General features: G+C 37.3%; 98 protein-coding genes, 2 tRNA genes and 1 riboswitch (1 of these 101 only partly in view). Of the genes, 80 read left to right on the top strand and 20 right to left on the bottom strand.

Annotated features, from left to right (window positions below):
* From ACSAMO_RS02105 to ACSAMO_RS02050, 12 genes are all read left to right on the top strand, one after another.
* Positions 1 to 910, top strand: the 3' portion of a protein-coding gene (locus tag ACSAMO_RS02105) for a BaiN/RdsA family NAD(P)/FAD-dependent oxidoreductase (RefSeq protein WP_499209719.1). The gene continues 287 nt to the left of window position 1, outside the view; 910 of the gene's 1197 nt are visible here — the last part of the coding sequence; its start codon lies beyond the left edge, outside the window; the stop codon is at positions 908 to 910.
* Between the two features lie 19 nt (positions 911 to 929).
* Positions 930 to 1496, top strand: a complete 567-nt coding sequence (locus ACSAMO_RS02100) for a hypothetical protein (protein WP_499209718.1) — start codon at positions 930 to 932, stop codon at positions 1494 to 1496.
* A gap of 85 nt (positions 1497 to 1581) precedes the next feature.
* Positions 1582 to 2253 (top strand): ATP-binding protein, encoded by a 672-nt coding sequence (locus tag ACSAMO_RS02095; protein WP_499209717.1) that lies wholly within the window; start codon positions 1582 to 1584, stop codon positions 2251 to 2253.
* A 25-nt stretch (positions 2254 to 2278) separates the two neighbouring features.
* Positions 2279 to 2488 carry a 4Fe-4S dicluster domain-containing protein gene (locus tag ACSAMO_RS02090; RefSeq protein WP_022230242.1) on the top strand — a complete coding sequence of 70 codons (210 nt, stop codon included), beginning with the start codon at positions 2279 to 2281 and terminating at the stop codon, positions 2486 to 2488.
* 3 nt (positions 2489 to 2491) lie between these two features.
* Positions 2492 to 3550, top strand: a complete 1059-nt coding sequence (gene vorB / locus ACSAMO_RS02085; RefSeq protein WP_499209716.1) for a 3-methyl-2-oxobutanoate dehydrogenase subunit VorB — start codon at positions 2492 to 2494, stop codon at positions 3548 to 3550.
* 1 nt (position 3551) lies between these two features.
* Entirely contained in the window at positions 3552 to 4307 is a 756-nt protein-coding gene (locus ACSAMO_RS02080) for a thiamine pyrophosphate-dependent enzyme (RefSeq protein WP_499209715.1), read from the top strand.
* Positions 4307 to 4843 (top strand): 2-oxoacid:ferredoxin oxidoreductase subunit gamma family protein, encoded by a 537-nt coding sequence (locus tag ACSAMO_RS02075; protein WP_499209714.1) that lies wholly within the window; start codon positions 4307 to 4309, stop codon positions 4841 to 4843. Before ACSAMO_RS02080 ends, ACSAMO_RS02075 begins: the two co-directional genes overlap by 1 nt.
* A gap of 25 nt (positions 4844 to 4868) precedes the next feature.
* The gene (locus ACSAMO_RS02070; protein ID WP_022230246.1) at positions 4869 to 5165 is read left to right on the top strand and encodes a hypothetical protein; all 297 of its coding nucleotides are present in this window, start codon (positions 4869 to 4871) and stop codon (positions 5163 to 5165) included.
* 76 nt (positions 5166 to 5241) lie between these two features.
* On the top strand, positions 5242 to 6411 hold the full coding sequence (locus ACSAMO_RS02065; protein WP_022230247.1) for an AI-2E family transporter: 1170 nt from the start codon (positions 5242 to 5244) through the stop codon (positions 6409 to 6411).
* A gap of 148 nt (positions 6412 to 6559) precedes the next feature.
* Positions 6560 to 7672 carry an exonuclease SbcCD subunit D gene (locus tag ACSAMO_RS02060; RefSeq protein WP_499209713.1) on the top strand — a complete coding sequence of 371 codons (1113 nt, stop codon included), beginning with the start codon at positions 6560 to 6562 and terminating at the stop codon, positions 7670 to 7672.
* Complete coding sequence (locus tag ACSAMO_RS02055; protein ID WP_499209712.1) at positions 7669 to 10749, top strand: SbcC/MukB-like Walker B domain-containing protein; 3081 nt, start codon at positions 7669 to 7671, stop codon at positions 10747 to 10749. Before ACSAMO_RS02060 ends, ACSAMO_RS02055 begins: the two co-directional genes overlap by 4 nt.
* A gap of 37 nt (positions 10750 to 10786) precedes the next feature.
* Positions 10787 to 10863: transfer RNA gene (locus tag ACSAMO_RS02050), tRNA-Arg, on the top strand.
* 54 nt (positions 10864 to 10917) lie between these two features.
* Here ACSAMO_RS02050 and ACSAMO_RS02045 read toward each other — a convergent pair.
* Positions 10918 to 12285, bottom strand: a complete 1368-nt coding sequence (locus ACSAMO_RS02045; protein WP_499209711.1) for a sodium-dependent transporter — start codon at positions 12283 to 12285, stop codon at positions 10918 to 10920.
* Between the two features lie 162 nt (positions 12286 to 12447).
* Here ACSAMO_RS02045 and ACSAMO_RS02040 point away from each other — a divergent pair.
* Both ACSAMO_RS02040 and ACSAMO_RS02035 read left to right on the top strand, forming a co-directional pair.
* Positions 12448 to 12524: transfer RNA gene (locus tag ACSAMO_RS02040), tRNA-Met, on the top strand.
* A 158-nt stretch (positions 12525 to 12682) separates the two neighbouring features.
* On the top strand, positions 12683 to 18370 hold the full coding sequence (locus tag ACSAMO_RS02035; protein ID WP_499209710.1) for a glycosyl hydrolase 115 family protein: 5688 nt from the start codon (positions 12683 to 12685) through the stop codon (positions 18368 to 18370).
* 45 nt (positions 18371 to 18415) lie between these two features.
* Here ACSAMO_RS02035 and ACSAMO_RS02030 read toward each other — a convergent pair whose 3' ends face one another.
* Positions 18416 to 19258: an AraC family transcriptional regulator gene (locus ACSAMO_RS02030; RefSeq protein ID WP_499209709.1), complete on the bottom strand. Its 843-nt coding sequence runs from the start codon at positions 19256 to 19258 to the stop codon at positions 18416 to 18418.
* 202 nt (positions 19259 to 19460) lie between these two features.
* Between ACSAMO_RS02030 and uxaC the strand changes: the two genes are divergently transcribed.
* The 4 genes from uxaC (at position 19461) to ACSAMO_RS02010 (ending at position 24870) form a co-directional block, all read left to right on the top strand.
* Positions 19461 to 20861 carry a glucuronate isomerase gene (uxaC, locus tag ACSAMO_RS02025; protein WP_499209708.1) on the top strand — a complete coding sequence of 467 codons (1401 nt, stop codon included), beginning with the start codon at positions 19461 to 19463 and terminating at the stop codon, positions 20859 to 20861.
* Positions 20862 to 21089: 228 nt separating this feature from the next.
* Positions 21090 to 23621, top strand: coding sequence for a glycyl radical protein (locus ACSAMO_RS02020; RefSeq protein WP_499209707.1), 2532 nt, complete (start codon positions 21090 to 21092; stop codon positions 23619 to 23621).
* Positions 23622 to 23633: 12 nt separating this feature from the next.
* Complete coding sequence (locus ACSAMO_RS02015) at positions 23634 to 24425, top strand: glycyl-radical enzyme activating protein (protein WP_499209706.1); 792 nt, start codon at positions 23634 to 23636, stop codon at positions 24423 to 24425.
* A gap of 1 nt (position 24426) precedes the next feature.
* Positions 24427 to 24870, top strand: coding sequence for a GNAT family N-acetyltransferase (locus ACSAMO_RS02010; protein WP_499209705.1), 444 nt, complete (start codon positions 24427 to 24429; stop codon positions 24868 to 24870).
* A gap of 108 nt (positions 24871 to 24978) precedes the next feature.
* Here the strand turns inward: ACSAMO_RS02010 and nifJ are convergent, their stop codons facing one another.
* Together nifJ and ACSAMO_RS02000 are read right to left on the bottom strand one after the other, a co-directional pair.
* Positions 24979 to 28509 (bottom strand): pyruvate:ferredoxin (flavodoxin) oxidoreductase, encoded by a 3531-nt coding sequence (gene nifJ, locus ACSAMO_RS02005; protein ID WP_118445655.1) that lies wholly within the window; start codon positions 28507 to 28509, stop codon positions 24979 to 24981.
* Positions 28510 to 28710: 201 nt separating this feature from the next.
* Complete coding sequence (locus tag ACSAMO_RS02000; protein ID WP_499209704.1) at positions 28711 to 28926, bottom strand: hypothetical protein; 216 nt, start codon at positions 28924 to 28926, stop codon at positions 28711 to 28713.
* 255 nt (positions 28927 to 29181) lie between these two features.
* Between ACSAMO_RS02000 and nrdD the strand changes: the two genes are divergently transcribed.
* Genes nrdD through ACSAMO_RS01985 form a run of 3 tightly spaced genes read left to right on the top strand, consistent with a single transcriptional unit; the run spans position 29182 to position 32309 of the window.
* On the top strand, positions 29182 to 31299 hold the full coding sequence (nrdD, locus tag ACSAMO_RS01995; RefSeq protein WP_147514440.1) for an anaerobic ribonucleoside-triphosphate reductase: 2118 nt from the start codon (positions 29182 to 29184) through the stop codon (positions 31297 to 31299).
* Positions 31299 to 31790, top strand: coding sequence for an anaerobic ribonucleoside-triphosphate reductase activating protein (gene nrdG, locus ACSAMO_RS01990; protein WP_022228968.1), 492 nt, complete (start codon positions 31299 to 31301; stop codon positions 31788 to 31790). Before nrdD ends, nrdG begins: the two co-directional genes overlap by 1 nt.
* Positions 31791 to 31802: 12 nt before the next feature.
* On the top strand, positions 31803 to 32309 hold the full coding sequence (locus tag ACSAMO_RS01985; RefSeq protein ID WP_117966185.1) for a dUTP diphosphatase: 507 nt from the start codon (positions 31803 to 31805) through the stop codon (positions 32307 to 32309).
* 29 nt (positions 32310 to 32338) lie between these two features.
* Here the strand turns inward: ACSAMO_RS01985 and ACSAMO_RS01980 are convergent, their stop codons facing one another.
* Positions 32339 to 33139: an AraC family transcriptional regulator gene (locus tag ACSAMO_RS01980; RefSeq protein ID WP_117966182.1), complete on the bottom strand. Its 801-nt coding sequence runs from the start codon at positions 33137 to 33139 to the stop codon at positions 32339 to 32341.
* Between the two features lie 975 nt (positions 33140 to 34114).
* Between ACSAMO_RS01980 and kduI the strand changes: the two genes are divergently transcribed.
* From kduI to ACSAMO_RS01945, 7 genes are all read left to right on the top strand, one after another.
* Positions 34115 to 34945 carry a 5-dehydro-4-deoxy-D-glucuronate isomerase gene (gene kduI, locus ACSAMO_RS01975; RefSeq protein WP_499210080.1) on the top strand — a complete coding sequence of 277 codons (831 nt, stop codon included), beginning with the start codon at positions 34115 to 34117 and terminating at the stop codon, positions 34943 to 34945.
* 70 nt (positions 34946 to 35015) lie between these two features.
* A complete protein-coding gene (locus ACSAMO_RS01970) occupies positions 35016 to 35384 on the top strand; it encodes a helix-turn-helix domain-containing protein (RefSeq protein ID WP_176813169.1) in 369 nt (122 codons plus the stop codon).
* Positions 35318 to 36220 carry an IS3 family transposase gene (locus ACSAMO_RS01965; protein WP_176813171.1) on the top strand — a complete coding sequence of 301 codons (903 nt, stop codon included), beginning with the start codon at positions 35318 to 35320 and terminating at the stop codon, positions 36218 to 36220. The genes ACSAMO_RS01970 and ACSAMO_RS01965 overlap by 67 nt, the downstream gene beginning before the upstream one ends.
* Before the next feature lie 115 nt (positions 36221 to 36335).
* Entirely contained in the window at positions 36336 to 36962 is a 627-nt protein-coding gene (locus ACSAMO_RS01960) for an SGNH/GDSL hydrolase family protein (protein ID WP_499209703.1), read from the top strand.
* Positions 36963 to 36972: 10 nt separating this feature from the next.
* Complete coding sequence (locus ACSAMO_RS01955; RefSeq protein ID WP_499209702.1) at positions 36973 to 38562, top strand: NAD(P)/FAD-dependent oxidoreductase; 1590 nt, start codon at positions 36973 to 36975, stop codon at positions 38560 to 38562.
* Complete coding sequence (locus tag ACSAMO_RS01950; RefSeq protein ID WP_117965849.1) at positions 38552 to 39415, top strand: DMT family transporter; 864 nt, start codon at positions 38552 to 38554, stop codon at positions 39413 to 39415. Before ACSAMO_RS01955 ends, ACSAMO_RS01950 begins: the two co-directional genes overlap by 11 nt.
* A gap of 26 nt (positions 39416 to 39441) precedes the next feature.
* Positions 39442 to 41352 carry an S-layer homology domain-containing protein gene (locus ACSAMO_RS01945; RefSeq protein WP_499209701.1) on the top strand — a complete coding sequence of 637 codons (1911 nt, stop codon included), beginning with the start codon at positions 39442 to 39444 and terminating at the stop codon, positions 41350 to 41352.
* Between the two features lie 68 nt (positions 41353 to 41420).
* On the opposite strand, the gene thiD is transcribed toward ACSAMO_RS01945, so the two are convergent.
* The 4 genes from thiD to thiW are packed head-to-tail and all read right to left on the bottom strand — an operon-like array spanning position 41421 to position 44119.
* Positions 41421 to 42212, bottom strand: a complete 792-nt coding sequence (gene thiD, locus ACSAMO_RS01940; RefSeq protein ID WP_499209700.1) for a bifunctional hydroxymethylpyrimidine kinase/phosphomethylpyrimidine kinase — start codon at positions 42210 to 42212, stop codon at positions 41421 to 41423.
* Positions 42209 to 42844, bottom strand: a complete 636-nt coding sequence (gene thiE, locus ACSAMO_RS01935; protein ID WP_499209699.1) for a thiamine phosphate synthase — start codon at positions 42842 to 42844, stop codon at positions 42209 to 42211. Before thiE ends, thiD begins: the two co-directional genes overlap by 4 nt.
* Positions 42831 to 43616, bottom strand: coding sequence for a hydroxyethylthiazole kinase (thiM, locus tag ACSAMO_RS01930; RefSeq protein ID WP_499209698.1), 786 nt, complete (start codon positions 43614 to 43616; stop codon positions 42831 to 42833). The genes thiE and thiM overlap by 14 nt, the downstream gene beginning before the upstream one ends.
* Entirely contained in the window at positions 43613 to 44119 is a 507-nt protein-coding gene (gene thiW / locus ACSAMO_RS01925) for an energy coupling factor transporter S component ThiW (RefSeq protein ID WP_118445665.1), read from the bottom strand. Before thiW ends, thiM begins: the two co-directional genes overlap by 4 nt.
* A gap of 175 nt (positions 44120 to 44294) precedes the next feature.
* Here thiW and trpB point away from each other — a divergent pair, with 175 nt between their 5' ends.
* Entirely contained in the window at positions 44295 to 45485 is a 1191-nt protein-coding gene (gene trpB, locus ACSAMO_RS01920; RefSeq protein WP_499209697.1) for a tryptophan synthase subunit beta, read from the top strand.
* A gap of 44 nt (positions 45486 to 45529) precedes the next feature.
* On the opposite strand, the gene ACSAMO_RS01915 is transcribed toward trpB, so the two are convergent.
* Positions 45530 to 45709, bottom strand: coding sequence for a YtxH domain-containing protein (locus ACSAMO_RS01915; protein ID WP_022229482.1), 180 nt, complete (start codon positions 45707 to 45709; stop codon positions 45530 to 45532).
* Between the two features lie 138 nt (positions 45710 to 45847).
* On the opposite strand from ACSAMO_RS01915, the gene ACSAMO_RS01910 reads away from it, so the two are divergent.
* The 3 genes from ACSAMO_RS01910 to rpmA all read left to right on the top strand — a co-directional run bounded on the left by ACSAMO_RS01910 (position 45848) and on the right by rpmA (position 47924).
* Positions 45848 to 47194 (top strand): DUF1015 domain-containing protein, encoded by a 1347-nt coding sequence (locus tag ACSAMO_RS01910; protein WP_499209696.1) that lies wholly within the window; start codon positions 45848 to 45850, stop codon positions 47192 to 47194.
* 124 nt (positions 47195 to 47318) lie between these two features.
* Complete coding sequence (gene rplU / locus ACSAMO_RS01905; protein ID WP_022229484.1) at positions 47319 to 47630, top strand: 50S ribosomal protein L21; 312 nt, start codon at positions 47319 to 47321, stop codon at positions 47628 to 47630.
* Positions 47631 to 47669: 39 nt separating this feature from the next.
* The gene (rpmA, locus tag ACSAMO_RS01900; RefSeq protein ID WP_022229485.1) at positions 47670 to 47924 is read left to right on the top strand and encodes a 50S ribosomal protein L27; all 255 of its coding nucleotides are present in this window, start codon (positions 47670 to 47672) and stop codon (positions 47922 to 47924) included.
* Between the two features lie 205 nt (positions 47925 to 48129).
* On the opposite strand, the gene ACSAMO_RS01895 is transcribed toward rpmA, so the two are convergent.
* Positions 48130 to 52470, bottom strand: coding sequence for a family 43 glycosylhydrolase (locus tag ACSAMO_RS01895; RefSeq protein WP_499209695.1), 4341 nt, complete (start codon positions 52468 to 52470; stop codon positions 48130 to 48132).
* Positions 52471 to 52614: 144 nt separating this feature from the next.
* Between ACSAMO_RS01895 and ACSAMO_RS01890 the strand changes: the two genes are divergently transcribed.
* The 3 genes from ACSAMO_RS01890 to obgE all read left to right on the top strand — a co-directional run bounded on the left by ACSAMO_RS01890 (position 52615) and on the right by obgE (position 55668).
* Positions 52615 to 53208 carry a stage II sporulation protein M gene (locus ACSAMO_RS01890; protein WP_499209694.1) on the top strand — a complete coding sequence of 198 codons (594 nt, stop codon included), beginning with the start codon at positions 52615 to 52617 and terminating at the stop codon, positions 53206 to 53208.
* 142 nt (positions 53209 to 53350) lie between these two features.
* The gene (xerD, locus tag ACSAMO_RS01885) at positions 53351 to 54235 is read left to right on the top strand and encodes a site-specific tyrosine recombinase XerD (protein WP_499210079.1); all 885 of its coding nucleotides are present in this window, start codon (positions 53351 to 53353) and stop codon (positions 54233 to 54235) included.
* Between the two features lie 152 nt (positions 54236 to 54387).
* Entirely contained in the window at positions 54388 to 55668 is a 1281-nt protein-coding gene (obgE, locus tag ACSAMO_RS01880) for a GTPase ObgE (RefSeq protein ID WP_118445671.1), read from the top strand.
* Between the two features lie 28 nt (positions 55669 to 55696).
* On the opposite strand, the gene ACSAMO_RS01875 is transcribed toward obgE, so the two are convergent.
* Positions 55697 to 56788 (bottom strand): hypothetical protein, encoded by a 1092-nt coding sequence (locus tag ACSAMO_RS01875; protein ID WP_499209693.1) that lies wholly within the window; start codon positions 56786 to 56788, stop codon positions 55697 to 55699.
* A gap of 98 nt (positions 56789 to 56886) precedes the next feature.
* Here ACSAMO_RS01875 and yqfC point away from each other — a divergent pair, with 98 nt between their 5' ends.
* The 23 genes from yqfC to ACSAMO_RS01760 all read left to right on the top strand — a co-directional run bounded on the left by yqfC (position 56887) and on the right by ACSAMO_RS01760 (position 78120).
* The gene (yqfC, locus tag ACSAMO_RS01870) at positions 56887 to 57156 is read left to right on the top strand and encodes a sporulation protein YqfC (RefSeq protein WP_022229491.1); all 270 of its coding nucleotides are present in this window, start codon (positions 56887 to 56889) and stop codon (positions 57154 to 57156) included.
* 15 nt (positions 57157 to 57171) lie between these two features.
* Positions 57172 to 58407, top strand: coding sequence for a sporulation protein YqfD (yqfD, locus tag ACSAMO_RS01865; protein WP_499209692.1), 1236 nt, complete (start codon positions 57172 to 57174; stop codon positions 58405 to 58407).
* Positions 58388 to 59377 carry a PhoH family protein gene (locus ACSAMO_RS01860; RefSeq protein ID WP_483229839.1) on the top strand — a complete coding sequence of 330 codons (990 nt, stop codon included), beginning with the start codon at positions 58388 to 58390 and terminating at the stop codon, positions 59375 to 59377. The genes yqfD and ACSAMO_RS01860 overlap by 20 nt, the downstream gene beginning before the upstream one ends.
* Entirely contained in the window at positions 59370 to 59858 is a 489-nt protein-coding gene (ybeY, locus tag ACSAMO_RS01855; protein ID WP_022229494.1) for an rRNA maturation RNase YbeY, read from the top strand. The genes ACSAMO_RS01860 and ybeY overlap by 8 nt, the downstream gene beginning before the upstream one ends.
* A gap of 11 nt (positions 59859 to 59869) precedes the next feature.
* The gene (gene era / locus ACSAMO_RS01850; RefSeq protein ID WP_482490389.1) at positions 59870 to 60769 is read left to right on the top strand and encodes a GTPase Era; all 900 of its coding nucleotides are present in this window, start codon (positions 59870 to 59872) and stop codon (positions 60767 to 60769) included.
* Positions 60770 to 60844: 75 nt separating this feature from the next.
* On the top strand, positions 60845 to 60991 hold the full coding sequence (locus tag ACSAMO_RS01845) for a YqzL family protein (RefSeq protein ID WP_022229496.1): 147 nt from the start codon (positions 60845 to 60847) through the stop codon (positions 60989 to 60991).
* Positions 60958 to 61701 carry a DNA repair protein RecO gene (gene recO / locus ACSAMO_RS01840; RefSeq protein WP_499209691.1) on the top strand — a complete coding sequence of 248 codons (744 nt, stop codon included), beginning with the start codon at positions 60958 to 60960 and terminating at the stop codon, positions 61699 to 61701. The genes ACSAMO_RS01845 and recO overlap by 34 nt, the downstream gene beginning before the upstream one ends.
* Positions 61702 to 61866: 165 nt before the next feature.
* Positions 61867 to 62130, top strand: coding sequence for a 30S ribosomal protein S20 (rpsT, locus tag ACSAMO_RS01835; RefSeq protein WP_117965903.1), 264 nt, complete (start codon positions 61867 to 61869; stop codon positions 62128 to 62130).
* 63 nt (positions 62131 to 62193) lie between these two features.
* The gene (locus ACSAMO_RS01830; protein ID WP_499209690.1) at positions 62194 to 63078 is read left to right on the top strand and encodes a helix-turn-helix transcriptional regulator; all 885 of its coding nucleotides are present in this window, start codon (positions 62194 to 62196) and stop codon (positions 63076 to 63078) included.
* Between the two features lie 66 nt (positions 63079 to 63144).
* Complete coding sequence (locus ACSAMO_RS01825) at positions 63145 to 63585, top strand: GyrI-like domain-containing protein (RefSeq protein ID WP_499209689.1); 441 nt, start codon at positions 63145 to 63147, stop codon at positions 63583 to 63585.
* A 71-nt stretch (positions 63586 to 63656) separates the two neighbouring features.
* Positions 63657 to 64703, top strand: a complete 1047-nt coding sequence (locus ACSAMO_RS01820) for an aldose epimerase family protein (protein ID WP_499209688.1) — start codon at positions 63657 to 63659, stop codon at positions 64701 to 64703.
* A gap of 104 nt (positions 64704 to 64807) precedes the next feature.
* On the top strand, positions 64808 to 66091 hold the full coding sequence (locus ACSAMO_RS01815) for an aspartate aminotransferase type Ic (protein ID WP_118445677.1): 1284 nt from the start codon (positions 64808 to 64810) through the stop codon (positions 66089 to 66091).
* A gap of 146 nt (positions 66092 to 66237) precedes the next feature.
* Positions 66238 to 66975 (top strand): ABC transporter ATP-binding protein, encoded by a 738-nt coding sequence (locus tag ACSAMO_RS01810; RefSeq protein ID WP_022229503.1) that lies wholly within the window; start codon positions 66238 to 66240, stop codon positions 66973 to 66975.
* Positions 66975 to 67901 carry a SufB/SufD family protein gene (locus ACSAMO_RS01805; protein ID WP_118445678.1) on the top strand — a complete coding sequence of 309 codons (927 nt, stop codon included), beginning with the start codon at positions 66975 to 66977 and terminating at the stop codon, positions 67899 to 67901. Before ACSAMO_RS01810 ends, ACSAMO_RS01805 begins: the two co-directional genes overlap by 1 nt.
* 68 nt (positions 67902 to 67969) lie before the next feature.
* Entirely contained in the window at positions 67970 to 69316 is a 1347-nt protein-coding gene (locus ACSAMO_RS01800; protein WP_499209687.1) for an MATE family efflux transporter, read from the top strand.
* 47 nt (positions 69317 to 69363) lie between these two features.
* Positions 69364 to 69678, top strand: a complete 315-nt coding sequence (locus ACSAMO_RS01795) for a sigma-70 family RNA polymerase sigma factor (protein ID WP_118445679.1) — start codon at positions 69364 to 69366, stop codon at positions 69676 to 69678.
* Positions 69620 to 70036 (top strand): hypothetical protein, encoded by a 417-nt coding sequence (locus ACSAMO_RS01790; RefSeq protein ID WP_147364909.1) that lies wholly within the window; start codon positions 69620 to 69622, stop codon positions 70034 to 70036. The genes ACSAMO_RS01795 and ACSAMO_RS01790 overlap by 59 nt, the downstream gene beginning before the upstream one ends.
* A gap of 3 nt (positions 70037 to 70039) precedes the next feature.
* A complete protein-coding gene (locus tag ACSAMO_RS01785; protein ID WP_499209686.1) occupies positions 70040 to 71713 on the top strand; it encodes an anti-sigma factor domain-containing protein in 1674 nt (557 codons plus the stop codon).
* Positions 71714 to 71831: 118 nt separating this feature from the next.
* The gene (locus tag ACSAMO_RS01780; RefSeq protein WP_499209685.1) at positions 71832 to 74582 is read left to right on the top strand and encodes a carbohydrate-binding domain-containing protein; all 2751 of its coding nucleotides are present in this window, start codon (positions 71832 to 71834) and stop codon (positions 74580 to 74582) included.
* A 141-nt stretch (positions 74583 to 74723) separates the two neighbouring features.
* Complete coding sequence (locus ACSAMO_RS01775; RefSeq protein ID WP_499209684.1) at positions 74724 to 75956, top strand: copper amine oxidase N-terminal domain-containing protein; 1233 nt, start codon at positions 74724 to 74726, stop codon at positions 75954 to 75956.
* Positions 75957 to 75966: 10 nt separating this feature from the next.
* Positions 75967 to 77250 (top strand): copper amine oxidase N-terminal domain-containing protein, encoded by a 1284-nt coding sequence (locus tag ACSAMO_RS01770; RefSeq protein WP_499209683.1) that lies wholly within the window; start codon positions 75967 to 75969, stop codon positions 77248 to 77250.
* A 61-nt stretch (positions 77251 to 77311) separates the two neighbouring features.
* Positions 77312 to 77539, top strand: a complete 228-nt coding sequence (locus ACSAMO_RS01765) for an AraC family ligand binding domain-containing protein (protein ID WP_147514962.1) — start codon at positions 77312 to 77314, stop codon at positions 77537 to 77539.
* Positions 77530 to 78120 (top strand): hypothetical protein, encoded by a 591-nt coding sequence (locus tag ACSAMO_RS01760; protein WP_499209682.1) that lies wholly within the window; start codon positions 77530 to 77532, stop codon positions 78118 to 78120. The genes ACSAMO_RS01765 and ACSAMO_RS01760 overlap by 10 nt, the downstream gene beginning before the upstream one ends.
* Positions 78121 to 78257: 137 nt before the next feature.
* On the opposite strand, the gene ACSAMO_RS01755 is transcribed toward ACSAMO_RS01760, so the two are convergent.
* Positions 78258 to 78677 (bottom strand): helix-turn-helix domain-containing protein, encoded by a 420-nt coding sequence (locus ACSAMO_RS01755; protein WP_499209681.1) that lies wholly within the window; start codon positions 78675 to 78677, stop codon positions 78258 to 78260.
* A gap of 78 nt (positions 78678 to 78755) precedes the next feature.
* Here ACSAMO_RS01755 and ACSAMO_RS01750 point away from each other — a divergent pair, with 78 nt between their 5' ends.
* The gene (locus ACSAMO_RS01750) at positions 78756 to 80435 is read left to right on the top strand and encodes a protein kinase domain-containing protein (protein ID WP_499209680.1); all 1680 of its coding nucleotides are present in this window, start codon (positions 78756 to 78758) and stop codon (positions 80433 to 80435) included.
* Positions 80436 to 80511: 76 nt separating this feature from the next.
* Here the strand turns inward: ACSAMO_RS01750 and ACSAMO_RS01745 are convergent, their stop codons facing one another.
* Entirely contained in the window at positions 80512 to 80847 is a 336-nt protein-coding gene (locus ACSAMO_RS01745) for a helix-turn-helix domain-containing protein (protein WP_022229868.1), read from the bottom strand.
* 132 nt (positions 80848 to 80979) lie between these two features.
* Here ACSAMO_RS01745 and ACSAMO_RS01740 point away from each other — a divergent pair, with 132 nt between their 5' ends.
* Positions 80980 to 82122: a zinc ribbon domain-containing protein gene (locus tag ACSAMO_RS01740; RefSeq protein ID WP_499209679.1), complete on the top strand. Its 1143-nt coding sequence runs from the start codon at positions 80980 to 80982 to the stop codon at positions 82120 to 82122.
* A gap of 18 nt (positions 82123 to 82140) precedes the next feature.
* Positions 82141 to 83469 (top strand): zinc ribbon domain-containing protein, encoded by a 1329-nt coding sequence (locus tag ACSAMO_RS01735; protein ID WP_499209678.1) that lies wholly within the window; start codon positions 82141 to 82143, stop codon positions 83467 to 83469.
* A 219-nt stretch (positions 83470 to 83688) separates the two neighbouring features.
* Here ACSAMO_RS01735 and ACSAMO_RS01730 read toward each other — a convergent pair whose 3' ends face one another.
* The gene (locus ACSAMO_RS01730) at positions 83689 to 84687 is read right to left on the bottom strand and encodes a hypothetical protein (RefSeq protein ID WP_499209677.1); all 999 of its coding nucleotides are present in this window, start codon (positions 84685 to 84687) and stop codon (positions 83689 to 83691) included.
* A 58-nt stretch (positions 84688 to 84745) separates the two neighbouring features.
* On the opposite strand from ACSAMO_RS01730, the gene ACSAMO_RS01725 reads away from it, so the two are divergent.
* On the top strand, positions 84746 to 84889 hold the full coding sequence (locus ACSAMO_RS01725; protein WP_499209676.1) for a hypothetical protein: 144 nt from the start codon (positions 84746 to 84748) through the stop codon (positions 84887 to 84889).
* Here the strand turns inward: ACSAMO_RS01725 and ACSAMO_RS01720 are convergent.
* A complete protein-coding gene (locus ACSAMO_RS01720; protein ID WP_499209675.1) occupies positions 84882 to 85163 on the bottom strand; it encodes an S-layer homology domain-containing protein in 282 nt (93 codons plus the stop codon). The two genes, ACSAMO_RS01725 and ACSAMO_RS01720, sit on opposite strands and share 8 nt — an antisense overlap.
* Before the next feature lie 200 nt (positions 85164 to 85363).
* On the opposite strand from ACSAMO_RS01720, the gene ACSAMO_RS01715 reads away from it, so the two are divergent.
* From ACSAMO_RS01715 to ACSAMO_RS01705, 3 genes are read left to right on the top strand one after another with little or no spacing between them, the layout of a single operon-like run.
* Positions 85364 to 85558 carry a PspC domain-containing protein gene (locus ACSAMO_RS01715; RefSeq protein ID WP_022229398.1) on the top strand — a complete coding sequence of 65 codons (195 nt, stop codon included), beginning with the start codon at positions 85364 to 85366 and terminating at the stop codon, positions 85556 to 85558.
* Positions 85559 to 85577: 19 nt separating this feature from the next.
* On the top strand, positions 85578 to 86264 hold the full coding sequence (locus ACSAMO_RS01710) for a flavodoxin family protein (RefSeq protein WP_499209674.1): 687 nt from the start codon (positions 85578 to 85580) through the stop codon (positions 86262 to 86264).
* A gap of 3 nt (positions 86265 to 86267) precedes the next feature.
* Complete coding sequence (locus tag ACSAMO_RS01705; RefSeq protein WP_499209673.1) at positions 86268 to 88619, top strand: M13-type metalloendopeptidase; 2352 nt, start codon at positions 86268 to 86270, stop codon at positions 88617 to 88619.
* 447 nt (positions 88620 to 89066) lie between these two features.
* Here ACSAMO_RS01705 and ACSAMO_RS01700 read toward each other — a convergent pair whose 3' ends face one another.
* Positions 89067 to 89231: a hypothetical protein gene (locus ACSAMO_RS01700; RefSeq protein ID WP_499209672.1), complete on the bottom strand. Its 165-nt coding sequence runs from the start codon at positions 89229 to 89231 to the stop codon at positions 89067 to 89069.
* A gap of 127 nt (positions 89232 to 89358) precedes the next feature.
* Between ACSAMO_RS01700 and ACSAMO_RS01695 the strand changes: the two genes are divergently transcribed.
* Both ACSAMO_RS01695 and ACSAMO_RS01690 read left to right on the top strand, forming a co-directional pair.
* Positions 89359 to 89793, top strand: a complete 435-nt coding sequence (locus tag ACSAMO_RS01695) for an NfeD family protein (protein ID WP_118446354.1) — start codon at positions 89359 to 89361, stop codon at positions 89791 to 89793.
* 1 nt (position 89794) lies between these two features.
* Positions 89795 to 90688 (top strand): SPFH domain-containing protein, encoded by an 894-nt coding sequence (locus ACSAMO_RS01690; protein WP_499209671.1) that lies wholly within the window; start codon positions 89795 to 89797, stop codon positions 90686 to 90688.
* Between the two features lie 19 nt (positions 90689 to 90707).
* On the opposite strand, the gene ACSAMO_RS01685 is transcribed toward ACSAMO_RS01690, so the two are convergent.
* The gene (locus ACSAMO_RS01685) at positions 90708 to 91010 is read right to left on the bottom strand and encodes a hypothetical protein (protein WP_412579113.1); all 303 of its coding nucleotides are present in this window, start codon (positions 91008 to 91010) and stop codon (positions 90708 to 90710) included.
* 119 nt (positions 91011 to 91129) lie between these two features.
* Here ACSAMO_RS01685 and ACSAMO_RS01680 point away from each other — a divergent pair, with 119 nt between their 5' ends.
* The 9 genes from ACSAMO_RS01680 (at position 91130) to ACSAMO_RS01640 (ending at position 109190) form a co-directional block, all read left to right on the top strand.
* The gene (locus ACSAMO_RS01680; protein ID WP_499209670.1) at positions 91130 to 93061 is read left to right on the top strand and encodes an aconitate hydratase; all 1932 of its coding nucleotides are present in this window, start codon (positions 91130 to 91132) and stop codon (positions 93059 to 93061) included.
* Between the two features lie 134 nt (positions 93062 to 93195).
* A riboswitch (cobalamin riboswitch) is annotated at positions 93196 to 93414 on the top strand.
* Between the two features lie 168 nt (positions 93415 to 93582).
* Positions 93583 to 94629, top strand: a complete 1047-nt coding sequence (locus ACSAMO_RS01675; protein ID WP_118446357.1) for a prenyltransferase/squalene oxidase repeat-containing protein — start codon at positions 93583 to 93585, stop codon at positions 94627 to 94629.
* 20 nt (positions 94630 to 94649) lie between these two features.
* Positions 94650 to 95537: a DUF4430 domain-containing protein gene (locus tag ACSAMO_RS01670; protein WP_118446358.1), complete on the top strand. Its 888-nt coding sequence runs from the start codon at positions 94650 to 94652 to the stop codon at positions 95535 to 95537.
* 15 nt (positions 95538 to 95552) lie between these two features.
* Positions 95553 to 96437, top strand: coding sequence for an energy-coupling factor transporter transmembrane component T (locus tag ACSAMO_RS01665; RefSeq protein WP_499209669.1), 885 nt, complete (start codon positions 95553 to 95555; stop codon positions 96435 to 96437).
* Positions 96410 to 99013 (top strand): ATP-binding cassette domain-containing protein, encoded by a 2604-nt coding sequence (locus ACSAMO_RS01660; protein ID WP_499209668.1) that lies wholly within the window; start codon positions 96410 to 96412, stop codon positions 99011 to 99013. The genes ACSAMO_RS01665 and ACSAMO_RS01660 overlap by 28 nt, the downstream gene beginning before the upstream one ends.
* Positions 99014 to 99043: 30 nt before the next feature.
* Positions 99044 to 100420 carry a hypothetical protein gene (locus ACSAMO_RS01655; protein ID WP_499209667.1) on the top strand — a complete coding sequence of 459 codons (1377 nt, stop codon included), beginning with the start codon at positions 99044 to 99046 and terminating at the stop codon, positions 100418 to 100420.
* A 20-nt stretch (positions 100421 to 100440) separates the two neighbouring features.
* Complete coding sequence (locus ACSAMO_RS01650; protein WP_499209666.1) at positions 100441 to 106980, top strand: S-layer homology domain-containing protein; 6540 nt, start codon at positions 100441 to 100443, stop codon at positions 106978 to 106980.
* A gap of 98 nt (positions 106981 to 107078) precedes the next feature.
* A complete protein-coding gene (locus ACSAMO_RS01645; RefSeq protein ID WP_499209665.1) occupies positions 107079 to 107984 on the top strand; it encodes a LysR family transcriptional regulator in 906 nt (301 codons plus the stop codon).
* Positions 107985 to 108074: 90 nt separating this feature from the next.
* Positions 108075 to 109190 carry a 5-methyltetrahydropteroyltriglutamate--homocysteine S-methyltransferase gene (locus ACSAMO_RS01640; protein ID WP_499209664.1) on the top strand — a complete coding sequence of 372 codons (1116 nt, stop codon included), beginning with the start codon at positions 108075 to 108077 and terminating at the stop codon, positions 109188 to 109190.
* A 219-nt stretch (positions 109191 to 109409) separates the two neighbouring features.
* On the opposite strand, the gene ACSAMO_RS01635 is transcribed toward ACSAMO_RS01640, so the two are convergent.
* Positions 109410 to 109841 (bottom strand): YolD-like family protein, encoded by a 432-nt coding sequence (locus tag ACSAMO_RS01635; protein ID WP_499209663.1) that lies wholly within the window; start codon positions 109839 to 109841, stop codon positions 109410 to 109412.
* 20 nt (positions 109842 to 109861) lie between these two features.
* A complete protein-coding gene (locus ACSAMO_RS01630) occupies positions 109862 to 111388 on the bottom strand; it encodes a Y-family DNA polymerase (protein ID WP_499209662.1) in 1527 nt (508 codons plus the stop codon).
* A 188-nt stretch (positions 111389 to 111576) separates the two neighbouring features.
* Between ACSAMO_RS01630 and ACSAMO_RS01625 the strand changes: the two genes are divergently transcribed.
* From ACSAMO_RS01625 to ACSAMO_RS01610, 4 genes are all read left to right on the top strand, one after another.
* Entirely contained in the window at positions 111577 to 111891 is a 315-nt protein-coding gene (locus ACSAMO_RS01625) for a hypothetical protein (protein WP_412273815.1), read from the top strand.
* A gap of 39 nt (positions 111892 to 111930) precedes the next feature.
* Positions 111931 to 113064 carry a hypothetical protein gene (locus ACSAMO_RS01620; protein WP_499209661.1) on the top strand — a complete coding sequence of 378 codons (1134 nt, stop codon included), beginning with the start codon at positions 111931 to 111933 and terminating at the stop codon, positions 113062 to 113064.
* Between the two features lie 88 nt (positions 113065 to 113152).
* Positions 113153 to 114046: a LysR family transcriptional regulator gene (locus ACSAMO_RS01615; RefSeq protein WP_499209660.1), complete on the top strand. Its 894-nt coding sequence runs from the start codon at positions 113153 to 113155 to the stop codon at positions 114044 to 114046.
* Between the two features lie 145 nt (positions 114047 to 114191).
* On the top strand, positions 114192 to 115247 hold the full coding sequence (locus ACSAMO_RS01610) for a prolyl oligopeptidase family serine peptidase (protein WP_499209659.1): 1056 nt from the start codon (positions 114192 to 114194) through the stop codon (positions 115245 to 115247).
* The last annotated feature ends 96 nt before the right edge of the window (positions 115248 to 115343 follow it).

The following is a 115343-nucleotide window of genomic DNA, read 5'->3' as shown; positions in this document are numbered from 1 at the left end:
TGAGGGAAAGGTGTATCCGTATTCGGATCAAGCATCTGCGGTGCTTGATGTTTTGAGGTTTAGACTTGATTCGCTCGGTGTTAAGATTGTAACATCGTTTGAAGTCGAAAAAGTGAAGAAAAAGAAAAGCGGTTTTAATGTTATTTCATATAACGGACAGAGCGAATATGCCGACAACGTAATTGTTGCAACAGGAGGAAAAGCCGCACCGAATTTAGGTTCAAAAGGTGTCGGATATGAAATTTTAGAAAGTTTCGGTCATAAGGTGACGGAGCTTTCACCGTCACTTGTGCAGATTAAAACAGAAACGGACGTTGTTAAGAAGTTGAAAGGTATAAAGCTGAATGCAAATGTATCGCTCGGTAACTTTAAAGAATACGGTGAAGTTTTGTTTACCGAATACGGTTTATCAGGCCCTGCGGTGTTCTCGCTTTCGTCACGGCTGAAAAATCAAGAGTCGATTTCGCTTGATATAATGAGCGAATATTCAGAGGACGAATTATATAATATGATAAATGTAAGAATGTATCAAAACCCTAAAATTACGCTTGAAAATTTCTTTGTCGGAATGTTTAACAAACGTATCGGACAGGCACTTTTAAAATATTGCGGAATTGAGCCGCTTTCAAGATATGCGGTAACGCTGGGTGAAAAGGAAATCAGACGAATATGTTTGACAATAAAAAAATGGAATTTTAAAATTACGGGTACAATGTCGTGGAACAATGCACAGGTTACAAAAGGCGGCGTGATTACAGACGATTTTGACCCAAATACTATGGAATCAAAGCTTGTAAGAGGTTTGTACGCAACAGGCGAAGTACTTGATATAGACGGTGACTGCGGTGGATATAATTTGCAGTGGGCGTGGTCGTCGGGGTATCTTGCCGGAATATCCGTAGGAAAATAATATAAGGAGTGTATTTTATATGAAAGATTCAATGAAAATAACTGTAAAATATCAGTTTGTATATATGCTGTTAATGCAAGTTGCGGCATCAGGTGTGGCATTTGTGTTCGGGTTGGTTGCGTTTTGGTACTTCCTGTCAATTAATATTGCCAAGGAAATAATTTCTGTTATATTCATAGGTGTAAATTTTGCAATGCTGTATATACCTGCGAAAAACTTTGCAATAAGAGATAACAAATCGTATACACCGCTAAAGCCGAGTAAATTAAAAGGTGCTATGTTCGGTGTGCTTATTTCCGTTGTTACAGCGATTTTGATGGCACTTTTTGCATTTGTATGGGCAAAGTTCAGTGACGAAATCGGTATTCACGGAGTTGTGCCTACAATAATTAATGTAATTTTTTATTATTGGAGTTTCCCGTATAACGGCATAATGGGATTGGCGAATGGAACATATACGATTTATTCGGGTATTTTAATGCTTATAGTGCCAATATTGGCGACATATTGCGGATATATTGCAGGAAGTAAAAAGTTTGAATTTGTAGAAAAAATTGAAGAATTTATGTACGAAAAAGAGGAATAATTTATATAAAGTTGTTGAATTTTTATAAAAGCTATGGTATAATATATTTATATTTTTGACGAATTTGTTATTTATAGGAGTTGAGATGAAAAATAGAATTCATATATTTACAGGTCATTTCGGCAGCGGAAAAACTGAGGTGGCACTGAATTTTGCTCTACAAGAGAAAAAGAAGGGCGAAGATGTTGTAATCGTTGATTTGGATATTGTAAACCCTTATTTCAGAACAAATGATGCAAGAAATGTACTAATGAAAAACGGAATAAAAGTTGTTGCAAATAATTATGCGTCGTCAAATGTTGATATGCCGACAATGCCGCTTGATATTTTAAGCGTGTTTAATAATGACAATTCTGTTGTTGTTTTCGACGTCGGCGGTGACGATGACGGTGCATTGGCTTTAGGACAGTATAAACAATATTTTGATAAATACGGTTATGAGATGCATTTTATTGTTAATACAAAACGTCCTCTGACAAGAACGAATGATGAATTAATTGAAATCGCAGAGAGAATAGAGAGTGCATCACGTTTGAAATTTACGGATATATACAATAATACGAATTTATCCGACCAAACAGACGAAAATACTTTATTTTCGGGATACGATGAAATTAAAATGCTGTCAAAGAAAATGGGTATAGTCATAACAAAAAATTGCGGAATTGATAAGGCTCTTTCAAACGTTCCGACGAATTTGAAGGATACTGTATTTCGTATGAATATCTGTATTTTAAGACCGTGGGAAATACAGTGAAAACCCAACAAAGGAGTTGATTTTTTTGAAGAAAGTTATCTTCAACGAAGAACGTTGTAAAAGTTGTGAACTTTGCGTAAGTGTCTGCCCTAAGAAAATTCTTAGAATATCGGACGATAAAATGAATGAAAAGGGTTACAAACCCGCTGAAATATTTGAACAAGATAAATGTATCGGTTGTGCATTTTGTGCGACAATTTGTCCTGACGCGGCTATCACGATTGAGGAGGACTGACAGATGGGTGAAAAGGTTTTAATGAAAGGTAATGAGGCAATAGGAGAGGCGGCAATTCGTTCGGGCTGTCGTCACTTTTTCGGTTATCCGATAACACCGCAGACGGAACTTTCGGCATATATGGCAAAGAAAATGCCGAAAATAAACGGAGTATTTCTTCAAGCGGAAAGTGAAGTTTCAGCGATAAATATGGTATACGGTGCGGCTGCGGCAGGAATGAGAACAATGACAAGTTCATCAAGTCCGGGAATAAGTCTAAAGGCTGAGGGAATAAGCTATCTTGCGGCAGGAGATTTGCCGTGTGTGATTGTAAATATAGTTCGCGGAGGTCCGGGACTCGGCGGTATCCAACCGGCACAGTCAGACTATTTCCAAGCTGTAAAAGGCGGCGGACACGGTGACTATCATTTAATTGTTTTAGCACCTAATTCCGTACAGGAGCTTGCTTATTTAACAGCCGAAGCATTTAATATTTCCGATGAATACAGAATCCCAACTATGATTTTGGGTGACGGTACTTTGGGACAAATGATGGAGCCTGTCGACTTAGATGCAATACCTGAGCCGATTTACGCCGACAAACCTTGGGCGGCAAGAGGAACTGATAATAAACGTAAGAAAAACGTCGTTGAAACACTTTATCTTGAGGCGTCAGAGCTTGAAAAGAAAGTTTTGGAGCGTGAGGAAAAGTATAACGTTGTCAAAGAAAATTTGCAGCGATATGAGGCACATGATATTGATGACGCCGATATAATCATATCGTCATACGGTATTACTTCAAGAGTTGTCGAAACGGCGGTTAAGTCACTTCGTGAAGAGGAAATAAAAGTGGGCGTTATACGTCCGATAACACTTTGGCCGTTCCCTGAAAAGATTTTTAAAACGGTTAAACCGAAAGCGTTTTTGTCCGTTGAAATGAGTACCGGACAAATGATTGAAGATATTAAGCTTGCGTGTGAATGCAGTGCACCTGTTTATTTCTGCGGACGTACGGGCGGTATTATACCGACACCCGATGAGGTTGCGGAAAAGGTTAAGAGCATAATGAAGGAGGTACAATAATATGAAAACTATATTTAAAAAGCCAAATTCATTAACCGATACAGTTTTTCACTATTGCCCAGGCTGTTCGCACGGAATTGTGCATAGACTTGTATGTGAAGTCGTTGATGAACTTGATATTAGCGGCAAAACCATTGCGGTTGAGCCGGTAGGCTGTGCGGTAACGGCACATAATTATTTTGACTTTGATGTTGTACAAGCGGCGCACGGCAGAGCACCTGCAGTGGCAACGGGTATAAAACGTTCACTGCCGGACAGGGTTGTGTTCACATATCAAGGTGACGGCGACCTTGCGTCAATAGGTACTGCCGAAACAGTACACAGTGCCGCAAGAGGCGAGAATATAACCGTTATATTCATCAATAATACAATTTACGGAATGACAGGCGGTCAAATGGCACCAACGTCACTTCCGGGACAAGTTACGCAGACATCACCTTACGGACGTGATCCGAAAATACAAGGTAATCCCGTAAGAGTGTGCGAAATGCTTGCCACACTTGACGGACCGTCATATATTGCGAGAGTTTCGACCGATTCCGTACCGCATATAAAGGACGCTAAAAAGGCTATAAAGAAAGCGTTTGAAAATCAAATTAACGGTAAGGGATTTTCAATAGTCGAAGTGCTTTCGACTTGTCCGACAAATTGGGGAATGTCACCTGTTGAGGCTATGCAGAGAGTCAGAGATGAAATGATTCCGTATTATCCGCTTGGTGTTTTTAAAGATATTGAGGACGTCGAGGAGGATAAATAATGAAAAATTGTGAAATGATACTTGCCGGATTCGGCGGTCAGGGGATTTTGTTTACAGGAAAAATACTTGCGTTTGCGGCAATGCTTAAAGACAAAAAACTTTCTTGGCTACCGTCATACGGACCTGAAATGCGTGGCGGTACTGCAAATTGTCACGTTATAATAGATGATGAGCCGATTGGCTCGCCGATTGTTACAAGACCGAATATCCTTGTGGCAATGAATAAACCGTCACTTGATAAATTTGAAAATACAGTTTCGGACGGCGGATATGTGTTTATAGATACGTCGCTTATAGACAGAAGGGTGGAAAGAGAGGACGTAAACGAAATTTGCGTGAATGCTACCGAAACGGCTCATAATATAGGTAATAAGGGTCTTGCAAATATGGTTATGCTCGGTGCTGTGTTAAAGAAAACGGAATTGTTTACAATCGATGAAATTGAATACACAATGAAGAAATCTTTGCCGGAAAACAAGCATAAACTTATAGAGATGAATATAAAAGCCGTAAAAGAAGGATATAATTTAGTATAGAGAGATTAAAAGGAGGATTTTGGTTATGGCAGCGGTAAAAAAGAAAAAAGGTCTTATGTACAAAGGTAAGCCGCTTTTAAGATGCGGGAACAGAATTTATTACGGAAATTTGGAAGATAAGCTTATTCTTGCTCTTGACATCGTGGAAAGCAGTAAAAAGCAAGATGTGGACGTATCTACAAAAGTTAAGGTACAGATTATGGACAACACAGGTGAGCTTGGCAAAGGTCAGGTTTATCGTAAGTGCGAAAGAGAAAATCTTTATAAGGCTATTGACATCGGTGAATGGTGGCTGCAAGACGCTATGAAAATGATGGGCTAATTAAATTTAAGCTGTTGCATTTTTATGTGACAGCTTATTTGCATTTATAAAATCATAATCTGAAAGGGTGAAAAATGTGAATTTAACCAAAGAAAATGTAAAGAAAATTTGCGGAATAATATTGTTCACGGTTGTAGTGTTGGTTATAGTGCAGAACTACGAAAAGGTCGGAAACGCTATAGGACTTTTGTGGGGAATAATTTTTCCGTTTGTTTTGGGCGGAATAATAGCTTTTATACTTAATATACCTATGAGAGCGATTGAAAAGCTACTGTTCAAAAGCAAAAACGGAAAACAAAAGAAATACGCAAGACCGCTCAGTATGATTATAACTTTTCTGCTTGTAATCGGAGTGATTGCGGGTGTGATACTTATTGTTGTGCCGCAAATAGGCGGAACTGTGAGAGAACTTACAAAATCGGCAGAAGCATTTTTTCCTAAAGTACAGAAATGGGCAGAGGATATGTTCAGTAATAATACGCAAATCCACGATTGGATTGCAAGTTTGCAGTTCAATACCGACAAACTTATGGATACTGCGATAAATTTCTTACAAAACGGTGCGGGAAACGTTTTAAACGGTACATTTACGGCGGCAAAAGCTGTTGTATCGGGAATAACGGCATTTTTTATCGGCTTAATATTTGCGTTCTATCTGCTTGCAAAAAAAGAAACACTTCAAAGACAAGTCAATATGTTTATGCAGGCGGCTTTGCCTGAAAAAATAGTGAATAAAATAACGTATGTCGCAAAATTGAGCAATGAAACTTTTTCAAACTTTATAACGGGACAATGCCTTGAGGCGTTGATTTTGGGTACAATGTTCTTTGTTACATTGTCAATAATACGATTGCCGTATGCACTTTTGATTGGAGTTTTAATCGCTTTTACGGCACTTATACCGATATTCGGTGCGTTTATCGGCTGTATTGTGGGTGCATTTTTGATGATTATGGTAAGCCCGATGAAAGCACTTATATTTGTAATTGTGTTCATTGTACTTCAGCAGATAGAGGGTAATTTAATTTATCCGAAAGTTGTCGGCGGTTCGGTCGGCTTGCCGTCACTTTGGGTTTTGGCGGCTGTTACAATAGGCAGCAGTCTTATGGGCGTGGCAGGTATGCTGTTCTTTATACCGTTTACATCGGTGATATATACGCTCGTGCGAGAATGGACATATAAACGTCTTGAACAGAAAAAAACAAAAGAAAATAACAATGATGAGAGTAATGAAAGCAGTGTGTAAAGCACTGCTTTTTGCGTAATCTTTTATTATAACACATTTTGAAATTGTGTGCAAATAAATAATTTTAAAAATAAAAAATCGCTGATTTGACAAGAATTGAAAGTCGGGTTAAAATAGTGATAACAAATTAAAGCAAAGGAGAAACACAATGAAGTTTATACACTTATCCGATTTGCACATAGGAAAACGCGTGAATGAGTTTTCTATGATAAATGACCAGAAATACATACTTGAACAAATACTTAATATAATCGCAAATGAAGAAATTAACGCGGTTATTGTATCAGGCGATGTGTATGATAAATCGATACCTGCGGTCGAGGCGGTTACGGTATTTGACGATTTTCTTACGGAGCTTGCCACGAAAGATATACCGACATTAATAATAAGCGGCAACCACGATTCGCCGGAAAGATTGGGGTTCGGAAGTAAAATAATGCAGAATAACGGTGTGCATATATATTCGGTTTTTGACGGTGAACTTCACAAGGTGAAAATTGATGATGTTAATTTTTATATGTTGCCGTTCGTAAAACCGATAATGGTAAGAAGGTTTTACCCCGAAGTTGAAACGTATGAGGACGCGGTAAGGACGATTATTGAGAATACGGATATTGATAAGTCGCAGAAAAATGTTATACTGTCACATCAATTTATTACAAAAACAGGTGCGGAAACAATGCGAAGTGATTCAGAAAGTGTATCTGTAGGCGGTCTTGATAATATTGATATATCGGTGTTTGATGATTTTGATTATACGGCTTTGGGACATATCCACAGACCGCAGTCGTTAAGTGAAAAAGTGCGATATTGCGGTTCACCGCTGAAATATTCATTCTCTGAGGCAAAATACGATAAAACCGTTACAATAGTTGATGCAGATGATTTCTCAGTGCAAACAATACCGTTAAAGCCTTTGCACGATATGCGAATGATTAAGGGCAGTATTGAAAATATATTGTCTAAAGAAGTAATAAATGCGGCGGATTCTGATGATTATTTACATATCACGCTTACCGACAAAGACAATATAATAGACGCAATGGACAAAGTGAGAAGTGCGTATCCGAATGTTATGCAGCTTGAATTTGAACGTGATATGAAAGGAAATACAAAGGGGGTATATGAGGCGACAGGTGTCGGAACTAAGCCTGATAATGAACTTTTTTATGATTTTTATAAGTTACAGAACGGTGTAGAAATAGACAGTGAAAAAGCCGAGTTGGTCGATTCGATTTTAGAGGAGGTGAAAGAAAATTGAAACCGTTAAAGATTACAATGAGCGCATTTGGACCTTATGCTGAAAAAGTGACAATAGATTTTGAAAAATACCAAAACGGTCTTTATATTATAACAGGTGACACAGGTGCGGGAAAATCAACGATATTTGACGCAATAACCTTTGCTTTGTACGGAGAGGCGGCAACACAAAGACGTGAAAATACTATGCTTAGAAGTGACTTTGCAAAAAAAGATACAAAGACGTTTGTTGAGCTGGAGTTTATGTACAGAGGTGAAGTGTATAAAATAAAGAGAAATCCGAGATATAAGCGTGAGGGCTTGAAAACAGAGGAAACACCGAAAGCGGAAATTACATATCCCGACGGAAGTGTGAAATCGGGTGTAAAAGAAGTGACGGCGGCAGTTACGGATATTTTGAAAATCGACTGCGGACAGTTTACTCAAATTGCAATGATAGCGCAAGGTGAGTTTTTAAAACTGTTGCTTGCAGGCACGGACGAACGCGGAAAGATATTCAGAAAAATATTTAATACCGATTTATACAGGCGTTTTCAAGATCGTGCGAAAATGTTAGCCAATGATGCAAAACGTGATTATGAAACTGTAAAAAGCAGTATTGAACGTGAAATAAAAGGCGTTGTAAGCGATAATGAAGATGATTGGATTTTATATGATTCAACAAGGACAGACGAATTTATAAATGCACTGATGAAGTTGCTTGGCGATTGGGAAAAAGATAAAAAGAGTATTACGGCGAAAGAAAAACGTTTAAAAACAAAATCGCAGAAACTTTCAGACGAAATCAGTTTGGCGGAAAATACAAATAAGTTTATCGAATCGCTTGAAAAGGAAGAAGAAACACTGAAAAAGCTAAATGATGACAGTGAAAAAATCGAAAGCTTAAGAAAAGATACAGACAGACTTGAAAGTGTTAATAAGGACGTAATACCTATTTTAACAATGCTTAAATCGTATCGCGAAAATGTCGGAAAACTTGAAAAAAGTATTTCGACAAACAAAAAAGTGCTTGAAGAAAATACAGAAAAACACGACGAATTAAAGAAAATCTTTAAAGATGAAAAAGCAAGAGAAAATGAAAGGAAAACGCTTTCGGTAAAGGCAGTCGGATTGAAAAATGAACTTGAATATTATGATGAATATGAAAGTTTGAAAAAGGAAACCGCAAAAAATCAAAAGTCATTGAAAAAGGCTAATGACGAGTCGGAAAAATTAAAGGCTACATTCAATGATGATAAGAAAAAAGCAGAAGACGAAAAAATTAAACTTTCTGAATTGAAATCAACCGAAGTCGAACTGCAAAAGGTAAAGAGCCTGTATGAAGAAAAAGAGAAGCATAATTTTAAAATACAAAAGGTTATGCTTGACTGTGACAGTTTGAAAAAGCATCAAAAGAAACATAAGAAACTTTCGGAGCAATATACAGATGCTGAAAAGTTATATAAGCAAACTTTAGAAACTTATAATAACGGTTACAGTTTATTTTTACGAGAGCAGGCGGGAATATTGGCAGAGTGCTTGAACGAAAATGAGCCGTGTCCCGTATGCGGTTCAACAGATCATCCTTGCATTGCTCAAAAAAGTGATACCGCACCTTCGGAAAATGAACTTGACGAAATGAAACAACGTGCCGATATGGCAGATAACGAGTGCAGAAAAATTGCCGATAAAGCAAGTAAAGAAAAGAATGAATGTGAAAAAATTGAAAATTCAATTAAAACCGCACTTGAAGATATGGATATTGAAACTGAAAATACAGTCGAAGAAATTGCGGAAAATATCAAAAATGAGCTTGCAAATGCAAAAGAACAGCTTGAAATTGTTGAAAAACGCAATACAGAAAGAATTGAATGTGAATTAAATTTAAACGCATACACCGAAAAATGCAATCAAACCGATGAGAAAATCAAAGAAATTACGGCTAAAATCAATGATTTGAAAACGGTTATAAACGGTGACGAAAACAAAATAACGGCACTTGAAAAAATGATAAGCTGTAAAAACAAGTCCGAGGCGGAAAAGGTGCTTGACGATTTAGAAAACAGGATTGATGAAATGCAAAAAAGTTTTGAAATTGCCGAACAAAACTATAATGAATGTGTCAAAGTCATTGACAATGCCAAAGCTGTTATAAACGAAAACGAGCCTTTGGCTAAAACGGAAAACGAACGTATAAAAAAGCAGGAAGAAAAGCTTGAAAAAGCAATGCAAAAGTACGGCATTGATAATGAAAATACTCTTGAAATATTGGTAAGTGATATTGAAAATATATCAGATATGCGTGATGAAATCAAGAAGTATGACAATAAATTAAGTGCTTGCAATGAGAGAATAAAGATGCTTAAGGAAAACATAGGTAAGGCAGAAAAGACTGATATTGAAAAATTAAAGGCAGATAAAGAAGAAACAGAAAATTCATTGGAGGAAGTAACGGAACAAAAGAACAGCTTGACTGCTAATATCAGTATAAATAAGCGTATAATGGACGAAACGCAGAAGTTGAAAACGGAACTTGACGAAAGCGGAAAACGATATTCTACATATCTGAATATTTCGCAGACGGCAAACGGTGAACTTTCAAAACGTCAAAAAATTGCGTTTGAGCAGTACATTCAGTCGGCATATTTTAGGTCAATTCTAAATGAGGCCAATAAGCGTTTTTCGTATATGACAAACGGTCGTTTTGAACTTGTAAAGCATGACGGCGACAGTAATTTGAAATCTCACAGCGGTCTTGATATTGATGTGTTTGATAATTATACCGGCAAGCAAAGGAGCGTTAAATCATTGTCGGGAGGTGAGTCGTTTAAGGCGTCATTATGTATGGCACTCGGACTTTCGGAGGTTATACAACGTAACGCAGGCGGTGTTAAATTGGAGTCAATGTTCGTTGATGAAGGATTTGGTGTACTTGACAATGAATCACTTGAACAGGCGATAGAAGTGCTTAATTCGCTTTCGGAAAGTGACAGAATGGTAGGTATTATATCGCATATTTCAGAATTGAAAGACAGAATCGATAAAAAGATTGTCGTGAAAAAAGGCTCTGCGGGAAGTACGGTTGAACTCATAAATTGATTGACAAAGTAAGACGCATATGTTAATATTAATATATGCGTCTGTAGCTCAGTTGGATAGAGCACAAGATTCCGATTCTTGGTGTCGCGGGTTCAAATCCTGTCAGACGCACCAAAAAAGTCATAGCAAAGTTTACTTTGCTATGACTTTTTTTAATCCGATTTTATGTTATATAAATGTATTAACAATTCCCTGTATCAAAAGAATAAGCATAATAATCGGCATAACGTATTTATAATACGGTTTAATCCATCTTGGAATTTTCGGACCGACACCGGTATTAGCCTCTTTAAGATAATTGTCAAAGCCCCAACCGCGTTTTGATATACAGAAAAACAAGTACATAAGCGAGCCGGCAGGCAATATAAGGTTACTAACAAGGAAGTCCTCAAAGTCAAGAATAGTTGACTCACCGCCTAATGGGTGGAGTGATGATAATATATTAAATCCGAACACGCAAGGCAATGACAACACCGATATAATTACTATATTAATAAGTACGGCTTTCTTTCTTGTGATATTAAATTTTTCAACGCAACAAGTCAGTATATTTTCAAACAATGCAATAACCGTAGAAAATGCCGCGAAAGTCATAAACAGGAAGAACAAGCTGCCCCAAATTCTGCCGCCTTTCATTGAAGTGAATACGTTAGGCAATGTTATGAATATAAGGCTTGGGCCGCTGTCGGGTTCAACGTTGAAAGCAAAGCATGACGGAAATATGATAAGTCCTGCGATTATAGCAACGAATGTATCAAGCAGAGCAATATTTATTGATTCGCCTAAAAGAGTTCGTGATTTATCAATGTAACTGCCAAAAATCATCATTGATCCCATACCGATACTAAGTGTGAAAAATGCTTGGTTCATAGCGGTTGTTATAAGCTTGAAAAATCCTACTTCCTGTATTTTTTCAAAGTTCGGCAGAAGATAGAATTTTACACCGTCTATACCGCCGTCAAGTCTGACTGCGTGTATTGCAAGAATTATAATAAGTCCGAGCAGTGCGGTCATCATAACTTTAGTAATTTTTTCGACACCTTTTTGAAGTCCCAATGAGCAAACTCCAAATCCCAAAACAACAACAACCAACATCCAAAATGTCATGGTAGCGGGGGAGGCTAAAAGGTTGTTAAATGTATTTTTTACGTTAGCGGTGTCCAAACCGACAAATCCGCCGACGGCAAATTTATAAAAATAATATAACATCCAACCGGCTACTGTGGTATAGAACATCAAAAGTATATAATTGCCGGCAATCGCAAAATTAGAATGTAAGTGCCATTTTGTACCTCTCGGCTCAAGCTCCTGGTATGCTTTAGCGGTACTCTTTTGACTTGCACGACCTATGGAAAACTCTATTGTCAAAACAGGAATGCCGATTAAGGCAAGGAAGAACAGGTAAAATAACACAAATATTCCGCCGCCGTAATTTCCTACAATATAAGGGAATCTCCAAACATTGCCTATACCAATCGCACAGCCGGCAGACAGGAGAATAAATCCCAATCTCGATTTTAAATTTTCTCTTTCCATATATATAATAAATCCTTTCAAATATATTGCTTTAAACATTAACGTGTATCATAATAACACAGATTTCATCAAAAATCAAACTTTTTTAAAATTTTCTAAAAAATTTTTAAAAAAAGTGTTGACAAAATGATGTAATGCGTGTATAATAAATTTTGTTGTTACGGCGGTATAGCTCAGTTGGCTAGAGCATGCGGTTCATACCCGCAGTGTCAGTGGTTCAAATCCACTTACCGCTACCATAAACTCAGATTTCTATGAAATCTGAGTTTTTTTGTACTTAAAATCACTAAATGATAATATAGTTAAATAAAATCATTAATCTGCGAATATAGTCATAGAAAATATATCTTTATTAATATATAATTAAATTAACTAATATATTATGGAGGAAAAGTATATGAAAAAGTTTATTTCAGCACTTATTGTGACGGCAATGATGATACCGACAGCCGTACCTATGACGGCGTTAGCAGACAATACGGTAAATAATTCCGTGTCGGGTTACGTTTCTATCGACACAGGTGTTAAGCTTATCGGAAAAGATAAGCAAGCTAAAATTTATGTTGACAGCAATGATTATGAGAGTGTAATTCGTGCTGTGGGAGATATGAAAGATGATTTATCGGACGTATCGGGGCAAACTGTTACGATTAATGCAGATATTCAGTCAATGTCAGATGAAGTAAAAATTTCTGGTATTAATATTTCATCGGCAAGTATGTCTGTTGACGGTTACAAGTTGCTTACGGAAAACGGCAGAGGCATTATTGCGGTGTACAACACTGACGGAACGATAGAAAAGGTGCTTATATCGGAGGACAGTATAAACAGTACAAACGGAACGGCACATTTTAAAGAACTTCCGAGTTTTGACGGTAAAACGGTAAAAGCATTTGTGTGGAAAACAGAAAATGACAAATTGACTGTTACACCGATTGCAAACAGCTATACATATACCGAAACACCGAAAGCGACTATGCCGGCAGATACCGATTGGAGCGATGCAAATATTATAGTCGGTACACTCGGAAACAGTAAGGCGATAGATTTGCTTGCGGAAATGGGAGCGATTGACGTTTCAGAAATAAAGGATAAGTGGGAAAGTTTTACCGTTCAAGAAAACGGCGGTAATCTTATTATTGCTGGTTCGGATAAACGCGGTACGATTTACGGCATATATGATTTCTGTGAAAAAATCGGTGTGTCACCATGGAAATGGTGGGCGGACGTAAAGCCTGAAAAAGCGGACGAATTATATATCAATCTTCCTAAAGAGGGGTATACGGAAGATGAGCCGAGTGTTCAATATCGAGGGATTTTCCTAAATGATGAATACAACTTAAACCAATGGTCAACCTCAATGGGTGACGGAAATATGAATAAGGAAACGTATGAAAAGATATACGAGCTTATTCTTCGCTTAAAGGCTAACACTCTATGGCCTGCTATGCACCCGTATTCAAACGCATTCCATTTGGACGCCGAAAATGCGGTGCTTGCCGATAAATACGGTATAGTTATGGGATCCTCACATGCTGAGCCGCTTTTGAGAAATAACCTTGGTGAACTTTATCCGTATCAGCAACAATGGCTTGCGGATCACCCTGACAAAAAGCTGTACATCAATACAAAGGACGACAGCGGCAGAGCGGTTTCGTATATGTGGACTGATCATGACAGTGACGGTAATGCGGTTGATAATAAGGAGTTTTTGGCTGATTACTGGCGTGACAGTGTAAAGACAAACGGCAGTTACGAAAATATCTATACACTTGGTATGCGTGGTGTTCATGACGGTTCGTTCTCGACTAATATGGATACAACAACCGCATTAAACGAAATTATTGCGACACAAAGAAAAATCCTTGAAGAAGAACTTTGCACAGACGGTCGTAAAATTGAGGATATACCTCAAATATTCATTCCGTATAAAGACATACAAGCGATATACAACACAGGAGCGTTAAAAATTCCCGATGATGTAACAATTATGTGGACAGATGACAACTACGGATATGTACGTCAAAATGCGGATGATGCGGAACGTGCAAGAGCAGGTAAAACAGGTATCTACTATCATATTTCTTATTACGGTTATCCTACGAGTTATCTGTGGCTTTCAAGCACACAGCCGGGACTTATTCGTGAAGAACTTAAAAAGTCATATGATATGGGTGCAAATAAGGTTTGGATATTAAACGTAGGTGACTTGAAACCGGCTGAAAAAGAAATTGAATACTTTGCCGATTTGGCTAAAAACGTATGGTCAACATCAAATACAGAAATCTCTTCAATATATGAGCAGAACGCAAAACGTGATTTTAATATGAATGAAACGGACGCAAAAGAATATGCTGATATAATGGATAAGTATTATGAAATTGCAAACGCAAAGCGACCTGAATTTTTAAGAACAGGTGATTTCTCGATGACTGCATACGGTGATGAGGGTGAAAGATATATAAACGAATATAAAGATATTTGTGCAAGAGCGGAAAAGCTATACGAAAAACTTCCGACAGATAAGCAAGCGTCATTCTTTGAACTTGCATTGTACCCTATACGTACCGCAACAAATATGGCTATCGACTATGTACAGACTGACAGAGCAAATCTGTATGTAAGCCAAAACAGAGGTGCGGCGGCTAATAAGTATGCTGAAGAAGCTGATAATGCGGTTAAGCAAATCAATACGGATATGGCTTATTACAACTCTATGCTGGACGGCAAGTGGAATAACATTATGAATAACAATCCGTCAAAATTGCAAGGTTGTGACGCGCATATAACAACAGAACTTAACGCACCGAAAGTATCATCGCTTGATTATACCGAACTTGCGGTAATGACCGATTCACAGACTGATTATTCGGATAATCCGACTATGACAGTTTCAACTTATGATACATATGATAAATTTATTGACGTAATTAACAAAGGTTACGGCGGACTTGACTATGAAATTACGTCAGACTCAAATGCACTTGTATTTGACAAGACAAGCGGAAAGTCATACGGCAGTGACAGAGTGCATATAAGCGTTGATAAATCAAAGGCGGCAGACGGAGTAAGCAATGCAACGGTTAGCGTTGAGCAAAAAATAGGTGATAATGTTGTTGATACAAAGCAGATTGCCGTAACAATCGAAAATCCGACAGAACAAATTTCAGAAAAAACATATGTTGAGGCAGGCGGAGTTGTTTCGATAGAAGCTGAACACTACACAGATAAATTTGATGTAAACGGCTATGAATGGAAAGAAGAGAAAGACTTCGGCAGAAGCGGAAACACAATGAAAGCTTATCCTGAGACAGCCTCAAATGCAAAGGAAAGTGATTTGACCAATTCAGCGGCATATATGGAGTACAAGGTTTACTTCACAAATGCAGGTTCATACACATTGGACGTTTATCGTATGCCTACTCTCAATGAACGCGGAACTATGCGTTTGGCGGTAGCGACAGATGACGGTACTCCTATCGTGTTAAGCGGGAATAATAAATACAGCGGAAGCAGAAGCAAGACGGACGCATGGTCAAAAGGCGTATTGTGCAACAGTGAAAAGCTTACAACAAAGATTAATGTTTCTGAGGTTGGGTATCATACTGTAAGAGTGTACAATGTGTCAACAGGCGTAGTCATAGACAAAATGGTGCTTTCTAAGAATAATATAAATTCGTATTTCGGCGCACCTGAAAGCTACAACACAACATATAACACAACAAAAGAAACATCAACCGTAACGGAAGATACGGAAGTCAGCGGTATTGACAAGACATATGAGCCAAAGGCGGTTGTAGGTAATGTGTCAGTGGAAAATAATACTGTAAAGACTGTTGATTTAATCGGTTTAACCGAAAATACACAAAATGCGGTTGTATTTACTGTCGGCTATGATAAGGACGGCAATGCGGTATCAACAGCTATGAATAAAGCTGAAATAAACGGCAAAACAACGGTAAATGTCAATTTGGCTTTAGCAGATAATACAACGGCATATGCGATATATGTAGTAGATAATTTAACAGATATGCAGCCGATTGCACCGTTTAAAATGTTCGGTAAGATTAAGTCAGAGGCAGAGGACAACTATATAACTCTAAAAACAGATTTCAGTTCTTTATACGGTAAAAAGTCTGTTGTATTGGCAGCTGATTGCGAAATATCGGAGGATATTACGGCGGATAATATTAAGTATGTATACGGCGAAATACTTGACAGTGACAGCTACAAATACATTCCGTGGAATGAAGAAGAAGGAAAATACTATATTCGTGTCGGAGTGGATAAGGACAGTGCTTATGATGAAACAAAGAATACTGTAAAAAATATAACTCCTGATACTCAAGGCGAAGAAACACAGGTAAGCAGGTGGACATTTGATACCGACTTAAACGATACTAACGGTGCAAATGCGTTTACATTGACAGGTGATACGGTAAACAATAACGGTCAGATTTTGATGAACAATTCAACAAAAGGTACTTCAATGGGAAGTGCGTCAATGCAGTATGCAAACCCTGTAGTAACTTCACAAGGCGAAACATTGACGGTTGAATTTGATATTACATTTGGTAAGCATAGCGGTAAAACAATGTCATACAGCCTTACAGATGCAAACGGCAAAGTAATCGTATCAACACAAATTTGTGCATATGATTTATCGGGTAATACGAATGTTAAAATAGGCGGTAATGATGTTCTTGATGATTATTCAAAATTGTCGGCGGCAATATCAAGAGGAAATAACAGCTCATCATCAAATAAACCGACTCACTTTAAAAATGTAATTGATTTCGGTTCAAATAAGGCATATGTAACCGTATCATATGACGGCGGACAGACTGCTGAATTTACAGGAAAAATCGGCGACAGTACAGGAAGTCTTGGCGGCATAAACTTCAGTTCAAGTCATGGATATGCCGACAGATCGTGTATTGTTGATAATGTAAATATCAGCAAAGTCAGCGGACCGCAGTATAAAATGACATTCGGTGCGGTTGATTCGAAGAGTGAGGAAAGTGTTGACGCGAATATTGTCGTTAAAGACGGTATAAGCGGTGCAGTGCTTACACCTAATTCAAACGGTGAATATTTGCTTTGCGAGGGTGATTATTTAATCAGTGCAACAGCAGACGGTTACCGTGACGCAGGACAAAAACTTGAACTTTCACAGGCAACCGAATCGAAAAATATCACTGTACCAATGGTTTCTGCAACTGATTTAACAAAGGCGAATATTGCGATTAAATTTAAAGACAATCAAGGTAATGATATTATGGAAAGCGTAACGGAAACGGGCGATTTTTATGTCGGAGATAAGTACACCGTTTCGGCTGATTACCGTAAAGAACAAGTTGTTAAACGTGACGGTAAGGTGTACACATATAAGTATAACGCAGAAAAGTCGGTATATACTGCAGATAAACTTGAGGAGAATAACATATTTACTCTTGTATATGATATAGACGGCGAATATGATTGCTATGCTGATTTTGAAAATTATACTATTGATGACAGTGTATTGACATACGGTGGCGGAAGTCCTAAATTGACTGTTGCAAAGAATAATGAAAACGGTTATTTAAGCTATGCGTCAACGGGTTCAACGGTAGGAGTATGGCAGAAACTTGATACTATAGATTGTACAAATAAAACGGTTACGGTAAATGCCGATATTAAATTTGCACCAAAGGGAACAGCGGGTAACAGTCAATTCTCAATCGGCGATACATCTCCGAAATTTGACAGTAACAACGTGAATTACGGTTTTGTAAACAAAAGTAAAAAATATGACGGACATATAATTGCGGTTGAATACAATTCCGGAAGTACATTGCTTGTAAACGGTCAAACAGTGTCAAGCGATTTTGTCGGTTCATGGATACACCTAAATGCTGAAATTAATTTCGCTACAAAGAAGATTAATGTGACTTTGAAAAATGATAGTGACATAACAGCCGAACTTAATGATTTGGATTTCTACAGTTCAAATGATATAACGGAAATAGGCTCATTCTACCTTAGAGCCGCAAAGTCTAACGGAACGGTAGGTCTTGATAATCTTACAATGGTTTGTGAATAAAATGGTTATAACATAAAATCAGGTCGGTACAATACCGACCTGATTTTATATATTTGAGTGCTTTTTCTTAAATTGTTCGGGGGATATATCGGTGTATTTTTTAAACACACGATAAAAAGTGGTATAGTCACTGAAACCGCATTTATAAAAAATATTCATTGCATTTTCGCCTGCAAGCAACAGATTTTTTGCCATCATAACGCGACGCATATTTATATAAACGGATATTGTAAGACCTGTTTCGCTTTTAAAAAGACGGCTGATATATGACTTATTTAAAAACATATGTTCCGCAATATCATCAATATTCAAATTGTGTGTGAAATTTTGTTCAACGTAGTTTTGGATTTCTTTGATATGTTTGTTTTTAGAGAAAGTGTCGTTTACAAGAAATTCTTTTTTAAGAATTTCACTAAGCTTCACGACAAGTTGTGCGGCATATGTGGAAACCATAAAATCAGTATCATCTGTCGGATTTGCCGAGTAATGTTCAACGCCTTTGAAAATATCTCCGAGATTGTATTTATTGAATATTTCGAACGGTATTCTGTTGTTTGTTCCGAATTTTCGGGCATTTAAAGTGTCTAAAATATGAGGATTCATTGATGAAACAAAGCTACTGTGTATCTGCAAAAACTGACGATGATAAACGCTGTTTTTCGGGAAAGTAATAAAGTGAAATTCGTTTGGATTGGTGATTAATAAATCGCCCGAAGAAATTTTGTATTCCGTTCCTTCAACGTTGTAAAGCGCATTGCCTTCAATCAGTTGCAAAAATTCATAATATATGTGCATATGATTGCCGAGAATTGGCCCTTCGGACATACCTGTTCTGTAAGTATATGTATAAGATTTGTCATACATAACGCGTCGTATCGTCTTTTCCAATCAAACTCACCTCAAAATAATTTTAGCATAATTTTTGTGTGCGGTCAATTCAAAAATGAGTTGCGTTTGTATGAAAATGTGATATAATAAATGTTAAGCAAGATTTGTAAGATTTAAGCTGAATTAAAGCAAAATATATGTGGCTCAAATTCTGTTTTGAGTATATAATAAGAATATAAAATAATACTGTGAGGTAATGGTAATGAAAAAGTTTATGGACGATAATTTTATGTTGAATAATGAAACGGCGGCAAAGCTATTTAATGACTATGCAAAGGATATGCCGATTTTTGATTATCACTGTCATTTAAGCCCTCAAATGATGTATGAGGACAAGCCGTTTGAAAATATTACTCAGATTTTCTTGGGCGGTGACCATTATAAGTGGAGATATATGCGTTCAAACGGTATTGACGAGAGTTACATAACCGGTGACAAGAGCGACTATGATAAATTTAAAGCGTTCTGTGGCTGCCTGCAGTATGCGATAGGCAATCCGCTTTATCATTGGACACACCTTGAATTAAAGAGATATTTTAATGTTGATGAAGTTGTCACGGCGGAAAATTGCGATACAATATGGGAAAAGTGCAACAAGGTTATAAAAGAAACAAAAATGAGCCCGTCAACACTTATAAATCAATCAAATGTTGCGGTACTTTGCACAACCGATGACCCTATTGATTCGCTGGAATATCACAAATTAATTGCCGAAAAGGGACATATAAAAGCAAAAATTTTACCTGCGTTTAGACCTGACAGATTAATTAATATCGAAAAGACCGATTTTACGGATTATATCAAAGCACTTGGAAACGTATGCGGTATGAACATAAAAAATTATGACGAACTTATAACTGCAGTCAATGAAAGAATTGATTATTTTCATAATGCAGGTTGTCGTATAAGCGACCATGCTCTTGACGGTGTACCGTTTAACAGAGATTATAGTGCAGACGATGTTTTTGCAAAGAAAATGAACGGTGATAATTTAAGTGCCGATGAAATAAATGCATTTAAGTGCGAAACACTTATAAGACTTGCGAAAAAGTACAGTGAACTTGATTGGGCAATGCAGTTACATATCGGTGCTTTGAGAAACAATAATTCTGCTGTGTTCAAAAAACTCGGTGCAGATGTCGGTTTTGACTCAATCGCAGATTATGAAATTGCGGCAGACCTTTCGGCTTTGCTTGACGCAATGGAATGTAACGACGGACTGCCGAAAACGATTCTTTATACATTAAATCCAAAGGATAATTATGTTCTTGCGACAATGCTCGGTAACTTCCAATCAGCCGAAACGGCAGGAAAAATGCAGTTTGGCTCGGCATGGTGGTTTAATGACCAACGTGACGGAATGGTTGAACAAATGAAAGCACTTGCGAATTTGGGTGCATTGAATAAGTTTGTAGGTATGCTTACTGATTCGAGAAGTTTTCTTTCATACACACGTCACGAATATTTCAGGCGTATTCTTTGCAATATGCTTGGTGAGTGGGTTGAAAACGGCGAATTTCCGGATGATTTTGATACACTTGGAAAGATAGTTGAGGATATTTGCTTTAACAATGCAAAAAGATATTTTAATGTTGAAATGTAATTTTAAACGGAGCCTGTCGACAAAATGCCGACAGCTCCAAAAATCACATCTTGCGATGTAATTTTTGAATATTTTTAAAGCAGACAAAACCATAGCGGTTTTGTCTGTTTTTATGAGAGAAAGTTATTAATTTAACGGTCTTTAGCTATTAAAAAGTATTGAAAATGTAATAAATATGTGATATAATTATAGTAAATTGATATTACTATAATTAAGTGAGGGAAGAGTATGAGAACATTTAATACAACAAACATTCCTATGACTGACAGAATTAAAAAGCTAAAGGAAGAATTGTATCGCAAAATGCCTGAAATCGAGGTAGACAGAGCGGTACTTATTACGGAAAGTTATCAGCAGACGGAACAACTTCCGACTGTAAAGAGAAGAGCTTTGGCTTTTGAACATATACTTAACAATATTCCTATTACAATCAGAGATAACGAACTTATTGTCGGAAGTTCGACAAAAGCACCGAGGAGCTGTCAGGTGTTCCCTGAGTTTTCGTATGAATGGCTTGAAAGCGAGCTTGATACTATCGAATTTCGTGAGGCAGATCCATTCCATATTTCAGAGGAAAACAAGGCTGTACTTAGAAAGATTTTTCCTTATTGGAAGAACAAGACAAACAGCGATTTAGCACTTTCATATATGGCGCCTGAGGCTGCTGCGGCGATTGAACACAACATTTTTACACCGGGTAACTATTTCTATAACGGTATCGGACACGTTACAGTTGACTACGGTAAAGTTATGAGAATAGGTTACAAGGGGATTATTGCGGAAGTTCAGGAAGCATTGAATAAGTGCAACGTGTATGATGCTGATTATGCCAAAAGACACGAATTTCTTGAATCGATTATAATTTCGTGTAATGCGGTTATAAATTACGCAAGACGTTACGCAAATCTTGCTTATGAAATGGCTCAAAAGTGTACAAATCCGACAAGAAAACAAGAATTGCTTGTAATTGCAAACAACTGTGCAAACGTGCCTGAAAATCCTGCAAGAAACTTCTATGAGGCTTGTCAGACATTTTGGTTTATACAGATGTTACTTCAAATCGAATCAAGCGGTCACTCAATTTCTGCCGGACGTTTTGACCAATATTTGTATCCGTATTATAAGAACAGCATTGACAATGGTTCGCTTACACGCGAATTTGCACAGGAAATACTTGACTGTATTTGGGTTAAGTTTAACGACCTTAATAAAGCAAGGGATGAGGCATCGTCATACGGCTTTGCCGGATACAGCTTATTCCAAAATTTGACGGCGGGCGGACAAAACGCAGATGGTCTTGACGCAACAAATGACTTGTCATTCCTATGTATTCAAGCGTCAATGCACACTCAATTACCTGCTCCGTCATTCTCGGTAAGAATATGGAACGGCACGCCAAATGAATTTTTGATTAAATGTGCAGAGCTTACAAGAACGGGTGTAGGCTTGCCTGCGTACTACAACGATGAAGTCATCATTCCTGCACTTATGAGCAGAGGTGTTACTCTTGCAGATGCAAGGGAATACGGCATTATCGGTTGTGTTGAACCGCAGAAACCGTTTAAGACAGACGGTTGGCATGACGCGGCATTCTTTAATATGTGTCGTCCACTTGAACTTGTGTTCTCAAACGGTGTTGATAAGGGTGCTCAAATCAGTATCAAGACAGGCGATGTTGAAGATATGACGACATTTGAAGAATTCTACAACGCATATAAAGCACAGGAAACTTATATGATTGGTCTTATGGTTAATGCTATTAATGCGATAGATACCGCACATTCGGAAAGAGTTCCTCTACCGTTCCTGTCATGTATGGTTGAAGATTGTGTTAAAGAGGGTAAGACTGTACAAGAGGGCGGTGCTCATTATAACTTCACAGGTCCGCAAGGCTTCGGTATTGCGAATATGGCAGACGGACTTTGGGCAGTTAAGACTCTTGTATTTGATGAAAAGAAAGTCACAATGGCGGAACTTAAAGACGCACTTATCCATAATTACGGACAAGGTTTAAGTCCTAAGGCGGCTAAAAATGCGACTCAAGAGGTTGTTATAAATCTTGCAAAAGCAGGCAAGAGCGTTAATGAAAGCCAAGTTGCCGATATTTGCAGAATGTTCCTTACAGGTGAACAGGATCCGACAAAGAGAAAGCGTTATGAAGAAATACTTGATATGATAAATGAACTTCCGAAGTACGGAAACGACATTGAAGAAATTGACATGTTAGCCCGTGATGTGGCTAATATATACGCAAAAGAACTTGAAAAACATAAAAATCCTCGCGGAGGTATGTTCCAGGCAGGATTGTATCCTGTATCGGCTAACGTTCCTCTTGGTGAGCAGACAGGTGCGACACCTGACGGCAGACTTGCCAATACACCGATTGCGGACGGTGTAGGTCCAAGACAGGGCGCTGATACAAAAGGTCCTACGGCTGCGGCAAACTCAGTTGCAAAACTTGAACATGGCAGAGCATCAAACGGTACACTTTACAATCAGAAGTTCCACCCGTCGGCATTGAGCGGAAATGCAGGACTTCAGAACTTTGCGTCATATATAAGAGCATTCTTTGACCAAAAGGGAATGCATATGCAGTTTAATGTCGTAAGTAAGGAAACACTTCTTGACGCACAAAAACATCCGGAAAATTATAAATCACTTGTAGTTCGTGTCGCAGGTTACAGTGCTTTATTTACATCACTTTCAAAGGCACTTCAGGACGATATTATCAGCAGAACAGAACAAGCATTTAACGCATAAGGAATAATTAATATGGAAAATTATATGAAAGCGAAAGGCAGAATATTTGACATACAGAAATATTCTATCCACGACGGACCCGGAATACGAACAATCGTATTCCTAAAGGGTTGTGCTTTGCGTTGCAGATGGTGTTGTAATCCTGAATCACAGGAATTTGATATACAGACCATGATGTTTGAGGGCAAAGAAAAAGTTATGGGATATGATGTGACTGTTGAAGATGTTATGCCGGCTATTTTACAGGATACATTTTATTATAACCGCAGCGGCGGCGGTGTGACTTTGTCGGGCGGTGAGGCTCTGTTGCAACCGAATTTCGGACCGCATCTTTTGCACGCTTGTAAGGATTACGGTATAAATACTGCTATCGAAACAACGGGCTTTGCACGTTGGGAGTTTATAGAAAAGTATTTGCCGTATCTTGATTATGTGCTTATGGATATTAAGCATATGGACAGTGCAAAGCACAAGGAATTTACCACTCAGCCCAATGAACTTATTCACGAAAACGCAAAAAGAATTGCAGAGTCGGGAATGGTTGATTTGACAATAAGAGTGCCTGTTATACCGACATTTAACGCAACACCGGAAGAAATTTATGACATTGCAATGTTTGCTGCAAGTTTGAAAGGTGTTAAGAAACTTCATTTACTTCCATACCACAGACTCGGACAAGGCAAATATGACGGATTGGGTAGAGAATACAAACTTGACGGAATTGATTTAATTCCTAACGAGTATATGCAAGAACTTCTTGAAGTTGCTAAAAAATCGGGACTTGAATGTCAGATAGGCGGTTAAAATGAAAATTGAAATAATGAATGAAAATCACAGAGATAAAGTGCTTGAATTATCAAAAGCATTTTATTGCAGTGATGCACTTGATCACGAAGTGCCTATGAATATTATCGAAACAAATATTGATGCGGCAATAAGCGGAGATAAAGGCTTAATTGGTTTTGTATTTTTTGAAGATAATGAGGTTGTCGGATTTTCTTACGTGACGACTTATTATGAAACTGAAGTAGGCGGTATATGCGTACAGATTATTGATTTGTATGTAAATGAAAATGCTCGTGGAAAAGGTGTGGCGACACAGTATTTTAATTATTTATTCGACAAATACAGTGGTGCAAAGCGTTTCAGACTTGAAGTCGTTAAAGATAATGTAAAAGCAATATCGCTGTATAAGAAAATGGGATTTACAGATGTATCATACGGACAAATGAAAATTGATAAGATATAAAAAATAACGCTGTTTATCAGCGTTATTTTTTTGTGTTCCGGTTCAGTAATGTTATAGCAATAAAAAATGGTTGGTTCAAAATGAACCAACCATTTATAATATTTAAAATTATTCGCCTTGAGCAAGCTTAACAAGATGTGCATACTTTTCTTCTGCATTCTTCTTAGCCTTTGCAAATAGTTCCTTAGCTCTTTCAGGGTTTGAACGAGCAAGTGAATTATAACGAACTTCACCCATGATGAAGTCTTCATAATCCATTGTAGGAGCTTTTGAGTCAAGCTGGAACGGATTTTTGCCGTCCAAAGCAAGTCTTGGGTCAAATCTGAACAAGTGCCAGTAACCTGCGTCAACGGCTTTCTTTTCTTCTGTTTGAGCAATACTCATACCGCCCTTGATACCATGATTGATACATGGAGCATAAGCGATGATTAGAGAAGGACCGTGGTAGCTTTCAGCCTCAAGCAGAGCCTTAAGAAGTTGAGCTTGGTTAGCACCTTGAGCAACTTGTGCAACGTATACATAACCGTAACTCATAGCGATAGCTGCAAGGTCTTTCTTCTTAACTTCCTTACCTGCGGCAGCAAATTGAGCAATAGCACCTGTCGGTGTAGCCTTTGATGACTGACCGCCTGTATTTGAATAAACTTCTGTATCGAATACAAGAATGTTTACATCTTCACCTGATGCAAGTACGTGGTCAACACCGCCGAAACCGATGTCATAAGCCCAACCGTCACCACCGAATATCCAGCAAGATTTCTTTGATAGATATTCTTTATCGGCAAGTACGTCCTTAGCCTCTTTAGAATTAATATTAGCAATAGCCTTTAGAAGTTCGTCAGTAGCAACCTTGTTTGCGGCAGCGTCATTCTTTGTTTCAATGAACTTGTCAACAACAGGCTTAACATCTGCATTTTCTTCAGCTATCTTTTCAAGCTTAGCGATGTTTGTATTTCTCAATGTATCTTGAGCGATGAACATACCAAGACCGTATTCGGCATTATCCTCAAATAATGAGTTAGCCCAAGCAGGACCGTGACCGTTTGCGTCTATTGTGTATGGTGTAGATGGTGAAGAACCACCCCAAATTGATGAACAACCTGTAGCATTTGCAATGTACATTCTGTCACCGAATAACTGTGTAACAAGTTTTGCGTATGGTGTTTCACCACAACCTGCACAAGCACCTGAGAATTCAAGGTAAGGCTTTCTGAATTGGCTGCCTTTAACTGTTGAAATTTTGAACTTGTCAAGAACTTCCTGCTTTTCTGCAAGCTGAACAAGGTAATCATACTTTTCCTGTTCCTTAGCTGTTTCATCATCGAATGATGTCATAACAAGGGCAGGAGCTTTTTTGCCGGCGTTGTTTACAGGGCAAACATTAGCACAGCTTCCGCAACCTGTACAGTCATAAACTGAAATAGCCATAGCATAGTAATAGCCGTCAAGCTGCATTGCATTTTGGTATCTGATACCCTCAGGAGCATTGTCAAGTTCTTCTTTTGTAAGAATTACAGGACGGATACAAGCGTGAGGACATACATATGAACAGTTACCGCATTCGATACAAGTTTCGTTATTCCAAACAGGAACGTCGATAGCAATACCTCTCTTTTCAAATGCTGATGAACCAAGAGGAACTTCACCTGTCTGATAAGCCTCGAATGTAGAAACAGGTAATTGCATACCTCTGAATTGGTTGATAGGAACAAGTACATCGTTTACATAGTCGATTAGCTTGCCTTCACCGTCATGCTTAACTGAAAGATCTTCGCTTTGAGCGTTCTTCCAGCTTTCAGGAACTTCAACCTTAACGATTTGCTGAGCACCTGCGTCAATAGCGTCGTGATTCATCTTAACGATTGCGTCACCCTTCTTTGAATATGATGCAGTTGCGGCGTCCTTCATATACTTAATAGCGTCTTCTTCAGGAAGAATCTTTGAAAGTTTAAAGAATGCTGATTGAAGAACAGTATTAATTCTGTTGCCAAGACCGATTTCTTTACCAATCTTAACACCGTCGATTGTATAGAATTGAATATTGTTGTCAGCGATATACTTCTTAACCTGACCAGGAAGATGTTCTTCAAGTTCTTCTGCATTCCATGAACAGTTAAGTAGGAATACACCGCCCGGCTTAACGTCCTCAACCATATTGTATTGTCTGATATATGATGCCTTGTGACAAGCAACAAAGTCAGCCTTGTTGATTAGATATGTTGAAGTAATCTTAGCATTACCGAAACGTAAGTGAGATACTGTAAGACCGCCTGACTTCTTAGAGTCATAGTCAAAGTAAGCTTGTACGTTCATATCTGTGTGGTCACCGATAATCTTAACAGAGTTTTTGTTAGCGCCGACTGTACCGTCTGCACCAAGACCCCAGAACTTACAGCTTGTGATACCTGCCGGAGTTGTGTCAGGGTTTTCATCAAGAGCAAGTGATAGGTTAGTAACATCATCGTTGATACCGATTGTAAATCTCTTCTTTTCTGTGTTTTTGAATACGGCAATGATTTGAGCAGGAGTTGTATCCTTTGAACCAAGACCGTAACGACCTGTGTATACAGGAACGTTAGCAAATTCTGTGTCACGAAGTGCCGCAACAACATCAAGATATAGAGGTTCACCGATTGAACCCGGTTCTTTTGTTCTGTCAAGAACAGAAATCTTCTTAACTGTTGAAGGAATAGCTGCAACCAAGTGCTTAACACTGAAAGGTCTGTAAAGTCTAACCTTAACAAGACCAACCTTGCGGCCGTTAGCGTTTAGGTAATCAACAGTTTCCGAGATTGTATCACAGACACTGCCCATGGCGATAATAACTTCGTCAGCATCTTCTGCACCGTAGTAGTTGAATAGCTTATAATCACTGCCGATTTTTTCGTTTACTTTATTCATGTATTCTTCAACAACTTCAGGAATTGCATCGTAAGCCTTGTTAGAAGCCTCTTTAGCCTGGAAGAATACGTCAGGGTTTTGAGCTGTACCTCTCTGAGCAGGATGTTCAGGATTTAGTGACTTACGTCTGAAGTCGTTTAGTGCATCCCAATCAAGCATATCTGCAAGATCTGCATAATCCCAACAAGCCACCTTTTGATATTCGTGAGAAGTTCTGAAACCGTCAAAGAAATGAATGAACGGAATTTTACCCTTTATTGTTGATAGGTGAGCAACTGCACCAAGGTCCATTGCTTCTTGCGGATTAGTTGACGCAAGCATAGCAAAACCTGTCTGACGACAAGCCATAACGTCCTGATGATCGCCGAATATTGAAAGTGCATGTGATGCCAAAGCTCTTGCCGATACGTTAAATACGCAAGGAAGTTGTTCACCTGCAATCTTGTACATATTAGGAATCATAAGTAAAAGACCTTGTGATGCTGTATAAGTTGTTGTAAGAGCACCTGCTGTAAGTGAACCGTGAACTGCACCTGCGGCACCGGCCTCAGACTGCATTTCAACCACTCTTACAGTACGTCCGAAAATGTTTTTCTGTCCGGCAGCTGACCATTTGTCGGTTACTTCTGCCATTGTAGATGATGGTGTGATAGGATAGATAGCGGCAACATCTGTAAACGCATATGATGCGTAAGCTGCTGCATTGTTACCATCCATGGTTTTCATTTTTCTAGCCATCGGAATTAATTCCTCCTCTTTTTTCTCTTATTAAAGAGAGAAAACTCTCTTTAATGTGTATTAGTTATATATACATGTATATATAATATCACTTTTGAAACTCAAAATCAAGGGCGGAACACAATATTTTGTGTTAAATATGAATATTTTTCTAAAAACAGGGGAGTATATAGATTTTAAAATAAAAAACCAAAGCATTTTTTATGCTTTGGTCATTTTCAAACGAAGTCTTTTTTCTTTTTCGATAAAACTGTTAAACAGATAATAGCATTTATCGGACATTTGCGTAAGTTTCTTTGTGGAAATATCTTTTCCGTTTTTCAGTCGTTTTTTGACGGCGCAATCAAAATGGTATTTATAAAAATCAACATACAGGGAAAAAAGGAAAAGATGTATTGAATTAAACAGTATTTTCATATAATACCTCCCGAAGTTAATAGTTATAGTATTTTCAAAATTAAATAAGTTAACCATGTAATATTTGCGTTGAAGTACAGAAATTGGCTTACTTATTGGAAGGTAAATGGTTGTAATATTACTGTAATAAAGCAGTAATGGATGTGTAATTGAAAAAATAGATATAGGGTGCTATAATTAGAAAACAGTTAGTCAAACACAATATATTGTGGTTTGGAATGAGTGGGATACGATATTTGAGGGAGTAATTTAGTTATGAAAGTAGTAAAAAAGGACAATACAAAAGAGCCTTTTAACGTGCAAAAGGTCGTTATTGCGGTAAATAAATCAGCCTTTCGTGCATTGGTAAAATTTACGGATGAGGAGATTGACTTTATATGTCGTTTCGTTCAGGACGAGGCGAGAAAAATGGGCAAGGAAGAAATCGAAATTTCCGAAATGCACAACATTGTAGAGGGTGCGCTTGAAAGAGTTAATCCGAAAGTTGCGAAAAGTTATCGTGATTACAGAAATTACAAACAGGACTTCGTACAAATGCTTGATGAGGTTTATAAAAAAAGTCAGTCGATTATGTACATCGGTGACAAGGAAAATTCAAATACTGACAGTGCGCTTGTTTCGACAAAGAGAAGTCTTATATTTAATCAGCTTAACAAAGAGCTTTACAAGAAGTTTTTCCTTACAACAGAAGAACTTCAGGCGTGTCGTGACGGATATATTTACATACACGATATGTCGGCAAGACGTGATACAATGAACTGCTGTCTTTTTGATGTGCAAAGCGTTTTGCAGGGCGGCTTTGAAATGGGGAATCTTTGGTATAACGAACCGAAAACTCTTGACGTTGCATTTGATGTTATAGGCGATATTGTTTTGTCTGCGGCAAGCCAGCAGTACGGAGGCTTTACAGTTCCGTCGGCAGACCTTATTTTAGAGCCGTATGCGGAAAAGTCATATAAATATTATATAGAAAAATATAAGAATATCGGACTTGACGAAGAAAAATCAAAAGAAATAGCAATGCAAGATATTCAAAGAGATTTTGAACAGGGTTTCCAAGGTTGGGAATATAAATTCAATTCGGTATCATCAAGCCGCGGCGATTATCCGTTCATAACAGTTACTATCGGTACTGGTACGGGACGTTTTGCAAAGATGGCGTCAAAGACTATGCTTGAAGTCAGAAAGAACGGACAAGGCAAAAAAGGACACAAAAAGCCTGTTTTGTTCCCTAAAGTAGTGTTCTTGTATGATGAAAAACTTCACGGTGAGGGCGGCCCTTTGGAAGATGTTTTTGAGGCGGGAATTGACTGTTCTTCAAAGACAATGTACCCTGATTGGCTAAGCCTTTCGGGTGAGGGATATATTGCGTCAATGTATAAAAAATACGGTAAAATCGTTTCACCTATGGGCTGTCGTGCATTCTTGTCACCTTGGTACGAAAAGGGCGGTATGAAACCGGCTGATGAAAATGATGTGCCTGTATTTGTCGGAAGATTTAATATCGGTGCTGTGTCGCTTCATTTACCTATGATTTTGGCAAAGGCTCAACAGGAAAATAAACCGTTCTTTGACGTGCTTGATTATTACTTAAACCTAATCAGACAACTTCACTTGCGTACATATGATTATCTTGGCGAAATGCGTGCGTCTACAAATCCGCTTGCATATTGCGAGGGCGGTTTCTACGGCGGTCATCTTGGAATACATGATAAAATAAAGCCTATTTTAAAGACTGCAACAGCGTCATTCGGTATTACGGCGCTTAATGAATTGCAACAGCTTTATAATAAGCGTTCACTTGTCGAAGACGGTGAATTTGCAATCAGAACACTTGAGCATATTAATGAAAAAGTAAATCAATTCAAGGCTGAGGACGGAAAACTTTATGCCATATACGGTACACCTGCCGAGTCACTTTGCGGACTTCAGGTTACACAATTCAGAAAGAAGTACGGTGTAATCGAAAACGTATCCGACAGAGAATATGTCTCAAACAGTTTTCATTGTCACGTTACGGAGGATATTACTCCGATTCAAAAACAAGACCTTGAAAAACGTTTCTGGGAGCTTTCAAACGGCGGTAAAATTCAGTATGTAAAATACCCTATAAGCTACAACAGAGAGGCTATAAAAACTCTTGTAAGACGTGCAATGGATATGGGATTTTATGAGGGTGTAAACTTGTCGCTTGCGTATTGTGACGACTGCGGATATGAAGAACTTGAAATGGACGTGTGCCCGAAGTGCGGAAGTAAAAATCTTACTAAAATCGAAAGAATGAACGGTTACTTGTCATATTCGAGAGTTAAGGGCGATACAAGACTTAACAATGCAAAAATGGCAGAAATCGCGGAAAGGAAAAGTATGTAATGCGTTATCATAATATAACAAAAGATGATATGCTTAACGGTGACGGACTTCGTGTTGTACTGTGGGTTGCCGGTTGCGAACATCATTGCCCAAATTGTCAAAATCCCGTAACGTGGGATATAAACGGCGGTTTGGAATTTGATGAGGCTGCAAAGAAAGAGATTTTTGATGAACTTGAAAAAAATTATGTTTCCGGTATAACATTCAGCGGCGGAGATCCTCTTCATACACAAAATCGAAAAGACGTTGGAGCACTTATTGAAGAAATTAAAGAAAAATTCCCGAATAAAACCATTTGGATTTACAGCGGTTATGATTGGCAGGACGTAAAAGATTTGCCGTGTATGAAATATGTTGACGTAATGGTGGACGGCGAATTTGTGGACGGTCTGAAAGATAATAAGCTTTTGTGGCGGGGAAGTACAAACCAAAAAGTTATAGACGTACAGAAAAGCCTTGAAATAGATAAGGTTGTTCTTGCGGTTAAGTAAAGGAGTTAATTTATGCAGAGAGTAGCTAAATTTGAAAAAGTCAGCTTTGAACAATTCAAAAAAGACTGGGCAGACACATTTTATGTGACAGATGGTATAGAAAAGATATACGAAGATATAAAGCTTCCGAAAAGAGCAACGGCAGGTTCGGCAGGTTATGATTTTTATGCACCGATGGCTTTTGAATTAAAGCCCGGAGAAACTATAAAAATACCGACAGGTATCAGAGTTAAAATCAATGACGGCTGGGTACTGAAACTTTATCCTAGAAGCGGTTTGGGATTTAAGTTCAGAGTGCAGATGAACAATACCGTCGGAATTATCGACAGTGATTATTATAACAGCGATAATGAGGGACATATATTCTGCAAAATCACAAACGACACAAACGAAGATAAAACCGTTTCTGTAAATAAAGGTACAGGATTTTGTCAGGGAATATTTGTAGAATACGGAATTACTTTTGATGATGATGTTACCGACGAAAGAAACGGCGGTTTCGGAAGTACGGGAATGTAAAAAAAATGAGTTCCATGTGAACTCATTTTTTAGTTTGTATCTATATGTTTTCTGTATTCATTAGGACTCATATGTACGATATGTCGAAATGTTTTACAAAAATATGTTGATGAATTATAACCGCATGCGGTAGCTATATCTGTTATGTTGTGTTTACTGTTTCTAAGAAGTTCGCAGGCATTGTTTATACGCACTGTATTCAGATAATCCGAAACTGTTATGTTCATTTCTTGTTTAAACAGCTTACACAAATGCGGTTTTGAAATATGAACGGCGTCTGAAATATCGTCAAGGTTTTGAACTGTCTGATAATTCTTGTTTATGTATTCGAGAATTAAATCTATAGTTCTGTGTTTTTCTGAAACTTTTTTCTTTTCCGTATTTTTATAGCTTGAAAGAATGGTGAGCAGTTCGCAAATGTGAATATATGAGTAATTCGGATTTTGTTCCATACGTTGTATTATTTCTATTACAGAACTGAATTGTGCGGAATCCAAATGTATTTTCTGATTGTTAAACATATTGAGCAAGTTTTGGTATGCATCAGGCAACATATATTGTGAAAGATAATGTTCGGTAAAATGAAGAGCATATCTTTCGTGTTCCGTACCGCCGTTGTTTTTGTGGAGATCATCCGGCTTTAACAGAACAATTTCGTTTCTTGATACTGAAATAAGTTTGTCATCGGCAAGCAATGTTGTAGAACCTCTCAAAATGATAAATATTTCATATGAATGGTGATAGTGCAAATTAGATTGCCTGTCACCCTTTTTTCGTGTTTGACGATTGAGGTAAAACCAATCGTTTAAGGGATTATATCCGTTTGCCATATGTGACCGCTCCTTATCTGTTATAACGAGTACATAATATAACAGAAATTCGGTGATGTCAATACGGTATAAATCAAAAATAAAACCGATTGACAACAAGAAATAAATGTGATAAATTATACACAAGGGATATTTATGAAAAACTAATGTATGTGAAAAAACATATAAAGGAAGATGAATATGAAATTAAGAATTTTAGACAAAAATAATAATGAATTGTTTGTAAAACAAGGCTTGAAAATTGACTGTACATATGAGAGCAAATATTCTGCAGGAGATAAAATTTATATTTCGGCAAATAACTGTTATTTCTTCAAAATACAGCTTGACAGTGCATTAAAAGAAACGGTTGTATATGCTCCGTCGGGTAGTTTTGAATATCGAATTCCGACAGAAGTGTTGGAACGTATATATGAAGAAGGTGCTTTTGCTGGAACGGAGCACAGAATACGTGTATCGGAGGCTACTGACGAAGAAGCGTACGGCGAGAGGAATATTTCACTTAATCCATATGACTTGCAAGGTCAAAAAAGATGTTATCCGCACGCATATGCGAATTATGTAACACGCGGTGAGCCTTGCTTTTTTGAAAGAAATGCGATTGACGGCGTACTTGAAAATAAGGGCCACGGAAATTTTCCGTATCATTCTTGGGCAGGCGGTGCAAGAGATGATTTGGAGTATTATGTTGATTTCGGTACAGAAGTTGAAGTTGAAAAATTAGTATTTTATTTAAGAGCTGATTTTCCGCACGATACATATTGGAAGAATATTGATATAGAATTTTCGGACGGTGAAATCGTTACCGCAAACTTCGAGGGTGTTGCAGATGGTCAGGAAGTTGTATTAAAAGAGAAAAAAATTACAAGAACAATTCACCTTACAAATTTCATACAAGCGGTATTCCCGCTTTCTTGGGCGGCATTGTCGCAAATTGAGGTGTACGGCAGATACATAAAGGAAGATTTGAGCAAAATTGAAATAAGAAGTGCCTCAAATCCGAAAGATGTAAAAAATTACACAACCGAACGTTTAAGAGAAGAATTTCATATTGCAAAACTTTTCACAAAAGACAATATCAGAATGGTATACAGCCATATAGACAGAATTATCACCGCGGGAATTATGCCTGTTTACAGCGAATTGAAACTTGAGGCAGGCAAGGAGCTTGCGGCGGATTATTTCCTTCAAAGACGTGAAATGGGTTGTATTAATATCGGCGGAAAAGGTATAATTACCGTTGACGGAACGGAGTATGAAATGAATCCGCGTGACGGTATTTATATCGGTATGGGTAATAAAGATATTTCGTTTAAGTGCGTTGATATTGAAAATCCGCCTAAGTTTTATGTTTCGTCGTGTCCGGCACATACATCGTATCCTGTTGTGAAAATTGATATTACAAGGGCTAAGAAAGTTCCTTGCGGAAGTAAAGAGGATTGCAATAAGCGAGTGATAAACCAATATATTCACCCTGAAGTTATGCAGAGCTGTCAGCTGGCAATGGGACTTACAATGCTTGATGTCGGTTCAAACTGGAACACAATGCCGTGTCATACACATGACAGACGTATGGAGGTTTATTTGTATCTTGATATGGATGAAAATGACGCAGTATTTCATATGATGGGTGAGCCTGATGAAACACGTCACATCATTATGCACAATGAAGAGGCAGTTATTTCGCCGAGTTGGTCGATACATACAGGTGTCGGTACAAAGAATTACTCATTCATTTGGGCAATGTGCGGTGAAAATCAAGAATTTGACGATATGGACTTCATTGAAACAAAAGATTTGAAATAATTTACAAAAAGTCGAATGTAGAGTTGATATGCACCCCAAAAGTTAGACACTTTTGGAGGTGCATATTTTTATGGCAAAGAAAGGGCAAAAATATAGAAAACACTCGCCAGAATTCAAACTATCTGTTATAATGGATATGCGAGAAAACCATTTGGGTATAATGGAAACAGAGAGAAAATACGATGTTAAACATGATGTAATATCGAAATGGGAACGCATATTCTTGGAAGAAGGAGCCGAAGGTCTGATGAAAGAAAGACGAGGTAGAGCCAGTAAAGTAGATGGAATAGCAAAAGGTCGTCCACCCAAACTTGATAAGAAAATTGAAGAAGATTTAATTGCCGAAAATCAGCGATTAAGAATGGAGAATGAATACTTAAAAAAACTCAGTGCCTTAGTTCGGAAAAGAATGTTAAAAGAAGAGAAAAAGCAGCAATAGTCAATGAATTAAGGCAAAAATATCCGTTAAAAGACTTGCTGCAATTATCAGGTTTAGCCCGTAGTACCTTTTATTACTATATACAACATCCAATCAAAGATAAATACAAGAAAGAGAAACAAGAAATACTATATATATTTTTAGCTAATAAAGGCAGATACGGCTACCGCAGAATCTTAATTGTATTAAGACAAAAAGGATATACAATTAACCATAAAACTGTGTTGAAACTGATGAAAGAACTTAATCTCAAAGGAAAACAACGCAAAAACAGTAAATATCGTTCATACAAAGGAGAAATCGGCAAAATAGCCGACAACTTACTTAAAAGAGAATTTACAGCTACAAAACCTTTTGAAAAACTAGCAACTGATGTAACTGAATTTAAAGTGTGTAATGATAAAGTATATTTGTCACCTGTAATGGATTTGTATAATCGAGAAATTGTGTCATACTCAATTTCATTAAGTCCAAATTTGCAGCAAATTAGAGAAATGCTTGATGGTTTATTCAAAAAGCTGCCCGCTAATGCGAAACCATTATTCCATTCTGACCAAGGTTGGCAATACCAACATTCGGAATATCAACGTTTACTGTCAGAACACAATATTGTACAAAGTATGTCTAGAAAAGGAAATTGTATGGACAACGGTGCGATGGAAAACTTCTTCGGAAGATTGAAAGTTGAAATGTTTTATGGTGAAAAATTTGAAAGTGTCAAAGCTTTCATAGATGAATTAAAAAGATATATTGATTATTACAACAATGAAAGAATTTCTTTAAAGCTAAAAGGAATGAGTCCGGTACAATACCGAACTCATTCACAAGCAAGTTAATATTTAATTTTGTCTAAATTTTGGGGTTCACTTCAAGTTACATTCGGCTTTTTTTATTGACTTTTACAAAGTGAATTGATACAATTAAATAAATAAAGAAAAGAGGGAAAATAAAGTGAAGAAAATATTATGTTTCGGTGATTCAAATACATGGGGACATAACCCCGTAGACTGTTCACAGCTTGAGAAACCGTGGACGGTTTGGTTAAAGGATATTGTACCTGAATATGAAATAGTATCTGACGGAGTATGCGGCAGAGCAACAACTCATTATTTGGAAAATGAAGATAAAACAAACGGTTTAAAAGATTTCAGAGAAAGATATTTAAGCGGTGAAAATGATTTTGATTTGATTATAATAATGCTCGGTACGAACGATGTGCTGAACAATATAGATTTTTCAAACCAAAAGACCGCCGATGTACTTAAAATATATGTAGAAGAATGCAGAGCGAAATTCGGTAAGGACAAACCGAAAATATTGCTTGTATCGCCGATTTTGATAAATGATAATTGTTTGACAAATCCTATATTCAAGGATTTGTACAGTGAAAAATCAATCGAAAAATCAACGCACTTTTCGGAATATATATCAAAACTTGCAGATGAAGAAGATACATATTTTATGAATGCGGCGGATTATGCGAAAGCGTCCGACATTGACGGAATACATATGGTTCCGGAGGAACATAAGAAACTTGCAAATGCGTTTGCGGATAAAATTAAAGAAATATTGTCATAAGGTGAAATAAATGCTAAGAATATCAGATATAAAATTAGGAACAGATGATACAGAATCAGATTTAAGAAAGAAAGTTTTAAAACTTTTGGGCGTGAAGAATGTTAAATCTTTTGAAATATCAAAAAAGTCAATAGACGCACGAAAAAAGCCTGATATACATTATGTATATTCGGTCGATGTTGAAACCGATAACGAAGAATATTATGCGAAGAAAATAAAAAACTCACAAATTGTAAAGAAGAAAACTTATGAATTTCCGAAGTGCGGTAAATTTGACAAGCCTGTCGTGATAGTCGGCACAGGACCTGCGGGACTTATGTGCGGACTTACTTTGGCACAAAACGGGTATAAGGTAATACTTCTTGAACGCGGAAAGTGCGTAGAAGAAAGAATGAAAGACGTTGAGGCATTTTGGGAGGCAGGCTTTTTAAATCCCGAATCAAATGTACAGTTCGGCGAAGGCGGTGCGGGAACTTTTTCTGACGGAAAACTTACAACGGGTATAAAAGATTTTCGTATAAGAAAGGTGCTTGAAGAATTTCATAAGCACGGTGCACCGAAAGAAATATTATATTATTCAAAACCACACGTCGGAACCGATAATCTTTCTAAAATGGTTGCGTCAATCAGAAGTGAAATTCGTAAACTCGGCGGTGAAGTCAGATTTTCCAATAAACTTGTCAATGTAAAAACCGACAACGGTGAAATATGCGGTGCGGTTGTTGAAAGTGACAGCGGTGAATATGTGATTGAAACAAATAATATTGTGCTTGCAATCGGTCACAGTGCAAGAGATACTTTTCTTATGCTCCAAAATCGCAATATAGCAATGGAGCAAAAGAGTTTTTCAGTCGGTGCGAGAATAGAACATTCTCAAGAAATGATAAATAAAATCCAGTACGGTAAAGCGTATAAAAAACTTCCGGCGGCGGATTATAAAATGGCGGTACATCTTGAAAGCGGCAGAGGTGTGTATACATTCTGTATGTGTCCGGGCGGCAGAGTTGTTGCGTCTGCATCGGAGGACGGCGGTGTTGTGACAAACGGTATGAGCTATTTTGCACGTGACGGAAAAAACGCAAACAGCGCATTGCTTGTAAATGTAACACCGAGCGATTTTAAAACTGACGATCCGCTTGCGGGAATGTATTTTCAGCGTGAAATTGAGCAGAGAGCATTTGAAGTCGGCGGCAAGAATTATAATGCACCGTGTCAAAGAGTCGGTGACTTTCTCGGAACGGAAAGTAACAGTGAATATACGGTCGAGCCAACATATAAGCCTAATGTGACGTGGGTAAATCTTGATGAAGTGTTCCCTAAATTCATAACCGATTCAATGCGTGAGGGAATAGTGCTTATGGATAACAAACTTCACGGATTTGCCGACAGCGGTGCGGTTATAACAGGCCCTGAAACGAGGTCATCATCACCAATAAGGATAATTCGTGACAAGAAAACAATGCAGTCAAACATAAAAGGTCTGTATCCTTGCGGTGAGGGTGCGGGATATGCAGGCGGTATTATGTCCGCCGCGGTTGACGGAATAAAAACAGCGGAAATGGTAGCGATTAATAACGGTAGGGGTAAAAATGAGCAGTAATAAAGTAAAAGGAATAATGTGTATAATTTCATCGGCGTTTTGTTTTGCATTGATGAATATGTTCGTAAGAATGGCAGGAGATTTGCCGTCAATACAAAAAAGTTTTTTCAGAAATTTCATAGCACTTATTATAGCATTTGTTGTACTGATAAGAACAGACGAAAAATTTAAGTTCAATAAAAAGAATTTGCCTGAATTATTGCTTAGGTCAATATTCGGTACAATGGGAATTTTGTGTAACTTCTATGCGATAGACCACCTTGTCTTGTCGGACGCGTCAATGCTTAATAAGCTGTCACCGTTTTTTGCGGTTATATGCTCGTATTTTGTGCTTAAAGAAAAGGTAAAGCCGTTCCAGGCTTTAGCCGTAATCGTGGCATTTATTGGTGCGTTGTTTATAATAAAGCCACAGTCAATATCGGCAAGCTTGCCAAGCTTTGTGGGAATGCTCGGAGGATTCGGAGCAGGTGTGGCGTACACAATGGTCAGAAAATTAAGTCAGAAAGGCGAAAGAGGTCCGTTTATAGTTTTCTTTTTCTCGGCATTTTCGTGTGTCGTGACATTGCCGTATTTGATAGTTGACTATTCACCTATGACGATAGCACAGCTTGTAATACTTATATGTGCCGGAATAGCGGCGGCAGGCGGACAGTTTTCGATTACTGCCGCATATTCATATGCACCGGCAAGAGAAATATCGGTGTTCGATTATACGCAAATAATATTTGCGGCACTTATGGGGTTTATAGCATTCGGCGATATTCCCGATAAATTCAGTATTATCGGCTATGTAATAATATGCTCCGTGTCGGTAGCGATGTTTTTGTATAACAGAAGAGAAGATGAAAAATAATTTTTAATATTAAAGGGGGAGAAAAAATGAAAAAGAAGTTTGTTTTAGGTGCGTTATGTGTGTCAATGATTTTAGCGTCGGGAATAGGTGCTTCTGCGGAAGTAAGCGAAAGTCATTCACAATGGGCGGAGGAAAGTTTGATAAGTGCAGATGAAGCGGAATTATTGCCGAATTTCTTTGCGGACAGAGATTTAACCGCTAATATATCGCGTATTGATTTTTGTCATTTGGCATATAAAATGCTTGAACAAAAATCACTGATTAGTGAGAATAATGTTAAGAGTTCGTTTGCTGATACAGATGATGCCGAAGTGGCTTTTCTTGCAAATTCGGGAATAATAAATGGACGTTCTGAAACGGAATTTGCACCGAATGACGATATTACGCGTGAGGAGGCGGCAGTAATACTGACGAATACAGCGGAATTTATGGGCGTAAAAGAGGACATAGCTTTATTTGATACTGTATTTTCTGATTATGACACAGTTTCGGATTGGGCAAAGGAATCTGTGCGTAAAATGGATTCTCTCGGAATAATGCGAGGAGTAGGTGATAACAATTTCTCGCCAAAATCAAATTATACAATGGAACAGTCAGCGGTAACAATGCTAAAGTTGTTTAACCTTGACGTGAGTGATTATGCAAGCAATGTGTACGAAGTAAAAATTGACGGTGATTTATCACTTTTTAGCGGTGAGGATAAGCAATGGATAAAAAAAGATGGTAAAACCATATTTACATATGATGGTCCGGAGGATAATACTTTGGACAATGAGAGGTCATTTATATTCTTTGAAAAAAGCGGTAAATGGTATTATTATATTCATAATAATAAAAGCAATGTTTCAGCAGGATATAACAAGTGTTCTGATATATACAGTGCGGAAACGGGTGAGACTGTTTATAAATTGAATGCTGTGCTTTTACAGTCGAATAAGAAAGACACTGTCGATTTTGCCGATGATTATTATAGGGTGATAAAACATAGTGAGTATGGTGGCGAAGGCGCATTTAGTGTAGAAGGCATGAAAGTTTATAGCTATGACGGAGAAGAAATAGCATCATCCTCTTATGATTCGAAGAACGGAGGAGGTTCTCTTGATACAAGTGCATATCCTTGCAATAACAGACAAATAAGAATTGATTTTGAAAAAGTAGATACCGATTCAGCTGAATATTGGGTGCCGGGTGAAAATCTACTTGCAAAATATCCATATACATATAAAGAATATGGTAATTCACAGGCGGTACGAGAACCGATTTCGTATATTGCAACTGACACTTTGAAAGGATATACTCCTGTTAAATTATCTGTGTCTGATTGGAATGGAAATAATTATGCTGTTTTTAATGCTGATGGAATACCAGTGTACAAGAGCAATACAGAAATTTTTACTATGATTTATGAGGGCGATTTATGTATAGGTGAGATTAAAGGTGATTCAATACAAGTGTCTGACGCAAAGAAAAATCAATATATCACAACATTGGAATGGGACAAGGACAAATATAATACGGTTGATAAATATGTGCATGAGTATCTTGCGAAAAATATAGAAAGTGAATGTTTTTCGCCTAATGGCAGCTATACTGTTCACGGATATAATATGTTAAAATGTTCTCCGTATTCATTATATACATTTTGGAAAGAAAAAGAATTTAGCGGATATACACCAGTGTATACATATTACGGTGATGGTGAGGAATATAGGGACAGATATTTTTTGTATAATCCTGACGGAAAAATTATTGTAGAGTCATCGTGGAAAATTTATTTAATTGAATATGATGGCAGAGCTTGCTATACAACAGAACGTGTTGAACCTAATGATCAGTATTGGAGTGGTGAGAAAGTTTGTACAGATGTGTATGATCTTAAAACAGGCGAACTTGTAGCAAAACCTAATTACATTAATGTTGAGAAATATATGAAATAGAATTATAGTGTTTACTGTCTGTGATTTTTTATTATACAAAAAGCGGTTCAATTGAACCGCTTTTTATGTTACTTTTTATTCGGATAAAATTTATACATATGATTTAAAGGACCGCTGCCTTTGCCTAAGTCGAGCATATCGGACAGAGCACCGGTGATATAATCCTTTGCCGATTTTACGGCGGTTTTTATATCCATACCTTTTGCAAGATTAGCGGCAATGGCTGATGACAGAGTACAGCCTGTGCCGTGAGTATTTGGGTTATCAATTCTGACAGCCTCAAACCAAGTTTCGTTTCCGTCATACAGTAAGTCGTTGCTTGTATTTGCAAGGTGACCGCCTTTAAGCAGAACGGTTACGTTATACTTATTATAAATCACATCTGCCGCACGCACCATATCGCTTTCACTTCTTATATCAAAACCGCATAAAATTTGTGCCTCGTGAAGATTAGGCGTGATAATATCGGCAATGGGGAACAATACGGAAGTGAGTGCGTTTATTGCGTCATCGCGAAGCAGTTTACAACCGCTTGTTGAAACCATAACCGTATCAAGTACAATATTTTTTGTATTGTAATACTTTAATCTGTCTGCAATGGTGCTTATAATTTCTGCCGAAGATACCATACCGATTTTTACCGCGTCCGGGAAAATGTCTTTAAATACCGCGTCAATTTGTGATGCAACAACATCACAGGGAATATCGTATACACCGAAAACGCCTGTTGTGTTTTGTGAAGTTACGGAATTTATAACGCTCATTCCGAAAACACCGTTAGCGGCAAATGATTTTAAATCCGCTTGTATTCCCGCACCGCCGCTTGAATCAGAGCCTGCAATAGTTAAAGCTGTTTTCATATTATTTCTCCAATCTTGTTATATAAATCTTTTGTCGCCGTCTCAATATCATCTTGTGCAAAAATACCCGAAACAACCGCCGCACCGACTATGCCTGTACCCTTTAATTGAAGTACATTATCACCGTCAATTCCGCCGATTGCGACAACGGGTATATTAACAGAGCTTGTTATGCTTTTCAAAGTCTGCATATCCATTTTCTTTGCGTCACCTTTTGTTGTTGTACCGAATATTGCGCCGCTGCCAAGATAGTCAGCACCGTCTTTTTCGGCTTTTTGTGCTTGCTCGACAGTTTTTGCGGTGACGCCGATTATTTTGTTTTTACCCAAGATTTTTCTTGCCTCGTGAGCGGGCATATCGTTTTGCCCGATATGCACACCGTCTGCATTAACCGCTTTTGCCACGTCCACATTGTCGTTTATAATAAGCGGTACATTATATTTTTCGCACAATGATTTTATTTCTTTTGCAGAATTTATAAAATCGTCTGTTGACATATTTTTTTCGCGTAGCTGAAGCAATGTGACACCGCCTTTTAAGGCGTTTTCAACGTCATCATAAAGCGTTCTGCCGTCGAGCCACGTTCTGTCCGTAATGGCATAAAGTCTTAATGTTTTTTTATCTATATTCAATTTCAATCCCCTCCAAATCAGGATTTGTCATTTCATCAAAAAAGTTGTTTTTGTATGTTGCGATACCTATATTTTCTTTGTATGCTTTTTTTCCGCAACTTGCATATAAACCGAATGCAACAGATACCGCATAAAAAAGATTATTCGGATTTGCGGCGGCAAATGCACCGATTACAGATGAAAGCATACAGCCGGAGCCTGTAATTTTTTTCATCATTGCGTGTCCTCCTGAAATGACGGCGGTATTTTTGCCGTCCGTAACAATATCCGATATACCGCTTACACCTATAATCGCGTTGGTCTTAAGCGAAAGCTTTTTTGCAAGCTCAACAGTATCGTCAAAACTGTCAATATTAACGGCGTCCACCCCCGACATATTTTTGATGTTAAGGCAAATACTTTTAAGTTCCGATGCATTAAGTCTTATAATATCGGGTTTTACTTCCGTAATTATTTTATGAACGGCACTTGTTCTGAATTTGGAAATGCCGACTCCGACAGGATCAAGAACGATAGGTATTTCTCTTGACTTTGCTGTTTTACCGGATATAAGCATAGCGTTTAATCGACTTTCGGAAATTGTTCCGCAGTTTAAAACAAGTCCGTCGGAAATTTGCGTTACTTCACCGACTTCCTTAGGCTCATCAGCCATAATCGGTGACGCACCGATTGTCAATGTTATATTTGCACAATCCGTTGCGGCAACGTAGTTGGTTATGTTATGAACAAGCGGATGTTTTGAATAAACATTTTGTATAATGTCTTTTATCATTGTTCATCTCCGAAAAATTTATCAAGTGCGTGTGTTTGCTTTAATGCGGTAACAAGGAAAATTGCTATAACAGTACCGCCTGCCGAACTTATTATAAACGGAAGTACATATGCGAAAAGTGCAGCCTCTTTACCCATAACGTAAACGGCGATAGGATAAGCGGCAAGTGCACCGATTATACCTGTTCCGAACAATTCACCGATATAGGCAAGCGGCAATTTCTTTGAAAATTTATAGCACAATCCACCGATAAGTGCACCGCACATACTTCCCGGAAATGCAAGAAGTGTACCCATACCCGTTGCAAGACGAAGAAGTGATGTGATAAATGCCATAATCACTCCGTAAAACGGTCCTAAAAATACTGACGCAATTATGTTTATAAGATGTTGAACCGGAAAACATTTTGACGCGCCGACAGGAAAGTTTAACGGCGAGCATACAACGCCTACAGCTATAAGTACGCCTGCTATTGCTAATTTTCTTGTTGTAATTTTATTCATTTGTAAAAATCTCCTTTGATTGAATTCTTCTAATATTATAGCATACGCAATATTTTTAGTCAATAAACCGTGGACGAATGAAATATTATGAAAAAATATTATAAAAACTCTTGTGCAAACGTGAAAAATTTGTTATAATGTGTTATACATAGATTGACGAGAGGAGAATAGAATAGTGGAAAAGAAGGGTAGATACGGAGAATTCGGTGGACAGTATGCCGCTGAAACTCTTATGAATGAACTTATTAATTTGGAGGAGGCATTTAACAAGTACAAAGATGACGAGGATTTTAACCGTGAGCTTAATTATTATCACAAGCAATATACGGGCAGACCGTCAATTTTGTATTATGCCAAAAAAATGACAAAGGATCTTGGCGGTGCGAAGATTTATTTGAAACGTGAAGATTTAAACCATACAGGTGCACATAAAATTAATAACGTAATAGGTCAATGCTTGCTCGCGAAGAGGATGGGCAAGAAAAAAGTCATTGCCGAAACAGGTGCGGGACAGCACGGTGTTGCAACTGCGACATTTGCGGCTGTTTTGGGACTTGAATGTGATGTATATATGGGTGAGGAAGATACAAAAAGACAGGCACTTAATGTATTTCGTATGAATTTGCTTGGTGCTACGGTTCATCCTATTACATCGGGAACAGGAACACTAAAAGATGCTACAAATGAAGCTATGCGTGCTTGGACAGCAAATGCCGAAGATACATTTTATGTATTGGGTTCAGCGGTAGGTCCACACCCTTATCCGCTTATTGTAAAGCATTTTCAGAGTGTAATAAGCAAAGAAACAAGAAAACAACTTCTTGAAATGGAAGGTAAACTTCCTGACGCAGTTATGGCTTGTGTGGGCGGCGGCTCAAACGCAATCGGTATGTTCGCCGATTTTATTGACGAGCCTTCTGTAAAGCTTTACGGTGCAGAGGCAGCGGGCGACGGCGTTGATACAGAACGTCATGCGGCGTCTATAACTAAGGGGACGGTCGGTGTACTTCATGGTATGAAGTCGCTGTTCTTACAAGACAACGGCGGTAATATTATGCCTGTATATTCAATTTCAGCAGGACTTGATTATCCTGGAATAGGTCCGGAACATGCCTACATGGCGAAAACGGGCAGAGCGGAATATTATCCGATAACAGATAAAGAGGCAGTGGATTCTTTTGTGTATTTGTCAAGAATGGAAGGAATTATTCCTGCAATCGAATCATCACACGCAATCGCTCTTGCAAGAAAAATTGCACCTACAATGAAAAAAGATGAAATACTTGTCGTGTGTCTTTCAGGACGAGGGGATAAAGATGTATATTCAGTTGCTAAGTATCTCGGAAAAGATATTTCAGAAGAATAATACTAAAAACGAGGCTTACAATTTTGAGTAGCCTCGTTTTGTGCTTAATGGAAAATATCTATTATATTATCCATAACAGAACCGATATTCCTAAAAATACCCTCAGTCTTTTTTGAAATTTTGCGACGTTCTCTGTCGGATAGAGGATCAGTCATTACACCGACTGCCGCACCGACAGCAAAACCTACCAGAGTACCTTTTATAAAACAGGACATTTTGTGCATATGTTTTAACCTCCTTATTTAATTGGTATGGTATTATTATTTGACGAAACAAACATAATAAAACAGAAAATAAATGGATTTTCAATATAAATTTTATATTTTTAACAGACGGAACAGTTTTCGCCGTGGGGCGAATTAATGAAAGAAAGGATTGGTGATACTTTTATGGCTAATATAAAAGCGTTCAGAGGATACAGATATAATACGGATAAAATTGACAATCTCGGCTCAGTCATTTCGCCGCCTTATTATAATATGGCAAAAGAAGATAAGGATGCGCTTTATGACAAGAGCGAATATAATTCGGTGCGTCTGTTTTCGGGTAAAAAGCTTGAAAGTGATACAAGAGAAGAAAATACATTTACAAGAGCAAAAAATTATCTTGATAAATGGATTGAGGACGGTATTCTTGTCAGAGATGAAGAACCTGTCATATATATGTACGAACAGACGATAGAAATGTACGATACTCATTATTCAAATACAAGCTTTGTTGCACTTGTTGAACTTGAGGAAATAGGCAAGGGAGCAATTATGCCTTGCGAAAAGCCACACGAAGTTTCTATGCTTGACAGATATGAGCTTTTAAAATCAACAAATGCCGATATGAGTATGATAAGTTGCCTTTATGTAGAGCCTGAAAAAGAACTTTTCAATTTGATGAATGAGCTTAGGGAAGAAAAGCCTGATCTTGAATTTTCATCTGACGATAATGTACAGCAAAAAATTTGGAAAATTTCATATAAGCCGACAATCGACTTTATTATTGAACATTTTAAGGATTTGTCGTTGTACATCACTGACGGTCAGACAAGATACGAAACTTGTTTGCAGTACAGAGATTATATGAAAGAGCATAATCCGAATCATACGGGAAAAGAGCCGTATAATTATATGATGATGTCGCTTTCAAATGCACATTCAGACGGTCTTGTTGTACTTCCTGTACACAGAGAAGTGAAAACGATAAAGAATTTCAGTGAATCACATTTTATTGCAGGTGCACAAGATCATTTCAGAGTTGAAAAAATTATTGTCGATTCAAATGATGAAACGCTTGTTCGTACAATGGTTAAGCAAATAAGCACTGTAAAAGCCGAAACAAGAATTGCGGCATATTGCGGTGGTGATTATTTTTACAGAATGGTGCTTTGGGATAAGGATTACATTAAAAATGACGTTTATCCAGATATGTCAAAGGAATATTGCAATCTTGACATAGTGGCACTGAATAAGCTGATAATTGATGACGTGTTCCATATTGATGAAGAAAAGTATGAGGATTATGTACATTCGACAAGAAGTTATGAATCGTGTTACAAAGATATTCAAGACGGAAAGTACGATATAATGTTCGTTATGAACCCTGTAAGAGTCGAACAGATAAGAAACATAACTGCAATGGGCGAGAGATTGCCGGAGGTTACAATCAGCGTATTCCCGAAACCGTCGGTCGGTGTAATAATAAATTTAAAAGAAGATTAAAAAATGCTTGACAAGCTATGAATAATATGGTATTATGTAATAGTGACCGCATAGAATGGGTTTTAAATCTGCTCGCAGTACCTATGATAGCGTGTCCTCATAAATTTAAGAGGAGGTGTTTTGGATGTACGCAGTAATCGTAACAGGCGGCAAACAGTACAAGGTTAGCGAAGGTGATACACTTTTCGTTGAAAAAATCGAAGCTGAAGAAGGTTCAGCAGTAACATTTGATCAGGTACTTATGGTCGGTGAAGGCGAAGATGTAAAGGTTGGTGCTCCTACAGTAGCAGGCGCAACAGTTGAAGCTAATATCGTAAAGAACGGTAAAGCTAAGAAGATTTACGTTTTCAAGATGAAGAGAAAGAAGAACGAGCGTAAGAAGAAGGGTCACAGACAACCTTTCACAAAGGTAGAAATCACAAAGATTAATGCCTAATTACGCATGATAAGACATTAAGATAGCGAGGTGTTTTAAATGGCTCATAAGAAAGGTATGGGTAGTACAAAAAACGGTCGTGACAGTGAGTCTAAAAGACTAGGTGCAAAGAGAGCAGACGGTCAGTTCGTTCTTGCAGGCAACATTCTTGTTAGACAAAGAGGAACAAAGATTCATCCTGGTAACAATGTTGGTATCGGTAGCGATGATACATTGTTCGCACTAATCGACGGTAAGGTTAAGTTTGAAAGAAAAGGCAGAGATAAGACACAGTGCAGTGTTTATGCTGATTAATTTTTGAATAACCGGGTCGTTTCGAAATGGTTACACATTTCGGAACGACTTTTTTGTTGTACGAAATTAAAAATTTAAAAATGATTTTTCTGGTATATAAAATATAATGATTTTAGTTGTTAAAATTTAAACTTTTCAGAATGGCTTTTGTTGTATAAAATAAAAAATACCGTTGCCTTTTGGCAACGGTATTTTGTGTTTTTAATTATTTGTTTGTAACTGAAAATGAGCAATTTGCTGCATTTGAACCGTTTGTAAGTGTGATATTTTTGCCCGATACTGTGATGAAATATCCAGGTCTTGAAACACTTTCAAATGAAACATTTCCATCTGTACCATCAATAGCTTTGACTGTCTTAAATGTCATTCTTCTTGCTAAAACGGTGTCTGTTTTGGCTTGTTGTGTTAAAATTACTTTTTTACCTTTAACGCATAGATATAATCCAGGTTTATAAACGGATTGAATTGAAACGTAATTTTCGTTTGAACTGTCTAATTTCCCTTGTTCAATTTCCCATTGAGTTGTCTTTAAATCGGCACCGTCAGCAGTGGCTGTAAGTGGCTTTTTAAGAGGATAACTTGCATCATCTGATGGGTTATTAAATGCAGTGTAGCCGATATATTTGTTGTCTGCTGTTGATATGACGGAAGCAGTACCTGTTAGACCTGTTGAAGTTTCATCGATATACGGAACAGTACCGTCCTCGTTAAATGTCATTTCACTAACGCAGACACTTCTTCTAAAACCACTGCCCCAAACAAGAGAGCCGTTGTGGTAGATAAAGTATGTTTTGCCGTTGAAATCTATAACGGCAGGGTGGTTGGTGTTTGAAGTAGCTGTCGGCTCCATTATAATGCCGCCCCATTTCCAAGGACCGTACATTGAATCTGATGTTGCGTAACCCATTTGCTCACGCCAACCGAAAGCACCGAACAAATAATATTTGCCAGTGTAATTTCCGTTTTCGTCTTGTTGACGATAAATCCAAGGAGCTTCTGTAAATCCAAGACCATCCGGAAGCCCATCAAATTTTTGTTGAAGTATGTCTTTGCCCATTTGGATAGAACCGTCCTCATCTAAATCCTTTACGGAAATCATATCATCATTAAGTTCGCATACATAGAAGTTAGTATTACCCCAAGCAAGATAACGATGTTCAACACCATCAACGGTTTCTACCCAAACGGTAGGGTCGATGTCATCATGGTCATGAGCTTGCGGCTCTGTTAATGTACCTTGAATAAGCGGTTTTCCTATGTCTGTAAACGGACCTGTAGGGGAGTCAGATACTGCAACACCGATTGACTGCTTACCGCTTGAAGTTTTATCCCAAGTACAGAAGTACAAATAATACTTACCGTTGTGTTTGATAACTTGACTTGCCCAAGCAGAAGTGTCGTTTGACCTCCAAGAAACATCAGTTGCACTCATAATAGGACCTTTATATTCCCAGTTTTTCATATCCTTTGAAGTGTAGCAAACCCATTCAGGCATTACATAGCTGTCACCTGTTGATGTGTCGTGTCCGGCATATAGATAAACTGTATCGCCCTCTACATATGCGGCTGGGTCGCCTGCGTATAGAGTCTTGCCGGCTGCGTCAAAGCCAAGGATTGGATTGCCTTGTGTGCTTTTTGTGATTGTAGTTGGGGTGGTTGTAATGTTGCTTGTTGGTTCTGTTGACTGTGAAACCGCATTGCTCTTTTTTGCAAAGCTTGCAACACCGTTTTGGTCAGTACCTGTCATTATAATTGCAGATTCTCTCTTATCTTTATCGTAACCTGTCATAACAAATAACTTCATTGTATCGCCCATCTGATAGAATTCGTAATTGGTGTCGTCACCGTCTACGTTAAATTTTAGTGTTACAGTATAGTCGTTGTCATATTCCCAAGTGCCGATACCGTTACCGATTGTACCGTCCGGTTGGAGAATGATTTGGCTTGAATGTACAGGTAAGTCAGTACCCTTATATGCGGCACTCTTGCTCACATCGGTAACATCATCTCTCATAATTGTGTGACCTACACTTGATAAATCCCAAGTACCGTAAATCATTTCCTTAGGAATTTCTTGTTCTTTTTCACCCGCATATACAAGAGGTGAGATTACAGGCCAACCGTCCTCAGTCCAAAGAATTTTCTTGACTTGAAGATAAGCTACTGCGTCAGCTACCTTACGGCAGTGCTGAACAAGATACCATTGACCATCGTCGTCTTGGAATACACTGTTGTGACCGCTGCCGACATATTCAATGCCGTCACCAAGCTGGAATGAACCTGACATCTTGTAACCCCAAAGTTCATCAAGCGAACCGCCTTCTTTTACTTGATCTGAATATGTTGCACCGACAGGTCTGTCTTTCTGGTCAAGAAGTTGTTTATGAGGATCTTTATTCGAAAGAATAGTACTGAAAGTCTTATCTGTTCTTGCAACTCTTAAATTGTAGTTAGTACCAAGCCAACCGTATGAAGTGAACATATATCTGTAACCTGTGTCTTTATTGTATACTGTATAAGGACCTTCCGGACCTACAACACCGCTGGGAGTTGAGAATAATCTTGTACCAAAGTTTCGACCGCTTGAAAGAATAGTTTCGTCAGAAGTATAGTCGATACCTTCTATGCGACCTGTTTTGGTATTGAGTTCTGCCATATAGATACCTTTCCAGAACGAACCCCAAATAAAGTATGTTTTGCCGTCTGTATCTGTAAAGATGTTTGCGTCAATACAGTTAGTATTATAATTCTTATCTTCCTTACTTGCAATTACAACACCTGCGTCTATATTATTGTCGATGTCGTCCCAAAGTTCCGGTGATTTGGACTTTACAAGGCTTATAACCGAGTTCCTGCCGCCAAGTCCGCATGATGTTGAAAGATAGAACCAGTACGGGTGGTCGTCGCCCTCTTTATAGTACAAATCGGGTGCCCAATAAGTTGTGTTGGCGGTTGTGCCCGAATAATTTTTATCAATAAATTCCTTAGCTTTTTTAGGCACTGTTACTTTTTTTGTATAATCGTGTTTTTCCCAATTAATTAAATCTTCTGATTCAAATACAAGATTGTGTGTTGAGTATACAAAATAATGTTTTGTAACAGGGTCTTTGAATATTGTCGGGTCGTGAACACCTTCCGTTGTGTCTGCACTGTCGGCAGGTGTAGCGTCAGGAAATTCAACGCTTGCGGTAGGTATGTAACCTGCTTCGTAAGTTGCAGTCTTGTCATCAACTGTGCTTGATACAAGAACTTTATAATACGAAACATTACTGTCACCTGTTATGTAATCTGTAAAGTCGTAACTGTCCATAATACCGAGTGTTACAGAATCAAGCGTCTGTACAGCATCGGACTGCTTTCCGTCTTTGTCAAAAGGAACAATTTGTAATGAAACAGACTGCTCCGACGGAGTGTAGTTTGTAACGCTTGTTTTCACTTTTACTTTATCGCCTGTACGGATTTGGAATGCTTTGTTGTCACTTAACGGTTGTAAGCCGTCTATTGAGTTCCATACGAACACTTTTACAGTGTCATTTTCGTTTTTCTTTATATTTTCAAAAGTAACTGTTTTGTCTGATGTTACATCTGATTTACTCTTTTTTGCTGCATTTGTAAGAACACCGTTTGAGTATGAAGCTGCAATTATTTCATATTTGTCCTCTGAAGGGGACGGAACTGAAACGGTAACGTTATTGCCACTCTCTGTAACACTGTAATTTGTATAGAATTGAGTGTTAATATCAAGACAATTCTTTTCTTTTACAGTTTCCTCTTGCTCTCTTTGTATAGCTTTTGCGGCAAGTTGGTTAATTTCGGTTTCGTTCAATGCTCTGCCGTATACTTTGAAATCATCAATCATACCCGAAAAACCTTCAAATTTGCCAGTTTTGTCATCATACCAATTACCGTGACCAATCCAAGTAGAAGCGTCGGCGGTAAACAGTGACTTAATGTCAACTGCCGCAGTGTCTGAGGCTAATAGTTTACCGTTTACATATACCTTTGTACCGTCAGCGGTAAATACTGTTGTGACGTATTGCCAGTCACCGCTTGCGTTTGCATTAACGCTGCTCAGACGTGTTCCGCTGTTGTTGTAACGTTCAACGGTATAGCCTGATGATGAGGCAAGCATACCTAAATATTTTTCGTTAAGATAATCTTGTGAACCGCTTACAGGTGTTGTCATAAACGCCCATCTGCTTGACGGTTTAATCCAAAAAGAAAATGTTGCGGCATCTTTACCGTTTAAAAGACCTTTCGGAAGTTCAAGATAATTGCCTGCTGCGTCTGTTGAAATGCTTAATGCTTTGCTTGAACCGTCATAGTTGTCAACATAGCTTACACTGCCGTGTTCCGTAACGGTACCGCCGACCGTTGCATTAAATGAGCCGGAGGAAGTGCCTGTTTCATCAAACGTGATGTCCATAAGCAGACCGTCCGTAGGCAGTGCGTCATCAGCCAATGCGGTGTGAGGTATTGCAAGTGCCGAACACAACATAGATGCTGAAATAACACCGCTTAAGACTTTTTTCAGTGTTTTGTTCATTGTATCTCTCTCCTTACGTGTGTTTTTTAACTATATTATTATACCAAAAAAAATTGGCGGTGTAAATAATATAAGAAGATAAGCACAATAAATTAGTGATAAAACACTGATTTTTTGAATAATATTGAATTGGAGGTGGAACGTGTGAAATTAAACGACATTGTAGCCGACGAAAAACACGGTAACGGACTTTTGGGATTGCTTATTTTTTTGCTTGTTGTCGGTGTGACGGTAGGGAGTGTGTATTTGGCGAAAAACAGCGGCGATATGGCAGAGGGGATAAAAAATTATATAGGCAGTTTTTGTACGGCTGTAAGCGAAAATAAGAACAGTATGACTGTTTTTAAAAATTCGTTACAAGCTAATCTTATCGGTGTCGGAATTGTATTTTTAATGGGATTTTTGCGATTCGGTTTTATTGTAACGGGAGCGATTATTGTAAGGAAAGGGTTTATAATAGGTTTTACAACCGCGTCATTTATTAAATTCTATGGAGCAAAAGGTATGCTTGTTATGCTTTCAACAATGCCGACAATACTTATAACAATACCGACATTACTGCTTTTTTCGGCTGTAAGCATTAAATATTCACTTAATTCCGAAAGAAAATCAAAAAAAATAATTTTTTCGTATATATTTTTTATGATAATAATAATTTCTATATTTTGTGTTGCGTCATTGTCGGAGGGATACTTGACCACAACATTTATGAGCTGGGTTTCGCCGAAATTAAGCTAAAACGCTGAAAATGGCATAAAAACAAGAAAAATAGGGGTTTACAAATTAAAAAAATGTGGTATAATTATAATCACATTGAAATATAAATGAAATATTTTTGAAATATACGTAAAGAAACAGTAAACTCGGAGGAATGAACAAAATGAATACCTACGTTAAGGAATACACAAGTTTTATGACAGATATACGCCATAAATCGCTAAACACAGTTGAATCATATAAGCGTGATGTTACACAATATATTTCTTATCTTGACGGAACAGGCGTAACGGATATATCGTCTACAACAAAGACCACGGTATTGTCATATTTGCTTTATCTTCAAAAGGAGGGCAGAGCAAGCTCGACTGTTTCAAGGACACTTGCATCACTTCGTTCGTATTATTTGTTTATGATGCAAAACGGTGTTGTAAAGTCAAATCCGACTTCTAATCTTGAGGCACCTCATGTGGAAAAGAAAATTCCGAAAATTTTATCAGGCGAAGAAGTTGAACTTCTTTTGGAACAACCTAAAAACTGTGATAATAAGGGTATACGTGACAAGGCTATGCTTGAACTTTTGTACGCAACAGGTATAAGAGTGAGTGAACTTATCACTCTTGACGTAAGTGATGTTAATGTTCCTATGAGTTTTGTTCGTTGTAAGGGCGGAAAGAAAGAACGTATTATTCCTATGGGACATCAGGCAAAAGACGCACTTGAAAATTACATAAACAATGTCAGAAAATATATGGTTAAAGATGAAAACGAAACAGCGTTGTTCGTAAATTGCAGCGGTGCGCGTCTTTCAAGACAGGGTTTCTGGAAACTTATAAAATACTATCAGCATATCGCAGGTATTGAAACTGATATAACACCGCATACTTTACGTCATTCGTTTGCGGCACATCTTCTCGAAAACGGTGCTGATTTACATTCAATTCAAGAAATGATGGGACATGCCGATATTTCATCGACACAAGTTTATTCAAGAATGATGAACAGTAAAATTAAAGACGTATATGCAAAAGCGCACCCGCGTGCATAAGAAAAAATATGCCTTACACTCGTAGGGTATATTTTTTTTGAATAATTAATAATTCATTATATAAAATAACTATTGACACAAACGGCGGTGTAATGATATATTATAAGTTGGAAAAAATATATAATTGTTAATAATCGAAACGGAGAATAAATATGTTTATAGATAAGGCTAAAATTTTTATAAAGGCCGGTAAGGGCGGTAACGGCGCAATATCTTTTCATCGTGAAAAGTATGTTGCGGCAGGAGGTCCTGACGGCGGTGACGGCGGTAAGGGCGGTAATGTTATATTTAAAGTTGAGCTTGGTATGACTACTCTTATGGATTTCAGATATAAGAGAAAGTATGTCGCTCAAAACGGTATGGACGGTTCGGGTAAACGTCAAAAAGGTAAAAAGGGCGAAGATATAATAATCAAAGTACCGCAAGGTACAATCGTTCGTGACGCGGAAAGCAATCGCTTGATTGCCGATTTATCCGATCCCGATAAAGAGGTTGTTCTTGCAAGAGGCGGTAACGGCGGTTGGGGTAATGCTCATTTTGCTACGGCGATAAGACAAACTCCGAACTTTGCGAAAAACGGACAAACAGGCGATGAACGTGAAATTGTACTTGAATTGAAGCTTTTGGCTGACGTCGGACTTGTAGGTTTTCCTAATGTCGGTAAGTCAACATTGCTTTCAATGACGACAAAAGCAGATCCGAAAATTGCAAATTATCACTTTACAACGCTTGAACCGAATTTGGGTGTAGTCGATCTTGGCGACCACAGAAGTTTTGTACTTGCCGATATTCCGGGAATTATCGAGGGTGCAAGTGAGGGTGTAGGTCTTGGACACGCATTTTTAAGACATATTGAGCGTACAAGAATATTAATTCACGTTGTTGATGTTTCTGGAATTGAGGGAAGAAATCCGATAGAAGATTTTGATATTATCAATTCGGAACTTTCAAAATATGATTTGGAATTGGAATCAAGACCGCAGATTGTTGCGGCAAATAAAACAGACATAATTCAAGATATGGACGCATACAACGCATTTCTTGAAGAAATGAAAAACAGAGGTATAGAAGTATTTGAAATTTCTGCCGCTACAAATAAAGGTGTTGCGGAACTTATGAATAAAACTTACGAGGAACTTTCAAAATTACCTCCGATAGCTATATTCGAGCCTGAAATGGATATTAACGAAGAAGAATACATTACGGATGATGAAAAAGGCTATGAAATTAAACGTGAAAATGAAAAATACGTTATATCGGGTTCATGGATTGAGGCTGTCGGCGGCAGTGTAAACTTCTCCGACCAAGAGTCATTACAGTATTTCCAACGTGCATTGCTTAAACGCGGTGTTATTGAGGACTTAATTAATATGGGAATAAAAGAGGGAGAAATTGTTCAAATAGGTGATTTGGAATTTGAATTTGTATTCTAAAAAAATATATATCAGAGTTTGAGGGACACTAAAATTTAGTGTCCCTTTTATATTCACTATTTTGTTTTAAATAAAGACCGAATGCACAAAATATACAGGCTATAACAACAATGATTGCGGTAACGGTTTCGATAGTCGATGAAATTGCAAACGAACGGCTCATAGACGGCTCAAATACTGCCGTTGTTATAGGGTTAAATCTAAAGTATATGCACATATATAGTCCCGCTATAATTCCGTGCATGGCTTTACCGATTATATACGGTGCGAGTGACAGATGAAATCTTGCAATTACAGCCATAACCTGTGCGTGTACACTGAGTCCCGCAAAGCCGACAACAACAGATGTAAATACCAATTTATCCATAATAGGAATAGTCAATCCCGATATTTTTACTGTCCCCGTAACAAATTCTAAAAGCCCCGAAACAAGTGCGGACGTAACTCCGCCGACAGGCAAAATGTCAAGAAAAAGTCTGCTTATTACACTGAAAAAAAGTACCGCTCCGCAAACGGTCAATATATTTCTGATGCTGTTTTGAAGTGCAATATCGAATATTTCACCCATACTTCTTTCGGGTGTTGTCATTCTTGTCGGAGGTGCGGTGTGTTTGTTTCTGCCGTAAAATCTAAACAGAATACCGACCGTTAAAGCCGCAAGAATGTGTGCGACGTAAAGAGCGATACCGTATTTTATATTTGAATATATCGCAATACCGACAGAACCCAATATAAACAGAGGACCTGAATTGTTACAGAAAGCAAGCAAGCGTTCAGCCTCTGTTTTTGAAAGGTAATTGTTTGCGTATAATTCACCTGCGGTAACAGCACCTAAAGGATAACCGCTTACAATACCGAGTATAAAGGCACTGCTCCCGACAGGGCTTATCCGAAAAAGCGGATACATACAAAATTGAAATGCCTTTGCCAAAAGTTCACAAAAGCCGGAATATATCAAAATTCCCGAACATATAAAAAACGGAAAAAGAGTCGGTACAATCATTTCAAGACATAAATCTATTGCGTCTGAGGCGTATCTTATCGCACTTGACGCATTTTTTATAAGCAGAACAACCGCACCGACAGCAAACAAGTAAATCAGTATTTTCTTTATTTTCACATTATCATCTCCGATTTTAATTTTTATTAAATTATATGATAACTTTTTTGTACTTAAAACCGCTTGTTTATCATAATTTATTATAGGAGTTGGTAAAAATGAAAAAACGTATATCAGAAAGTATAGCGGATGCTTGGGGAGTGCCGAAAGAAGTTATAATGAATATTCCCAAACTTACAATCGCGGGTGCGAGCGAAATATATATAGAAAATCATAAAGGAATACTCAGTTATACGGATACGGAAATTCGGGTGTCAACGCCTATGGGGATAGTCAGAGTGTTCGGGAATGGACTTTCGATTGACAGAATACGTCTTGAAGATATATTAATATCGGGTCAATTTAAGCAAATTGAATACGAAATCTGAAAAAGGGAGTAAAAAATGTTTAAGAAGTTCTTTAAATTTCTTTACGGATATGTTATAATAAAAGTATATGGCAAAGGTGCAGAAAGATTTATAAATATTTGTTTAAGGCGTAATATTGATGTATGGAACATAAAACCGTTTGATGACGGTATTGAAATGTGTATTTACATAAAGGATTTTTTTCATATACGTCAAGTCAGAAAAAAGAGTAATGTAAAAATCAAAATATCACAAAGACGCGGAATAAAGCATTTAATGCGTCTGTACAGAAAACGATATTTGTTTTTGATTGGATTTGCATTGTGTATCATATTTTTTGCCGTGTCGGCTCAGTTTATATGGGTTGTTGAAATTAACGGTGTGGAAAACAGCGATATAAACGGTATAATATCTACGCTTGACAGTATCGGTATAAAGAGCGGTGCACTGAAAGCAAAACTGCCTGACGGTATGGAAAGCAAGGCGGCGATTATAAATAACAATGACCATATAGCTTGGGCATGGGTTTATATTGAGGGTGCAAAGGCACGCGTAGAGATATACGAACAGATTATTCCACCGAATATTCTTGACAAAGATACACCTTGTGACATTGTTGCGGCGTGTGACGGAATTATAAATCATATGATTGTCAAAAACGGCGAAGAAGTTTTGAATGACGGTGACGCGGTTAAAACAGGCGATGTGATTGTATCGGGAAAGGTTGCAACTTATAAAGAGGGTTATCCAGAAGAATACATATATGTTCACTCAATGGCGGATATAATGGCTTATACAACTCATTCAAAAAACGGCGACTATAAGCTGTATTATGAATCGAGAGTGCCGACCGGCAAAAATAGATATATGGTTTCGCTTGAGGTTTTCGGAAAAATGTTTTCATTGCCTTTGGGCAGAATGAATTTTGAAGAATATGATGTAAATGAAACAAGGTATGAGATATGTATACCGTTTTTCGGATATACGGGAATTGCGTTCGATGCGGTCAAATATACCGAAGTAAATGTAAACAAAGAGCCGATAAGCATAGAAACAGCCGTAGAATTTGCAAAAAATGACTTAGAAGAAAAAATATCAAATGAATTGCTGTACGGCTCAACTTTGACAGACGAGAAAGTTGAATATGAAAAGATTGATAATGAAACAATAAATGTAAAACTTGAAATGGATTTCATACAAAATATAGCTACCAGTCAGCCTATTTCGGCTGATACAGAAGGAGAGGAAATACTTGATAAACAGACAGATTGAAGTACCGCAGGAGGTCGATTTGGCATCTCTTTTCGGGAATTTTGATGAAAATGTCAAAATGCTTGACAAAGCACTTTCGGTAAATATCGCGTCACGCGACAACGCTTTGAGAGTGACAGGTGAAGAAGAAAATGTTGAAAAGGCAAGCCAAGTTATTAATATGCTTATGCAGATTATCGCAAGAGGCGAGATTATCGACCAGCAGAAAGTATTGTATGCGATAACAATGGTACAGGAAAACGGCGGGATTGACATTAAAATGATGGGTGATGACTGTATTGCAATCAGTGCAAAAGGTCACCCGATTAAGACAAAAACGCTCGGACAGAAAAAGTACGTTGACGCGATAGACAAAAATACTATTGTGTTCGGTATAGGTCCTGCCGGTACGGGTAAAACATATCTTGCGGTTGCAAAGGCTGTAACGGCACTTAGAAGTAAAGAGGTAAGCAGAATTATTCTTACAAGACCTGCTGTTGAGGCAGGCGAAAAACTCGGTTTTCTTCCGGGTGACTTGCAGAATAAGGTTGACCCGTATTTAAGACCGCTTTATGACGGTATGTATGAAATGCTCGGCGGTGAGGGCTTCTTGAAATATCAGGAAAAGGGCGTAATTGAAGTTGCACCGCTTGCATATATGCGTGGCCGTACTCTTGACAATGCGTTTATAATTCTTGACGAGGCACAGAATACAACACCTGAGCAGATGAAAATGTTTTTGACAAGAATAGGTTACGGTTCTAAAGCGATTGTAACGGGTGATATAACTCAAATCGACTTGCCGGGAGATAAGCGCTCGGGATTAAAAGAGGCGGCTAAAATTCTAAAAAATATTGAAGATATATCTTTTTGTACATTTACCGAAAAAGACGTTGTACGTCATCCGCTTGTACAACAAATTATAAAAGCATACGCAAAGTATGACGAGGAACAGGAAAAGAGAAGAAACAAGAGGAAATCAAATGGTTGAACTAATACTTGAAAATGAACAGGATAAGGAAGAGTTAACTCCGGAAATTGAAAAGGCAATAAAGGACGTTTGCGTTGCCGTTATGGAGGAAGAAGAATGTGACTTCGACGCTGAAATCAGTGTTACGCTTGTGGATAATGATACAATTCGTTCTATAAACAAGGAACAGAGAGATATTGACAGAGCGACGGATGTTTTGTCATTCCCAATGCTGGAATTTGATGAGGACGGAATATCGGACGATGAGTACGATATGGACGGTGAGCTTGTGATGCTTGGTGATATTGTTATATCAATGGAACGTGCAAGAGAACAGGCGAATGAATTCGGACACAGTTTTTTGAGAGAAGTGGCTTTTTTGACGGCACATTCAATGCTCCACTTGCTTGGATATGACCATGTTGATGATAAAGAGGGTGAAGAAATAATGTGCGAAAAACAGGAAAGAGTTTTAACTTCGCTCGGAATAACTCGTGATTAGGAGAAAAAATTATGAAGAATAAGAAAAGTTTTAAATCGGGATTTGCGGCAATAATAGGTATGCCGAATGTGGGAAAGTCAACATTACTTAATACGATAGTAGGACAAAAGATTGCAATAATATCAGATAAACCTCAGACAACAAGAAATAAAATACTTGCAATTTACTCAACAGACGAAGAACAGATTATATTTACCGATACACCGGGAATACACAAACCGCATAACAAGCTTGGGGAGTATATGGTACACGTTGCAAATGAAAGTATGGACGATACGGACGTACTTGTATTTGTTGTGGACGCAAGTAAAAAAATACAGGAAACAGAACGTGAAATAGCAAAAAATATTTCAAAAACAGGACTTCCGTGCATATTGGTTTTGAATAAAGTAGACCTTATGAAAAAAGAGGATTTACTTCCGATAATTGCAGATTATTCGAGTATGCACGATTTTGCGTCGATAGTGCCTGTAAGTGCAAAGAATAATGACGGAGTCGATATTTTATTGCACGATATTGAGGACTATCTTGAAGAAGGACCGGAATTTTATGATTCGGATATGGTAACGGATCAGCCCGAAAAACAGATTGCGGCTGAAATTATCCGCGAAAAACTTTTGTGGCTGCTTGATAAGGAAGTTCCGCACGGTATTGCTATTGAAATTACCAAAATGCAGGAAAAAGAAAAAATTACAAATATTTACGCGACAATATACTGTGAAAAAGCGTCACATAAAGGAATTATAATCGGTAAGCACGGAGAAATGCTTAAGAAAATAGGTACGATGGCAAGAGGCGACATCGAGAAAATGCTTGATAAAAAAGTCTACCTTGAACTTTGGGTAAAAGTAAAATCAGATTGGAGAAACAGTGACTTTTTAATCAAGAATTTCGGTTTCACAAATGAATAGTAAATAGTGTTAGTATAACCGCTGAAAAAATGAAAAACATAAAGATAATAAGTTATTTTTTCGGAGGGATAGGTTATGGAGCTTAACAGACTTTCGTGGGAAACTTTTACGAGAACGGGCGATATAGACGCTTATTTGCTGTATAAAACGGTAAGCGGTATAACGGAGCAAGAGGATAAGGATGATACATGGCAGAAATTAGAGCAAGAGGCATTATCATAAAGCAGTCCGATTACGGTGAGGGGCATAGAATGCTGACTGTATTTACGGAAGAATACGGGATAGTTAAGGCCGTCAGCTACGGTGTTAAAAAATCAAAGAGCAAAGCTGCCGCATCAAGTCAATTTTTGTGTTACGGTGATTTTGATTTTTACAAAGGTGTCGGAAAAGATATAATGACAATTAATAATATTGACACTCTTGACGGCTTTTATCCTGTTTCGGAAGATATAAAAAAATTATCCTTGTGCGTTTATCTTGCAGATATAACTTATTGTATTCTTGGTATGAATAACCCCGATTCGAGAATGTTGCATTTGTTTTTGAACAGCGTGTATGCACTTGCGTACCGTGATGAGCCGATGGACAAGGTTAAAGCGGTGTATGAACTCAAAATGATGAGTATAGGCGGATATTCGCCACAGCTTAATGCGTGTGTGTCATGCGGAAGTAATGAGGTGTATGCGTTTGACTTGCTAAAGGGCGGAAGTGTGTGCAGAGCGTGCGGCGGCAAATATATTGTTAAGTTGGACAAAAATCTTTACAGAGCATTGGATTACATAATATATTCAGATGATAAAAAAATGCTCAGTTTTAATGCAAGTGACGGATTGATGAAGTTGATTTGCAAAATCGCCGAACAGTATGTTGAACTTCAGCTTGACCAAAAGTTTTCAAGTTTGGGTTATTATAAAACAATGCTCACTATGTAATTGGTTAGTTTACATAAAAGTATTTATATATTTATTGAAAAAACAATGTTTTTTGGTTAAAATAGATAAAACGTTAAAAAATAATAAAAAAAAGCTTGCAATTCTCTCTGCGATGATGTATAATATTACGGTATTATAGATTAAATTTCGTGGAGGTGTAAAAAAGTGCCAAACATTAAATCAGCTAAAAAAAGAGTAAGAGTTACAGAAAAGAAGACTCTTATCAACATGGCTCACAAGACTGCTCTAAAGACAGCTATCAAAAAGTTTGAAGCTGCTGCAAAGGCAGGCAACAAGGAAGAAGCTCAACAGCTTTTCAACGAAGCTGCAAAGAAGCTTGACCAAAGTGTAAACCGCGGTATTCTTCACAAGAACAACGCTGCAAGAAAGAAGTCACAGCTTGCTCTTAAACTTGCAAAACTTGCGTAAAAGTCATTTAAAGGAGTTACAATTTTGTAGCTCCTTTTTTTGTACATAGATAAAGGTGAAATTATGCAAATTAACAGATTATTTGAAATTATATACATATTGCTTGACAAAAAGACCGTAACGGCTAATGAATTGGCAAAGAAATTTGAAGTATCAAGCCGTACGATTTATCGTGACATTGAAATCCTGTCGGGTGCCGGAATACCGATTTACACCACCAAGGGCAAAGGTGGCGGAATATCTATTCTTGATAATTTTATACTGGACAAGTCGGTTATATCAAAGGAAGAACAAAGTGCGATAATAACGGCACTTACTGCTATGTCAGTGTTGCCGAATGTTAAAAAAACAGGCATTGCGGATAAAATGTCATTACTTTTTAAATCTAACGACAGTTCATGGATTGACGTTGACTTTTCGGATTGGAATGTGGAACAAAAGAATTTTTTCGATAAAATAAGAGATTCGATAATTGAACGATTTGCACTGAAGCTGAAGTATATAAACAGTAACGGCGAAATTTCCGAGCGTATTGCAGAGCCGCTTAAACTGTATTTTAAAAGTAAATCGTGGTATCTTATCGCATATTGCAGAAAAGCCGATGATTACAGAATGTTTAGGTTGTCACGAATAAGGGATGTTGAAGTGACAAACGAACATTTTGAACGTGAAATGTGTGAATATAAATATGATAATGACGATGAAAATATTTGTGTTAATGTAAAATTGAAAATAAGCAAAAATGCCGAATACCGTGTTTATGACGAATTTCAAGACGCAGAAAAAACAGCGGACGGCGATTTTATTGTGAATATGTCATATCCCGAAAATGAATGGCTTTACGGCTATATAATGTCGTTTGGGGAGTATGCGGAAGTGCTTGAACCAACATACATAAGAGATATAATTAAAACGAAAATAGAGAAAATGATAAACAATTATTTATAATATGACATAACGATGTCATATTAGGTGTGTTATACTTCTTGTATCAAGTTAAAGGAGGATAACAAAATGGAATATGAAATTGTAAATCTCGAAGAAAAGAAAGCGGTGGGCATATCAGCCGTAACCAACAACAAATCACCTGAAATGCCGAAGATTATCGGTGGTTTATGGGACGAATTTTATAAAAAGGTCTACGGTGAGATTAACGACAAAACGAATAACAAATCAATCGGTATGTATCATAAGTATCAGCCAAACGGTGACTATACCGTTTCAATATGTGCGGAGGTGAACAGCACAAATCAGAATTACGAAGTGATTACAATACCAAGCGGAAAATATGCTAAATTTATTGTAAAAGGCAACGTTGTTACGGCGGTGCAGGAATTTTGGCAAAAGGTTTGGAATATGAACCTTGACCGTTCGTTTGTGTGTGACTTTGAAGAATACCAAGCAGGTGACGATATGGATAATATGGAGATACATATGTACATTTCTCTTAAATAAATAGATTGACAATTCCTTGTGATGATGATAAAATTTTCACAAGGAATTTTTTTATTGAGAGGATGAAAATAATGGCTATAACAAAAGAATTGTTCGGAACATTGCCAAACGGACAGGATATAACCGCATATTTACTTGATAACGGCAACGGAGTAAGTGCGAGAATTTTAAATTACGGCGGTATTGTCAGAAATCTTTATGTAGAGGACAAGAACGGTGTTAAAACCGACGTTGTGCTTGGACGCGAAACGATGGAAGATTATCTAAATAACGACGGTTTTCTTGGCGCACTTATCGGCAGACACGCAAACAGAATTGCAGGCGGCGAATTTGAGCTTAACGGTACAAAATATAATGTAGGACTTAATGAGGGCAAGAACAGCTTGCACGGCGGAATAAACGGCTTTGATAAAAAGGTTTGGAGTGCGGAAGAAGTTGACGGGGAAGAACCGTCATTGAAACTTTCAATCGTGTCAGAGGACGGTGAGGAAGGTTTTCCGGGAACACTTAAAGTAACTGTTACATATACTCTAACAAAGGGAAATGCACTGAAAATTAATTACAGTTCGGTGACAGACAAGGATACAGTGGTGAATCTTACAAATCATTCTTATTTCAATCTTGCGGGACACGCAAGCGGTACAATCGATAATCAGATACTTCAAATCAATTCGGAATTTTATACACCGAACGACAGTGAATGTATGCCGACAGGCGAAGTACTTTCTGTTATGGGTACGCCGTTCGATTTCAGAGCACCAAAGCCGATAGGACAGGATATAAACGCAGATTTTGAACAAATAGAAATGTTCGGCGGTTATGACCACAATTTTGCGATTTCGGGCAGAGGTTACAGACTTTGTGCCATTGCAAAGTGCCTTGAAAACGGCATAACAATGGAAGTGTATACAGATAAACCGGGTGTTCAGTTATATACATCAAACGGACTTCCGGAGGGGATATATAAAGAAGGTGCAAAATACAGTACACATCAGGCATTTTGTCTTGAAACGCAGTATTTCCCAAACGGTATGAAGAACAGTCACTTTATTGCTCCTATTTTAAAGGTCGGCGATGAATATAATTTTACAACAGAGTACAAATTTATTGTAAAGTAACAGATATTAAAGTAGGCTTTTTGCGTTATTTGTAACATTTTTAATTGACTGATTATACAGTGTGTGGTATAATAAAACAAAGTGGAATGTTTTAAGGAGGGTTTTTGATGTCATACAAAGAAATGACTAAAGAAGAATTACAGGAAATCCGCAAAGAAGTTGCGGCAAAATATGATGAGCTAAAGGCTAAGGGTTTAAAACTTGATATGTCAAGAGGTAAGCCGAATACCGAACAGCTTGATATTTCTATGGGAATGATTGATACACTTACCGACTACAATCTTGTAGGTGAACAAGGCGTTGACTGTCGTAACTACGGTGTGCTTGACGGTATAATTGAGGCTAAAAGACTTCTAAGTGCAATGATTGAATGTCCCGTAGACAATATTATAATTTACGGTAATTCAAGTCTTAATGTTATGTATGACACAGTTGCCCGTTCAATGACGCACGGTGTTATGGGCTCAACTCCATGGGCAAAGCTTGATAAAGTTAAGTTCTTGTGTCCTGTACCGGGATATGACAGACATTTTGCAATTACAGAATTTTTCGGTATTGAAATGATTAATATTCCTATGACTGAGGACGGACCTGATATGGATATGGTTGAGGACCTTGTTTCAAAGGATGAGGCAATCAAGGGTATTTGGTGTGTACCGAAGTATTCAAATCCTATGGGTATAACATATTCTGATGAAACAGTAAGACGTTTTGCAAATCTAAAGCCGGCGGCTGAGGATTTCAGAATTTATTGGGATAACGCATACTGCATACATCATCTATATGAGGACCACCAAGACCACATTCTTGAAATTCTTGAAGAATGTGAAAAAGCAGGTAATCCTGATATGGTATTTAAGTTCTGTTCAACATCAAAGGTTACATTCCCGGGTTCGGGTATAGCCGCTATTTCAGCGTCAAAGGCTAACCTTGACTTTATTAAAAAGCAGATGTCGGTACAGACTATCGGTCATGATAAACTTAACCAACTTCGTCATGCAAGATTTTTCGGTGACTTCAACGGTATGCTTGAGCATATGAAAAAGCACGCAGATATTATAAGACCTAAGTTTGAAGCTGTGCTTGAGATGCTTGACAAGGAACTTGGAGATTTAGGCATAGCAAAATGGACAAAGCCAAACGGCGGTTACTTTATCGGTTTCGATACAATGGATGGTTGTGCTAAAAAGGTTGTTGCTATGTGTAAAGACGCAGGCGTTGTTATGACTCCGGCAGGTGCAACATATCCGTACGGAAAAGACCCTCACGATTCAAATATTCGTATTGCACCGACATTCCCATCAACAGAAGAATTAAAGCAGGCATGTGAAATTTTCGTTACTTGCGTAAAACTTGTAAGCCTTGATAAAATTCTTGAAACAAAGTAATTAATTAATGATTAAATGAGCGTTTACGGAACGCTCATTTTTTGTTAGATAAAATTGACAACGGTATTGTTTTATGATAAAATTATAATTCAATGAATATTATGTTATCATAACTAATGATAAACAGTCGAAAGGAGCATTGAAAAGTGCTTGAACTTAAAAATATAAGTTGGGAAATTCCTGATGGAGATAAAATTTTAAAGGGTATAGATTTAGAAATACCTGACGGCAAAATGACCGTTATAACAGGTCCGAACGGTGGCGGTAAAACTTCTCTTGCAAAGATTATCGCAGGACTCGAAGTGCCTAATTCGGGTGAAATTTTGCTTGACGGTGAGAATATAACCGATTGGGATATTACAAAACGTGCAAAAAACGGCATTGCATACGCATTTCAACAGCCTGTGCGTTTTAAGGGCGTTACAGTAAGAGATTTGCTTAATCTTGCGGCAGAGAGAACATTGTCCGAAAGAGAGATATGCTCCGTACTCGGTGAAGTCGGTCTTTGTGCAAGAGATTATATTGAAAGAGATGTTGACGCAAGTCTTTCGGGTGGTGAAAGCAAAAGAATTGAGATTGCTACCGTTTTATCGCGTGAAAATGCGAAGATACTTGTATTTGACGAGCCTGAGGCAGGTATTGACCTTTGGAGCTTTACAAGTCTTATTGACGCGTTCCAAAAACTTAAAAACGAAAGCGGAAAATCCTTGCTTGTAATATCGCACCAAGAACGTATACTTGAAATTGCGGACTATATAGTTGTGATTGCGGACGGTAATGTTCGTGCATTTGGTGAGGGTAAAGATGTTCTTCCTCAACTTTTGAAAGAAGAAAAAGAGTCAAAGTGTCCTCTCGGTAAGGATAAGAAAGGAGAGAACAACTGATGAATGAAATAACAAGAGAATTTTTGAAAATCGTTTCCGACATTCAAGGCAACGAACTTGAAACGGCGGCATTTAACATTCGTGAGGACAGTCAGTGCGCTGGCAGACAATCTACTCCGAATATAAAGATTGATTCAAAAGAGGACGGACCGGGTCTTGTTATACACATAAGCAAAAATGCACAAAAGGAAACAGTTTATATACCGGCTTGCGTTACACATGGTGATGTAGACGACCTTGTATATAATGATTTTTATGTTGAGTCAGGTGCAGACGTTATTATTGTTGCCGGTTGCGGTGTGCATACATCAGACGGTCACGATGCACGACATAACGGAATACACCGTTTCTTTATCGGTAAAGGTGCACACATTTTGTATAAAGAAAAACATATCGGAACAGGTAAGGGTGTCGGAAAAAGAACGATTGATCCTGTAACAGATGCATATCTTGAAGACGATGCCGTACTTGAAATGGATACAATTCAGCTTAGCGGTGTTGATTCAACTGTAAGAAAAACATCGGGTAAACTCGGTGCAAGAGCAAAGCTTATCATACACGAAAGAATTATGACAGACGGTGATGAAAAGGCTAAAACTGAATTTGAGGTTGAACTTAACGGTGAAGATTCTGGTGTTGATTTGGTGTCACGTTCGGTTGCAAAAGGCAATTCGTATCAGGAATATCATTCGACAATAAAGGGTAACTGCCGTTGTACGGGACATTCCGAATGTGACGCAATACTTGTCGGAAACGGTAAGGTTAACGCCGCACCGGCTTTATTTGCAGGCGATATTGACGCGTCACTTATACATGAGGCGGCAATCGGAAAAATCGCAGGAGAACAGCTTATAAAATTGCAGACTCTTGGCCTTACTTCGGAAGAGGCGGAGGCAAAGATTATCGAAGGCTTTTTGCGTGGTTAAATCACGAAATACACTATTCGTAAGAATAGTGTATTTTCGTATGAAATTATTAGGAAGAAGTGGTCATCTTGAGGCAAATTCCTCAAAATTATTTGTTTAGTAAAATTGATTTAAAAAAACTTATTGTACCGCTTGTAATAGAACAATTTTTGACTATTGCTGTTGGTCTTATAGATTCAATGATGGTTGCGAGTGTCGGAGAATCGGCGGTATCGGCAATATCGCTTGTTGATACTGTAAACATACTTATTATAAACATATTTACGGCACTTGCAACAGGCGGAGCTGTCGTTGCAGGGCAGTATATAGGAATGAAACAGGAGCATAATTCATGCAAAGCAGCGAACCAAACGCTTATATTTACAACGCTTATTGCACTGTTTGTAATGATTATCGTGTATGTGCTGAAAAATTTTATACTTCATACCGTTTTCGGACAGATTGAAGATGATGTTGCAAATTATGCAAATACATATTTGCTCATAGTGTCGGCGTCAATTCCGTTTATCGGAATGTATAACGCGGGTGCGGCTATATTCCGTGCAATGGGAAATTCAAAGGTTTCAATGAACACATCGCTTATTATGAATCTTGTAAACATAGTCGGTAATGCTATACTTATTTACGGTTTTCATATGGAAATTGCCGGTGCGGCAATACCAACGCTTATATCAAGAATAGTTGCGGCGGTTGTGATTGTTGTAAGACTAGGAAATCAAGATTTACAGATACATATTGACCGACCGTTTAAGCTGAAATTCGATTGGCGAATGATTAAAAAGATACTTAGAATAGGAATACCGAATTCGCTTGAAAACTCAATGTTTCAGCTTGGTAAAATATTGGTGCTTACAATAGTAACGGCATTTGGCACAAGAGCTATAACCGCAAATGCGGTATCAAACACAATAGCAATGTTTCAGATACTGCCGGGGATGGCGATATGTCAGGCTATATTAACCGTATCAAGTCAGTGTGTCGGTGCAAACGACTATAAACAGCTTGATTTTTACATAAAGCGACTTATGAAAACGATATATGTGTTTGTCGTTGCAATAAATGTAGTTGTGGTTGCGATACTTCCGCTTATATTAAAAGCGTACAACTTATCAAGTGAAACAACCGAGATCGCAAAACAAATTATATGGTATCACGCAATCTGTACTTGTACGATATGGCCGCTTTCGTTTGCATTGCCTAATTCACTTCGTGCCGCAAATGACGTAATGTTTACAATGATAGTTGCAATTTTGTCGATGTGGATATTCAGAATAGGTGCAAGCGTGGTAATAGCCAAATGGCTCGGACTTGGTGTACTCGGTGTATGGATTGCAATGACGATTGATTGGTTTGTCAGAGCAATTATATTTGTAATACGATACAAATATAAAATAAAAAGTAAATGCAAGATTTAAAACTACCCCATTTTTTATGAAAGAGAATACGAATAATATATTGAAAGATGAAGTTAGAAGAAAGAGTGGCAGAAGCTACAAATGATAAAAAACTGAAAAATGATTTAATCGGTGAATACCAAAATTTCATCTTGGCAGCTGCAAGCAAGGTACTTAAAAGAAGTGTTACGACAAGTGATGATGAGTATATCATTGCTATGGTGGCTTTTGGCGACGCGATTGACGGCTATAATGAAAATAAAGGTAATTTTCTCGGCTTTGCAAAGACTGTTATACGAAACAGAATTATTGACAGTATAAGGCGTGAGGCAAAACATAATTCAGTGCCGTTTTCTGCGTTGGAAAAAAAATTCAGACGGTGAAACGATTGAATTTGAAATACATACCGTTGATAAAAGCGATTTGAAGTGGGAAATTGAATCACTTACGGAGGAACTCAGCAATTTTGAAATATCATTTTTTGAACTTGCGGAGGTCAGTCCGAAAAGTCGTAAAACGAAACGGCTTTGTTTTGATGTGGTGAACTATATTATAAACAACAGTGAACTTGTCGATATAATTATGAATAAGCACATATTGCCGATAAAAGAGATTACCGATAATATAAAGCTGAACAGAAAAGCTATCGAACGTCACAGGAAATACATAATAACGGCGGTTATTGCTATAACTCAGGATTATCCTGCCATTGCCGAATATTTCAATATGAGGGAGGTGTGAAATATGAGCGGAGTTATTGTGTCCGTGAAGGGCAGATATGCGGTTTTGCTTACAAAAAACAGCGATTTTATAAAGGTAAAAAACAAAAATTATTCTGTCGGCGATGAAGTGAAAATACCGCAGTATAAGGGGCAAATTCTTGCGGCTGCGGCAAGTTTTATTGTTGTGTGCGGCGGTATAAGTTCATATTTTGTGCCTGCAAAATATATGAGTGTGGATATTAACCCAAGTGTTATGATGACGATTAATATTTACAACAGGGTTATTAATACAAAACCGCTTAATGATGATGCGGAGATATTGCTTTCAAAAACCGATGTAAGCGGTATGAGTGTGTCGGAGAGTATGGACGAACTTATAAAAAAGTCGGAAGAAATCGGATATTTGAATGAGCATAATAAAGATGTTATCGTTGAAGTGGTTGACGGTATAGGCAAAATTAAATTGCCGGATAAAAATTACGGTGATGTAGAGGTTATTATTGAAAATGCCGATAAAGCCGATTTGAAAAATGCAAAAGAAATGGGTGTATCTATTGCAAAAGCAAGAGCTATTGCCGAATATACGAAACAAAATGGCGGCAGTATAGAAGAAAATGTGCATAAACTTGAAAATCAGTCTGTAAAAGAGATTAGAAGAAATCTTGAAAATAAATCGGAAGTCAAAACCGAAAGCAAGACTGAAAATAAAGCAGAAGTTAAACAGGAAAGTATACCTGTTCAAAAATCTGAAAACAAGAATATTTCAAATAGTGTACAAATACTTCAACCGACCGTTCGAACAAAAAACGAAACTGTACCGACAAAAGAAGTACAAGAAGTAAGCAGAGTTACAAATGTAAGACAATCGAAAAATATCGACACAGTAAGTAAAAAGGTTAATACTTTGATTACAGAAGAAAAGTCGAATGATACGATATTTGATAATTCTATAACAAAAACATTGCCTGATTCGATTCAAGAAGAAACTAAAATTACAGATAAGCCACAGGTAAAAAATGATACTGTACCCGAATCTGAAGAGCCTACGGTTAGACCGATACATGAAGATAAGTATAAATCGGACAATCAATGTGAAATAGTTGTTCCGTCGGAAACAGTTAAACCTATAAAAACGACAGAGCCGAAACAAGACGAGCTGAAAGAAGAAATAAAACCACAGACAAGTCACGGCGGTCATACAACATCCGGTAACAGACCTAATAATTCAAATCAAAATCAAGATAAACCGTTGGACAACAATACGGATAAACCTAACGGTGATACGGAAATTAATCCGCCTATACCTGATAATGGCAATAAACAGCCGCCACAGGACAATCCTAATAATCAACCGCCACAACCACAAAATCATGATAAACCGAATGATATATATAAAGACAATACACCGCCACAACCGCAAAGACCGAATTTTGACGGCGGTAATGAACCACCGAATAAACCTTACGAAAATCCACAGCCACCGCCAGACAACGGTAATCTGTCACATGAGCCGAACGGCGGAAATAATCAGTCACCTGATTTTAATGAACCGACAGGTCCGAATAAATCAAATGATTTTGGAGGAAGTAAGAACGATATTCCACCGGAACAGAATGACGGAAATGTTTTTTTACCGCCACCGAGTGAACCGCATGGAAACGGTGAAGATTCAATGCCACATTTTGACGGAGAATAATTTGAAATGCAGAAACAAAAAGTTTCTGCATTTTTTTATAAAAAATTTTCATATTACCCCAAAAATTTCGATATAAATTGCGAATTATATATCAAAACGAAGTTTAGGAGGAATTTTTATGAACAAAGTGCATCGCAAAATTACGGCTTTGCTGACTGCAAGCTTTATGACAGTTATGTCAATGGGTGTTGTGTCGGCGCAAACAGATAATAATGCACAAATTAAAAGCATAGATGCCGAAAACGGAACTGTAACGGTAGATGTTACAAAAAGCGGTAGTTATAAAATATATGCGGCGGTATATAAAGATAAATTATTACAAGGACTTTATACGGTTGACAGTATCACAAGCAGCGGAGTATTTAACTTCGGTAAAGAGATTGAATTTGACGAAGATACCGAAACATTGAAGTGCTTCATATGGGACGGAAGTATGAAACCTGTAGGCGAGATATATAAAGGCGGTGTTTCAGAACCGACAGAAAATCCGAGCACGACACAGACACCAAGTGTAACAAAAATGCCTACTGTAACGGATGGACCAACCACAACAAAAACGCCTGCTGTAAAGGATGAACCGACCACAACAGACGCACCAACTGAAACATATGAGCCAACCGCAACGGAAACACCGAGTGAAACAGCTCAACCGACCACAACAGATACACCAACAACAACGGCCAATCCGACAACATACGGAGCTGTTATAACATTAAGTGATGACGGAATAGCCGTTGACGGAACAGGTGCAACAGCGGAAGGCTCTGTCGTAACCATTTCACAAGCCGGTGAATACACAGTGACAGGTAGCTTGTCAGACGGTCAAATAGCGGTAGCATTGCCTGCAAAATCAGATGAAGTTACTATAAACCTTGAGGGCGTGAATGTAACCTCAACAACAGGTGCACCGTTTGCGGCAACAAAAGGTAAAGTTGACCTTTCGGCTAAAAAAGGCACGACAAATTCATTCACATCAACCGCAACATACAATGAAGAAACAGTCAATGCGTGTGTATACAGTAAAAATGATTTGACGATAAAAGGTAAAGGTACACTTAAGGTAAGCTCAACATATAACAACGCAATCGGCTGTAAGGCTGACGTTACAATAAAGAATTTGACGTTGAACGTAACCGAGGCTGCGAACAACGGTATAAAGGGTAATGATTCGGTAACTGTCGAGAGCGGTAATGTAACTGTAAATTCAAACGGTGACGCGATAAAATCAGACGAAGATCCTGCATATGACGGCGATATATTAGAGGGCGGAACTGTTAAAATCGCAGACGATACAGTTACATTGACAACTGGAACGACCACAAAGGACGGCACAACATCAACAAGTGACGGTATCAAAGCATCAATGCTATGTGATATATCGGGCGGTACAATAAACATCACATCAACAGGCAACGCTATAAAAGCGAACGCGTCAAGCATAGACGAGGACAATCCGACAATCGCAGACGGTGACGGAAGTATTAATATCACAGGCGGTACAATCAATATGTCAGCCGGCGAGGACGGTATAAAGGCAGTAAAGAGCGTTAATGTATCAAACGGCGAAATTACAATTATAAAAGCTAAAGAAGGCATACAGGTAAATGAAGTTACATATGAATCAGACGGAACAACCTTAAAAAAATATATACAGGGAAGTATAGGAATAAGTGGCGGAACATTTAATATAACAAGCAGTGAAGACGGTATTCAGTGCGGTACAGGTAATATCACGATTACAGGCGGAGATATAACGGTTGATTCAAAAATGGATTGTATTCAAGCTGAAAATATTATGAATATCTCTGACGGTACATTTAATTTGAAATCATACGGCGGAGCACCTGCAACGGTATCTTCAAATAATTCATCTACAACAGACAGCTGTAAAGGTGTTAAAGCAGGAAGTCTTGTAAATATCAGTGGCGGTACATTTAATATAAACACATATGATGACGGCATACATTCAAATAACACTGTTCGTATATCGGGCGGTGATATAGATATTGCCGCAGGTGATGACGGTGTACACGGCGACAGCTATTTGTATATAACAGATAATGCGGATATAAACATAACAAAGAGTTATGAGGGTATTGAGGCTGCAAAAATATATGTACAAGGCGGTAAAACGTGTATCGTGTCAACCGATGACGGTGCAAATGCGGCAGGTGATGAGCCGACAGCGGACGCAATTACTCTAAGCAGTGATGATATAGCCGAATTTGCAGGACCGGGCGGTTTTGGCGGCGGAAACCAAGGACCTAACTGGGGCGGTGAGGACAGTTCAAGCTACGGTTATCTTGAAGTTTCAGGAGGTCTGCTTTATATTGAAGCCGAGGGTGATGGATTTGACTCAAACGGTGACGGTGTAATCACTGGCGGTATTGTACTTGTAAACGGTCCTACAAGCGGCGGTAACGGCGTATTTGATGTAGGCGACAATAACAATACTTTGACGATAACAGGCGGTATTGTAATCGGTGCAGGTACATCTGATATGGCGGTCACACCAACGGCGGCAACAAATTCACAGTATTATGTTGTTACGTCTGCTTCAACGTCAGGCGGCGGTGGTTTTGGCGGCGGATTCGGTGGAGGAAGTTTATCAAGTTCAGGATTTTCAACACAGTCAGCCGGAAAGGCATTTAAGCTTACAGATTCAAGCGGTAATGAGATAGTAACTTATGTACCGTCAAAGCAATATTCTTGGGTACTTGTATCAACACCTGAAATGTCAAGCGACACATATACTCTAAACTATGGCGGTTCGGTAACAGGCGGAACGTTCACAAACGGAAACTACGGCTTGGTTACAGACGGAACATATTCGGGTTCAAGCACAATTTCATTGTCAGCTAAACAATAATATATTGATGAAAGAAAGCAGTTCATATAATATGGACTGCTTTTTTGTATGTAAATGTATTATTTTGGTTTACAATTTATGCAACATATGTTATTATAATAGTAAGAAGTGCTACTGCAATGATAAAATGAGGTGAAATATATGAAAAAAATAATTAAGGCAATAACACTATTTTTACTAATAGCTATTTTCGGTGAAGTATCATATGCTGCAGAATACTTAAACAGTGTTGAATTTACTGAAAAGTATATGAATAATGACGTAATGTGGAGTGGCAGAGAATGGATTACAGATACGTATCCACCGAAAATATCGCAAGATGCTACTGAATTTATGAGTGTAGAAGAAAATGAAGACGTCAAGGAAGAACTAAAGAATTATTGTTATAATTATGTGTGGACGGGAAACGATTATTTGGTATATCAAAGCAATCCTGATTATAGGAAATATAATATGCAAAAGTATTTGTACAGACTTTCAGCTGATTTTCAACAAATATTAAATATATACGAAATTCCGAATTGGATAACTCAAATGGCTTTTATAGATGACAAGATTTATATATCAACAAAAAATGTATATCCCAAAAAAGATGGAGATCGAGTTATTGGCATTAGTTCCGATGATTATGGTATTTATTATAGTACAGACTATTTTGAATGGAGAAAACTTGATTTTGAAGGGTGTGATTTAATTGAGTTTAGAAATCAACTGTTTGTTGGTAATAATTTATGTTTTAATGACGATGTGATTAAAATTTTATATGAAACATATTCAGGTTATCCTAAATACAAAGTAGGTCAATATCTTTGTGAAATTGACTATAGAAATGAGTATAAAACTGATAATAATACAGTGTTAGCATTCTCGAATGACGGCATATATTGGGCATATATGATTGTAGATAAGGCAAATATACAAGGAGTATCAGAATTAGGCGATGAAATATTGATACAAAAAGATTATAGAAATTATTATGCTTGCAATAAGGAAGAAGTATTTTCACAACTGCGTGAAAAATTGCCTAATAATCCTGTTTATGTGAAGTTTAACGATGATATTCTCGGCTTTGACGTACCGCCGATTATCGAGGACGGCAGTACGCTTGTACCTATGAGATTTTTGTTCGAGCAAATGGGAGCAGATGTTGAATGGGATAGTGAAACTCAAACAGCAACAGCAACGCTTGATAATAAGGCATTGACATTCTCAATAGATAACGTCAATGCGAGAATAAATAATAAACCCGCTAAAATGGACGTGCCAGCAAGACTTGTAAACGGCAAAACAATGGTACCGCTACGCTTCCTTTCGGAAAATATGGGATATGACGTAGATTGGGACGCCGATAGTAGAACAGCAATGATAAAATGAGGTGAAATATATGAAAAAAATAATTAAGGCAATAACACTATTTGTTATAATAGCTATTTTCAGTGAAGTATCATATGCTGCAGAATACTTAAACAGTGTTGAATTTAACAGAAAACATATGGATGAAAATATAATATGGAGTGGCAAAGAATGGATTACGACTTCATATCCACCGAAAATATCACAAGATGGAACAGATTTTACGGAAGTAGAGGGAAATGAAGAAATACCTAATATAATGAAATTTGGCCAGTTCGGGTATAAGTATGTTTGGACCGGTAGCGATTATTTGGTTTATAAGAAGCATCATGGTTATCTTGATGCTAATCACACAAAATATATGTATAGGCTTTCCGAGGATTTTAATACCATATTGAATACATATCAAATTCCTAATCTTATAAATAATTTGGAATTCATAGATGATAAGATTTTTATAGCAACGGAAAATGTTTTACCTATGTATAGAGTTAACGGTGACCCTTCCAGTGGTATTTTGAAAGCATATAGATTTTCATTTGAAATTTATTATAGCACAGATTGTGTTGAATGGACAAAAGTTGAAAATGACATAATAAAATCATTCTATGGTGATGGTATTAATATGCAAAAGATAAATGATAAATTATTCATTAATCATATGCTATATTCTGACGACAAGCTCATTGATATAAAATATGAAGCACATGAACCTTGTCGTGTAAGTAAAGTAGGTTCATACATTTGTGAAGTGGTGCCTGATAATGAATATAAAACTGAAAACAATACTGTATTAGCATTCTCAAATGATGGTGTATATTGGGCGTATCTTCCTATAGATATAAAGACGAACGTTATACAGAAAGTATTCGAATTAGGAGATGAGATAGTAATAGAAGACTATCGTGACTATTATGTTGGTGATAAGGAAGAAGTATTTTCACAGCTGCGTGAAAAATTGCCTAATAATCCTATTTATGTGAAGTTTAACGGGGATATTCTCGGTTTTGATGAACCGCCGATTATCGAAGATGGCAGCACGCTTGTGCCTATGAGATTTTTGTTCGAGCAAATGGGAGCATATGTTGAATGGGATAGCGAAACTCAGACAGCAACAGCAACGCTTGATAATAAGGCATTGACATTCTCAATAGATAACGTCAATGCGAGAATAAATAATAAACCCGCTAAAATGGACGTGCCAGCAAGACTTGTAAACGGCAAAACAATGGTACCGCTACGTTTCCTTTCGGAAAATATGGAATACGATGTAGATTGGGATGCCGATAGCAGAACGGCGATTGTGAACTCATAATTGCCAACGACAAGAAAATGTGATAATATTAATGTATCATTACACAAAGAGGTAAAAGGATATGAAAAGAACAGCATTTTCTTCACATAACGAGTTATATGTTCAATATTTGAAAAGTGAAAACAAGCACAATATGTCTGTTCAGCATTATCATGATACTTACGAAATATATTTGCAGTTATCGGGCAAAAGGTACTTGTTTTACGACAACACCTGTTACACGTTGGAGCGTGGCGATTTAAGACTTACAAAAGTACACAGTATGCTCATAAATACTATATGCCGATAGAAGAAATTACGGAATATACAGGCTTTTTTTATCAATACAGCGTACGTGAGTGTTTAAAAGCGTATACAACAAACCACCGAGAACATTTAGAAAAAATCAAAGATACTGTAAGGGAATATGCCGAGCTTGAAGGACTTGCGGAAGATGAGGTGAAAGACCAAGAGGATTTTCATGGAGATATTGGTTTAGCACCGGCGGAAACAGCAAAAACGCTCAAAAATCCGAAGTCATTAAAAACGGCAGGATTTATGCCAGAAGAAGATGCTTTGCTTGAAGAAATAATCAGCAAAATAAATGAACGGTTTGACGGTATTTTTTCGGAGGGCGACAGAGTCATCGTTGAAACACTTTACAACAGGGCAAAGGAAAACAAGAAACTAAACCGTCAGGCACAGAAAAATGATGAGGAAGTTTATACAAAGTCGATATTCCCTGAGGTGTTTAAGCAGGTTGCACAGGATTGTTATATAGAACAGATGAAGGCGTTTTCAAAATTGTTTGAGGATAAACGTTTTTATGACACGGTTATGGCAACATTGGCACAGGAAACATACCGTCATTCAAATGACTGTGCCTTATAAAAATATTAAATCGCCACAACAGATATAACGCCTGTAGGACTGAACTTTAAAGCAGTAAAAGCTTATTCAAAAGCACAATTTGATTATATTAAAATTTATATAGTAAAAATCTCCGATGAATAAATATCGGAGATTTTTTATACAAAGGTTATGAGATTATCATTGTTAAGTAAATCGTCACATTCAAATATACTTAAACCGTGCATCAAAGCATAAATTATAATTCCGTCGCGGCGGTCGCGTGAATCAAGAATAGCAAATTTTGCAATACGCAAAAGCAACTGTGTTTCTTCAAAAGTCAAGTGCATACCGAATGAAATCGCAACGAGTGTATCACGTTTTGCATTTCTTTCACCGTTGAAAATTTTATAAACATATTCACCGATACCTGAATTTTTAGCGACTTGTGCAACGGTTATATTTTTTTCGTTCATCAATTCGTTTAAATAGTCAATAAGCGATTGTGATAAAAAATCTTGTTCATGCAAATCAAGAAAAGCCTTTATATCATCGGCATTTTTCAAGCCGTCGAGTAATTCTTGAGTTATGGTTTTCATTGACAATCCTCCTAACATTGTATTATACTTACAGTATAGTATAAATCGACATTATTTGCAAGAGGGGAGTGGACGAATTTGGAAGATTTTGTTTTAGAAAAAGTATTAAAGAATGATGACAGGCAGAAAATCGAAGTGATTTACAATCCGAAAACAAATCAACGATTTATAAAGCGTTCTGTAAATGATGATATTAGATATATCTATAAAATGCTTCAAAAAATCAATAACAATCATATTCCGAAGATATATGATGTGGAATTGACGGATAAAACCGTTGTGATTGAGGAGTTTGTTCAAGGTATAACATTAAATGAATTTATGGAAAATCACTTTGAATTTGCAAAAGGTCAAATAAATTCGATAGCCAAACAGCTTGTATCTGCAATGGAGGCTTTGCATAAGTGCAGTATTATACACAGAGATATAAAGCCAGACAACATAATTATGAACTCTGAAGGACATATTTGGCTGATAGATTATGATATTGCAAGAATTGTAAACAACGAAGTCAGAAAAGATACAACAGTTTTGGGAACGGTCGGATATGCACCTGTCGAGCAATTCGGTATGATGCCTACCGATTATAAAACCGATATATACGCATTCGGTGCAACAATAGAACAGCTTATGAAATATTCGGGCGCGAAAGGCAGACTTTTAGGGATTGCTCAAAAATGCAAACGTCTTGATCCAATGCAAAGATACCAAAGTATCAAACAGCTTAAACGAGCTATGTCAATGCAATTTATTAACGGTGTGACAATCGGTTTGACCATTTTAATTTTGTGCATAGCGGTTGTGAGCTGTGTGTTTGTGATGAATTTAAAGACACATATCGAAAACAGATATGACGATTATATCGGAACGTGGCATAATGACAGCAATGTTTCGCTTGAGGTTTTGAGTGTGGATAATAACATAATGACGTTTAATTTAAAGCAACAGCAGGATAACGGCGGTATATACAGTATAAACAATGTTACGGCTGAGATAAATAATAATACGGTTGATTTTCATACAGACAACACTGACGGAACTCTAAAATTAAACGGTAATGAAATAACTGTCAAAACGACGTCCGATACAAAATCATCAAGTTCAATAAATGCTGATGAGGTTTTGAAAAAAGATATTCAGATGAATGTAAACGGAAACAGAGTTATACTTGAAAATAATCCTGTGCTTATGATTGACGATGAAATATATGTTCCGTATGATACATTCCCGCGTGAGATAAAACTTGACGCATATTATGACAGCGGAACTTGGGCAGGTGACAGCGAAAAGCGAATTACAATAATGAATGACAAGACAATAATATTCTTTTCGTCATTTGATGATATGGATTGGAATTTGTATGTGACGCATGATGAAAATATAAAAACATCGTATCCGTACGAGTATGAGCAAATAACAATATCTTCTTGTCAGCCTGCCGAGATAAACGACACAATATATATTCCTTTGAAAATATTTGCCGAACAATTCGGTGCGGAAGTGGAATATGATAAGGAAAAAAGAACTGTGAACGTTAAGGCAGATACAAGCGGAGAGTGTAAATCGATTAATGATATCTTGTCAATACAGGCTTTCACAAGCGAGCAGGCATACGATATGGCAAAGACGAAGTATGATAATTTGTTGAGTACGGATGGAATGCCGCATTATAATCATAAAGGTAAATATTATATGTTTTTGACCGGAGCGTCTTCAACGGTTGATGTGTATTACAACGGAATGTTGGAAATAAATTAAAATTGGACAAAAAGTACAAGACTTTCTATATGAATACCGATATAATGAAAACGGTAGATATAGAAAGTCTTTTTTGTTACATTTCATCAATATGTTCCGCAAGAATTTTAACGGTTTTGCGAAAAGAATTGTAGGCTGACGGATTTAAAGAACGAGCAACCGAATCCATTTGTTCAAGAAAATTGTCTGATTTGTTTGCCGAGTCTATTAAAAGATAATCTATACTGACATTTAAAACCGTTGCGATACAAAATAATGTATCTAAAGAAAGCTTTCTTGTACCACGTTCGATATGCCCGAGAAAACCTGTGGAAATGTCGCATATTTCTGCCAATTTTTCTTGGGTGTATCCGCGTTCTTTGCGAGTAGATTTAATTTTTTCGCCGAGATTGACGTAATTGATATTGTTCACTGAATCGCCTCCTTTATATTATTTTAATATAATTTGTTGTTCATTGACACAATATACAAGACGTAAACCTTGACAAGTAGACAAAATATGATATAATACTTATAGAATAATTAAAATTAGGGAGGTATAACGATGAGCAAATTTTGCACAAAGTGCGGAAAAGAATTGACTGAGGATACTAAATTTTGCATGAATTGTGGAACTAAAGTTGAAAACGAGGATAGTATCATTCAGAAGACACAAAATAATTTACTGAATGAGCAGACACAAAATTTGAAAGACGAAACGATAAAAGCTGCAAAGAATGTAGTAAATAAATCGCAGGAGTTTTTGCAGAGCGAACAGATGCAGAACGTAAAAAACAGTGTTGTTGAAAAAGCAAAACAGACGCAAGAATATTTGAAAAGTGATGAATTTAAAGCGGTAAAGGACGAAACTGTCAATAAAACAAAAAATGCCGTGAAACGCTTCTTTGAATGTAATATAAATAATAATGATGATTACGTCAAAACAGAAAAGAAACGAAAATCATGTATTTATACAATTATCACATTTATAGCCACTACACTTATATTAATTCCGTTTTATGATAAAGCATTTTGGTTTGATGACGGTGTGCTGAAATTGATACTAAACATATTATCCGTATTGTCGGTAGTAACAAAAGTATTAGTTTTGCCTGTTTGTATTATAGCATTTATAAAATATAATTTTATAAATAAGGAATTAATTAAATATCTTGCATTAAACCCTAATTTAACAAAACAAAGTGCTAATATGAAAAAGTCGGCAATAGTATTGTTTATATCGTTAATCATATGTCTTGTAATGACTCCTGTTATGGATAAAGTAAATACGGTTGCACTACATAAAAATTTAGATGACAATTCAAATACTTCAAGCACAGAAACATCAAGCAGTGCGAATAGCAGTTATAAAGATAATGGCAGTACAGAATATAGTACAAGCAGTGAAACAACGGCTAACAAGTACAAAAAAGATGATGATTTTATAATAGAGTATCTTGAAAAAATTAATTATGGATTTGATTATACAATTGAAGATACAGATGAATATAATAGATACATTATATCGGGAGTAGCAAAAAAAGGATTTGAACACGTTCCTAATCAGTTAATTGTGTATTTAGTATGGATTGACGAAGATGATAATGTTGACGGAAAACAAAAAGAAGCAACAAGAGAAGAACAAAAAACAAGATTGATTTCGGAAATGCACGAAAATCCGCTTTGGAACGCACCACCGCTGCAATAATAGTAGGGAGGTATTACAATGAATAAATTTTGCAAGAACTGCGGAAAAGAATTGGCAGAGGGGACTAAGTTTTGTATAAATTGCGGAACTAAAATTGAAAATGAAGAAAACAATAAAAAACATACGAAAAAGTTAATAATTGTATTGCTGATATTATTGATTGCGTGTCTTATAATTATATCTGTTGCTAAAAATGTTTTAACGCCTGACAGTCATAAAGAAAATGAGCAACAAAGTGAGCAACAAACAGATAACACTTTAGCAAAAACAACAGCCAAAACAAGCATGGATTACTCAAAGTATATAGGTACATATACAGTTAAAAATGAGGAAGGAACAAAATACGAATCACAGCACACATTAAAAATTAAAGAAATAGATGGAAAAATCATTGATTTTGAGTATGCGTATACACCTCCAAGACACGATGTGGAAATGACAGCGACTCAAGGAAACTTTATTGATGAAACTACCGCTTTGGCTGACGGAACATACAAGATTGACGGTCAGTTAAGTGAGATAGCCTACAAATTCAAATTTAATGAAAATTCCGTTGAGTGTAAATTTTACGAACCCGGAAAGGAAGACGGTGTTGAATATACTACATTTAATTTGGACGCAAAGGATAGCAGTAATTCTGGTTCCCAAACAGATGATTATACAGTTATAGACACATCAACAGGGACGGAAAATTCATATACCGAAGTTCATAAAAAAGGTACAGGAAGACAGTTTAAAATGACCATAGAAGAATTTATTGAAAAACACAATCAAATGGTGCAGGATAAAGGATATGCCGAAAAAGAAGAACAAGATAAAAGCTTTAAATGGGACGATGTGGCATTTTACGAGTATCCTATCAGTTTAGACCAAGCAATTGTTGAAGAAGCAAAAATATTTGGTGAAGATGTGATTGCTTACTCATTCTGGAATGTAAGTAAAAATTCCGGAGTGAACGATTCGGCATTGGGAGTATTATGTTATAAAGATACAAAAAAAATATTTATGGTTTTCTGCCAAGTATCAGATAAGTGGTATGAAGTAGATAATACGAGGTATGTAAAGAAAAAACAATCCGCAGAAACAATAGATGATTATGATAACTTACCTGTCAGATTTGTTGATTTCGCATCTGATGAAGCAAAAATTGTAAATCCTAAGATGAGTAATTTCAGTAGTCTATTAAAAGAAACGGGAACAAGAAATATTAATTATAAAGATAATGTTATGTACAAATTTTACGGCGGTAGTACCAAAAACGGATATGTAGCTCATTTGTTAGCAATGTGTGCGTGTGACAAAGACTTCAATGGTAATATTAATATGTATCTTAATAAAATGAAATGATACTCATATAAAAAACTCCGATGTATTTCACATCGGAGTTTTATCATGCAAAATTTATGCAACAGCATAGATTTTAACTTCGGGATTGCCATTCCAAAGTGGCTGTAAACCTACAAAAACATCATTTTTGAGTCGGGGGGCGAACATATTCTTGGACAATTTTATGCTGATAATTCAAGGCTATGTCTGTACTTTCAAGGCTCATTTTTTTGTATGTGTTTATTTGCTTAAAACAGTACCGTCTGCAATGGTTATTGTGTGACCGTTGAAGTTTATTGTACCGTTGTTTTCAAGACTTGTTACAGTACAGTCGCCTGTCAAAGTCCAAGTACTGTCGGAGTCGATTGTAACAACTGCATTATTATCAACAGCAGTGCCGTTTTGTGCGTTGTCAATGATGTTTATTGTACCTGTAAAATCAGATGAATCTGTAAGAGTCATATTAAGAGTGGAAACGGTATCTACTGCAATATCGCCGTTAAGCGTTTGATTTGACGCGGTAAATTCAACTTGTGCGCCGTTTGCGCCTGCTTTGCCCCAACCTCTTGCAGCGCTGTTACCTGTAACACGCATTAAATAAGCGTCAGCGTCTTTGTTGGTAATATCAACGTTTGACAAATTGATGATTGAGTGAGTATTTGTAATATAGAACATATCTCCGTTATTACCTGTCAGAGAACCGCCTGTCATATCAAATTCGGATGTTCCGACTTCTGCGTCACCTGACATTGATTGATAAATCATAACGTTGTGTACGTTTTCGTCAGAACTGCTGCCTTCCGTAGAACTCATATTGCCCGATATGTCACAATTATTAAGCTTGATTGAGTTTTTACCCTCAATTACAAGTGACTCAGAATTGTTTGCGGTAAGAGTGGCATTTGAAACAGTTATGTCGGCTGTTGAATATACGGCAGGGGAGTTGTAACCGTTTGAAGTATAAGTACCCTTGTCAACAACCACTGTACCGCCGCCTCTGTCCGAACGAATTGCTGCGGCAGAGTTGCCGCTTGTGTTTACAGTTAGGTTTGCAGCATTTGTTGTACCGCCGCCTGTTGTCTGAATACCTCCGGAATTATCGGCAGTTGTTGTAATAGTTGAATTGGATACGTTTACAGTTGTGCCTGTGCCGTAACTGAAGATACCGTTACCGTTTTGTGCAGATGAGTTTACTGTTGCATTTTTAATTGTAACATTAGCACCGTTTGTTGCAAGCAATGCGGCATTTTGACCGTAGAAATCGCCGTCCTCTGTATTTGACGAAGAACCTGCCGACTTGTCGACTGTTACAGAATCAAGTGTAACTGTTGCACCGTCAATACGAAGTGCGTTTTCGTCATCACCTGTTGAAGAATATGATGTTGATGAATATGTTCCGCCCTCAGTGATTGTTGTAGCAGATGTGCCTTGTGTTACATAATAAGCTGAGCACCTGTAACGGAGCTTTCAGGTGAAAATTCTATATCACTCATACCGGAAATAAGTCCTTTTACGTATGCTTGTGATACTACATTATAATACCAAGCATCACTTGCAACATCGGTGAACGGAATTGATACATTCATATCACCTTGCGGTTGTTCGCCGTTAGGCATTTGCGGTGGCTGTTCCGTAGTATCGGCAAATGCCTCAGGCATTATCGAAGTAAGCAAAGCCACTGTGATTAATAGAGTTGTAATTTTTTTCTTTAACATTTTAATTCCTCCTTTATTTCGTTTCCATAATTGAAGTATAAGACAGAAACCTTAAAAAAACATTAAAATTCAAAAATAAATATAAATTTTTTTTATAATCTATTTACATTAAAAAAATAAACATATATAATTAAGTAAAGATTTTACAATCAACAAATTATTTGTTTTGGGGAAAATATAATTAACGGAGGGTGATTATTATGAAAAAGTTATACAAATCTGATGTTGACAGAAAGCTCTGCGGTGTTTGCGGAGGAATAGCGGAATATTTGGGGATTGATTCAACGATAGTGAGATTAATTTGGGTTGTGCTTGTAGTTTTCTTCGGAACGGGAATTTTGGCATACATCATTGCCGCACTTGTTATTCCCGATTATCCGAATAAAATAATATAGTAATTTTGCGGAGGAAAATATGAATATAATACTTATTCGTTCCAATAAACGAAAAAACAGCACTACATATAATTCGGCTGAATATCTTATATCTAAGCTGGAAAATGTTGATAAAGTTTATGAATTTACTTTGCCGGAGGATATGCCGCATATATGTTGCGGATGTTATGCGTGTATAAAAGGCGATGAGGAAAAGTGCGGTGGATATAAATATTTGAAACCTATATTAGACGCATTCGATGATTCAAGTCTTATTATATTCTGTTCGCCTGTTTATGTAGGTCATATTCCCGGTCAAATTAAAAGTTTTCTTGACCATTTTGGATACAGGTGGTTGGTTCATCGTCCCGATTTTAAAATGTTGAAGAAACGAGCCGTTATAATTGCAAGTGCAGGCGGCGGAGGCTTAAAAGCAACGGTTAAAGACATAAAGGACAGTATGGATTATTGGGGAGTCGCAAGAACTTATTCTGTCTGTCAAGGTGTTTGGGGATATTTTTGGGACAATATGCCCGATAAATTTAAAAATTCGCTTTTGAAAAAACTTGATAAAACAGCAAGAAAAATAAATAAGACTTCCGAAAAGGTCACTATGTCATTAAAAGTTAAAATGTTATATACGATGTTTTCAAAATTGCATTTAAAAAGAAAAATGACAAATGTTGATGATGAATATTGGATTAAAAATTATAAAACGGAGTGGTAAAGGATGAAAATTAAAAAGGTAGTTTCGGGACTTTTGGCATTGTCAATAGCTGTTGGCAGTATGTATGTCGTATCAGCTAAAGACCAATATGTAACAAGAGGTCAGGTTGCGGATATGTTATTGGTTGCGGCAGACGATTATAACCCGAATGTGAAGAAAGAGGATATTATACAAGGATATGAGGACGGCGAACTTCACGAAGATTGGAATGTAACAAGAGCAGAGGCACTTGTTATGTTAAAGCGTGCTTTTGGAAAAATGCCTGAACTGAACGAGTACACAAAACGTATAGCAATACCTAAAGAAGATTTTACGGACATACCGAAGTGGGCAGAAACCGAACTTGCGGACGTATTTGACGCAGGTATTGTGGCAGGAACTTCTGAGGGAGTATTTTCACCTGATGAAAATGTAACCGATACTCAAATGGATTTGTTTATAAAAAGAACATATGCGGTTTTCGGCAGCAATTTAAAAGACGATTTTTATGCAACGGTTAATAAAGAAGCACTAAACAATTTTGAAATAAAACCCGGTAGATTGATTGCAGGTAATGCATACAGCTTAGATGATACAAATACAGAGCGAATAAATGATTTGCTGGCAAATATCATAAACCAATCACACGCAAAAGGTACGAAAGAACAGAAAATAGCTGACTTATACAACAATATAACAGATACGGAATCAAGAAATAAAGCAGGTATTACTCCAATAAAACAGTATCTTGATAAAATTGATGAAGCAAAGACAATTAAGGATTTGAACGAAATAAACAGTGAATTGATTAAGGAGCTTTGTATATCGGCATTGGGTGATTTTTCGGTAACGGCTGATTTTAAGGACAACACAAAAAATATACCGGATTTTTATATGATAGCACCGATATTGCCGAAAGACATATATATGTCGGACAATGCGGAGCAGATAAAAGCATACAAAGATTATTTGACTGAAAATTTAGTATTGAGCGGAGAAACTAAAGAAAACGCTCAAAAACATTCAGAGGCATATTTTGATTTTGAAAAACAGCTTGCCGAGAGTATGCTTGATACACAGGATAATGCTGATGTTGACAAAATATACAATCTGTATACATTGGAAGAATTGCAGAAAGCAGTACCGAATATGGATATTTCAAAAATATTAAAGGATTCGGAATTGAAGTATAACGGTAAAATCCTTGTTTCGGACGTTGGTCTGTTGGAGAAAAACGGAGAACTTTATAATAAAGACAATATTGATGTTTTAAAGACAAGAGCCAAACTTATAGTATTGTTGGGTTGGGGCGAAACGTTAAATGAAGAATTTACACAAGTGTCAACCGATTTCCAAAATGCGTTTTACGGAACAGAGGGAAGTTATAACGCGGAGGAAAAAGCAACTATAACAATAGAAAACGTTATGTATGACTATCTTGGCGAATTATATGCTCAAAATTATTTCAGCAAAGAGGCAAAACAAAATGTTGAGAAAATGATAAGTGACATAATAGATGTATACAGAACAAGGATTGAAAAGCTTACATGGATGAGCGATACCACAAAGGAAAAGGCATTGAAAAAACTTGATACAATGCAAATTAATGTAGGTTATCCGGAAGATGTTCAGTCATATATGGACGATGTTGAAATTAAATCAGCTGCAGACGGCGGAAGTTATTTTGAAAATATGCTTGCAGTCTCCAAAGAACAGGTGAAAAATTTGATTGAACATCAAGACGAACCGATAGATAAAAATGATTGGGGCATGGCTGTTTATACGGTTAATGCAATGTATGACTCATTGGCAAACAGTATAACATTCCCGGCTGGAATATTACAAGCACCTATATATGATGTAAAAGCGTCATATGAAGAAAATTTAGGTGGCATCGGATATATTATTGCACATGAAATTACACACGCATTTGACAATAACGGTGCTAAATTTGACGAAAACGGTAATGCGACTGACTGGTGGACAGAAGAAGATTACAGTGCATTTTCAAAACTTTGCAAGGATGTTGAAGCTTTTTATGACGGAGAAGAGGCGGCACCGGGAATTGCTGTGAACGGCGAGCTGACATTGAGTGAAAATATAGCCGATTTGGGTGCGGTATCTTGTATAACGGAAATAGTTTCTCACCTTGATAATCCGAATTACGAGGCATTATATAAATCAATAGCAAGAACATGGGCGTCAAGCTCAAGCCGTGAATATATGCAATATATTTCCCAAACAAATGTTCATTGCCTTGATAAATTGCGTACAAATCGTACTATTGTAAATGACCAGAAATTTTATGACACATTTGGCATAAAGGAAAATGACGGTATGTATGTCGCTCCTGAGGACAGAGTGAATATTTGGTAAAATAAAATATTAAGTTAAAGGCAATTCGGAATTTTCGGATTGCCTTTGTTTATTTTTGTGATAAACTAAAATTTGGAGATTACAATGGAGCTTGGAGTATTTAATGACAACACAGACAAATAAAAATACAGAAATATTGTTGCAGATAAGATTTATTGTGTAAAGTTTTAAATTTAATGTGGATTGGAAAGAAAGCATACAAACAGTTACAATCACAAAGAATACAGCAGTTGCTCCGACAATAGAACCGACTCGCGTCCGGAAATAGCAAACAAACTTGACAATATGGCGGATTATGATACAGTATATAATTTATAATACAGAAAAAGGAAAGTATTAAGGTACTTTCCTTTTTCTATGTACTACATTTTAAAAATTGTTTTAACGATACCTCTAAGACATTTTGGCATTTTTACGACAACGATTTTCATTTTTACCTACTCCTTTCTACCATTTAAACAAACACAAATACCCAAAAAGCAGAAGAAAAATCATTTCGATTACCGCAATAATAGCCATAGGAAGAAATGCTCCCGCTATCACACCTGCACAAAATGACAAAGCCGTCAGCCCAACTGCCTTTGAACAACCTCTCATACAACAATTAAGCATATATCCCACCTCTGTAATCTTTTAATATATAATATGTAAAAGAAAAACATATGTGAAAAATATTTTTGAAAAACTATTGTAAGTTTATAACTTTTAATATATAATGAAATAGAGGGAGGTTATAGTTATGGAACAGGCTGTAATATGGATTTTGGGAATAATAGCGTTTATTATTCTTGAGACAGTTACTTATCAGCTTGTCAGCATTTGGTTTGCAATCGGTGCATTAGGCGGAATGATTGCGGCATTTTCAGGTGTAAATTTCTATGTTCAAATGGCTGTGTTTATTGCGGTATCATTTATTTGTATACTGTGTTTACGACCGATTTCAATGAAATTTTTCAAACCGAGAAATGTTGAAACAAATGCTCAAAGTTTGGTTGGTAAAGAGGTTTTGATAACGAGCGATGTCGATAATATCAGAGGCTTGGGAGAGGGCAAAGTTGACGGAAAAGTCTGGACTGTAAGAAGTATAGACAACTCTCATGTACTCAAAGGTGAAACGGCTGTTATTGAAAAAATTGAGGGTGTAAAACTTATTGTAAAGAGAAAGGATGATTAAAATGCCATTAGCAATTATACTTTTATTAATCATTATATTGGTGATTATTGTAGCAAATATCAAAATAGTTCCACAGGCACATTCATACATTATTGAACGTCTTGGCGGTTACTATGCAACATGGGGTGTCGGACTTCATTTTAAAGTGCCGTTTATAGACAGAATTGCGAAGAAAGTTAATTTAAAGGAACACGTTGTTGACTTTCCACCGCAACCTGTTATAACAAAGGATAACGTAACAATGCAGATTGATACGGTTGTTTATTATCAAATAACCGACCCAAAATTGTTTGCATATGGTGTTGAAAGACCTATGATGGCTATTGAAAATCTTACTGCAACAACATTAAGAAATATTATAGGTGATCTTGAACTTGATGAAACATTGACATCACGTGATACTGTAAATACAAAAATGCGTGCAATTCTTGACGAGGCAACTGACCCATGGGGTATTAAGATTAACAGAGTTGAACTTAAAAACATTATGCCTCCTGCTGAAATTCAAGACGCAATGGAACGTCAGATGAAAGCCGAAAGAGAAAGACGTGAATCAATACTTCGTGCAGAGGGTGAAAAGAAATCTGCAATTCTTTTGGCAGAGGGTGAAAAAGAGTCTGCAATACTTCGTGCAGAGGCTAAAAAACAAGCCGCTATTAAAGAGGCGGAAGGTGAAGCTGAAGCAATTATCGCTGTACAGACAGCCGTTGCCGAAGGTATCAGAAGAATTAACGACTCAAATCCGAGTGAACCGTATATTGCAATAAAGGCACTTGAAAGTTTTGAAAAAGCCGCTGACGGCAAGGCTACAAAGATAATTATACCGTCGGAAATACAAGGACTTGCAGGACTTGTAACATCAATAAAAGAAATAGCAAAAAACGAAGATAAATAATTTAAAAAGCTCCCAAAATTTATTTTTGGGAGCTTTTTACGTTGTCTAAAATTATACACGAATTATCAGCGGACATTTTATGAAGAATCATACCTATTTCGTCATTCTCACTTTTATCGCTTATCAATATATCACTTTCAGGATTTGCCGAAATAATCGAACGTATCTGACCTTCAATATTAATATCGGAATTATGTACTTCAAGAAGAATTTTCGTTTTAATATGGTTTTTCAAAAGTGCCGATGTAATTTCTTTTACAAAGAAGTATATTCCCATAGTACAAAACACGGTAAACAATGCAATAAAACATATATCCATCATATCTAAAACACCTCCGCTTTATAATATGCGGTTTTAAATAAAAGGTGTGTATGACTTGACAAATACATAGGATTTGTATTAAAATAATATAGAAAAATGAGTTTACGGAGGAAGTTGTTATGGGACAAACATTAACAGAAAAAATACTGTCTGCACATCTTGTTGAAGGTGAGATGGTAAAAGGCAGTGAAATCGGAATTAGAATTGACCAGACCCTTACACAGGACGCAACAGGTACAATGGCATATCTTGAGTTTGAGGCTATGGGTGTGCCAAGAGTAAAAACAGAGCGTTCTGTTGCATATATTGACCATAATACATTGCAGAATGGTTTTGAAAATGCTGATGACCATAGATTTATCGGCAGTGTCTGTAAAAAACACGGAATTTACTTCTCAAGACCCGGTAACGGTATTTGTCACCAAGTACATCTTGAGCGTTTCGGTATTCCGGGTAAAACACTTATCGGTTCGGACAGCCATACACCGACAGGCGGCGGTATAGGAATGATTGCCATAGGTGCAGGCGGTATGGACGTTGCTGTTGCAATGGGCGGAGGTACATATTACATTACTTGCCCGAAAGTCGTTAAGGTAAATCTTACAGGCAAACTTCAACCGTGGGTTGCCGCAAAAGATGTAATTTTGGAAGTTCTAAAGCGTCTTTCTGTTAAGGGCGGTGTAGGCAAAGTTATCGAATACTGCGGTGAAGGAGTTAAAACTTTGTCAGTTCCCGAAAGAGCAACTATTACAAATATGGGTGCGGAACTTGGTGCAACAACATCAATATTCCCATCAGACGAAATAACACATGAATTCTTGAAAGCGCAAGGCAGAGAAGAGGCATACACACCTCTATGTGCAGACGCAGACGCTGTATATGACGAAGAAGTTAATATAGACCTTAGCAAACTTGAACCGCTTGCAGCTTGCCCTCATTCACCTGATAATGTTAAGTCGGTAAGCGAGCTTAGTGGTATGAAGATTGACCAAGTTTGTATCGGTTCATGTACAAATTCATCACTTCTTGATATGATGAAAGTTGCACATATTCTAAAAGGTAAGACTGTTAATCCTGATGTTTCTCTTGCAATCGCTCCGGGTTCAAAGCAGGTTTTGAATATGCTTGCAAATAACGGTGCTTTGGCTATTATGATTGACGCAGGTGCAAGAATACTGGAAAGTGCTTGCGGTCCTTGTATAGGTATGGGACAGTCACCTAATTCAAAGGGTATTTCACTAAGAACGTTTAACAGAAACTTTGAAGGCAGAAGTGGTACAAAAGACGGTCAGATTTATCTTGTATCACCTGAAACAGCTGCTATTTCAGCTCTTACGGGTGTATTTACAGATCCGAGAACACTTGGTGACGCGGCTGATATAACATTGCCTGAAAAGTTCACTATAAACGATAATATGATAGTTCCTCCGGCAGATGAAAAGGATATGGACAGTATTGAGGTACTTAGAGGTCCTAATATTAAGCCTTTCCCTGTATCAGAGCCGTTAGCTGAAACAATAGACGCAAAATGCTCGCTAAAGGTCGGCGATAATATCACAACAGACCATATTATGCCTGCCGGTGCAAAGATTTTGCCGTTGCGTTCAAATATTCCTAAGATTTCGGAATTCTGTTTTGCTGTATGTGACGAAAAGTTCCACGACAGAGCGCTTGAACTTGGTAAGAGCGTAATTGTCGGCGGTTCAAACTACGGACAGGGTTCTTCAAGAGAACACGCTGCACTTGCACCGTTGTATTTGGGTGTTAAGGCAGTTATCGTTAAGTCATTTGCAAGAATTCATATGGCTAATCTTATTAATGCCGGTATCGTGCCGCTAACATTTGCAAATGAATCGGATTACGATAAGATTGACCAAATGGACGAATTGAAGATTGAAAATATCGGTAAGCAAATTGCCAACGGTAAAGTTATTAAGGTGACAAACGTAACAAAAGGCTTTGATTTTGAGGTTAATGCAGATTTGTCAGACCGTCAAAAAGAAATGCTTTACGCAGGCGGACTTCTAAACTATACAAAACAAAATTCATAATGTAATTCAAAAATGCGATGCTTTTAGGTGTCGCATTTTTTGTGTTATAAGGTATAAAATATGTGAATGTCAAGTATAACTTTAGTAATATAGCACATTGACGGTACATATTTTTGATGATATAATACTAAAAAATGAATAATCACACAAAGTGTCGGCTATATTGTATGGGTATAGTCGGTGAAAAGGGAATCGGGTGAGAATCCCGAACGATAACAGTCGCTGTATGTATTGAAGTTTTTATATTTTTTGATGAAAGTCAGTCATTGGGAAACTGAGAAGGCGAATATAAAAATGTTAAGCTTGCTTTATATAATACGAGTCAGAAGACCTGCTTTGATACTGCTCCGTACTTATTGATGTTGTCAATATAGGAGCAGTAGTATCGTACGCTTATATAAATGTATTAAGCGTGTTGTTTGCGTGCCGATATGTGATATACACAGGAAAACTCTGCTGTGATAATTTGAAAAAATTATCACAGCTTTTTTTATTTGATTTTACAGAAACGGAGCGTATTAATGAAAAAAATAATATCTTTAATTTTATCGTTTGTTTTGATTTCATCTGCAAATGCTTTTGCGGTAAGTATTGACGATATAAACAGCGTCATAAGTGATACGGAAAAATATTTATATGATAATTCGCAAACTCCTACCGTATCATCGATAGGCGGTGAGTGGCTGATAATGGGACTGAGCAGAAATGGCGGTGATATACCTGTCGGCTATTATGAGAATTATTACAACAATGTTGTCAATTATGTAAAAGAATGTGGCGGTGTATTGCATAACAAAAAATATACCGAATATTCAAGAGTTATAACTGCACTCACATCAATCGGAAAAGACCCTCAAAATGTCGGTGGATATAATTTATTACTTCCTTTAGGAGATTTTGAAAAAACTACTTGGCAAGGTATAAACGGTGCAATATGGGCATTGATTGCACTTGACTGCGGACAGTATGATATGCCGTACAATACCGATGCACAAATTCATGCAACAAGAGAAATGTATGTTGAAAAGATTATAAACAGTCAGCTTGATGACGGTGGATGGTCACTTTTGGGCAGTGGAGAGAGTGATGTTGATGTTACGGCAATGGCTCTGCAAGCACTTTCAAATTATACGGATAATTCCGAAGTGTCAAATTGTGTGAACAAGGCAATTTCTTTTTTATCGGCAAGTCAAAATGAAAACGGAGGATATTCAAGTTGGGGTACGGAAAATTCCGAAAGCTGCGCACAAGTCATTGTTGCACTTTGTGAACTCGGAATATCGCCTTTTGATGAACGCTTTGAAAAGAACGGCAAGAATTTAGCGGATAATTTAATGTCGTACTATACAATAGGCGACGGTTTTAAACATACATACGACGGTGACGGTTCGAATCAAATGGCAACAGAACAATGTTTTTACAGTTTGGTGTCGCTAAAACGATTTATGAACGGCGATAATTCGCTTTATGATATGAGCGATGTCTGCAATATATCACAAGATGAAATTAATGTGATAAAAAACAGTTTACAGTTTGTAATGATGAATTTGATTTTGCTTAGAAAGTAATAATTTTCAGGAGATATTGAATGAAAAAATATAAAAGGCACATAATTATAGGAAGTATAATTATTGCTGTATTGGTATTTGCGTTTTGGTGGGGCGGAGATGCACCGTCATTGCGCGGTTGGAATGTTGAGCCGACGCCGAAAGTAACGGAAAGGGTTATAATTGATGAGGTATATGACAATGATGAAAGTCCTACATCGACTGTAGAACCAACAAATTCGCCCTCATCATCTCCGACGGCCGAAAACTCAGAAAAATTTCAAAACAAGCCTACAGCCGACAAACAAATGACGGCAGAAGAAAAAATAGAATTAGCCGAAGAGATTGCAGGGGAACCATACGAAGAAATATATACTCCCGATTTGGAATATTCCGAAAACAACGGAATGAATATTGACGAAACAACAGGGACAGACGACTATAAAACAGAACCTGTACCTGAGGGAAAACCTGTACCTGTCGAACCGCAAGATGCAGTAATAGAGAGCAAAGAACTGACGTGCACGTTGGCGGTACGATGTGATACGATACTCGACAATATGTCGTGGCTTGATAAAGAAAAGTGGGAATTAGTGCCGTCGGACGGAGTTATATTTAAAGAACAGACAGTTGAATTTTATGACGGCGAAAGTGTATTTGATCTATTGCAACGCGAAATGAAAAACAGCAAAATACATATGGAATTTGAAAATACTCCTATGTATAACAGTGCATATATCGAGGGAATAGGCAATTTGTATGAGTTTGACTGCGGTGAATTATCGGGGTGGATGTATAAAGTAAATGACTGGTTCCCAAATTACGGCTGTTCGCGTTACCAGCTGAAACAAGGCGATAAAGTCGAATGGGTATATACTTGCAACCTAGGAATAGATGTCGGCGGATATTCCGCAACAGGCGGAGAATAGGAGATAAGACAGATAATGAATGAATTTGCAAAATATCATCCGTTGATTAATTTTATATATTTTACAGCTGTAATTGTGTTTTCAATGATATTCGTACATCCTATATGCCTTGTGACATCGCTTTTGTGCAGTGTGATGTATTCGATAATTTTAAACGGTAAAAAAGCGTTGAAATTTATTGCGATGTTATTACCGCTTATGTTGATTTCAGCACTGATAAATCCTGCGTTCAATCACGAGGGTGTAACTGTAATTGCATATTTACCGAGCGAAAATCCGTTGACGTTGGAATCCATACTATACGGAATTGTCGCGGCAAGTATGGTTGCAACGGTCATTTGTTGGTTTTCTTGTTTTAATAAAATTATGACAAGTGATAAGTTTATTTATCTTTTTGGACGAATAATTCCGTCACTTTCGCTGATATTGTCTATGACATTCAGATTTGTTCCGAAATTTAAAGAACAGGTACAAGAAGTTTCAAATGCACAGAAAAGTATGGGGAGAGATACGTCAGAGGGGTCTGTATTTGCAAGAGTTAAAAACAGTATAAGAATTTTGTCGGCGGTTATAACATGGAGTTTGGAAAATGCAATAGATACTTCCGACAGTATGAAAAGTCGCGGTTACGGTTTGACAGGCAGAACGGCTTACTCAAATTCTGTATTTGACAAAAGAGATGTAACTGCTTTAATTTATTTGGCGGTTATGATTACATATTTTTTGATAGGTGCTTTGCTTGGGAAAATTAATTACAGATATTTTCCGTCTATGCGTGGTACGGATATGTCGTTTTACAGCACAAGCATTTTTATATCGTATATTATGATTTGTATAATGCCGATAATTATTGAGATATGGGAGGAATTAAAGTGGAGAAAATTAAAATCAAAAATTTAATATTTTCATATCCCAATAGCGAAAAAACGGCATTGAACGATATAAATTTAACGATAAATCAAGGTGAATTTGTGACGATTTGCGGTAAATCCGGATGTGGAAAATCGACACTTCTACGACATTTAAAACCGATTTTAACACCGCACGGTAAAACAAGTGGGGAAATATACTTTGACGGAAAAAGTATATATGATTTGTCTGACAGAGAGCAAGCCGAAAATATCGGATTTGTAATGCAAAATCCTGATAATCAAATTGTTACGGATAAGGTTTGGCACGAACTTGTATTCGGATTGGAAAGTTTGGGTATTAATTCGGCTGAAATTCGATCGAAAGCCGCGGAGATGGCGTCATTTTTCGGAATACAAAATTGGTTTTATGAAAATGTAGCCAATCTGTCGGGCGGACAAAAACAAATTCTCAATTTAGCGTCGGTTATGGTAATGAATCCGACATTGTTGTTGCTTGACGAGCCGTCAAGTCAATTAGACCCAATATCGGCACATGACTTTTTTACAATGCTTGAGAGGATTAATACAGAACTTGGCGTGACGATAATATTGAGTGAACACAATTTGAGCGAAGTATTTCCTTTATCCGATAAGGTTGTGGTTATGGAAGACGGCAAGATTACAGCCGAAAACACACCGTATAAAATAGGTGAGGAATTAAAGCAAAACAGTATGTTTGCAGCATTACCCACACCGACAAAAATATATTATTCCTTGGGAAATAATTCGGGTAATTGCCCTATAACAATTCGTGACGGTCATAAATGGTTGGAAAAACAACAGATTAACGAGCATTTTGAATTCAAGTCGGAAAAAAACAGAATTAATACCGAACCGATTTTAGAATTAAAAGATGTATGGTTTAGATATGAGAAAAATTCGGATGATATTTTAAAAGGCTTGTCATTTAAAGTTCACGAAAATGAATTTTATGCGATAGTAGGCGGTAACGGTGTCGGAAAGAGTACTGCGTTGTCTGTTATTTCAAAGATTAATAAGCCGTATAGAGGTAAGGTGTTTATAAATGATGATACCAAAGTGGTGGTGATGCCGCAAAATCCACAGAGCTTATTTTTGAAAAAAAGTGTACTTGAGGAGTTATATGACGCGGTATTTGATGTGGAAAAAGAAAAAAGGAAAAATGAGATTGAGTATGTAATAAAACTTTGTGAACTTGATAATTTACTTGAAAATCACCCTTACGATTTGTCAGGTGGTGAACAGCAGAGAGTGGCACTTGCAAAAATGCTTTTAAGAAAACCTGATTTGTTGGTGCTTGATGAACCGACAAAGGGACTTGACGCTTGTTTTAAACGAAAACTTGCAACGATACTCAAAAGTTTGCAAAAGAACGGTATGACTGTGTTAATGGTAACACATGACATAGAATTTTGTGCTGAATATGCTGATATATGTGCGATGTTTTTTGACGGTAAGATTGTCAGTGAAGCTCCTCCGAGAAAGTTTTTTGCGGAAAATAATTTTTATACCACTTCGGCAAAACGTATGGCTGACGGTATAATCGAAAATGCTGTATTAGACAAAGACATAATAAGAGCATTGGGCGGTGAAGCAGAAGATTTAACTGAAACGAATGATGAACTGAATTATATACTGCCAAAGAAAACGGTTATAAAGCAGGGCAAAAAAGAGTATAAAAAACTTAATGTACACAATGTTGTATTAGGGATAGTATTTGTAATTTTATTTGTGATGACACAATGCCTGTTTTGCGGACGTTACGATAATTGGAAGAACTATGTTGCACAAACGATAAGTATATTATTTATTGCCGCAGCAATGTTTAATTTAATACCGCGAAAAAAACTCGGAAAAGAATTAATACAGAACGAAAAGAGCAAAAGAAAAATATTAAAAAGAACAAAAATAGCAACATTGTTAATATTATTTCTTATTCCGCTTACAATTTTTATCGGGATATATTATCTCGGCGATAAAAAATATTATTTTATAAGCTTGCTTATTATATTGGAAACGATGATTCCTTTTGGATTTGCGTTTGAAAACCGTAAACCTAAAGCAAGGGAATTGGTTATAATAAGTGCATTGTGTGCAATAGGCGTAGCGGGACGTACTGCGTTTTTTATGCTGCCGCAGTTCAAGCCTGTTGCGGCAATAGTGATAATTTCGGGTGTGGCATTCGGCGGTGAAACAGGATTTCTTGTCGGAGCAATTACGGCATTTGTATCGAATTTCTTTTTCGGACAAGGACCTTGGACACCGTGGCAAATGTTTTCATTCGGAATTATAGGTTTTTTAGCGGGAATAATGTTTCAAAAAGGCATTTTACGCAAGACAAAAACAGATATGTGCGTGTTTGGATTTTTGGCGACATTTGTTATATACGGAGGAATAATGAATCCTGCGTCTGTTATAATGTGGCAGTCGAATATAAATATAAATATGGTGCTGTCATCATACGTAATGGGAATGCCGTTTGATTTTATTCACGCAGTATCAACAGTGTTCTTTCTCTTTTTTGCCGCAGAGCCTATGCTCGAAAAGCTTGAGAGAATTAAAATAAAATACGGACTTATAGAATAAGTCAAAAATAAAACATGAGGTGAAAGACTAATGAAGAAAAAATTTTTAAGTTTAATTGTAGCAGTAGCGATGTTATTCAGTGTTGTAACGTTTGTTGTACAGGCTGATACAGACGGAGCGGGAGATTATTTCTATTTTGATATTGAACACTTTGCTGAAGACACTACAAAAGAGATATATATGACCCCGATTAAGATTTATACAAACGGATTTTATGATTACAGCGGAGAATTTAAAACTTTTGGAAGTGAATTTAAGAGTGCAGCAGACGCAATAGGATATGTACTTGATTATTATATGAATAACGGTGAGTGTATGAGTGATTGGACTCCTACAACTACACTATTGGAGTATACAAACAGCAGTGGATTTTTCAGTGATTTTAAAATAGATAATTCCGTCAAAGAAGTTTCGTTTGATTATCCGTCAGCATTATATAATGATGCTATGGGTAACGGATTGAGTTCATACACCTATGAGTCGGCTAGCCTCGTAAGAGGAGATGTTTTAAGATTAGTTTTTAATGAAGGCGGATGGAATTCAGATCTAACATCACCGGCTGAGGACGTGCTTGTAGGTGCGGTAGCAGATTATTATGAAACATTGGCAACTGATCCAAAGACCGCTAAAAAAGCAGAATCGGCATATCAAGCGGCTTTAGAGAATTTTTTTGATGAAAATATACAAACAGAACTTGAAGATAATCTGATTAACGCATTGGTACCGAGCGAAGAACCGAAAACAACACCAACAGCAACACCAACAGCGACACCAACAGAAGCGCCAACAGCAACACCAACAGCGACACCGACAGCGACACCAACAGCAACACCAACAGCGACACCAACAGAAGCGCCAACAGCAACACCAACACCAACAGCAACACCAACAGCGACACCGACGGCAACACCAACAGCGGCACCGACGGCAACACCAACAGCAACACCAACAGCGACACCAACAGCAACGCCAACAGCGACACCACCAACAGCGACACCGACGGCAACACCAACAGCAACACCAACAGCGACACCAATGGCAACAGCAGAGCCAACAGTGACACCAACAGTAACTTCAACACCTTTACCTGTACAATCTGCAACAGAACAAAACACATTAAAAGTTGAAAACGGAAAACTAACAGGTACATTAACGGTAAAACTTAACAGTAATCTTACAGAAGAAAAGAAAGTAAGTGTTATGGCTGCCGTATATGATTCAAACGGCAAATTGATAGGAATACAACCTAAAGAAATTTCTTTAAAGCCCGGTAATGAGAATCAAGTTGAATTTAAAGAAATATCTGCCGATTCAGCTGATGAATATACAATCAAGATTTTAACATGGAACGGAAATATATCATCATTGGCACCTATTTCAAATACTCTTGATTTAAGTATAAAATAGTATAAAGATTGGAGAAAAAAATGAGCGTAAAAAATAAATTTACAAGTATATTGTTGTCTTTATGTATGCTTGCGAGTTTTGTACCTGTAAATTTCACTGCATTTGCAAGCGATAAACCGGAACTTATAAACGGTGCTTATCAGATTGAAAGTGCGGAAGATTTGGTTTGGTTTGCCGAAAAAGTAAACGGTGGTGACAGAACAGCAAATGCAGTATTAAACAGTGATATTGACTTGGAAAACCAAAATTGGACACCAATCGGTAACGGATATAATTATATCAATAATAACGGTTACGGTATAGATGACGACACCGCATATAACGGTATATTTGACGGAAAAGGTCACAGTATTTCGGGACTGTTTATAGAGACAAAAAAGTACAATAAGCAAGGTGACAATCATTACGAAACTTATTGTCAAGGTCTTTTCGGAATAATAGGAAAAGAAGGAACTGTCAGAAATGTTACGGTAAACGGACAAATAAACGCACAAGCTGAGGGTAATGAATACATTGATGCGGCAAAATATATCGGCGGAATCGCCGGTATAAATACCGGATTGATTATAAATTGTACAAACAACGCCGATATAACAGGTCTTGCTTATGTGGGCGGTATAACAGGTCAGCTTGGAGCTCAATTTAAGGGAAGTAACAGAGTAAGCGGAAATCTTATAAATGTTACAAATAACGGAACGGTTACAGCTACTTCCAAGAGCTTTGCAGAGGCTGGAGGAATCGTCGGTCAGCTTGCATACGGCGACATTACATATGCCGCAAACCACGGAAACGTATCTGCGCCTTTTAAAGATGACGATATGTACAGTTATTTAAGAGGAGTTGCGGTAGGCGGGATTGTCGGTAAGGATATAAGTGTAAGCGAATGCGGAAAGATTGACAGAGCATATAATGACGGTCAAATAGGTAATGAAGACGGTAATTATTTCGGCGGTATTATCGGTTGCAACTATGCGTGTGACATAACTAACGTATATAATACCGGTAAGGTAATCGGTTACAATTACAGTAGCGGATTAGTAGGCTACAAGCTTGGCGGTACGATAGAAAATGCGTACAACAGCGGTGAAGTGAATACTCATACGGAATATCAACTAATCGGTTCAATGAAAAATACGACAGTAAATAACTTGTATAACATAGGTGACAGCACTAAACTTGTGGCACTTGAAAACGGCGGTGATATAAGAACGGTATATGCCGTTGACACTGTTTCGGCAAGTGATTTGTCAGACGCATTTACAGACAGTGATAATCTTCCTGTTATTGATTGGAGCAATGCGCCGACAGGGGAAGACGAAACATTTGATATTGAAAGCATTAATATCGAAAACGGTAAGATAAATGTATTGTTAAACAAAAAACTTGTAGGAACAAATCTTACGTTAAATGATTTTGAAATAAAATCATTTGTTGACGATAAAGAGGTCGAACTTAAAAATGTTCAGTTATCTCAATATATATCAGACGAAAAAACAGCCATAGACATCACATTTGACAAAGTAAATGCCGAAAAGACGCTTAAAATTTCGGTAAACGGAATTGAAAAGCAGATTGTAACGTATACGTCAAATTACTGGATAGATTATCGCGCAGAAGAATTTGACGGCGGTAACGGTGATAAAGATAATCCGTATATTATTGCAAATGCAGAAGAACTCGCTTTGCTTTCGTATGAAGTAGAAAAGGGCAATGATATGTCAGACAAGTATTTTGTCTTGAAAAATGATATAGACCTATCAGGCAAGGAATGGACGCCGATAGGTGTATCCGATAAATACATATCAAATAAATATCAAGGCAATGCTTTTAACGGTAATTTTAATGGTCAAGATTACAGTATAAGGGAAATAAATATATCTTCGGGCAGCTATCTTTCGGCACTTTTCGGAGTTACGGAAGAAAATGCGGTAATAAAAAATCTTTATGTATACGGAAATATAGAAAACACGAATGATACATATGGAATTGCGGCAGGTATATGTGCCGTGAACTACGGTTTAATATCTCATTGTATCAACTATGCCGAAATAAAAGGCGAAAACAGAGTCGGCGGTATAGTAGGTTATAACGGTGCGGTTAATAAAACGGTTACAAGCTGTGTTATAGCTCAGTGTGAGAATAAGGGAACTATTACAGGTAAGGACGAAGTTGGCGGTATTGCCGCTTACAGTTCGGGAACTGTAAAAGAATGTACTAATAAAGCCACTGTAACTGCAACCGGCGGATATGCCGGCGGTATTGTCGGTTACAATTATGAGGGCAGTATACTTCTTGACAGTTGTTATAACAGCGGTGAAGTAAGTGCGTCAGCATATTCGGGTGGTATTTCTGGTAAATCATACAACTGTGATATTTCAAATTCATATAACAGCGGTAAAATTTCATCGCAAAACAACACCAACGGCGGAATACTCGGATATACAGTGAGCGGATATTCGGTTAAAAACTGCTATTTTCTTAAAGATACCGCGCCTATGCCGTATGCGGAAAATTCGGGTACAGGACTTGAAGTGAAAACGGAAAATCAGCTTGCAGATATGGCTGAAACTTTAGGCAGTGCGTTTGTGAAATCGGATAAATTTCCTGTTTTGGCATGGGAGGTAAACGGTGCCGATGATATAGATACACCGACAAAACCTACACCGTCAGTAACACCTGCTTCAACACCTAAAATTGAAGAGAAAATACCGTCATATTCATCACAAGGAAAATGGTCAGACAATGTGGCTGAAACATTTGACAGCGGAAACGGAAGTAAAGAAAATCCGTATGTTATAAAAACAGCGTCCGAACTTGCATTGCTTGCGAAAAATGTAAATAAAGGTGAATCATATAAAGACGCATACTTTGAATTAAATAATAATATTGATTTAACAGAAAAGTATTGGACTTCAATAGGCAATGCGGAAGATAAAGCATTTTCGGGTCATTTTAACGGTAACGGCTATGAAGTAAAACTAAATACCGAAAATCAAAAAGTAAGCGGATTATTCGGATATACCGCAAACGCAGAAATTACATTGCTTGGAGTAGACGGACTGGTAAGCGGTGAAGATATTGGCGGCGGTATTGTCGGTATAGCAAGGGACACTAAAATAGAGAATTGCTATTCAAATACTGCTGTTTTGGCAAATGAATATGTCGGAGGACTGGTCGGACAGCTTTTAAGCGGCAGTAAAGTGACAAATTGTTACGCAACGGGGACAGTAAAAGCAAAAAAAGCAGGTACATTATTCGGAGCATTTACAAACGGTGTATCGGCAGAAAATTTATATTACAGAATTATCGGCGATAAAATGCCGTATGGCGAAAATGCATCAACAAACACAAATATTGCCACAGGAAAAACAGACGAATATATGCAAAGCGACGCATTTGCGTATGATTTGTGGTATGTGAAAGAACGAGAAGTTGACGGCAAAACAGTAGAAGTAGCACCGATATTTTATGTTGGAAATAAATATCCGGTACTTAATAACGAATACAAGGAAAGCAAAATTATTTCGATAAATCTTGTATCATCGGGCGAAAGTCTTGAAACAGATACTTCTCATACATTTACAGCAAAGATATACGGTAAGAATTTAAACAAAAATATAACTGCAAAATGGAGCAGTGACAACAGTGCCGTTACAGTTGAGCAAAACGGCGATATTACAATTACAAACGGTGTAGGGATACTAAATGCAAGTGTAATTATAGATTCAACTAAGCTTGAAAATCAAAAGGATATAACCGTTAAATGTGAAATTGGCGGAATATCAAGTGCAGTTTCCGTAAAAGTTTCAGAACCTAAATGGAGCGGTAAAGGTACGGAAGAAGAACCGTATATTATAAAATCGTTGGAAGATATGAACAGTCTTTCGGAAAGCGTTGCGGACGGAAATTCATATAAAGGTGTATATTTTAAACTTTCAAACGATATTGATTTAAGCGATAACAAAGAATTTAGTTCAATCGGTTATTGGGACAGTTTAAAGTCAAACGATAACGGAGAATGGTGGGAGTCCGAGAAGAATCGTGCGTTTGAAGGTGTGTTTGACGGAAACGGTTTTTCTGTGAAAAATGTAATTTTATATGCAGAAAATAATTATTTCGGATTGTTCTCATATATAGGTAAGAATGGTGTTGTTAAAAATCTTAATATAGATTCCACTAACAGATTGACAGCTCATAATAACGTAAGAAAAATTGCAGCTTTAGCCGGAATAAATCTCGGTACAATAGAAAATTGTACAAACAGTGCTGATTTCGGATTTACCGCCTCAAACGTAACATATCTTGCAGGAATAGCCGGCGAAAACTACGGGCTTGTGACAGGTTGTGTGAATAACAGCAATATGACGTCTGCCGGATACAGTAAAGCGGGAATAGTCGGCGAAAATTACGGTACTGTAAGAAAATCTGAGAATAACGGTAACTTATCGAACAGCGGTAATGTCGGCGGTATTACGATAGAAAACAGAAACGGCAAAGGTCAGGCACTATTGTTTATTGACGACTATGCGGATTTATCCGTAAACGGAGAAATTTCCGAATGTGTCAATAACGGTGCAATAAGCGGTAAATATGACGTTGGAGGAATTGTAGCTGAAAATTATAGTGGCGGTAAAATAGAAAATTGTAGTAATACAGCAGAAGTGTCGGGAAGTATGACAGGCGGTATCGCAGGACGTGCGTCAGGTTGTTATAAAAAAAGCGGTATCAAAAATTGTCAAAACAGCGGTAATATTACAGCACAAGGTTCATACGGCGGTGGTATAGTCGGTGAACTTATAAACGGCTTGGTATATTTCTGCGAAAATACAGGTGATGTAAACGGCGAAAACTATGCCGGTGGTATTGTCGGACGTAATTACAGTTCAACTGTGCTAGGCGAATCGGCTGTTGATTTCTCAAATAACTATGGAACAGTAACAGCTAAAACGTCAGCAGGTATCTGCGGCTATTATCAAGACGAAAGCGGTAAGTGTTATACAAGATATAATTACAATGGCGGAAAGATCGAATACGGTATTTTAGGTGATGTTAATTCTAACTATGATATAAACAGCGTTGTTTGCGAAAATTATTGGTTGAGTGACGATAAAAATAATGCAAACGACAGCTGTAAAGGTGATATTGACGGTATCACTGCAATCACAAAAGCAGAATTAGACGAATATTCTGCTGAAACCGTTGATTTGCAAGTAGATAACAGCGATATAATTGTAAACGGTACTGCAAATGTTTCGTCAAATTCAGAAGTAAAGAGCAGTGACGAAAACGTTGTTTCAATAGAAAACGGTGTTGCAGTCGGACATGGAATAGGTCAGGCATATCTGTATGCAAAATCAAGTCCGTATACATATGCGGCTGTATTGATGAATGTAGAAGAAAATCCTGATGATGTTGAAAAGATAAATGTAAGTTTCAGACTTATCGGTGAAGAAAATCTCGGAAGTGGCTTTGTCTTGACAAAAGATACAAAGAATACATACCAAACATGGATTCCTGAAAAAGAGTATGAAGTGAAATTAGGAAGTACAGTGGGAGATGTATTCAAACAAGCACTTGACGATAACGGCTTAAAATATCGTGGTTGGGAAAACGGATATATCAGTACAATCCAATCACCGGAAGGATATTGGCTTGGTGAATTTACAAACGGTAAATATTCCGGTTGGATGTATACTGTAAACGGCAGTCACCCTTCATTGGGATTGAATGAGTATAAATTGACAGGTGATGAAGAAATCGTATGGCATTATGTTGACGATTACCGTCAGGAGGTTGCCGATTGGAGTGAATCTGATAAAACAGGTGACGGTTCACTTTATAATAGGTGGTTAGACGCAAAAGATACAGATTCAACACCTAAACCGACTCCGACAGTCACTCCGACTGCCACAAAACAGCCTCAAAGCGGTGGTTCCGGTTCGGGTGGCGGTACATCAACAGCCAAACCGACAATAGCACCTACTGTTATACCTACGACTGCACCTGAAAAAGATAATACTCAAACAGTGTGGTTTACTGATGTAACGGAAAATATGTGGTTCTATCAAGCTGTCAAGTATGCGTATGACAAAGGCTTTATGACAGGTGTAAGCGACAGTGAATTTGCTCCTGACATTACATTAACCCGTGCAATGTTCGTTTCGGCATTGTATCGTATAGAAAATGAACCGACAGTAGACGGTGAATTGAATTTCAGTGATGTAGCTGATGATGCTTGGTATGCTAAAGCTGTTTTATGGGCTTATAACAATGATATTGTAAGCGGTAAAACAGAAACGGAATTTGACCCTAACAGTGATATAACTCGTGAACAAATGGCGGCTGTATTATATCGCTATGCAAAAACTAAGGGATATAATTTAGACAGTGATGAAATTACATATTCTGATGTAAAAGATATTGCGGATTATGCGACTGATTCTGTAAAATGGGCATATTGTGCAGGAATAATGACCGGTGACGAAAACGGAAACTTTAATCCTAAAGCCGGCACAACGAGAGCACAAGCCGCGTCGGTATTTATGAGATTATGTAAATAATGGTTTTAATAAGAGTTTATCTTTATGATAGACTCTTATTGTATTTTTACGTGAATATGATATAATAAACATATTCAGTATAGAATGAGGGATATACAATGACACTGCAACAATTAAAATACATAGTAACGGTAGCGGAGTGTGGCAATATAACGGAGGCGGCTGAAAAGTTATTTATAGCACAGCCGAGCCTTACCTCTGCAATTCACAATATTGAAGAAGAAATGGGAATAACGGCATTCATTCGTTCCAATAAGGGCGTAGAGCTGACAAGGGACGGAGAAACATTGCTTTCATATGCACGTCAGATTTTGGAGCAGACGGACGTTATGACGGAACATTTTAAAGGTGAGAGAAATCAGAAACCGAGATTTTCTGTGTCATGTCAGCACTATTCATTTGCGGTTAATGCGTTTGTGGACGTTATAAGGGAATATGATGCGGACGCATACAGCTTTATTTTGCGTGAAACACAGACGTATGAAATTATAGATGATGTGGCAGTTGGACGAAGTGAAATAGGAATATTGTATTTGAGTGAGCATAATGAGGCAGTTTTGAGCAAACTTATTAATAAAAATGACTTGAATTTTGAAGAATTATATGTTGCTAAACCGCACGTTTTCATATCAAACAATCACCCTCTTGCAGACAAAGATGAAATAACAATTCAAGACTTAATGCCGTATCCGTATTTGGTGTTTGAACAGGGAAAACACAATTCATTTTACTTTTCGGAGGAATTTTTGAGTTCGCTTGAATTTCCTAAAAATATTATGGTGCGTGACAGAGCAACATTATTTAATCTGCTTATCGGCCTTAACGGTTTTACGGTTTGTTCGGGTATTATAGATACGGAATTAAACGGTGAAAACATTATTTCAAAACCGTTAGATTCAGATTGCAGTATGCGTATCGGAATTTTAACACGCAAAAATTCTGTTCTTAGCCGATACGGAGTTTCATATTTGAATGTATTGAAAAATCATTTATCCATAGATTAAAACTATGGATAAATGATGATAATATATATTTTTCTATTTCCGTATTTTCTGTTATACTTAATGTAAATTAAAACACAGGAGGTAACAGAAATGAGCAAACAAATACCATTCAGATATGACTTTGTAGGCAGCTTTTTAAGACCTGCAAATTTAAAAGCGGCAAGAGAGGGGTTTGAAAACGGAAAAATTTCGGCTGACGAATTAAAAGCAGTTGAAGATAAGGAAATCGAAAGACTTATCAATAAACAAAAAGAATTAGGCTATCACGTCATTACGGACGGAGAATTCAGACGTGCAACATGGCACTTGGATTTTATGTGGGGATTTGACGGTGTGGCACATGAAAAAACTAAAACAGGTTTACCGTTTCACGGCGAAGACGCAATGATTGATGATACATACCTTTGCGGAAAAGTAGGACTTTCAAAAGTACATCCTTTCGTGGAGCATTTTAAATTTGTAAAGCATTTTGAAGATGAAAATACTGTTGCAAAGCAGACAATTCCTGCACCGGCACAGTTTATTGAACAAATGATCATGCCGTTTGCGTTGGAAAACACGTCAAAGTATTATGACAGCACTCATAAGTTGGCAGAGGATATTGCAAACGGATATAAAAAGGTAATCGCGGATTTGTATGATGCAGGCTGTCGCAATTTACAGCTTGACGACTGCTCATGGGGAATGCTTGTAGATCCGAGAGCAGAAGAATTGTTCGGTACGGATAAAAAGGGATTGAAGGATATTCAAGAACTTTTGGTAGAGATAAATAACCTTGCAATAGAGGACAAACCAAACGATATGACAATTACTACTCACGTTTGCAGAGGAAACTTCCATTCAACATACGCAAGTGCAGGTGCATATGATTCGGTTGCAGAGGTATTGTTTGAAAAGGAAAATGTAGATGCATATTATCTTGAATTTGATGACGAGCGTTCGGGAGGTTTTGAGCCTTTGGCACACGTCAACGGCGATAAGAAAGTCGTGTTGGGACTTATAACAACAAAGTCACCGAAAATGGAAAATAAAGCCGACGTAATCGCGAGAATAAAAGAGGCACAAAAATATATTTCTCTTGACAGATTGTGCCTAAGTCCACAATGCGGTTTTGCGTCATGCGAAATAGGTAATAAACTTACAGAAGAAGAACAGTGGGCAAAATTGCAGCTTGTTAAAGAAATTGCAGAAGAAGTTTGGAGATAATATTAAAGAGTAGACAAAATCATAAAGATTTTGTCTACTCTTGTTTTTTGGAGCTGGGGGCGGACATATTCTTGGACTATTTTATGCTGATAATCCGAGGCTATGTCTATACTTTAGCATTATAGGCGTGTGCGATGTAAGAATTATATGGATATACACGGTATTTTTAATTTTTGTATCACTGCCGATTTACTCTTCATCGCATAAATTGCAAAATCATTAATATATTTCGCTGAAAATATCGCTTTGCATTTCGCTAATTTGCTCGATTGGAATAACTGTTTTGTCGGTCAAAATAACCGTGTGATTGTATTCGTCTATTTTCTTTACAACACCGGTATGTGATATGTATGCACCGCCTGATTTTCTATCATCGGGAACAAAGTATGTTATTGTCACGATTGGATTTGTACCGATATTCTCTTTAATTAAATTTAACTGTTCATTGAGTTTGGCAATGACATCTTCGCTTAATATCTGCTTTTCATCAGTCAAACGGGCGGTTTCATTAATTGCCGCTTTGTGTCCCGTAAGAGCTGCAAACGGTGAAAATTGTGCCGCACGGTCATGAAGCGACATTTGTGGGTGCTTTTTTGAAACATGGTGGGGCAGATTGATTATGTCATCATATTTGTGACTAACGTTTTCCATATGGTAATTCTCCTTAAAAATTATGCCTTGTGACCGCCTATTTGATTGTTGCGGTCTTTGGCGGTTGCACCTTCTTGAAGATTCATTCCTTTAAGAATGGCATTTTTGCCGAATTTCTTTTTTATATCAAGTATTGTATTCTGCATACGTTTTTCACGTTCTGATTCGGCATTTTCTTTTTCGCGTTGTTTCTTTAAAATCTCATAATCGGTAAAAAGGTCAAGCTGTTCATATTTGTTTGCGTTTTTTACACTGTGTTCATCGACAAGCTTGTTAGCCACAATATTAATTTTTCTGATAAGCAATTTCTTGTTTACAATTTTATCGTACAATTCCATAACTGCATTTGTGATAAGTGTAGTGGACGATGTTTGCTTTGGAAGATTTGTTGTTCCGTGAGCAGGCTTCGGAACTTTTTTACCGTAATAGTTCGTTGTAACTGTACCTTTATAACTCTGACTTCTGTTTTTATCTGTAATATTTTCAATATCATAGCCGATTGTAAGCACGATTTGATTTGTCACAAGTCCTTTATCCACCAAGTCAAGCACCATAAGGTCGGTCATTTCTTTTACAACTAATCTTGCTTTATCAAACTCATACGGACAATGTAATACTTGTCCCGAGGATATGCTGTTTGTTTCGGGTTTGTATGTTTTGACATCTTCCATTGTGCAAGGCTCGTAACCCCAAGCATGGTCGATAAGCAGTTCGGCGTTTATACCGAAAAGTTTGTATAACAGTTCTTCATTATAGTAATCAGTCGGTTTACCGATAGAACATCTTGCAATGTCACCCATAGTGTAAAGTCCGATTTTTTCTAATTTCTTTGAATAACCACGACCGACTCTCCAAAAATCTGTAATGGGTCTGTGATTCCATAACAGTCTTCGGTATGACATTTCGTCAAGTTCGGCAATTCGTACACCGTTTTTATCCGGTTCAATGTGTTTTGCGACTATATCCATTGCTATTTTGCAAAGATACAGATTCGTTCCGATTCCGGCTGTTGCGGTTATTCCTGTTGTACCTAAAATATCTTGTATCATTGTCATTGCAAGTTCACGAGCGGTCATATTGTATGTCGAAAGGTAATGCGTTACATCTATAAATACCTCATCAATCGAATAAATGTGAATATCCTCAGGTGCAATGTATTTAAGATAGATATTATAAATTTTTGTACTGTATTCCATATAGCGTGCCATACGCGGTGGAGCAATTATGTAATCAATCTTAAGTGACGTTTTTTTCTGAAGTTCAAGGCTGTCGTCAGAAGAACCGCAAAAAACTTTGTTCGGTGCTTTAAGCTTTCGTATATTATTTGCAGCACTAACTTTTTGTATGACTTCAAATAATCTTGCTCGTCCCGATAATCCGTATTTTTTGAGCGACGGAGACACAGCAAGACAGATTGTTTTCTCCGTCCGACTCGGATCGGCTACAACAAGATTTGTGGTTAGCGGGTCACGGTTTCTTTCTCTACATTCAACGGACGCGTAGAATGATTTTAAGTCTATTGCTATGTACGTTTTGCATTTATTCATAATTCTACGCTCCTTTTTGCAAATCTGTTCAGTCTAAATTATATCTTAAAATTACTGCTTTTTCAAGACTGTACAATAACTTATTGATTGTCAAGAGAGAAAAGTCCGTATTATTGGACTATGTATATATTATAATCTAATTACAGAAAACACAGAAACCATGTGAATAATAAAAGGAGTGATTAATTATGAAAAAAGATGGATACAGCAGACCGGGATTTTTCGGTACAATAAACCATTATGACGCAAGTGGAAAAAAGGTGGGAGAAAGCCGACCGGGATTTTTTGGAGGAATGAATAATTATGATGCAAACGGACATAAGGTAGGGCATAGCAGTCCTGGATTTTTTGGCGGTATGAATCACTATGACAACAATGGACATAAAACCGGACACAGCAGTCCCGGTCTGTTTGGAGGTGTTAATACATACGACAATAATGGTCATAAAAAACGCCACAGCGAAAAAAGTTTCTTGGGTGGATATAATCATTATGAGGAGTAATGGAGACGATAATTACGATTTTGATAAGAGTTGATGATTATGGCAAATGTAAAATTTGAATATCTGTTTTTGGATATTGAGTGGAATCAAGCGCCCAAAACAACAGATATAGAGGAAAGAGAACCTGTACAAATAGGAATAGTTGCAGCAGATGCAAAGTTGAATATAAAAAGAACATTTTCTAAATCAATTAGATTAAGTAACAGGGAATGTTTTAATCCGAACACTTTTACTGTATCCCATTACCCACTTGACGCTATTATGAAGTCAAAAAGTGAGGAAACAGTATTAAAAAATATGAACATATCTTTTCAAAACTATAAGTATATTGTTGTGTGGACAAATGAAACTTATGAATTATTAAAGAGAAGAACGGATAAATACGGAATATCAATGCCAAGACACAGAGTGATTATACTGCAACAACTTCTTATGCAAATTGCCGGTGACGGCAAAAAAGTTATTGGTTTTGAAAAGTCGTTAAAACAAGCGGGAATTAAATATCAAAAGAATTATTTGCATTATTCAAAACACGATGTAAACTACTTATACTTATTGTTTTGTAAGTGTTATGGTGAATATCGAAAATTAACAGAACAAGAAACGTGTTACTTAAATCCAAGAACTCATAAGATACATACCGGAAATTGTCGATATGCCGACAGTGCATTGATTAAATCGAGTAAGGACGTGATTTTTCAAGGAAATAAAGTATGTAAGGTATGCGGTTGTGAAAATGATTGGAATAGGTTTCATTGGAAAACAAATATTAAAATAAAGAGAAAGTATAATATAAAAGATATTAGAGATTTACCACTTACTATTGAAAATATGAATAGAATATGTGATATGTTTAATTTAGAGTACAGCGTTACGAATGACGCAGTGTTTATAAAAACACCGTTTGGAAGATGGATTGTATATTTGAAAGGTGATGAAGTAAAAGAACTTCATCATGAAAATTACAGGTCAAGACGCGGTGAACCGTTAAATGCTCATAAAAAGTGTATTGATGGTTATCATAAGCAAAAACTTGTTTCAAATAATTTTTACGATGTGATATACTATATAAATTGCCATGATTCAGCAATGATTCGGAGGTGGAAAGAAAAAAGTCGGATTGAAAAATTATTTGAAATGATTGATAATCAAAGAATTGAAAATACAATGTAAAATTTTAAAAAGAATATTGACTTTTCTTAATAATACAAAGTATAATTAATGTTAGGGAATACTTTTGAATTAAGAAGGTGGTGGATTTATGTATAACAAACATTTGGAAACATTTATTTGTGTTGCGGATTTGGGGAGTTTTTCAAAAGCGGCAGAGGCGTTGTACATATCTTCGACTGCGGTTATAAAACAAATTAATTTATTGGAGCAGGAACTTAATTTAAAGCTTTTTGACAGAACTCACCGCGGTATAATACTTACAAAAGCGGGACGTTCGATTTACGGTGACGCGAAATACATTATTCAATATTCTAAAGATTCAATAACTCGTGCAAACAATGCGATGCAGGGTGCGGATAAAGTTATTCGTGTCGGAAATTCGATGATGACGCCGTCAAAGTTTATATTGGACATATGGGCAGAAGTGAGAAAATTTTGTCCCGACATTAAATTTCATATAGTACCTTTTGAGAATACTCCGGAAAATGCTCGTGAAATACTCGCAAATTTCGGCACTAATATTGATATTGTATCGGGTTGGTTTGACGAAGCATTTTTGGATTATCGAGGATGTGCGGCATTAAAGTTAGCGAATGATCCGATATGCTGTTCACTTTCGATAAACCACAGACTTGCTTTTCGTGAGAAATTAAAAATCACAGATTTATACGGTGAAACGGTTATGCTGATAAAACGCGGTTGGAACAAATATACAGACGCAATTCGAGATGAATTGTGGTCGGAACATCCGCAGATAAAAATAATTGATGTACCGTTTCTTAATGCCGAAGTATTTAATAAATGTGAAAGTGAAAATAATATATTGATAGATTTCGGAAACGGCGGAACGGTTCATCCGCTCTTAAAACGAGTACCGATTGATTGGGATTACACAATTCCGTTCGGTATTTTGCACTCACCGAAACCGTCGGAAACAGTATCGGAATTTTTGGAGGCTGTTTCAAAGGTGTACAATAAATAAAACAAGTAAAAATGTCTGCTTTGGAGAAATCCTTGCAGACATTTTTTGGTGTAACCTTTTGGTTTACACTGCTCAACGAATAGATACTTCTGTTTTATTTTTTACGGTGCTATAATGGCATTAATAAAAGATTGGAGTGACAGAGATGAAGATTATATTTACAATCAGTTTAATTTTTTCATTAATTATAGGTACAGTTAACGGAGTGTATGCCGAAGATGAATTACTTAATGTGTCTGAACCGACTGTAAATCATAATGTTTTAAATTATTCTATGACAAACGATAAGGACATTTCTCAAATCAGTATATTAACGGCACTTTATACAGATGGGGTATTGCAATCCGTAAAGACAAATTCTCTCAACGGTGATTTTAAATTAGATGTAGGCAAGGAATACACTTTAAAAATATATGCGTGGGAAAAAGGTACAATGAAGCCACTAACGGACAGTCATACATATACAAATCTCAAAGCAGAGAAAACAGAGCTGACTCGAATGCTTAACAATACAATACAAGGTGCAGACGGGACAATACATTATACATATTATCTTCCGACAGACTATGATGAGAATAAAAGCTATCCAATGCTTATGACATTGCCGGGCTGGAGCAGCTTGTTTAATACAATAAATACAACACCGCTGACGGACAATCCGTATGCTGACAAAAATGCAGAGGCTTGGACAGATATTGTCGGCGATATGATTATTGTTTCTCCGAGCCTTACTGATTGGGGAGATAAATCGGCAAGACAAACAATAGAGCTTACGGATTATTTTATAAATAATTTTTCGATAGATACATCACGAATATATGCGGCAGGACATTCTGCGGGAGGAGAAACTCTTTCAAGAGTGTTGGATATGCGTCCGGAGTTGTTTGCGGCTTATTTACATTCTGCGACACAATGGGACGGAGGATATACTTCGGTTGCAAAATATCATGTACCGATATACATATGTATGGCTCAAAATGATGAATACTACGGTTCGCAAACCGCCATAACGGCATATGAAAATTTAAGACAAGCATATGAAAAAGAAGGACTTTCCGACGAAGAAATTGATAGATTATTGGTACTTGACTTAAAACCTAATTCGTATTTTGACGGTAAAAATGTTGGAAGTTATCACGGTGGCGGGCAGCTTTTTGCATATGATTCGGATATAATAAATTGGATGATAAGCAGAAAATAAGCGAGCCTGTCGACAAAATGTCGACAGCTCCAAAAATTGCATCATAGATGTAATTTTTGAGTATTTTCAGAGAAAAAATCATAAAGTTCCTCCGAA

It is taken from the genome of Ructibacterium sp. SJQ-7 (genome assembly GCF_054696575.1).
This window is presented reverse-complemented; position numbering and strand designations above follow the sequence as displayed.

Coding starts and splice junctions, on each gene's coding strand:
- ACSAMO_RS02100 (WP_499209718.1), top strand. CDS start 930: ATGAAAGATTCAATGAAAATAACTGTAAAATATCAGTTTGTATATATG.
- ACSAMO_RS02095 (WP_499209717.1), top strand. CDS start 1,582: ATGAAAAATAGAATTCATATATTTACAGGTCATTTCGGCAGCGGAAAA.
- vorB (WP_499209716.1), top strand. CDS start 2,492: ATGGGTGAAAAGGTTTTAATGAAAGGTAATGAGGCAATAGGAGAGGCG.
- ACSAMO_RS02080 (WP_499209715.1), top strand. CDS start 3,552: ATGAAAACTATATTTAAAAAGCCAAATTCATTAACCGATACAGTTTTT.
- ACSAMO_RS02075 (WP_499209714.1), top strand. CDS start 4,307: ATGAAAAATTGTGAAATGATACTTGCCGGATTCGGCGGTCAGGGGATT.
- ACSAMO_RS02070 (WP_022230246.1), top strand. CDS start 4,869: ATGGCAGCGGTAAAAAAGAAAAAAGGTCTTATGTACAAAGGTAAGCCG.
- ACSAMO_RS02060 (WP_499209713.1), top strand. CDS start 6,560: ATGAAGTTTATACACTTATCCGATTTGCACATAGGAAAACGCGTGAAT.
- ACSAMO_RS02045 (WP_499209711.1), bottom strand. CDS start 12,285: ATGGAAAGAGAAAATTTAAAATCGAGATTGGGATTTATTCTCCTGTCT.
- ACSAMO_RS02035 (WP_499209710.1), top strand. CDS start 12,683: ATGAAAAAGTTTATTTCAGCACTTATTGTGACGGCAATGATGATACCG.
- uxaC (WP_499209708.1), top strand. CDS start 19,461: ATGAAAAAGTTTATGGACGATAATTTTATGTTGAATAATGAAACGGCG.
- ACSAMO_RS02020 (WP_499209707.1), top strand. CDS start 21,090: ATGAGAACATTTAATACAACAAACATTCCTATGACTGACAGAATTAAA.
- ACSAMO_RS02015 (WP_499209706.1), top strand. CDS start 23,634: ATGGAAAATTATATGAAAGCGAAAGGCAGAATATTTGACATACAGAAA.
- ACSAMO_RS02010 (WP_499209705.1), top strand. CDS start 24,427: ATGAAAATTGAAATAATGAATGAAAATCACAGAGATAAAGTGCTTGAA.
- nifJ (WP_118445655.1), bottom strand. CDS start 28,509: ATGGCTAGAAAAATGAAAACCATGGATGGTAACAATGCAGCAGCTTAC.
- ACSAMO_RS02000 (WP_499209704.1), bottom strand. CDS start 28,926: ATGAAAATACTGTTTAATTCAATACATCTTTTCCTTTTTTCCCTGTAT.
- nrdD (WP_147514440.1), top strand. CDS start 29,182: ATGAAAGTAGTAAAAAAGGACAATACAAAAGAGCCTTTTAACGTGCAA.
- nrdG (WP_022228968.1), top strand. CDS start 31,299: ATGCGTTATCATAATATAACAAAAGATGATATGCTTAACGGTGACGGA.
- ACSAMO_RS01985 (WP_117966185.1), top strand. CDS start 31,803: ATGCAGAGAGTAGCTAAATTTGAAAAAGTCAGCTTTGAACAATTCAAA.
- ACSAMO_RS01980 (WP_117966182.1), bottom strand. CDS start 33,139: ATGGCAAACGGATATAATCCCTTAAACGATTGGTTTTACCTCAATCGT.
- ACSAMO_RS01970 (WP_176813169.1), top strand. CDS start 35,016: ATGGCAAAGAAAGGGCAAAAATATAGAAAACACTCGCCAGAATTCAAA.
- ACSAMO_RS01955 (WP_499209702.1), top strand. CDS start 36,973: ATGCTAAGAATATCAGATATAAAATTAGGAACAGATGATACAGAATCA.
- ACSAMO_RS01950 (WP_117965849.1), top strand. CDS start 38,552: ATGAGCAGTAATAAAGTAAAAGGAATAATGTGTATAATTTCATCGGCG.
- ACSAMO_RS01945 (WP_499209701.1), top strand. CDS start 39,442: ATGAAAAAGAAGTTTGTTTTAGGTGCGTTATGTGTGTCAATGATTTTA.
- thiD (WP_499209700.1), bottom strand. CDS start 42,212: ATGAAAACAGCTTTAACTATTGCAGGCTCTGATTCAAGCGGCGGTGCG.
- thiM (WP_499209698.1), bottom strand. CDS start 43,616: ATGATAAAAGACATTATACAAAATGTTTATTCAAAACATCCGCTTGTT.
- thiW (WP_118445665.1), bottom strand. CDS start 44,119: ATGAATAAAATTACAACAAGAAAATTAGCAATAGCAGGCGTACTTATA.
- ACSAMO_RS01915 (WP_022229482.1), bottom strand. CDS start 45,709: ATGCACAAAATGTCCTGTTTTATAAAAGGTACTCTGGTAGGTTTTGCT.
- ACSAMO_RS01910 (WP_499209696.1), top strand. CDS start 45,848: ATGAAAGAAAGGATTGGTGATACTTTTATGGCTAATATAAAAGCGTTC.
- rplU (WP_022229484.1), top strand. CDS start 47,319: ATGTACGCAGTAATCGTAACAGGCGGCAAACAGTACAAGGTTAGCGAA.
- rpmA (WP_022229485.1), top strand. CDS start 47,670: ATGGCTCATAAGAAAGGTATGGGTAGTACAAAAAACGGTCGTGACAGT.
- ACSAMO_RS01895 (WP_499209695.1), bottom strand. CDS start 52,470: ATGAACAAAACACTGAAAAAAGTCTTAAGCGGTGTTATTTCAGCATCT.
- xerD (WP_499210079.1), top strand. CDS start 53,351: ATGAATACCTACGTTAAGGAATACACAAGTTTTATGACAGATATACGC.
- obgE (WP_118445671.1), top strand. CDS start 54,388: ATGTTTATAGATAAGGCTAAAATTTTTATAAAGGCCGGTAAGGGCGGT.
- yqfC (WP_022229491.1), top strand. CDS start 56,887: ATGAAAAAACGTATATCAGAAAGTATAGCGGATGCTTGGGGAGTGCCG.
- yqfD (WP_499209692.1), top strand. CDS start 57,172: ATGTTTAAGAAGTTCTTTAAATTTCTTTACGGATATGTTATAATAAAA.
- ybeY (WP_022229494.1), top strand. CDS start 59,370: ATGGTTGAACTAATACTTGAAAATGAACAGGATAAGGAAGAGTTAACT.
- era (WP_482490389.1), top strand. CDS start 59,870: ATGAAGAATAAGAAAAGTTTTAAATCGGGATTTGCGGCAATAATAGGT.
- ACSAMO_RS01845 (WP_022229496.1), top strand. CDS start 60,845: ATGGAGCTTAACAGACTTTCGTGGGAAACTTTTACGAGAACGGGCGAT.
- recO (WP_499209691.1), top strand. CDS start 60,958: ATGGCAGAAATTAGAGCAAGAGGCATTATCATAAAGCAGTCCGATTAC.
- ACSAMO_RS01830 (WP_499209690.1), top strand. CDS start 62,194: ATGCAAATTAACAGATTATTTGAAATTATATACATATTGCTTGACAAA.
- ACSAMO_RS01825 (WP_499209689.1), top strand. CDS start 63,145: ATGGAATATGAAATTGTAAATCTCGAAGAAAAGAAAGCGGTGGGCATA.
- ACSAMO_RS01820 (WP_499209688.1), top strand. CDS start 63,657: ATGGCTATAACAAAAGAATTGTTCGGAACATTGCCAAACGGACAGGAT.
- ACSAMO_RS01805 (WP_118445678.1), top strand. CDS start 66,975: ATGAATGAAATAACAAGAGAATTTTTGAAAATCGTTTCCGACATTCAA.
- ACSAMO_RS01795 (WP_118445679.1), top strand. CDS start 69,364: ATGAAGTTAGAAGAAAGAGTGGCAGAAGCTACAAATGATAAAAAACTG.
- ACSAMO_RS01785 (WP_499209686.1), top strand. CDS start 70,040: ATGAGCGGAGTTATTGTGTCCGTGAAGGGCAGATATGCGGTTTTGCTT.
- ACSAMO_RS01780 (WP_499209685.1), top strand. CDS start 71,832: ATGAACAAAGTGCATCGCAAAATTACGGCTTTGCTGACTGCAAGCTTT.
- ACSAMO_RS01775 (WP_499209684.1), top strand. CDS start 74,724: ATGAAAAAAATAATTAAGGCAATAACACTATTTTTACTAATAGCTATT.
- ACSAMO_RS01770 (WP_499209683.1), top strand. CDS start 75,967: ATGAAAAAAATAATTAAGGCAATAACACTATTTGTTATAATAGCTATT.
- ACSAMO_RS01765 (WP_147514962.1), top strand. CDS start 77,312: ATGAAAAGAACAGCATTTTCTTCACATAACGAGTTATATGTTCAATAT.
- ACSAMO_RS01760 (WP_499209682.1), top strand. CDS start 77,530: ATGCCGATAGAAGAAATTACGGAATATACAGGCTTTTTTTATCAATAC.
- ACSAMO_RS01755 (WP_499209681.1), bottom strand. CDS start 78,677: ATGAAAACCATAACTCAAGAATTACTCGACGGCTTGAAAAATGCCGAT.
- ACSAMO_RS01740 (WP_499209679.1), top strand. CDS start 80,980: ATGAGCAAATTTTGCACAAAGTGCGGAAAAGAATTGACTGAGGATACT.
- ACSAMO_RS01735 (WP_499209678.1), top strand. CDS start 82,141: ATGAATAAATTTTGCAAGAACTGCGGAAAAGAATTGGCAGAGGGGACT.
- ACSAMO_RS01720 (WP_499209675.1), bottom strand. CDS start 85,163: ATGTTAAAGAAAAAAATTACAACTCTATTAATCACAGTGGCTTTGCTT.
- ACSAMO_RS01715 (WP_022229398.1), top strand. CDS start 85,364: ATGAAAAAGTTATACAAATCTGATGTTGACAGAAAGCTCTGCGGTGTT.
- ACSAMO_RS01710 (WP_499209674.1), top strand. CDS start 85,578: ATGAATATAATACTTATTCGTTCCAATAAACGAAAAAACAGCACTACA.
- ACSAMO_RS01705 (WP_499209673.1), top strand. CDS start 86,268: ATGAAAATTAAAAAGGTAGTTTCGGGACTTTTGGCATTGTCAATAGCT.
- ACSAMO_RS01700 (WP_499209672.1), bottom strand. CDS start 89,231: ATGCTTAATTGTTGTATGAGAGGTTGTTCAAAGGCAGTTGGGCTGACG.
- ACSAMO_RS01695 (WP_118446354.1), top strand. CDS start 89,359: ATGGAACAGGCTGTAATATGGATTTTGGGAATAATAGCGTTTATTATT.
- ACSAMO_RS01690 (WP_499209671.1), top strand. CDS start 89,795: ATGCCATTAGCAATTATACTTTTATTAATCATTATATTGGTGATTATT.
- ACSAMO_RS01685 (WP_412579113.1), bottom strand. CDS start 91,010: ATGATGGATATATGTTTTATTGCATTGTTTACCGTGTTTTGTACTATG.
- ACSAMO_RS01680 (WP_499209670.1), top strand. CDS start 91,130: ATGGGACAAACATTAACAGAAAAAATACTGTCTGCACATCTTGTTGAA.
- ACSAMO_RS01675 (WP_118446357.1), top strand. CDS start 93,583: ATGAAAAAAATAATATCTTTAATTTTATCGTTTGTTTTGATTTCATCT.
- ACSAMO_RS01670 (WP_118446358.1), top strand. CDS start 94,650: ATGAAAAAATATAAAAGGCACATAATTATAGGAAGTATAATTATTGCT.
- ACSAMO_RS01665 (WP_499209669.1), top strand. CDS start 95,553: ATGAATGAATTTGCAAAATATCATCCGTTGATTAATTTTATATATTTT.
- ACSAMO_RS01655 (WP_499209667.1), top strand. CDS start 99,044: ATGAAGAAAAAATTTTTAAGTTTAATTGTAGCAGTAGCGATGTTATTC.
- ACSAMO_RS01650 (WP_499209666.1), top strand. CDS start 100,441: ATGAGCGTAAAAAATAAATTTACAAGTATATTGTTGTCTTTATGTATG.
- ACSAMO_RS01645 (WP_499209665.1), top strand. CDS start 107,079: ATGACACTGCAACAATTAAAATACATAGTAACGGTAGCGGAGTGTGGC.
- ACSAMO_RS01640 (WP_499209664.1), top strand. CDS start 108,075: ATGAGCAAACAAATACCATTCAGATATGACTTTGTAGGCAGCTTTTTA.
- ACSAMO_RS01635 (WP_499209663.1), bottom strand. CDS start 109,841: ATGGAAAACGTTAGTCACAAATATGATGACATAATCAATCTGCCCCAC.
- ACSAMO_RS01630 (WP_499209662.1), bottom strand. CDS start 111,388: ATGAATAAATGCAAAACGTACATAGCAATAGACTTAAAATCATTCTAC.
- ACSAMO_RS01625 (WP_412273815.1), top strand. CDS start 111,577: ATGAAAAAAGATGGATACAGCAGACCGGGATTTTTCGGTACAATAAAC.
- ACSAMO_RS01620 (WP_499209661.1), top strand. CDS start 111,931: ATGGCAAATGTAAAATTTGAATATCTGTTTTTGGATATTGAGTGGAAT.
- ACSAMO_RS01615 (WP_499209660.1), top strand. CDS start 113,153: ATGTATAACAAACATTTGGAAACATTTATTTGTGTTGCGGATTTGGGG.
- ACSAMO_RS01610 (WP_499209659.1), top strand. CDS start 114,192: ATGAAGATTATATTTACAATCAGTTTAATTTTTTCATTAATTATAGGT.